Origin of the sequence: Mucilaginibacter paludis DSM 18603 (assembly GCF_000166195.2) — a bacterium.
GTDB lineage: Bacteria > Bacteroidota > Bacteroidia > Sphingobacteriales > Sphingobacteriaceae > Mucilaginibacter > Mucilaginibacter paludis.
Genome location: NZ_CM001403.1, coordinates 5,337,984 through 5,453,326, shown reverse-complemented (window position 1 = coordinate 5,453,326; position 115,343 = coordinate 5,337,984). Strand labels below are relative to the sequence as shown.

Sequence of the window (115,343 nt, the reverse complement as noted above, 5' to 3'; positions counted from 1 at the left end):
AAATAAAATCATCTAAAATTATTGAAATACAGTTCCTTAAAGGGCGTCCAATAGTGTTCCCTTCCACCTATCATCGGTCGTGATAAAATGGTAATGCTCTGAGGTATAAAATCATACCGGTACCGTTGATCTGTAAACTTGGGCCAAAGCGTTTTAAACAACTCAACAGGAATATTTTTGACCACCGTAATATGCGGGATGCTGGTTTTATTTTTATCGCCAAAAATCCTCTTTAAATGAATAAACCAGTTAGCTACCTCGGCATTCAGCTCAATTTTGGCATAGATAGTTGCGCTTGTATCACCATGTTTAAAAAAGCTAAACCCGTTAATATGCAATTGAACAGGGTTTAAACTGCTCACCGGTTTACGATAAGCATCCAGCTTTTGCATCATCAGCCCCGGTATTTGCCTGTACTGGCTGGTTAAACTGATATGAGCCTTGCCATACATCCCCTCAAAATCCCCAATCAACCGGGCCGATGCCTTTTTATACTTGCTTATCCCCTCTATCACTTCCGGCGGAGGCGAAATCAGCATCATGTAGTCAGAATAAGTGCTTGCATTGATATCCATTAACCAAAGATACAATTTACTAATATTTTTAGCAAATCAATTTTAATTTTTTAGATTTGTGCATGGTTAACAAACGCCATATTGTACACATCGATCTGGATTCGTTCTTCGTTTCCGTTGAGCGTAAGTTTAACCCCTCGCTCATTGGCAAACCTGTTATTATCGGCGGTTCGGTTGAGCGTGGCGTGGTAGCGTCGTGCAGTTACGAGGCCCGCAAATTTGGTGTCCACTCGGCTATGCCCACGCGTACGGCACTCAAGCTATGCCCCCAAGCCATTGTGATCCATGGTACCCATGGCCGCTACTCCGAGGCATCGCAACAGGTAACACAGATTATTGAATATGCCGTCCCGCTTTTTCAAAAAACATCTGTTGATGAATTTTATATCGACCTTACCGGGATGGACCGCTTTTACAACGCTTACCAGATAGCGAGCGACCTGCGTCAAAAAATTATAAAAGATACAGGCCTGCCCATCTCGTTCGGACTGGCATCCAACAAAACTGTTGCAAAAATGGCCACCAACCAGGCCAAGCCCAACGGGCAGCTTTTGGTGGAACACGGCAAAGAAAAAGAATTTATGGCGCCCCTCCCTATCAGTAAAATACCCATGCTGGGCGAGAAAACCTGCCAGAAACTGTATCAATATGGCATAGAAAAAATAGCCGATCTGCAACGTGTAGACATCCGTTTCCTGGAATCGGTGTTCGGTAAAGCCGGGAGGTTTATCTGGGAGAAGGCCAACGCACTGGACGACAGCGAAATTATCCCATACTCTGATCGTAAGTCGATATCCACCGAACATACGTTTGACCATAACACTGCCGACCTGAAAACTCTGGAAGCCATTTTAGTATCCATGACAGAAGAACTGGCTTTTAAGCTACGTAAAGAAGATAAGCTTTCGGCCTGCCTGGCTATTAAAATACGGTACGCCAATTTTGAAACCCATACCCAGCAGGAAAAAATAGCCCTGACGTCGGCAGACCATATCCTGATACCAGGAGTTAAAAACTTATTGAAACGCGCCTGGAACCAAAGCCGGCCCATCAGGCTTATTGGTGTTAAATTGAGCAATTTATGCAGCGGCAATTACCAGATCAATCTTTTTGAAGATAACGAGGAAAAAATAAAACTATACCGCGCGCTCGATCAAATTAATTTCAGATACGGCAATAAAACAGTTTGCCGGGCCGCCGGGATGGAAATTGGCACCCGCAATTTTAATCCATTTGGAAAAGATTGAAGGTTTTTTTAACAAAAAACAGACAAATACGTCTGTTTTTTAAAAACTCATTAAACCCTGATTAATTTTTTCCGTTAAACAGTAGTATTACTCAATTGCCCAAGTTGTGTTAAGTACGTTCTTTTTCGTTGGGTTTAATCAATAGTTTAAATTAATTAGGGGAAAGAGGGCACTTTTATTAGTGTCCTCTTTTGTTTTATAACTATTGTCCCGGTAATTTAACAACACGAAGATGTTCGTTTCACCGCACTGACATATTTATTTTTAGAGGCACACCTCCAATACACCCGTTTTTCATTTTTATATGCGCAACAGAAAATCATATCCAAAGCTGCACCGCACTTTGAGCTTAGCATTTCGTTGCTACAATCGATTTAACAAACGCAGGCCGTAAAATTTATTGAATAAATAGGAAAATTAGATCAATGTCCGCCCCAATACAATGGCCAGACATTGATCAAGATAAGATTATTCCTTGATATTGGAATCGTCCTTTTTCTCAACTCGGGGAGCAATGCCTTTATCAACATTGAGCGTATAAGCTGCTTCTGATGCTTTGTCTGCCTGTTCTAAATTATCAGTGTCATTGGCTACATCGTCTTCTGCAGTAGTTTCAAACGTATCATCAAATCCATTTGAATGAACGTCTTGCTGGCTTTGCTGATCTTCGGAATCAGAGTTTTCAGCATCGTCTAAGGGTATTTGGTTTTCGGGAATGATCATGATTTAATTATTTTAATTGATTAACGTTATATGTGACAGGTTGTTTTTATCAGTCAAAATTTCCAATTAACTTAAACTCGGTCCTGCGGTTTAACTGATGCTCCGCCTCGCTGCATTTTACATGGTCGGCACATTGGTTTACCAGGTGTGTTTTTCCATAACCGTTGGCCAATACTCTGCTTATGCTCACTCCTTTATTAACCAGGTAATTGACGGCTGCGGTGGCCCTGCGCCGTGAAAGGGCCAGGTTATAAGAATAAGATGCCCTTGAATCGGCAAAGGACGAAAGCTCTATTTTTAATGCGGGGTGTTCTTTTAACACCACAGACAGCTTATCCAGCTCGGCAGCGGCATCCGGCCTGATGAACGATTTGTCCAAGTCGTAATAAATTGTTCTGATCACAAAATCAGGTTTAGGTTCGGGTCTTGGCACATTAACGATAACGGCAGGGGGCGCAGCTATGGTGTCAGGGTTGGGGCTAAAGGCGTAAATATCATCGCTGCCTTTGCCTCCATCGCGGTTTGATGATAAAAAGCCATTTAAACCATCGGAGCTAACCAAATAAAAATCGTCGCTGGTACTATTGATGGGATATTTAAGATTTTGGGGAATACCCCACTCGCTTTTTTTACCCACAGCCGCGTAAATATCATAGCCCCCCATACCGGGCAAACCCTTTGACGCATAATAAAGCGTACCGTTGCTGCTCAAAAACGGGAAAGTATCTTCGTCTTTAGTATTGATTGTTTTGCCGCAGTTAACAGGCTTTCCCCATGAGCCGTCCTTCTGTTTTTCGCAATACCACAAATCGGTTTTGCCCTCACCTCCCGGCATGTCCGAACTGAAATAGATCAACTTTCCATCTGGAGACAAAGCGGCATTTCCAACAGAATATTGTTGAACGTTGTTATAAGCAAAGCTGTTAAAGACAAGCCATCTTCCATTTCTGCTGACAGCCGTTAACAATTGTAAACGGCGGGTATAAAGCTTTTGACCGCGTTTACTATCGGGCTTATCAGCGGCAAGTTTATTTAAGGCTATTTCAGTAGTTACGGTAATGTAGGCGGTATCATTTGATTTATTGAGCACCATCGGGCCAACGTGATAACCGTCGTTAAAATCCACGCCATTGTCAGAAACAATAGAAAGTGGCATAGTTTGCTGACTTTTCAGGTTAAACTGATAGAGCTTAAACCAATTGTTGCCCGTACGGTTATCAGCAACGCCAGCCTCTGTTTTACGGTCCGACGTAAAAATGAGCGATGCATGGCCATCATCAATAGCGCCCCAGTCAGAAAAGGCCGAGTTGGCGGTGGTTGCATTGTCTACCTGGTGCAGGGCATGTTTCATCCATGATATGGCCGAATCGCAGGTGGAGAGTTTAAAGGCCAGCGCTGCCGAATCATTAACAAAGTAAAGCCGGTACTGCTGTTTTGCCAGCTCAAATTTTTGATTACGCAATAGCACTTCTGCATAATAGTAGTGGCTTGATTTGTCGGCTTTAGTATTGGCTACCGCCCGGGCATACCACTGCTCAGCATTGCCGTAGCGGTTAATGTTGCGATAACACTCGGCTATCCGCTCCATTATTTTAACATCGGGCTTAGCTTTATTGGCAAGCTTAAGGTAATAGCTCAAGCTTTTAAAATACTCAAAGCGGTTAAAAAGTTGGTTGGCCTGCTCCTTAAGGCTTAGTTGCTCCTGTGCAAATGCAACAGGCACCGTTAGCATCAATAGTAGCGCACTCAGTATTAATTTTTTCATGCGTTAAAAATATCGTGGGCTCACCACCCTTTGTTTTTTACCCGGAAAACTGATGCTCAACGAAAACTCATGCGATCCGTTTTGCGAACCCGCTAACTTGCTCGTAGTAAAATCGAACGAATAACCTATCCTGAAATGATCGTTGACATAAAACTGAACAATTGCCGCCACGGCGTCCGATTGATCCAAACCGCTTTGCAAATTATTTTTGTTCCAGATCTGTACGCCCGTGCGGTATGATGTGCCCAGCCAAACGGCTTTGTTAAAGGCTATGTAGCCGCCTATATCCAGATTTGTTGGCCCTTTAAAATCTTCTTTAATCATAAAAGATGGCTTAAGGTCGATGGTTTCACTTAAAGGCAATAATGCTCCGCCGGTTAAATAGGCTGTCCTCACCTGTTTAGCCAGTTGGATGTTATCAACCAGGTTGGTACCCGTGCCCGAAAGTAAATTAAACACCGAAGCGCCAACATAAACCTTCGGAGTATAATAGTAAACTCCAAAGCGAAAATCGGGTGTGATGTTACTGGCGATACCTGTAGTTATCTCGCTGTCGCCTGCATCAGTAGCGTTAAATTTAGTTCCATCCAAACGGTATTGAATTGCGCCAAAACCGATACCAAAACACAGGCGTTTGGTATCCAGGGCATCCAGCCGGAGGCGATAAGCATAGTTGGCGTATACAGATGTGGTACTTTCGGGGCCCAATTGATCAAAAGTGGCTATTAAGCCTAAACCAACATTTTTGTTTCCGCTACTATTCAGTAAACCATCAACGGATGCCACACCTGTTTTTGGCGCATCGTTAATGCCCACCCATTGTATCCTGCTGCTTAAATTAAGCGTTAAATCGTCTTTATAACCGGCATAAGCAGGATTAAGAGCGAGGCCGTTAAATACATACTGGCTAAACTGTACGGTTTGCTGCGCCCGCGCCTGCAACATCCAAAAAGTTAGGCCCCAAAAAAGTATCAGTAATTTATATCGGCTCATGATTTACCTCGCTTTAAAAACACCCAGCCTTTGATGGTAACAATTGCGCCGTCATGATCCTTTCGGTTCAAAATATAATAATAGGTACCTTCTGCCAGTCCGCTGCCATCCCAGTTATTTAAATAGTTATCAGACCGGTAAACCTCGTTTCCCCAACGGTTAAAAACAATCAGCTGCGAGCCCGCATAGCTTTCAAGACCTGTTATTTTAAACACATCGTTCTTACCATCGTTATTAGGGGTGAAAATATTGGGGATCTCCAGATCGGCGGCTATCACTTTGATCACCACCGTATCGGTACAACCGTTTCCATTGGTATAAACAAAATGATGAAGCCCTAAATTATCTAAGCCGGTAACGGTGGTTATGTTACTCGCCGGGTTGGAAATGGTAGCCATATGAGCATCAGCAGACGCCTGCGACCAGGTACCTGCACCAACTGCCGACAGGGTAGCGTTAGCATATTGAAAAACAGTTTGATCGGGCCCGGCGTTTGGAGCGGCAATAACCACAACAGTATTGGTTTTAACATTGTTGCAGCCCAAGCCTGAGGGCGAAGCATCACACTCAAGGAGAGCATCGGTTGGCGGCGTGGCATCCGGATTGGTGGCATCCGGATCGGTAACATCGGCAGGCCGCAAAATGCCTGCCGAAACAGCAAGACTTCCACTGGACGATAAACTGACCTTGCCGGTGATGTTGAACGTTCTGACGGCACCATTGGTCAGATCTACATTGCAGGTGTAGGCGGTAGCGGTAACAAGGCCTGCCGACACCGACGATGTACCGGTTGTTGCCGTACTGTTAACCACCAGGCCCATAATATCCGTTGGGTAATTGAAACTCAGTTTGGCCCCAGTAACCGCGCTGGGGCCATTGTTTTTAACCGTAAACTGATAGGTAACCGGCAAACCCGCACATCCCGCGGCAGCGCTAATATCGCCCACAGCCAAATCGGCTTCTAACAATTGAAAACTAACCGCACTGCTAACAGGTGCGCTGCTGGTATACCCCCAGGTATCTATACTTTTATTGTTGCCAAAATCAGCGTCGTTATTAGGGTCGAAGGTAGTGGTGCCCCATTTATGCCCGTTAACTGCGCTGCTGATACCCGTTAAGTTTTTGATAGGATTTGATGGCGTACCAACAACGGTTATGGGCGAATCATCCCAAAATAAGGTATCGTCGGGCGCGTATATCCCATTGGTTCGGCTCAATTTCAACCCGTTTACATTACGTTCTACATCAAAAAATGGAAAATGAACTTCCCCCGCTGTAGTAATAATAGTGATGTTGGCGTTATAAGCGGCCAGCGCGTTAGCAGGTACCTTTTTCCCCTCGCCATCAAGCCCATCCCAATATATTAGGTTGGTACCGGTATTTACCGCGCCTGCTAATTTACGATCGGCAGCGTCGGTAAACAAACCGTTCTGGTTGGCGTCAATCGCCAGCACATAATTGCCATTGCCACTGGTAGTAAAAACAAAATATCCGCCCAAAGGGTTGGTACCGGCTCTGCCCACTGTACCTTCAATCCCTGTAAAAGTAACGTTACTGATAGTTGGCAAAACCGGCGCGCTTAATAACCAGGTTGTACCGCCGCCAGGAATACTTGCCGAAGCTGGCAGATCTGAGGCCGGAGGATTAAAAAATATTTTTTGGGTAACGTCCATCTGGGTATCGGCCGAGCGAGGGTCTTGCACGTTGGTCGTTATCAGGTTCACACTTTTATAAGATACGCCCCCATTGGCATCCCTGAAACCCTTGTTGTTTACAAAAAAAGTAAAGCCATTACCTGCCTGCCCGTTATTATTGAGGGTGTACTGGTAGCCATCTTTGGTTAAAATATTAAATATCCCGTTGAAACCCACATTAAAAGCGCCCAGCACACCCGAAAAAACGTTTGTAAATACTCTTCCAGTTAGAAATTTAGCGTTAGCGGCATCGCGTACCGACACATCAAAGGCAGCTATATATTGAGCTGCAGGCTGTACCCACATAGTACTTGAGGCTACCGGAGTAGGATTAGCGGTTAACTGGGTGCCATTAGCCTCGGGTATAAAATCAATTTCCCATACTCCCTCCTGCCCTACCTGCACGGTTTTAATAAAAGGCGTATAGCCGCCGGTATTGGGCAGCGGCCCGGCCACTTCCTGGGTGCGGTTGCTAATCAGGCCTGTAACGGCGTCTGTTCCGCTGCTGTAAGTTGAGCCATCAGGTGCGCGAAAATTAATTGTCCCGCCATTGATACCCTGCACGCTCGAGCCCACATAAATACTTTCGCCTGCCTTTACATAAACCTTCATGGTACCTAAAGTTGGAAAAGGATACGACGCATTAAAAACAGTACTCGAAAGCAGGTAGGCCCGGTTGCCACCGTTGGAGTTGAGCTCTTTGCTCCCCTCGGCCAATACATGGGTAATGGAGATAGAAAATGAAAATAAAACAATATACACAACTAAGTACCAGTTATTTACCGGAGGCTTACTGGCTATATGAAGAGTACACCTTTTAGAAGGTAGATATTTCAGCATGCAATGATATTTACAATGCTGTAAGTTATAAAAAGCAGATGAAATGAAAATGAAAAATGAGCCAGAAGGTGAAAAATATAGGAAATAAGCCTTATATTTCAGGTAATAAGGATGTATCTTTTATTATAACCAACATCATCACTATGTTTTTCCGAACAAAACTTAACCCTGGTTTTATCCATTTACAAGATTAGGTGTGCTGTGTAACAATGTAAGGGTGGGATGAAATTTGGCAACCGGCTTGCACCGGATGCCATGAAGTTATTCGAAAAAGTATGTTCTATTTGCTCACTCAATTAAAAGCCGATTGAGTTACCGCCATCAACAGGCAATATAGCCCCGGTGATATATTTAGCGGCATTTGATGAAAGGAAATATACGGCTTCGGCTATGTCTTCGGGCTCACCCAGCCTGCCCATCGGCGTGCGCGACATTACTTTTTGTTTGCGTGCAGGATCATTATCCAGCGCTTTTGACGACATGTTGGTTTTGATGAAACCAGGCGCCACGCAATTTACCCGGATACCATCGGGAGATAATTCTACGGCCATAGCCTTCGTCATGCCTTCAATACCGGTTTTAGCGGCGGTGTAACCAATCACATAGGGTATACCATACTGGGCAGCCATCGAACTGATATTGATAATGCAACCTTGCTTAGCGGCAAGCATATATTTGGTTACCTCGCGGCTAACGCTGAAAACAGAATTCAGGTTAGTTTGAATTACTTTGTTAAAATCCTCATCGCTCACCTCAACAAAACTCTTTTTTGAATTAATGCCGGCGTTGTTCACTAAGATATCGATATGCCCATATTGGTCTGCAATAGTCTTGATCAGCCCCGGTATCCCGCTCAGGTTACTCAGATCAAAAACATAGTATTGGCATAACTCACCCAACTCATTAGCCAGGTTGGTCAAATTTTCTTCATTACGACCAATAATGATCGTTTTAATGCCGCTTTGTACAAATTTTTTGGTGATAGCGAGTCCTAAACCAGAGGCTCCGCCTGTTACAATAGCAATGTTTTGTGTTAAAGTCATTTCAATTTTAATCTTATAATGTATAATGCCGGTACCAATAGCCGGATTTAAAATTCTCTATTTTTTTTTCGACGATTCCCTGATGATCAGTTGATGCCTTAACACCAGGCTATGTGTTAACTGTACATCGTAATTATTAGTTAAATGGCTGATGAGCAACTTGGCAGACACTTCGCCCATTCAATCCCCCGGTAATCAATACTGGTTAAATTGGGCTCGGCAATAAGGCACGATTGATCATTATTAAAACCGGCTATGGCGATGTCCTGAGGTATTTTAATACCGGCCTTTTTAAGCTCAACCATGCAGTTAATGGCGCATATGTCGTTCGCTGCAAAAATGCCGTCGGGTCTTTCAGGCATTGCCATAATCAATGCGGCTGCCTGTATGCCTGCTTGTGCGCTCAGGTTATTGATAATCAGCATATCATCCTCAGTAAAGGGTATTTCATTATCCTTTAGTGCTTGCTTATAACCGTTAAACCGCTCCTCGTAAACGTTACTGATACCGGGCGCTGTAATGTGGAGTATTTTTTTACATCCCTGCTTCGCCAAATGATCTGTTGCTTCGTAGGCCGCCTTAAAGTTATCTAAACGAATATTTGGGCAATGCTGATGTTCGCAAACGCGATCGAAAAATATAACCGGGATTTTACGCCTGATAAAATTTTCAAAGTGATCAATATTAACGCTGTCGTAAGCCAAAGATACCAGCAAGCCGTCAACCCGGTTATTAAACATGGTTTGGGCAATACTTGCTTCTTTCTTCATCGTTTCGAGCGACTGGCTGATGATGAGATTAAAATTGGCATGGTTGGCCACCGTCTCAATACCGGATATCACATCGGCCATAAAATTACTATTTAAACGTGGCACTATTACGCCTATGGTATTACTTCGTTTGGTACGCAAATTACTGGCAAACGAGTTTGAGCTATACCCCATTTGGCGAGCAGCATCTACAATTTTTTTTTTAGTAATCTTATTTACACCCGGCACATCGCTAAGGCTCCTGCTCACCGTAGCGGCAGAAACATTCAGTTTTCGGGCGATGTCGTAAATAGTTATTACTTTATCCGGGTTAGGCACGTGTATGATAGATATTAACCGATTACAAATATCAGTTAAAATGAGCTATAAAGATGAACAATTTAGTTAAAAAAACCAGCAAGCACTGTAAAGAATATGAGGAGTAGCAGCCCCATTTTCGATCATTTAAACCGACATTAAATAGCCGATACACTTGACATTTACTTTTGCAAAAAAACATAGTAATCGATTGCGATATTCATGTTTTTGTTAATAACTTCACCTACTCGTGCCGCAAAACATTCAAAAGCTGTATGACAAAATTAATGGCCAGCTAAAACAAGGTAAACCCGGTGCCGTGATGAATAAGTTTAAGCTTTATCATCAGGTTAGTACCACGCTATGCGGTAATATTTGTAAAAACGGAATATCCATATGCCAAAACCATGTTTAGCTGTTGGCCCTTACACATAAAAAGTACATTGAAAACTAAATAATATCCATGTTTAACAATTTAGAACAGACTTTCAGATGGTTTGGCCCATCAGATCCGGTTACGCTGGCAACCATCAGGCAAACCGGAGCAACAGGTATCGTAACGGCATTGCATCATATCCCTTGCGGGGATGTTTGGACGATGGACGAGATCAATATCCGCAAAAACATCATTACGCAAGCTGGCTTAAACTGGTCGGTGGTAGAGAGTGTTAATATTCACGAGAGCATCAAAACAGCGGGTACCGAGCGTGATCAATCTATTGAAAAATATATCGTCACTTTACAAAACCTGGCAAAGGCCGGGCTAAAAACGGTGTGCTATAATTTTATGCCGGTGCTCGACTGGACGCGTACCAACCTGGATTATCGGCTGGGGAACAACGCCTCGGCATTACGTTACCACGCGCCAGCTGTGGCCGCCTTCGATCTCTATATCCTTGAACGCGAAGGCGCATTCCAGGAATTTTCGGCGCAGCAGCAGCAGGAAGCAAAAGCTTTTTTTGACAGCATTACTGCCGATGAAAAGAAGTATCTTACCGATACCATTATGGCCGGCCTTCCCGGTACCGACGAGGTATTCAGCATTCCTGAATTCAAAGAGCATCTGCAACGCTATGCCAATACGGACGCCACCGTGCTGAAACAAAATTTAGCTTACTTTTTACAAGCCATCATTCCGCATGCCGAAGAAGCCGGAATAAAAATGTGTATCCACCCAGACGATCCCCCCTTCCCTATCCTGGGCTTACCACGGGTGGTATCAACCGAGCAAGACCTGGCCGATTTAATCAACTTTTGCCCGTCTGCATCTAACGGCATCACTTTTTGCACCGGCTCCCTGGGCGCACGACCGGATAACGATCTGCCCGGCATAGTGAGCAGATTAGGGGCGCATATCCACTTTATACATTTGAGAAACGTGCAGCGGGAAGCCGACGGCAGTTTTTACGAGGCCGACCATTTAGGGGGCAGCACAGATATGTATGCCGTGATGAAAAACCTGATTATGGAGCAAAAAAAACGCGTAAACAGCAACCGGGATGATATCGCTATCCCGATGCGCCCCGATCATGGGCACAAAATACTGGATGATTTTAACTACAATACCTATCCGGGATATTCGGCCATTGGGCGGTTAAAAGGCCTGGCCGAATTACGTGGCTTGGAACTGGGTATCAAGCGAACACTTTTTGAATAGTGAGCTTGTTTGCTTAAACAGACTTTATTTAAAAAGATGCGCATAACGATGCCCTCGGCAAGTGGAAATTATACGCATCTTTTTAAATACATCCCAGTTTTAGATATTGGAGCCAAAGTTTGAACCCCAAATTAAAAAAAGCAGACTAAGTACTCTTAAATTGATACTACAGCGCCTTTAAGGGTTGGGTGCAACCGGATCTTGACCGAAGATCTGGCTCAGCTGCCTGTAAATTTCAGGATGCTTGGTTTGAAATTGTTGCGGCTTTTCAAAAAAGTATTCGGAGGCTACCGCCAGAAACTCGGCTTCGTTGGTTAAGGCATAGGGGTTGATGTCTGATTTCCCTTCTTCAATCCGGTGCATTTCCCTGTGCATCATTTGTAGCCAGGGCATAGCATATTCGTGCGGCATCAAGTTCTCGGGTACACCATCGGTTGCACCGTCGGACTTGTCGAGCAGATGGACAAACTCGTGGATAGCGGCATTTTCTTTCCCGGCCTGGTCAGAGAAACCTTTGGTTAGCGCAGCCCTCGAAAGCAGCATCTGTCCGTTCATATAACCCGAACCTACCATACCCAAAATATTGCGGTTCTCGCCCTCAAATTGAAATTCCTGGTCAAAAGTATCAGGGTACAAAATCACGTTGGTGAGGTTTTGGTACTTCCACTCCGGGAAACCAAAAACAGGTATAACTGCGCTTGAAGCGATCAGCACGCGGTCCAGGTCGGTAATATCAGTCCCCACCCCTTCTATCCGGGTTTCTGCTAAAAATTCAGCTATCTTGTTTTCAAACCTCGCCTTGCCAGCGGCATCAAGTTTTTGATAATAGCGTACATGCTCATTGAGCAGGCTTTGGTAAACGATGTGAGGGGTTAAGTTAGTTGCCGCAACCTGGGCATTCTTTTTGCGAAACAACAAGTAAGCAACCACAGCAATCAAAAGGATAATAAGAGCATAGATCATTGGGAGGGAGAGATTAAGTGTTAATTGATTCCAGCCGACTGGCAATAGCTTTTAATAGCCCAACGTCCAGGGCATTTTGGTTTACTTGGAGCTGTTCCATACTTACCAACGCACGGTAATTGCGTTCTTCATCGGGTTCAAACAGAACCGGTATGCCATTCACCATCACTTCTATTCTGTACAGGTATCCTTGCACCATTATCCGGGCCTCGAGTTCAAGTTCTTCATCCTGATAGCTAACCGGCAATTGAAAAACTTCGTCCATTTCACAAACATAAACAACCGCCAGAGGATATAGTTTAAAATCTGTTGCTATTGCTTATATCTCATCAAACAATTGCGAATTTGATGCTGTTATGAAAACAAATAAACTATTAATTAAAACAATGAATCACTGGTATGAAAATACTGTTAACGTAGGTTTAAAACCAGGATTGACAAGATCATTGGGAGAAGTACAGCCGTGACATGAAAACTAAAAATACCGTTAACTATTACTCGGGCACCAGCGGACTGGTATTACCTGTGCGTAATAAGCAAGCGTTTCCGCCCGAATTTCAAAACAAAACCAGGCTATGCTATTACGGTTCGCTGTTTAATAGCATCGAGATCAATAGCTCTTTTTATAAAATCCCAATGGCAGCTACGGTTAGTAAATGGACAACCGAGGTACCGCCGAATTTCCGGTTCACCTTCAAATTATGGCGGGAGATAACGCACAACAAGGGATTGGCCTTCCGGATGACTGATGTTGAAAAATTTATGTATACCATTAATCAGGCTGGCGATAAAAAAGGCTGTTTACTTATTCAATTCCCTCCAAGCATCAAGAGCGACAACGTTAAACAACTGGAGCATCTGCTAACTGCTGTGCATATGCACAACCCTGTACAATGGGACGTAGCGGTAGAATTTCGCCACTCGTCCTGGTACAATGAGCCTGTATATGACCTGTTAGAGCAATATGCTATGGGTTTGATTATCCACGATATGCCATCCTCGGCCGCCCCGCTCAAAGTAATCTCCAACGATTTTGTCTACCTGCGTTTCCATGGGCCAGGCGGTAATTACCGCGGATGTTATACCGACGATTTTTTACACGAATACGCGCAATACATCAGCGAATGGCAAAGTGAAGGCAAAACAGTATATGTTTATTTTAACAATACCATGGGCGATGCCGTACAAAATTTAATGAGTTTAAACCGGTATGTAGCAGCAAATGGAGCAGGGTAATTATCAGGATTGGTTATGTTGATCAATCTCTCGAAACAGATAAACTGCTAATTTAGGTTTGCAACCCACATACTTTCTTTTTATAGCTATATCTCCTTTCCACTTACCGGAATAATACCAAGTTCAGTTGCATACCTATACGGCGATGCTTATGTTGTTATAGTTTCTGCATTTGATAACCAATATCTAATAATTAGATTATGTTTGGGTTGCTTCTAAATTAGAACTATTCATCTAATCAAAAATTGATTATGAACTTCATCAAAGCCCTATCTTATTCATTCTTATACTTTTGTATTCTTTCCACACACAAAACATACGCTCAAAATACCGGGCCGAAGAGTTATAAACTAATTGTCAAGTTAGAGCGTGCTCCATTTGACTCTTTATTTCTTCATGATTATACAGAAGGCAGGGATATCTTAATTACAGGAAAGAAGACCCAGGCGTTTACTTGGGAAATAAATATTCCCGACACTATAATACGGAATTCGGAGAATATTGAATTATTAGGATCACCCTATGATGTGAAAAGCAATTTATTACAATCAATACGTTTTATTACAAAAAGAGCTGGCAAAAAAATCATTGTGGCTAACGTAGGCGTAGAAGATGAGAGCACTTATATCTACGCTACTTATCTTGATACAGTCCATTTTTCCCCTGAAAACGTCATGATGAAAACAGGTAATAACCACTCTATAATTATCGGAAATCTTACTTGTGCAGATTTTAATTTGATTATTAAAGATGCTGATGCAGACATCGCAATTAGATCTGAAGACCCTTTCTTCAGCTGGTTTATGGATTTAAATGATGAAGCGATTTCTTACGACAATCATTTGGCATCGTATATAGAAATTTCAAAACAACACCCTGATTCCCGATTCCTGATAACCTATCAGGCTAATAATCTTACCAGATACCACTCGAAAGAGGATGTTAAAAAAGTTTATGAAAATTTTTCTGGCAAGCACAAAAATACGATATGGGCGAAACAAATTGAACGCTTTTTATATGAAAAAAAGTTCCCTAATACATCTCTGCCAACTTGTGATAAAAAAACTTATGAAAATATTGTTCAGGACGTTTCAAAATATAACTTAATAATTTTTACCGCTTCTTGGTGCGCACCCTGTAGAGAAGAGATTCCGCTGCTAAAAAAAATACATAACGACTTGGGGAAGAATCTGATTTTAACCTATATATCCATTGACAATGCACAAAGCGTGGCCGCGTTTCAAAAACTAATTCGGGAGCAAAATATCCCCTGGCGTAGCCTGCTTGCTTTTCAGGATGTTAAAGCAATTAAACAAAAGTACTTTATTGAAGGTATTCCGCATACTATTTTGATTTATCCTAATCAGGATATGGAAGTAATGGAGGTTAGAAAAGCTGAGGATTTGTCAAAATTATATAGTATAGTGGGATCTCCTGGAAAACAAAAAAATTAGGCTCTATGACGAATAGTATAAGTAAATAAAAAATGGCTCTATGACACGAATAGTTTTAGTTTGTCCACTGGAATTCCAATTATAATGACGTCTTGGCAAATTGATTATTATCAATGCGTCTATTATTGCGTTAATAATCAGTATCCTTAATTTATAGCATCGGCACGCTCAATCGCCGCGTGAAGGGCTTTGTTCTTTTTGTCTTGACACAAAAAGAACAAAAAAAGTCAAGACTGCCCGATCCTTCCGCCCGCAGGCCAGCTCCCGGCCCGGCGTGCAGTCGGGCCTTTGCGCACTTTGCCTGTGCACCAGAGAAGATCACGGAGGTTCAAAACGTCATCGCTTTTTTTTCGGCTGGCCAGATCTGTTACTTATGAAGATATAGAACATAGATAATCAAGAGTTACTTTAAAAATGAGATTTTAAAACAGTAGTGAGATTTTACGAAAAATATCATTAGCAAAATCTTGGCTTAGTATATCACTTACAAAGTGAATTTTTAGTACCTATACAAAACGTCATAGAGCCAAAAATTAACCTGAGATTTCGAGATTACTGACATAAACAAAAAAAATCCGAGGGCCAGCTAAACGCTGCCTCCCCCCAGATCAATTGAAAATGATCAGCAAAGATGAATCCCTTTGCGGCAATGTTAATAATTAGGGTTCTGGGTCAGGTTTTTATTGATATCCCGTTCTGATTGCGGTATTGGCCACAATTCATTTTTTCCGGTCACAAAATTCCTTTTCTTGTAAACATAATAGCCATCGGCATCAACCGGGTAAGCCGTATAGGATGAAGGCGTATTAGTAAGTTTCATACCGGTGAACTGGCGGTTATTTTCTGACCCGATAATACCCCAGCGAAGACAATCATAATACCGGAGTCCTTCAAAAGCAAACTCTACATGGCGCTCCCTCCTGATGATGGCCCGCAAAGCAGTAGCATCCGTGGTGGTTACGGCAGGCATGTTAACGGCGGCTCGCCCTCTTACCTTATTAACGGTTTGATCAAGTAACGATTGCGTTATTGGCGCGCCTGATTCGAGCTGTGATTCCAGGTAACCTAAAAGAATTTCGGGATACCGGATCAGCGGAAAATTGGTTCCAGAATTAAACAATTGACCCACGGTAGCATCGTCTTCCAGAAATTTAAAAATGCAATAACCGCTCCACACTCCCGGATACTCATTCAGCCTGTCGGGCAGGGTTGTACCCGGCTTCGAACTGAAGGTTGTGCCTCTGAAAACGGTACGGTCTGATATCATGATGGTTGCGTCCAGCCTGGGGTCGCGGTTATTGTAAGGGTTATTTTTATCATACAAAGGAGATGCATCGATGGTTTTGCCATCTGTACATTCATAATCCTTCACCAGTTCGTTAAAAGGTGAAAACTGGTGCCAACCGCCCCAGGTTTCGGGGGTAAGGTATATAAACAGCACATTGCTGTATACATCCTTAAGGTATTGCGAAGTCATGATGAACTCATGGCTAAATTCGCTCGATTGCTGAAAAAGCTGCCTGAATTTAGGATCAACAATATAATAATTGTAGTCGATAACGGTTTTATAGCTAACAGCGGCATCAGCCCATTTTTTCTCTGCCATTTGCAACCTTCCCAATATGCCTAAAGCAGCTGCCGATGTGATGCGGCCGTTTTCACTATCAGGCCTTGAATGAGGCAATACCGGGTAGCTCGCTTTCAGTTCCGATTCAACAAAGGCCCAAACATCCGCCTGTGATGCGCGGGTTACACTGTTTGCTTCGGCAATAGTGAGCACATGCTGCACCAGCGGCACGCCGCCAAAATATAAGGCCAGGTTAAAATATTCGTAGGCCCTGAGCGTGCGCACCTCGGCAATCATAATCGCTTTTTGCGAGGCGTCCATCGTAACGTTGCCGATGTGATCCAGGAAATTATTTTCGGTAGCAATCCTTTTATAGGAGTTTTTCCAATAGGCACCGGTAACCCAATAAGAGGGGTTTAACGTTCCGTCGGTTACATGATCAGGTATAGATTCTTTTTCCGAGCCGTCGCCAGCCATCAGGTCGAGTATCAGCAGCGATTTGGGCGACCAGAAATCCTCGTCAGACCAACCGGCACCGGTATTATAACAGCCGTTTAAGGCCAGGGTAGCATCTGCCGAAGTTTTCCAGAAGGTGGCGTCAGATACGGCATCCAAAGGCTCCTTATCTAAGAAACTCTTCTTACAGCCCGTGCCCAGCACAAGCAAAACAAGAATGATCCCTGTTTTAAATATCATTGAATTGCAATAGTTCTTTTTCATTTTCGCGATCTTATGGTTATATCTATAAAAATGTATCACACTAAAATTTAACATTAGCACCGAAGGTGTAAACACTGGTAATCGGGTAAAAATTTGGTGAGTCGCCGGTAGCCTGGTACATTTCAGGATCCCATCCCTTATAAAAATGATTCCAGGAGAAAAGGTTCTGGCCTCCCGCAAAAACCCTCAGCCTGCCGATATGCAGCCTTTTAACCACCTTGTCTGAAAATGAATAACCCAGCTGTAAGTTTTTTAAGCGCAGGTAAGTAGCGTTTCTGTTCCAGAAGGTAGATGTTTGTACGTTTTCGCTGCCCTGACTTAAACCTGTTATTGCCGGATATAACGCGTTGGGATTAGGGTTGGCGGTAGTCCAGGCATTATCTGCCTGCCATCTTTGAATGTTTCCGGAGTTATAGTAGGCAAATGCCTGGTACGAGCCCATTTGCTTGGTGTACCCGCCGAGGCCCTGTAGTAAGGCAGTAAAATCAAACCCCTTATAACTTGCTGTAAGTGTAAGCCCGTAAGCAAATTTGGGCGTAGTATTGCCTATCACAGTCCGGTCGTAAGAGTTAACTACGCCATCTGGAACACCGTTTGGCCCGCTGATATCCTTGAAACGGATAACGCCTGGCTGGCCCGCGATAGGCTGTGTGGCATAGCTGGCCACATCTGCGGCATCCTTAAATATCCCGTCAGCCACGTAACCGTATATAGGGTTTAATGACTGGCCTACAAAAAGCCCGGCACTAATATCCTGCTGAATATTGCCGGCAATTTTGGTAACCCTGCTGTTTACATACGAAAAATTGGGAGACGCCCCAATATGGAAATTGCCTATAGCGGTGTTATATTTCAGCATCACTTCAAAACCGGTATTTTTCATGGCGCCGGCGTTAACTTCAGACGGCGTTAAACCAAGCACCGAAGAAACCGGAACGTTATAAAGAATATCAGATGTTGTTTTATCAAAATAGTCAAGCGTCATGCTCAGCTTACCTTTAAAAACATCAAGGTCCAGGCCAATATCGGTAACCTTGGTAGTTTCCCATTTGATGTTGATGTTGGATAGCGTAGTTACCGCGGCTCCGGATACCAGTGATCCGCCGAAAGTGTAGTTTTGCCCTAAGCTAATGGCATTTTGATAGGGGTAATTAGAGATATTCTGGTTACCCAACTCGCCCCAGGATGCACGCAGCTTCAGGTTATCAATCCAATTGAAGTTATCCTTGATAAACGACTCCTCGGAAACCCTCCAGCCCGCAGAAACTGAAGGGAAAAATCCCCAGCGGTTGTTTTCAGGAAAGCGCGAAGAACCATCATAACGGGCGTTGGCCTCAAACAGGTATTTACCGGCAAAATCATAGTTCACCCTGCCAAAATACGATCTCAAAGCCCACTCCGATGCCGAACCTGATGATTGCATATTGGTGGCGGCACCCGCGTTTAGCTCATATAACAGGTTGCTCGGAAAATTGTCTCTCGAAGCCTGGATCCAGTTATCGCGGTTGGCTTCCTGCGAATAACCGGCCAAAGCGGTAAAGGTATGCTTTTGGATGGTTTTGGTATATTGTAATAACGACTGAAGCGTTGTTAAAGCTCCATCGCCCTTATATATGGTTAAACTATTGGGGCCGATATAGGTATTGGCATCAAATTGCACATCGGCCACGTAATTGGTGTTGGTAAGGTCGTAATATTTATAACCGCCTTTTCCGCTCAGAGTAAGCCCCTTAACTATTTCCCACGAAAGCTCAAGCCCTCCCATAAAATACTTATTACGAGTATCGTTAAAAGACGGGCTGGCCAGCCAACCCTCCGGGCTGTATGAATCCTGGTGGCCGTAAGTACCGTCGGATTTTAAGCCGGCAAATGTATTGGGCTCGCGAACGGCATACCCTATCATACTTTGCATATCTCCCGAACTTTGGCGGGGCTCCTTGGTGTTGGAAGAATAACCGTTGATATTTACCTTCAGCGTCAGGTTATCCTTTATTTTACTATCAACATTTAAAAGAAAATTGTATTTCTCATAATCGTTTTTAGCTACGATACCATTCTGGTTGAGGTAGCCCAGGGAAAGCATGTAACTGCTTTTTTGATCGCCGCCTGCCAAACTCACGTTGTGGTCGGTTTGAAAACCAGAGCCGGAGTTAAGTAAGTTTTTAAGGTGGGATACGTTTGGATAATTATCAGGATCGGTACCGCTTTTGTATTTGGCAACCACATCAGCCGTTGCGCCGGTAAGCTGGGCATATTCCCACGAATCTACAAAATCGGGCAGGGAGGTAGCTTTTTGCCATCCCACATAATTATTATAAGAGATTTGCACCTTCCCGTTTTGGCCGCGTTTGGTTTCTACCAGGATCACTCCGTTTGCGGCGCGTGTTCCGTAAATGGATGCCGAAGCGGCGTCCTTTAATATGGAGATGCTTTTGATGTTATCCGGGTCGATATCATTTAGCGAGCCCGCCAATCCGTCAATCAGCACCAGCGCGTCGCGCCCTGCGCCAAAAGAACCGATACCCCGTATGGTAATACCCGCCCCATCGTTACCCGGCCGACCGCTGTTTTGCGAAACCTGCACACCCGCGGCTAAGCCGGCCAGCGCCTGGGAAGCCTGGGTTATGGGCCTGTCTTCCAATTGGCTTGCCGATACGCTCGACACCGAACCGGTGAGGTTCACCTTTTTTTGCGTGCCGTAACCTACAACAACAACCTCGCTTAAATCCTTACTCTCTTGCTGTAACTGGATGTTGATCACTTTTTGCCCGTTAACCGGTACCTCACGATTGGTATACCCTATAAAAGAGAACACCAAAACACCTTGATTATCAGGAATATTAATAATATAAACACCCTGTTCGTTAGTGCTTACCGCTATATTGGTACCTTTTAGTTTTACAACTACACCGGGCAGTGCCTGGCCGTGTTCGTCGGTAACTTTACCGGTTATGGCAACGGCTTGTGCTTCTTCGCGAACGGGCGCGTTTTCCGCAGCAGTTGGAGCCGGTGTGCCCGTATTGCGGCTTAGCACAATGCGGTCGTTTACAACATCGTAATTAATGTTGTAAGGTTGCAGCAGCTCGGTTAACACATCTTTAAGCTTTTGCTGGCGCGCATCTAATGTTATCTTTTTAGAGCTCTCCAGTAAATCTTCGAAATAAATAAACTTAACATTGGCCTTTTTCTCCAGCTTTTTTAAAAAACTACCCAGGTCCATGTTATGGGCAGAAATATCTACCTGACGTGATAATATACTTTGCGCATGGTCAGTGCCAGCCAGGGTAACCCCTGTAAAGACGATGGCTATCAATAGCTGACTACATGTTATTTTCATGATTCTACACCAATCGATGGAGGTTTGTAAATTAATATTCATACATTAGAATGTTTTATTTGGTTAAAAAAATGAGACAAAAAGTCCCCCTGCACCTTAACAAGGTGTTCTTTTCCTGGAAATGGGGGAATCAAAAAGAAAGGGTGTCGCAAGCACCTTTTCTTTTGTTGGGGTAGGAATAGGTTTTTATTTATTCATATCTTAAAATTTAGTTTGTATCATAATTGGTTAATTATTCTCCTTCTGTAACACAAATTTTGTCCCATCGGTTACATAGGTTAGTTTTAGCAGTTTTTTTAATATCTCCATAATGTCGGGCAAACTCTGTCCGTCAAAATCAGCATTTACCGTATAGTCGCCCAAGCCTTTATCCAGAAGCGAAATTTCCACATGGAATTGTTTGTTAAGGGCATCGATAACTTCGTTAAGCGATTTTTTTTCAAAAGACAGGCTGGCTTTCGTCCATATACTTAACGACGAAACCTGCGGTACAGCGGCTACCTTAAGCCCACCGGCCATATCACTATAGTTTACTTTTTGGCGGGGCAATAACATTACCCTACTTTTAAGGCCGACAAATTCAGGCTGCCCGTTACGGTTACCGCTTTGCCCGGCAATAACCACCGATACCTTGCCTGTAACTACGGCCACTTCTGCCGTAGATTCGCCTTTAATATCGTGTATCCTGAAACTGGTTCCCCAAACCTGCGTGGTAACGTGGCCGCTGTAAACAATAAAGGGGTGGGCTTTATCTTTGGTTACTTCAAAAAATGATTCGCCTGATAAATTAACCTCCCTGAAATTTCCGTTAAATTTTTTAGGATAGCTTATCCGGGCGCCAGGGCTGAGCCACACTACGCTTTTATCCGGAAGTACTTGTTTACAGATCGTTTGGGTATGGTTGCTAATGGCAGTATCAATGCTTTGGGCAATGCCGGTTTGCTGACGCCTTGCGGCCAATTTTAAAAGGCCCGATTTATTGAAGATCAACAATATGGCCGCTGCCGCTGCTATAGTATAACCGATATATTTCAACCGTTTTAAACGGCCAGTACCCGCGGTACCGGCAATATTAATACCCGATTGAATATTGGTAAGCATCCTTAGCCGGAGCTCCTGCTGCTGCCCGGCGCTGAGCTGATCGTAGGGATCTGCTTTACGATCGAAAGAATTGTACCAGTTCATTACAATTTCCTTTTCTTCGGTCGAGCAATCCCCATTAAGAAATTTCTGTATGAGTTCAGGCGGAATACTTTTCATTTAATTGGGTTAATCGGTTTAAAATTAACGGTGATATATAGATGACAGTTCTCGAGTCCCCTACCCCCTAACGCGCAAAAAATATTTTTTTTAATGATGTGAATTTCTTCTTTTGATGGCGCACTATTTCCACTTTTAATAGCACAGCCAGCGCCGTTCGTTAAAAACTGTTAATATTAGCCTGCACAATTTTCCTACAGTCGTTTTTCATTATTTTTATCGAACCAAATAATGCCTGTATGAGGACTATCCGCTGTTCGCTTTTATTATCCGGCCTAGTGCTGCTAAGTACCGTTATGCGTGCCCAGAAATTGGAACATGTTTATCTGAGTTCAAAGGACACGGCCTCAAACAGGTACATTGCGGTGATCCCGGAAAAAGTACCCGTAAAAGCTTGGATGTTCCTATTGGACGGTTTCGGGGCATCGCCGGAAAATGTCCTGATGGAGAGTACTTTACCCAAATATGCGGCAACACAGGGCATACTAACCGTTATCCCCTTGTTAAGTACCGGATCACTGTATTTCGGTTCGGATGACGCTTCTCAACGCTCACTGAAGGAGCAGATCGAAGGTGTTGCGAAAAAGTACGGCCTGAAAGATAAACCATTCTTTATTGGCGGGTTTTCCATCGGTGGCACCTGTGCAATCAAATACGCCGAACTGGCGGTCAATAACAATTACCCCTTTAAGCCTAAAGCCGCTTTTGGTATTGATCCGCCCCTGGACTGGGAGCATTATTACCGGGGGGCCGAACGCGTCATCCATCTAAGCGGCAAGGAACATGTGAATCAAGAAGTGGCTTATATGATTGACCGTATCAAAAAAGAAATTAAAGGCACCCCAGAACAGGCCTTAGGAAATTTTTATGCGAATTCCCCTTATTCATTTAGCGACACGACGCAAAGCGCGGTCAAGCTACTGGCGGGCACTCCCGTTATGCTTGTCTCGGAGCCTGATCTCCAGTGGTGGCTAAAAGAGCGTGGCTATGACCTGGCTTTTATCAATATTGCGGACGATGCCGGCTTTATTAACGAACTAAAACATTTAGGGAATAAAAATGCCGTGCTGGTAACAACCTTCGGAAAAGGCTATCGGGAACCTGGTCATGTAAGGCATCCTCACTCCTGGAGCATTGCTGATAGCAGCGATGTGGTTCAATGGCTCTTCCGTTTTTCCCGCCCCTGAACGACTGCGGACAGCCATTATCATCTATAGAAATGCTTGGTCGATTGGCAGGTGAGGTTGAGCTTATGAGCACTTTTGTGTGCCATCAAAAGTGAAAATAGTGTGCCATTAGAAACGAAATCTTACAAATGAGACTGTTTTCCACTTTTCACACAAGGTGATTTTATATAACGAATTAAAGCCGCGGATCCACGCCATCTTTGATATCCCGGGGGACCGGGTTTAACCTCGTGATCTAAACGGATGACAGGAATTTTGTTTGCAGGGGCCCCGGTTTGGACTTGGCAACTATTCCTTATTGAAAAAAAACTTAATTTAATAACTTTATAACCATTATGAGAAAGCTCTTTATGACCATCAGCCTGGCTTTTGTCACTTCCTTTACTACCAAAGCCCAAGCGTCACATCCTGCAACGCAAACTGATACCATAGTTCGTTATCTGATCACGTCATCGGCTACTGACTTTAACAACCATCGTCCGCCAAATCCTGTTGGGTTCAGGAAAGTCAAATTAGGACACATCAAGAGTGCTGATGGCGGAAAGCAATACCTGATATCCGGCGAATTTCTAACTAAAGAAGACAAAAAAGAAGTTTGGATACCTTTTATTACAATCAAAACCTCTGGCTACGAACAATGGATTGGCACACAGGCTAAAACCCTGATAAAATCGGGCTCCATTTTTGATGATAAAAAAGAAGACCTATCCGCTGCTTTGCAAAGCCAATTAGCTGACTTACACAAAAATTAGAAGATAAAATATGCTTATTTAAAAAAGCTTGATTGTATTGCTGATCTTACAGCACACCACATAGATTACATTGCTGTTATCAATGCGGCAGACTAAAATGAAGCCAAACAAATTGCGGCTAAATGCCCTATATTTGAGTTAGGCGGCCATGTTGAAATAAGGACCATACAAAATACAGCGAACTAAAATGCTAAAAAAAGGAGAACATATTGAAGGTACACCTGCGGAATTACAGGTATTACTTGATCAGGATGCCGAGGCCAGCATTTTTTTTTTTAGCCTTTCCAAATCTTATAAACAAGGCTATTGTGACTGGGTGGGTTCAGCCAAACAGGAAGAAACCCGGAAAGTTCGAGCAGACAAAGCCATGATTATGCTTAGAAACAAACAAAAAACCTTAAAAACATAATCTTAAGCCGAGGTTTATTTAGAATAGTTTGATTGAAAAGTAGATAACAGTTTTATGAAAAAGCTTTTTACCAGTAGGGGGCTATTACTATTATTTACCTGAGATAAAAAAGACAGCTATAGCAAAAGATAAAAGGATATGATGCAGGCTAACACGCAAATATTTCAAAGCCCTGGTGATATGATTTTCGACCGTCTTTTCGGAAATGCCCAACTCGAAGGCAATTTGTTTATTGCTTTTATGATGGTTGCGGCTCAGATCGAACACGGAGCGGCATTTATCGGGCAATGAATCCATATTGATATCCAAGTGATGCTTTAAATCGTTAGCCATCACGCTTTCCTCGGTAGAATTGTCGTAATCGAAACGTTCAGGAATAATCGCTTCATAAGCCTTTTTCCTTGATGCCTCCCTTTGAATTTGATTTAAGATGAGATTACGGATAGCTGTAAACAGGTAACCGCTCAACGACGAATTAATTTTAATTGTTGCACGGTTTCTCCACAAATTGATAAAAAGGTCCTGCACAATTTCTTCAGCAATCTCAGACGAAGAACAGCGTTTACATGCCGTATTATACAATTGAGCATAGTAGCGGTTATACAGTTCGATAAACAAAGAGGTATCGTCTCCTTTGTTTAACAGAAGCAATATATCCTCGTCGGTCATCTCCTTAAAACTTTTCATTCGCTAAAAAACAATCACTCTTTGATGATAAGCTAATGGCAAACATCCCATAGATGAATCGCTTCAAATCGGCTATTGTATATATAATTGGTTTGATTACAAACACTGTAGTCTGCAAAGAGACTAATGTATAAATAAAAGTTTAAACGGATAAAAAATTCAATTATTTTAAATCCACAAAATGCGCAACATTATGCCCACACTGACTTCGATTGGAAATATTGTATTGATGGTATAAAATAGTGGTCAACAACCAAGCTACGCACCGTTTTAAAATCCGGTCAAAACCCTGCCAGATAAAAAACAAAGCGATTCAACAACGATTGTATTTTTTTCAATATTTATTTTAGTAATAATCAATTTTGGTACAATATATGTATATTAAAAATATGCCCTTTATTGATACCCTGAAGGGCTTACTACCAACCGATTAATGAATAATTACTTAAATAACTTGGCATAATGAATTATCACACCAACATCGTTTATTATTGTTTTAATAAACATTGCAAAACCTCCATTTATCATCGGGACGCAGTGCATTTAAATTTAACCTTTAGCCTGGACACGCTGATAACGGATCACTTTTGCAGTTCATGTAGCAGTAAGTTGGTTTCGTTAATTGATGTTGAAATACGGCAAACCCTTGCTGCTACCTGCTGCCATTAAACGTATCCTACTCGCTGTTAAAAAACATGGTAGACCAAACAGATAGTTAACGTGTTAGCTTGCCCGCCTCGTAACTGCGTATGTACTGGTTATAGTACTTTTTAACTGTTGCCGCATATTTGCGGGCATAATCCAACAGGGGTTCCTGCCAGTCTGGATTTTTACCGAAAGCAGAAAGCTCATCAATAATGGCCGAACCGCCCCTACCACCACTACGCAATTGTGCTGAGGCTGTTAACAAGGCCATGTCATCAATAACCAGGTAAAGATCCCGGTATTGGTCACGAATCATCTTAAATTTAATAGAATCCTTAACGGGCTGCAGCTCCTGGATCACATAGGTGTCACCCCGAAAATCAGTTGTACTTAAAAGTGATGGGGTTACATTCTGCAAATGGCGTTGAGCGGTAATGATTCTTTCCGATTCAGCGGCCCAAGCAGGCTGCTTGCAATGTACAAAAGGCGACACAGATGATGGCCTGGACTGCTTCATATCAATAAGCAAATAATTGTTGCGCGTGTTGGTACTTTTGAGCAGAAACAGATATCGCTTTACACCAATACTACCCGTGCCAGCCAGCCTGAATACACAACCCTTTACTTTATAATTGTACGGACCGTCGCTGCTGGTAGAAATCCAGTCTGAGATATGGCTTGTTAAATCTGCTTTTAGTTTTCTATCTAACTTAAAATGGCGCTCATCGGTTAATGATAAAACCAGTTTTTTACTTTTTTTTTCTGTCCGCTTTTCTAACAAATCCTTTGCCTTGCTTTTTTCGGCGGCAGTTAAAAAATCACGAACAATACCCTTAGCGGTACGCGGCTCAATACTGATAGCCTTACCCGCGGCAAGGGTGGTCGAATATGTTTTCAAAAAAAGCCGCGCCATTTTATCCGCTTTTTTCTGCTCAATATCTAAACTGTCAAAACCGATAAAGATACTTGTAATAAGGCGCACAACCTCAAACGAAGCCGGTGCCAAAACCGATTCGTCAAAATCATTCAAATCGAAATAAACCAAACCGTTTTCGCCCCGGTAACTACCAAAATTTTCCAGGTGCAGATCACCGCAGATCCAGGTTAGCGGAGATGCCGCAATAGCTTTCTCCATCTGTAAATCTTCATAAAACAAATGGCAGGTACCCCGGTAAAAACGGAAAGGGTTTTCGGCCATTGCTTCGTATTTATAAGGAAGCATTTCTGGAAGCAATCCCTGGTTAAACTTTAAAATTCGCTCTATCAGCTTGGACATAATTTATGGTTACCCTAAAGGGTAACATTACAAGCAAATGGCCTATAAAATAGTTTCACCATTCATTAAATTAATTACAACGAAAATAAAACAACCAGAACAAAACACGATCCTACAATCACTTTTTAGCGCCGCTCCCTTTTTGAATTATAGGCAACCAGGTATTGAAGTTGATTTTGACGGATGCTATTAGCATCTAAAACAACCTCAGTTTCGGTTTTGGCCATAACCAATTTACCTTTAACCAGGTGAAACATCTCGGACAGAACTGCAGGCAAAACCTTAACCGAGACGGTTGGATTGTATTTATTCTCGATAGCTATTTTTTCCTCGGCGGATGCCACGCTTACATCCCACTGTTCACCAGTTTTAAAACCGTTTTCTTTAGCGCAATTAGCCAGGTCGTAAACGTACTCCATGGCTTTAAATTCAACAGATTGACTTGTCATGTTCTTACTTCTTTTTAATTGGTGGTTCAATTTTAGATACTGTTTTTTTACCACTCTGGTAATCAGAAGGAGCTTTTTTATGTTCGGTGCTGGGAGCCTTTTTGGTGTCTTTACTGCCTTTGTCTTTACTCATTTTCTTAGTGTTTTAAATATTGTTATACAGTTTTGATATATGCGAGGATATACTTTTTAGTTCGATATGCAGTTTATCTCAAATCATTTTTTTAAAACCTGGCGCCGCCCGGAGGCTGATGGGAATGATTTGCAGTTCCGGCCAGTATTAAATATTGAAGAGCGGAGTGCTCTGTCTGTCCCGGGTATCAAATAAAAACGAGAGTGGTTTTATGGAAATATACGAGGTTGATAATATATAAACTGGATATTGGATATTTTATTGTGTGTTATAAAATTTAAAAAATGCTTTTCTTGAATTTTGTTGGACTAACGACTTTACGTAGGCGGAGTTGCCTTATATAGCTTAGATTGCTTCGTCGTCCCTCCACGCAATGACGACGGGGGGAGAGGAGCTGATTATTAACTATTCCTCGCGGGTTTGCGGCATCACGAACCCTGCTCTTCAAACGTCATCGAGGGACGAAGCAATCTCTACTGAAGCAGAGCGGCCATGCAAGTTCGCTCTGTATAGTTTAGAGATTGCTTCGTCGTTCCTCCTCAATGACGGCGTGGTGAGCGTTATGGCGAAGCAATCTACTGAGGCAGAGCGGCCGTGCAATTTTGCTCTGCATAGTTCGCGATTGCTTCGTCGTTCCTCCTCGCAATCACGATGGGGTTGGAGATTGCTTCCTCGCCATAACGATGGGCCTAAATACCGAATCCCTAAATCTATTATTGATTTAACTTTATGGTTATCCTTTTTCCTTCATAGCTAACATCGGGATAATTGTTCAGTTCAAAGTTTAGCGCGGCGGGTTTGGCGTTGTCAATTTTCACAATTTTAAACTTGCGGCTGGTTAGCATGCCGGCAAAGCTTCCCTCGCGGGTATTGATGGTTAAGCTTTTATCAGCTTCGCTATAGGCAATGGCTATCTGGCTAAAAGCTCCCTTTTCATAATTATAGTTGATTCCTTCATCCTCGTATAAAGTAAAGGCGGCATCCTTACCTGCGTAAACAAACAGGGTAATAGGGTCGGCAGGCTTCTCGCCGGTGTATTGTATTTCGGGCCCGAAGGGGATAATGGCACCCTCTTTTACAAACACCGGCAGCCGCTCGTAAGGCGCATCGGCAGTAATGGTTTGGCCGCCTGTAAAATACTTGCCGGTATACAAATCGTACCAGCCGTTACCCTGCGGCAAATAAACGCTCCGGGTTTTAGCACCATGCTCATAAACCGGATTAATTAACAAGCTGGGGCCAAACAGGTACTCGTCGCTGATGTTCTTTACCTTTTCATCCCGACTGTAGTCCATTATCAAACCGCGCATCAGGGTATAATCCTGGTGATAGGCCATCCCGGCAAGGCTATAAATATAAGGCATCAGGCGGTAGCGCAGCTTATCGTAATAAAGCATACTTTGATAGGACGGATGGTTTTCGGGCGCTACGTTGTACATTTCGCGGTAAGGGAACTGGCCATGAACACGGAACAACGGCACAAACGAGCCAAACTGAAACCAGCGGGCCATCTGCTCGCGCCACTCTTCCAGGTCCTGCGGGTTTGGTTTTTCGTAACGGTGCTCAACGGCAAAACCGCCGATATCCATCGTCCAGTACGGGATGCCCGACAGCGCGAACCCTATCCCGGCCGGTATCTGGTTTTTGAGATCGTCCCAGCGGGCGGCTATATCGCCGCTCCAGGTGGCTGCCGCGTAACGCTGTAAGCCTGCATAAGCAGAACGCGTTAACAAAAACACGCGATCGTTGGGGTTAGTACCCCGCTGCCCCTCGTAAATCCCCTTGGCATTTTGTAAGGGGAAAGCGTTAAAGTATTGTGTTGACGAACCTATGTAAGTGGGGTTCATAAAATCCTTGCGGGCCTGTATATTCAGGTTTGAGGTGATATCGGGCTCCGAGGCATCCATCCACCAGGCATCAATCCCTTTGGTATATAAATGCTTATTCATCAGTCCCCAAAAGGCTTCACGCGCCTTAGGATTATAGGCATCGTAAAAGGTAGAAAAATAGCCTTTACCTATCCAGTCGCGCTGGCGGTTGGCAATATTGCGTTTGTACAGCCAGCCATTTTTATCAAAGTAGTTATAAGTATCAATCCCCTCGTAAAATTTGGCCCATACTGAGATCATGATATGCGTATGATATTGCTTATGCAAAGTGTTGATCATCCCTTCAGGATCCGGGAAACGGGTTTCGTCAAACTCCTGGCTTCCCCACTGGTTTTCTTTCCAGTACGACCAATCTTCAACGATGTTATCCAGCGGGATCTTCCTGTCGCGAAACTCCTTAACCGTATTTAATATTTCGTCCTGAGTTTTATAACGCTCGCGGCTTTGCCACAGGCCCATAGCCCATTGCGGCATCATCACAGCCTTGCCTGTAAGGGTACGGTAACCGCTGATCACTTCATCGGCGTTGCTGCCGTATACGAAATAATAATCCAGCTGACTACCTGATTCGGAATCAAAGGTGAATTTTTTCTTCTGATCATCACTTAAAGGGCTCTTCCATTTAAAGGCGAGGAAAGATTCATCGGCATCGGGCAGCCATTCAATTTTAACCGCATATTTTTTATCCTTTATCATGTCTACATCAAACAATGCAGTGCCGGGGTTCCATCCCTGGCGCCAGCGGTCGGCCAGTAGTTTACCATCAATCCATACTTTAACATAGCCGGCATACTTAAGCCAAAACTGGTGGCTCCCGGTATAGGCAGATGCCACAGCGCCTGCATAGGTTACCTTACCATCAATTAGTTTATACCCTTGCGGGAAGTTTTTCATGGCGTCGAGGTAGGAGTAGTCGATATCCGACTCGGGGCGTTCAATACAAATCCTGGCAGGATCGGCCTTTGCTGCGTACGTAGCCGTCAACCAGCCCTCGCTACCATCCGCAGCAAATAATTTAAGGCCCGACAGGGGTTGATAGTCGCGGGTATCGCCAAATTTGGTTAGGGAATAATTATCCCACAGGATGCCGTAATTTTGACTGGATACCAAAAACGGAACTGCCACTTCGGTATTGTTCTGAAACAGATCCAGGTGCTGGTTCTTAAAGTTAACGATACCATTTTGGTGTTGCCCCAGGCCGTAGATGGCTTCGTTGGCCGGGCTATTAAAGTTTTGGATAATATGGTAGGAGTTTTCGCCATTGTTGGATATCGGTATAAACGCTCTGCCAGGCTGCTCACTCAGGATGCTTTTGCCGGCCTTATCGGTAAAGCTTAGCGTGCCTTGTTTTGAAATATGTACCCTAAGCGCCGCCGTGCTGAGCAGCAAATCATCTCCTTCGGCAACTACCGACCACGAAACAGGCTTATGATTCTGCTCCACCACCATTAAGCTTTTGGCTGGTGAAAAATCAGCTTCGGGAGTGGCTGTTATATGGATAATTTTATCCGATACCACCTGCACCCTGAGCAACCTGGCTTCGGATGATAATTTTACGGGCAGGCTAACCGCAATACCATCAGCAGATTTTTTATAAAGCGGCTGCGCAACCGCGCGGGTAAAAACCACGGCAGAAAAAACAACACAGGCACTAACGAGTACACGTTTTAACATAAAATAATAATTAAAATTAGGCTATACTACAAATTGGTTGTTACCGGATAGCACTACTTATTTCATGCTGATAACAGGATGACCTACCCGGCTAATCTTTTGATGTTGTGAAATTACACGAGGTAAAGGATGTTGTTGTTTATAAATAGGGGCACAAATGTTAACTTGATTTAAAGAATTGAATTACAAGTAATTAATTAAAATAAATGCGGAAATTTAATGTGTTTTTATATGAGTAGATGCATGGAGGTTAACAAAATGGGCCTAAAAGAGGTGGATAATTTGGATGTGGAGTTGGGATTCATCAATCTTAAACGATGTTAGTTTGCTGTAGAACTTGCACGATGGACTTGTTTGGAGCAGAAGATTTCTCTTCGTACCTCATCGAAATGACATTTTTTTTAGTTCGTCAATCTCAAGCGACGAGAGTTTTGACAACTTTTTAAAAGTTGTCAAAACTGGTTTAGTATGCTGTAGACCTTGCACAATCGGCCCTATTTGAAGCAGAAGATTTCTCTTCGTACCTCATCGAAATGACATTTTTTTTTAATTCGCCAATCCCAAACTATGTCATTCGACAACGGAGGAACCTTCTGCGCGTGCTTAGTATGCTGTATAACTTGCACAATGGGCCTGTCTGAAGCAGAAGATTTCCCCGCTATTCGAAGTTTCCCAACTTCGAATAATTATGCCTGTAGTCTCCGACTACAGGCTAATCCTCCGGCTTCTCCCTCGCATCGGTCATCCTCATAATCCTCGGCTCAAACACTTAGCCAGTACTTCCGCCAGATCACTCTGAGCGGGCATTACGGCGTAGGTGTTTTTATAAGCCATTGGTTTCGTCCATATCGCTGCCCATTAGGGCGATGCGCTTGTTAATGAGGTTGGCTATCGCGGCATGTAAAAGGTTAGCCAAAACACCCAGCGCAGAGCAATGCAGGTGGCTCGGATTTTACTGGCATTAAAGTATACTGTAGTCGGAGACTACAGGCATAAATATTCGAAGTTAGAAACTTCGAATAACGTGGGGCTTGTTTGAAGCAGATTCCTCTTCGTACCTCATCGAAATGACATTTTTTTTAGTTTGTCCAATCTCAAGCGACGAGAGTTTGACAACTTTTTAAAAGTTGTCAAAACTGGTTTAGTATGCTATAGACCTTGCACAATCGGCCCTATTTGAAGCAGAAGATTTCTCTTCGTACCTCATCGAAATGACATTTTTTTTAGTTCATTAATTCAATCACTCAATAAATTAGTTCATTCAATCAATCAATAAATAAACTAAACCTCGTGCATTTTAGCAACATACGCCGAGGGCAGGCAATTGTACTCCGCCTTGAACGATCTCACAAAATATTTCTGGCTTTTAAAACCAACCTTGTAGGCTATTTGCGAGATGGTGAGCTGCCCGCTTTCCAATAATTGCGCTGCCCGTTTTAACCGTACAGAGCGGATCAGCTCTACCGGCGATTTCCCCGTCAGGGCCAGGGCCCGTTTATAAAGCGTTACCCGGCTAACAAACAGTTCGCTGCTTAGCTGCTCTACCGAAAAATCGGCATTGGCCATATTTTTCTCTATCAGTTGCAGTACGCTTTTAATAAAAACCTCGTCGAACGATTCTACTATTACATCCGTAGGTTTAATATCAACCTGCTTCTGATAGGTTTTGCGCATATCCTGCTGTATGGCCAAAATATTTTTCAGTTTTGATAGTAGTATCTCAAAATTAAATGGCTTGGTAAGGTAATCGTTGGCTCCGGTTTCAAGGCCCTGCAATTGCTGCTGCTCGCCGGTGAGCGCAGTAAGCAGTACAACGGGGATATGCGATGTGCGCTTATCGTTCCGTATTTTCCGGCAGAGGTCAATCCCGTTTATTTCGGGCATACTGATATCGCTCACTACTAAATTAGGGTGCAGCGCCAGCGTTTTTTGCCACCCCTCCTTGCCATTGCAGGCTTCAATAATATGGAAGCTTTCGCCCAGGTTATCTTTCAGGTAAAATCGGAAATCGTCGTTATCCTCAACCAGCAATACCGTTAATTTTTTAGCCGCCCGGCCAAACTCGGTAAGCGGTTGACTGGCGTTTTCCGTTGCAGGCAACTGAGCAACAGCCGGTATTGCTGGAACTTGGAGCGCTGCGGCATCGGCCGGCAGGTTAAGCGGCAACAAAACGGTGAAGTAACTGCCTTGGCCGGGCTCGCTTTCTACCGTGATTTCGCCGTGATGCAGTTTAACAAACTCTTTGGTGATAGACAGGCCGATGCCGCTACCCTGGTTCACCATAGAGCCGGGTACCTCGTTCTGAAAAAAGCGCTCAAAAACTTTTTCCTGCTTATCCAACGCTATCCCTATGCCCGAATCGATCACCTTAATTTCCAGCCACTGCTCTGCCCCGGCCCGCTCCACCGTGGATAATAAAACACTGACATGCCCCCCCTCGGGCGTAAATTTAAAAGCGTTGGAGAGCAGGTTAAATAAAATACGCTCTATTTTATCATGATCAAAATTAACCTCCAGGTATTCTACCTCGGTATCAAACACAAAACCGATATTTTTTTTATCGGCCACGTCCGAAAACGAACCGGCCATTTCCTGGATAAACCCAATAATATCTCCCTTACGGGGATGCAGCTTCAACTCCTGCACCTCCATCTTCCTGAAATCCAGCAGTTGGTTTACCATGTTTAACAGGCGCCTGGCGTTGCGGTTCACCATTTGCAGCTGCCGCCTTTGCTCGGGTTTATCAGTATGTTTTAAAATTTTATCTACCGGCGCCATAATCAACGACAAGGGCGTGCGAAACTCATGGCTTATGTTGGTGAAAAACTTAATCTTCATCATATCCAGCTCGTGCATGCGCTGTGCTTCCTCACGTTCGCGCTCAAGCGCATATTTCAACTCGATTTTTTGGATAGCCCTATGCCTGATGTAGAATAAACCGCCCACAACCAGCACAGCGTAAACAAAATAGGCCCAGCCGGTTTTCCAGAAGGGGGGCAAAATGCTGATCTGCAGGGTTAGCGGCTCGGCAGTCCATACGCCATCTTCGCCGGCTGCTTTTACCTTAAAAACATAGTTGCCTGGGTCGAGGTTGGTATAGGTGGCTTTGCGCACCTTGATATCGCTCATTGTCCACCGCTTATCAAAGCCCTCCAGTTTATATTCCAGTTTAACCTTGCCGGGATTAAAAAAATTAAGCGCCGCAAATTCGATAGAAAACGCGCTCTCGTTATGCCGCAGTGTGATGGCGGAGGTTGCGGTAATGGATTTGGAAAGAATAACATGCCCGTCCAGATCTTGGCCTGGGTTCAGGCTTTTATTAAAGATCTGTAAATCGGTAAAAATAAGGTTAGGTACCGTTTTATTTAACCGGATAGCCGATGGCTTAAAGATATTGAAGCCGTTGGGGCCGCCAAAAACCAACTCGCCGGAGCGGGTTTTGAGCGACGCGTTCTCGTTAAACGCGCGCCCCTGCAGGCCGTCGGTTTCGTCATAATTAATAAACCGGAGGCTCAGGCCATGTGCCCCGTTTGTTACTATTACGTTTGATAAGCCGCTGGGCGTGCTTATCCACATCGTATGGTTATCATCTTCCAGAATATCCAGGATGGTATTATCGGGCAGGCCATCATCTTTTCTGAAATTGCTGAACTTACCTTTAGCCGGATCAAGAACGCTTAAGCCCTCGCGTGTGGCCAGCCAAAACAAGTGGCGCGAATCTTCAGTGAGGTTGGTTAGGCTATTATTGATCAAACTGTTTTTATCCGAATTTTTATGCTGATAATAAATAAACCGGTGCGATTTATCGAGCCAGACCGATGCACCCGCTGAAGTAGCTATCCAGATATTATGATGCTCATCCTCAACCAAGCCTGATATGTAATTGGATGATATGGAATGGGGCTGGGTGGCGTTGTAATGCACAAACGATTTTCGGTTACTGTCTAACAGATTCAAGCCGCCGTCCAGGGTGCCTATCCATAAATTATGCCGCGAGTCTTCCATAATCTCCCAGATTCTGTCGTCAGATATGCTGCCCGGCACCAATGGGTTATGCCGGTAGTGGGTAAAGGTTTTACCATCATAACAATCAAGCCCGCCATAGTAAGTGCCAATCCAAAGCTTTTTTTGATGATCTATCCATAAGCTTACAATTACATTGCTGGTTAAGCTGTTGGGGTTGGCCGCGTTATGTAAGTAATTGGTAAACAAACCGGTGTGCCGGTTAAAATAAATCAGCCCGCCACCATTGGTCCCCATCCATAAATTACTCTGATCATCTTCGGCAAACCGGTTAATATCGTTATAGCTTAAACTGTGAGGGTCTGTTAAATGATGCTTAAATAGCGGAAACTTAATGATGTTTTCGTGATAGTAGCTAATGCCCTGCTTATATGTACCAACCCAGATTATGCCGCTCTCATCTTTATAAATGGATATGGTGCAGTTTTGAGCCAGGCTTTTGCTATCGTCTTCGTGGTTAACCAGGTAACGGATACTAAAATCGCTTTTGTTTAAAATATCAATCCCGCCATGATCGGTAGCTATCCAGATCATCCCCTTGTTATCCTGGATGATGTTGGATATAATATCAGCATTAAGTTTTCCCCCTGGTGTATTGTTATCAATATGCCTGTAGCTATTTTTTGCCGGGTTAATATAAAACACGCCTAAGGCGGTACCGGTATCAAATGCCCATAAATAGTTCTGGTTATCGATAAATAGTTTTAAGCCGGGCTGATTGCGGCCATACAATTGTTTAATGGTATATATCCGCTTAACAATTTTACCGGTACGATGGTCCAGCTTTTCGATAACCCCTGCCGAGTGCGCCAGCCAGATATCGCCATTGCTTTCCTCGGCCAGATCAGTTACCTTGTTGGAGTAAATTGAAGTGGTATCTGCTTGCTGATGAATATAATGGCGGGTTAGCTTATGTAGCGGGTCATACTTATAGATACCCAAAGTGGTATGCAAAAACCAGAAATTGCCCCTACGATCTTTTCTGATTTGGCTGATCAGGCTATCGGGTATGGCAAAACGGGCCAGTTTATTTTTAGCATCGTGTTCAAAACGCCCCGTTACCGCATTGTAAATATTTAAGCCATTACGCGTTTGGACCCATAGCAGCCCCATAGGCCCTTCGGAGATGCTGCTGATAAAATCATCGTCGAGCGAGCCGGGATCACGATCGGTATGTTTAAATACTTTAAATTTATACCCGTCGTACCGGTTTAAACCCGAGAGGGTGCCAAACCACATAAAGCCCTTACTATCCTTATAGATACAGGTTACCTGGTTATGTGACAAGCCATCGGTAATATTTAATTGCGAAAACTGATATTGCCCGCTTTGTGCAAACCCGGCCATGCTGATCAATAGCAGACACAGGTTACATAAAATTATTTTTATGCCACATACATTGGGGGCCATTTAAGTACTTTAAAATTTAATAACAGGATTTACGCAGCCTTGGTTGTATAGCAGTTATTTGTAAATATCAATTTTTAAGCGGATAAATCAAAATAAACTTGTGCCTGTAAGATAATCAGCGGGTGATGGGGATAAAGGGATACTTGATGACGAAAGTTATCAAGGTCAACAAATTTCGCCTGGAGTTATATCCTATCATTTAACTTTTTGACGGAGGCTCATGGAGTAAAAAGTTTTGAGATAGGTTAAAGGAACATTAATTTTTTGTCCTTCATTGTTCTTAATAAAACTCTCTTTCAGTTCAAAATGGGCTGGTATATTATTGTAGTCTTTCATTGCCAAAGTTTCAAAACCCATTGCCCACTTTGAAAAATTTCTTTTTTTTATTTTTCCCTGGTTAACCACAAGCAGGGAGTGGTGCCTGCTGTCGTTTTTTATTTTTTCAAAAATCAATTTCACTTCAAATTCCGTTCCTTCCAGCACTTGTATAAATCTCGCTGCGGCAGGGTTAGAGAAATAGCCGGGCACATATAGAAGCATCCCGGTAATTCCATGTTCTTTGTTCCACTCAAGAGATTCCTCGAGCACGTTCCTCAGATCATCCTGATCAACTTCATGAGCTTTGCTGATATAAATTAGATAATAAAGCATCTGTTAGTTTAGAATGAAAACTGGTGCAAACCGGACTACCACTATTCGGAAATTGACACTATCTACAAAACGCGATAAATAACCATATTGTTTTATGCCCATCAACTCAGCCTGTGCCCTACATCGTCGATAAAGCAAAAAACATTATCAATATTTAAAAACAAACCACCGCCATAATGTAAACAGAATCAAAAATACAGTGCGTAATTTTGACGAGCAATAAAGAAAAATATGCTACAATTTAGCAGATAAACCCACTATTAAAAAGCCACAAATAAAGATAGTTGATAAGTTTTATGATTGGATTTGCATATTATCGATTTTTAACGCAACATTTCTTATCATCACTCCGTAAAAAGTAATGAGAAAATTAAAGATAAAAAGAGTTATAGCTTTAAAGCTCTTCATTCATAGCATATGGATATTGTAAACAATATTAATAATGATCAGAAAATGCAGGAACTGGCCGAGTATATCAAATCCCAGCTTCCGGGATGCGGCTTTGCTCTGATTACGCTTAAAATAGAAAACGGAACAAGTTGCGGCAATTATGTATCCAATGTTCAAAACGAGTTTATGATTGCAGCACTTGAACGCCAGCTGGAGGCATTAAAAAAAGGAAAAACAGTATCCACTCCAATTGGCTAAATTCAGGATAACGGGTTTGCAATTAAGCCCGTTTAATCAACTATCTTCTTACCGAATAACAAGTCTGAGTTCGCCCTTATCATTTATCATCTCCGGATAAGCTATACCAATTCAATTTTAAGTAGCAACCCACACATTGATCAGGCCAACTCATCAGTCAAAATGAATCATGATCTTATTTTAAGCAAAGTATTTGGTTAAAATAGTTAATAATAAAAAAAATCAGCAGGGATTAATAGCACATAAATTATACACCCGGTATAATTTTTATAATTAAAAGCAAATTCGTGCAACTTTACGTATCACCTCAACGTAAAACAAAGCAAAACAAATGTTGTTTGCGATTTTTTTTCACATCATGCAAAAACACAAAGTTAATAATTAATAAAATTAATTATTAACAAAACCCGTACCAACTTTAACTTCGATAAAATCAGGTTATGAAATTAAATCCACTTCGTTTAATACTGGTCGCTTTTATTTTATTCACTTATCATATCGCTTATCCAGCTACCTACTATTTTTCGGCAACTAATGGTAACGACAGCTATTCGAGCATTCAAGCCAGAAATCCGCTCACACCCTGGAAAAGCATCGACAAACTAAATTCTTACTTCAAATACCTCAACAGCGGCGATTCTGTTTTGTTTAAAAGAAGTGAAAAATTTTTCGGATCAATTATAGTCAGTAAATCGGGTGCAGTGTTTGCCCCTATTTACATTGGCGCATACGGAAAGGGTGATAAGCCGGAAATTAACACGCTTGCCACCCTAAAAAACTGGAAACAGGTTAAAACGGGCGTTTATGAGAGTGACTGCAGCACGGAAGGGATTACGCTGATATTGAACGGAATTCAACAAAGAATAGGCAGATACCCAAACGCGGGCTATCTCTCGTACGAATCTCACGTTAATAATAGCTCCATTACGGACGATCAACTTACAGCATCAACCAATTGGGTGGGCGCGGAATTGGTAGTGAGGAAAAACAGATGGATTATAGACAGGAGTACGATTACAGGGCAAACAGAAGGATCCATTACCTACGCTCCCGGAAACAATGCAGTGCCAACTAATGGATACGGCTACTTTATACAAAAAGACATCAAAACGCTTGATCAATTTGGCGAATGGTATTTTGATGCCACCAGGCATAAAATGATGGTATTTTTTGGAGCTTATAATCCAAACAGATACCAGGTACAAACAAGTTTTGCCAATAATTTAGTTACTATAAAAAATTATCATTACATCACTTTCGATAACATCTCGTTTGTAGGCGCCGGAAGTTGCGCTATCAGCCTTATCCAGTGTAGAAAAATAACATTAAGCAATTGTAATATAGACTTAACCGGAGCCGAAGCTGTTTTAGCTTCTTATTCGCCTTTTTTAAACATCAGCAATTGTACTATTAACCACTCATTAAGTGGCGGTATCAATTTGGACGTGGGCTGCACCAATGCTTCAGTGCTAAAAAACCTGATTAAGAATACGGGCCTTATACCCGGTCTGGGCAAAAGCGGCTCGGGTACCTATGAAGGAATTACAGCGTTTGGCGACAACACGATGATAGAAAAAAACATTATTGACAGCACCGGATACAATGGCATTTATTTTGGCGGCAATACCTCGGTAGCTAAAAACAATTATATTACTTATTTCTGTTTGACGAAGGATGATGGCGCCGGTATTTATGTTGGCGACTGGTCTAAAACCGTCAATAAAAAAATACTCGGGAACATTATACTGCATGGAATAGGCAACAACGCAGGTGCAGGCAAGACAAAATCAATGCAGGCAGAGGGTATTTATATTGATGATAATACCGAAAGTGTAACGATATCAGATAACACGGTATCGTTGTGCGCCGACAATGGAATAAAGATACACAATGCGAAGGATATTAACATCTATAATAACATCGCCTTCAATAACGGTGTACAATTGCGATTAGAGCAGGATCATTATTTAACTACCAGCAGCTATATCAGAAACAATAATATCGTCAATAACACTTTTTTTTCAGGAACAAGCCAACAAGCAACTGCAAAGTTTTCTACACACCAGGATGATATGAACTCTTTTGGCCAATTGGATAGTAATTTTTACAACCGGCCTAAAAACGAGATAAGCAATACAACAGCGCCCCGCCTGAAGAACGGCATAAATACCATTTATAATCTTCCAAATTGGAAAACGATTAATGGAAAAGATCAGTTCTCGGTAGAACTTGCTACAGACTCTATACGTTTTGAGTATAATGCAACCGATCAGATTAAAACTATAGCGCTAAACCAAAATTACCAGGATATTCATCGTAATACTTACGTTAAACAAGTAAACATTAAACCCTATTCGTCGGTAATTTTGATAGCAACCGTGGCTAAACCTAAATATGCATCATCTTCGTTTACCACTACTAACCAGCACTATTGAAATTTTTGTATGCGTAAATTAATTAGTGTAAAATATACCTGTTAAAAAAAGTTTTCTTGACACGCTCCTTAAGCATTAAAGCTATAAATACAGGCCCATAATACAAATATCGTTTCCACATGCGCTTTGGTTCCTTAAGCAAGCGCCCTAACCATTCCAAACCAAACCTGATTAAAAAATTAGGTGCTCGTTTGATGGTACCGGCGTAAAAATCAAAAACAGCACCTATTGTGCAAATTGTTTTCGCCTGTAAATTATCTTTATGCTTATAGGCCCATATTTCTTGTTTAGGGGCTGTCATGCCAATAAATAATACATCAGGTTTAAACAAATTGACTGCCTCAACCATTTTTTGATCATCGTCTGGACTGAAGTGTTTTTTAAACGGAGGCGAATAGGTGCCAACCTTTACGTTAGGAAACTCGATAGCCAATTTTTGCCTGATTTTGTTGAGGGTACTTTCTGATGCTCCTAAATAGAAACAACTTCCCGATTTTTCATTCAAATCTTTTAACAAATGATGATGTAAATCAGCCCCAGATATCTTTTTGATCTTGTTTCCTGTTAACAAATATTCGGCAGCCACTATAGAAATACCATCCGGAAGTAATATATCAGACATCTGGAGTGACTCTTTAAAGCCAGCATCCTCATTCGCCATGCAGTAAGAATATTGGTTAATTGTATTAACTAATAAAGGAGATTGGAAAGATAATTCTTCCAGCGTATTGGTATAAAGCGAATAATCTATAAAATTATCAACGTGTCGGGTTTGTTTCATCGGTAGCTCAAATTCAATTTAACCAGGGAATTATAATGTATCACGTAGTGAAAATTACAATCTTGTAGAGATAAGACGCATAATCAATAAAAATGTTTTACCCAAGAGAAATAATTTTAAGTTTTAATTACCAAAGCAAGCAAACAACCAATCAATCATTGACCACCAGTTAAAATTTTTAAATGCTGATCTAATTCTTCAACTGAATTAAACCTATTTTTAATCTTTTTGGCGGGTACTCCACCATATATTGAATAAGGCTCCACGTCTCGAGTAACAACAGATCCGGCGGCAATAATACTACCTGCTTTTATAGTAACACCGCTCATGATGGTTACGCCATAGCCTACCCATACATCATCTTCAATAATGGTTAAGTTATTTAAGCCAAGCCAGTTATAATCTTGATCCCGAATTTGCGACGCCAGACGGATGGGCACGCCAATTTGTTGGTAATGGTGATCGTAACGGCCAACTAACGCTACCCGGTTAGCCCAAATCACATTATTGCCAATTACGACATCACTCTCAATAAACGAATCGCGACCGATATAAAAATTTTTGCCTATAACTACTTTTTGCCTGGCCCATATCCTAACCCTTATACCACTGTGAAAGCCGGCCCCTATTTGGTATTGCCGATAAACAACCCTGCGCAGAAATTCATTTCTGATCCGCTTTATAACACGGCTAAAAAAAATCATTGTTTAACTATGGTTTGTATAGTTTCTGATAACTCCCTACACACTTGTTCCTCACTAAATAAATGCCCGGTATTGAGGTTATTGGTTTTCATGCCGGCAATCAACACGTCCGACTGCAATAACTTAACGAGGGCGTTTTTTACGCTATCAGCATTTTGCGGCTCCACCCAAAGACAGTTTTCCGGCTCAGATAAAAAATCTTTAGCGGCACGCGTAGCCGTTGTTACAATGGCCATACCCGCCGCAACAGAATTGAAAAGAGCCATTGGAAAGCCTTCTGGAAAAAATGTTGGAAACACCAATATATCCGAATTGGCATAAAACTGAACAACATCACTCTCCGGAATAAAACCTGTAAATTTAATATCATCCGCCAGGCCAAGGGCTTTACAGTTTTGTTTTAAATTTTCCAGTTCGCTTCCCCAACCAACTATCACTAATGAAACTTTGAATGCGTCTTTAATCCGGCTAAAAGCTTCAACCACCTCAAATACGCCTTTCTCCTTAATAACCCTCCCTACAAACAGTAAAACTCTATGATCATCAGAAATGTTTAACTTGCTTTTAAACAGTTTATCCGGCTTAAACTGACCGGTACGGACGATATTTTTGGTGGTAAAGATTTTATCCGGGGCGAAGTACCCGGTTTGAATAACCTTATTTTTTTCTTCTGTTGATAAAAAGAGCCAGCCAGATATATTTCTTTTTAAATAGGGTAGTATTATTTTACTCATTAAAAAACCCTTATCACTCAAAATGTCGATGTCTGATCCGTGCGATTTGATGATGAATTTAACGGGATATTTTAAGAATGTTTTAAAGAGACAGATGGTGATGACATCGCGGATACCTGCAAGCACTTCTAACCTGGAATTGAAATAAATAACTCCAGGCCTAAAGCTTCGCGCTATCGTGATAAGGCCAAATGCATTTTGTATGATTACCCAAAGGCGGCCCGGCGCTGAGTTGTACCCGGCCCGCGCCGCATAAGGGAAATATCCACAGGTATAACCCAGCTTCTGCAAGCCGTCTATTTCGTCAGCCGCAATCTCAACATGGTGCACTGCCGGCATACTAAACAGTATTTTTAAATTGTTCATGCTAAATATCTTTTCTTCTTCTTTCAACACCAGGATTACCGGTTACAATACAGCAGGCTGATACACTTTTAACAACAACTGCTCCGCAACCAATAATCACATCATCCCCAACAACAATATCGCCAATAAGACATACATTGCTCCCAATATCAACATGATTACCAATAACAGGAGAACCGCTAAAGCCCCCATCCCTGGCCTGTTTATTACCGATGGTGGTGGATTGCCTGAGCGTACAGTTTTCGCCAATAACAACATGGTTGGTCATCACCAATGCCTGGCCATGGTAAAGCGATAAGTTTTTACCTATACGGGTATTCCAGGGAATTTCTACACTAAAAAACCATTCAACCAGGATGCGATAAAAAAGCAGGTACGGGAAACCGATATAATAGTAGATTTTACGGGTAGAGCAAAAATTAGCTATCCTGAACAGCAGCAATATGAGCCTTCCTTTGATGTTGCCCCGGTTAACACTCCAGTCCTGGAAAATAAATTCAAAAAAGTTCATTATAAAAGCAAAGTTGATGGTTATCCTGAAATGTATTTACCATAGGGCAGTTTATTGAGTGCATAAATAACAAGGCATGTAATTGAAATAACTATTATAGAAAGAACAGGTATACCTAACCAGGGTGTTAAAATTTGATAGTTTATGTTAAAGTGTGCCAACACGCTAAGTATTAATAAATGCCCAAGATATATGCCATAGCCGTACCTGCTAACCAGGCTTCGTACAGTAAACACAACATTGTGCCTGTGCCCACCATTGCTAAGGCCTTTGATGATAATATAAGCACTTGCGGCCATCAAAAACACATTGAATGTTAGGTACTCGTAAAACTGATGCGAGAACGAGCCCCTTGCACACGTGGAAAAATAAGTACCGAGCAATGTAACAGCGCCGCCGGTACAAAATAAGGCTATCGCTAAATAGCATATTAACTTTGTTATTAATAACCTTTCTGAAATATAGTAGCCCAAAACCAGGTATCCCACATAGCCACTAAAATATCGTAAATCCAGCGGCGAACCGGCAAGGGTAACTTTTTGCTGGTCTATTAATAAAGTACACAACCAAATGGCTAAAAAAAACAGGATAGCTTTATTGCTGGCCCTAACTATCCAAGGTTGGATAATTGGGATGAACAGGTAAATACCTGCAATCATATAAATATACCACAAATGCGGCGCCGCCCCCAGGATGATATGCCCGGAAATAAATGAGTCGATGTGATTAAATGCGGCATGGCCTTCGTCTCTTAATTTCAGTAAAAAATCAAACACTGTGTAAACCAGGCTCCAAAAGATAAACGGCATCAGTAACCTATTCAGTCTTTTTTTAATGAAATCACCAAAGCTTATTTGTTGAGGCAACAACAGGGTTCCGGTAAGCATAACAAATACAGGCACACAAAAGCGCGCAAACGAATCGTAAACGTTTGCAGTCCACCAAACGGAGTTTGCCCCCGCATTTGCATGATATAATGTAAATACAGCCGGGGTAGCCACATGAATAATTACAACCGCTATGGTGGCAATTAACCTCACGTTATCTATCCAAACCGACCTGTTATCTATTACTTTCATCGTCCTAAGTGCTGGCTACTCGTATTTAATTAATGATGATATGCCTCCAAAAGGTTCTCCAAACTCTTTTCCCAGCAGTTTTCAGTGTTAGCCGATACCACATTTTTCTCCAGTGTTTTATAAAAGTGGTTACTTAAAGCCTTTATTATTTTTGCGGATAACGAGGCTACGCTTCCCGGCTCAACCAAAAGGCCGTTAACGTTATTAATGATAAACTCTGGAAACGAGCCTACGTCGCTGGCAATTACCGTTTTATTTAACGCGAAGGCTGTCATTAAAACTCCACTTTGCGTAGCGTCCAAATAAGGGCAAACAATAAATTTTGCCTTTTTAATCAGGTTGATCAATTCTTCGTTTGGTATATACCGGTTATAGATCAGTATATTTTTTTTATACTCGTCAGGTATCAGTTCTTTAAATGCGTAGCCTTCGGTAGCCTTACCAGCTATAATCAACTTTTGCCTGGGGAATTGTTCAATTACCGCCGGCATGGCTTGTAATAAAACTTCTATCCCCTTATACAAAGAAATTCTCCCGAAGAACAGTATCGCGCCCGGTTCAGATTCGATTTCATCACCGCTTCCAAGCCCTTTGTAATAACTAAACGGGCACATGGGCACCAGCAATTTCTGTTCCTTAATCCTGGGATAATGCTTAACGAACAGATCGCGGGAAAACCTGGAATAAAACAGAAAGTGTTTTTTATAGGGCAAATTAAAGAACAGTAAATTAGGTAAGCCTATCTTCCAACTTTTTTCGCCCGAATGAGGAACAGGGTCGTGAACGGCGAGAAAAGCTTTTTTAAAGGAAAACAGAAAGGGTAACATGCCAACAGTTCTCAGCGTGTAACCCTCAAAATGTATAATTGCAGGCTTAAAAGGCTTCATATATTTCCAAACAGCAATCGACGCCTGTAGGGTAGAAAAAGATAATCCGCTTCGATGTGGATGAATAACAAAATGCGTGCTTGCCGTACCTGTAAAATAGGGCTCGAGTTGCCGATAACTCTGGGCGCTTAATAGCACCGAAGGCTCAACAAGCTTTTTTTCCACAGGCAAATGTTCAATGTTTACAATGTTCACTTTTTTAGATGCCGATGTAACCTCGATAAATACATGCAGGTCAACCTGTTTCTTCAAAACATTGATAATTTCGAGTGAAATATCTAAAAAGTAAGTTGATGTATAATATACTACCGTCATGATGAAAGCTCCTTTTTACGAAAAAACAACAGGAGTGAACCGGGTAAGGCTATTACTGCAAAAAAAGCAATAAAAAAAGCCACGGGATTAATATGCACGGTAAAATACTGGCAACAGCATACGGTGATAAGCAGCGCAAGGTAAAATAACAGGCAATGCTTAACTGTCATAAACCCCTTTCTGATCAATATGATATCCTGCAAAATGTGGAATACAATGAAAGATATGAAAACGGCGTAGTTAACAACCATCAACTCCTTTATAAAATACAAGCCGATAAGGCAGCCAGCTACATTAATGATCAGGCTGGCTACATTAAACCACATATCCAGCTTTTCAAGGCCAATAGCAACTATCAGGTTGGCTTGTAGTAATACGGTTGGCAACAACAAAAACGTCAAAAACATTTGCTGTAAACACAGCACCGCCCCAGGATAACCTTTTCCGAACGCTAAAGGAATAATAAAACCCGAAAAAGTGTAGATAAAGGCGTAAGATAGTACCGCAAAAATGGAATAAATTAAAAATACGTTTTTATACAGTCTAATTAATCCTTGCTTGTCGTTATTGTTAAAATACGTGATAAACCGCGGATAGATGGTTGCCGATGCCACTACTGGCATAATCTGCAAAACAGAAAAAATACGGAAAGCGATCTCATAGTCGGCAACATGATGAAGTGTTAGCAGTTTTGATATGATGATATTTCCAATTTTCCAGTAAATGATGGAGATGCTTCCGATAACTATGAATTGCCAGTTCTTAATAATCAGCAATTTAATATCCCCCAAAGAAATTTCCGCAAACCATAATAACTTTAAATTGATACGGCTGGATGAGCCCAGCTTAATAAATAAGCTTAAAGTGAACAGCCTGACCACAATCATCAAAACGGCCAGTACCACCACCGTAAAAGGGTAAATAAAGAGTAAGCATCCTACCAGTAATTTTAAAAAACCATCTATCACCAGGATAGATGCCGTTTTACGTTGTTCGTTCTCTGCGATATTTAAGCTTTTGATGGCATTGATCAGGTTATCAAACACGATATTGGTACCTAAAACAATGCACAGTATCCTGATCTGGCCGTCGGGATAAATTAAAAAGGCGGCTACCGTATTAACCAGGTAAAATAATGCGCCTAAGCCTATTTGTGTTTTTAAAAACTTACCTGTAAAGGCCAATTTATCATCTTCGGTTGCATATTGGCGTATAAACCACTGGCCGAGGCCCATGGATGAAAATGCCGCCACTAATTGATATACTGTGTTAGAGATCAGAAATCTGGCAAAATCGCCGGTATTGTATCTACGCGCTACTATCGCAAAAAACACAAATACAAAAGCCAGCTGCAATACATTGGCAATAATACCCCAAGCGCTGTTTCGAATAAGCGACGACTGCAAATACTTTTTTTGTTTAAACCAGCTCATCATAGGTATCAACATTTTTAAGCGGATAGGTTATGATTAAAATAACCATACATGCAACCATCAGCAGAATGCGGTAATCATAAATGGAATAAACTGTATTAAAGGCAATACCCCAACTGATAAGTGATGCCATTAAATATGCCACACGCTTATCAACCAGCCCCTTGATGAAAAATATCAACCCTTTAAATAAGGGAACAATTAAAAACAGGCAAAAAATGGCGAACCCGGTGAAACCCAATTCAACCATAATTTTAAGATAGCCGTTTTCCGGCTGATCAAAGTACACCAGCTGACCGTCCTCAACTTCCAGGTATTGGCTTTGTGCATGTCTGATAACGTAATTTTGATAATTACCGGATCCAATACCAAGGAGTTGATGCTTTTGGGCGATATCATAAGCTTCGCTCCAGATACTTTGACGAAAAACCAGATCTTCAGATAAATTCTTCGACCTATCGAACACGCCGTTATGTATTGAAATGCTTGTAAAAACCAGGTAAGCTACAGCCAGGCATGCCAGCCCCAAAAGCCTGTAGTTTTTTGCTACCATAAAGAATGCCATAACCAAACCTATAGCAAAACCACCAAAGGCGGCGCGGCTCCCTGCAATGTTAATACCTATAACGGCCAGTACAAAAACCAGGTAACTTAACCATCTACTTTGCCGTGTTGCATTTTCTTTTACATACAAAAACAAAAAGCTCCCCATGGCCAGGTATTGGCCACTACCCTGCGAATCGTAAAAAACGCCGGGATACCGGATGATATGAAAAACAGGATCGACAGTGTTGGGGCTTAAACTGGGATAAAAAGTAAAACGCAAACCAATTATCCATTGCATAAACAAAAACGACAACGCTGTTAAATAGCTAACCTTAAGCGCACGAATAACTTGATCATGAAAATCCGGATCCTTGCAACACTCCAGTATTAAAAATCGCCCAAAAATAAAAACGGGTAAGGTTTTAACCAGATTCAAATAGGTTCGTTCAGGAAATTCTGATGCCAGGCCACCCAGTAAAATAACAACCATCAGCAAGGCAAAGAGCAGGAAATAAAAATTGTTCCTGCTTTCCAAATTAATTGTTACAAAATCCTTCAGCAAAAAAATCAGGCAATAAAAGCTAATCGCATCAAATGTTTTAAACCCACCCCAAGCTTCATTGGTAATTTTCAAGTCCATTAAAGGCAATAACGACAGAACAAATAACAAGCATGATTGTACTGTATTACCTCTATAAAAAACGTTAAGCAAAAAGGCAAAAAGCGTTATTACAGGTAAAATAAAAATCAATTTATCGAACATCGTTTACGCCGTATTTGGTTAGAATAGCTCATTGGGTTGAATGATCATTCCGATTAAAGCCTGCTTGCAATTTGCTTCCAGGTAAATTTAGATTCTGCAGGCCCTTCGTTATAATAACTATTATCATAATGGTAACCATAGCCATACTTATTACGTTTAATTCCGTTAAACACGATACTCATGTTCGGCAGCTTGTCCGACTCATATATTTCCCTGATAAACTTGAGCTCATCTTTATCTGTGTAGCCCTGCATAATCAGGTAAAGTGAAACATCTGCTACTTTGGCAATAATCATGGCATCAGTAACCAAATGGAGCGGTGCTGTATCTATGATGATATTATCGTATCTTTCTTTTAACTCTGCAATCAGCACCACCAGCCTATCGCTTTCAAGCAATTCAGATGGGGCAGCAGGAATTTCTCCACTGCCGATAATATCCAGATTAGGAATATTACCCGGCGTTTGAATAATGCTATCAACAGTTACCTCTGACGACAGAAACTCCGAAATACCTGGATGGTTTGATGGCAAATTAAAAGCAACACTTATTTTAGGCTTGCGGAGATCCATTTCCAAAATCACAGTTTTTCCGCCAGATGCAGCAAAAGATGCAGCAAGGTTAGCGCTCACAAAGCTTTTCCCTTCTTTAGATACACTGGATGTTAACAAGGTCACTCTTCCGCGTTTGCCTGTTTTTAAACTTCCATCAGGTTCAATCGCTCCCCTTGTATTTTGATGCAGATAATTAAGATTGGTTCGCAGGGCCCTAAATTGTTCTCCAATTAAACGTTGCTTATTGGTGATCACGATCACTTCGTTTTTCACCTCCTCGTATGAAAGCTCTCCCAATATAGGAACATCCAATACAGCTTCTATATCCCTCCTGTCGGTAATTTTATTACCTATGGAGTCTCTGAAATAGATGATAAAAAAAGGCAAACCGATACCACACAACAGTGCTATGGCTACAACCAATGAAGTTTTGGGCCATTTCACATCGCCGGTATTAGCCTGGTCAACAATCCGGGCGTCAGAGAAGGTGGAAGCATAACTTAACGCAAGCTCCTCGCGCTTTTGCAGTAAATAGATATACAGGTTTTCTTTAATAGATTGCTGCCGTTTCATGCCAACAAACTGGCGTTCCAGCACGGGTATATCTTTAATAGATGATTCCGTTTTATGATTGACCGATTGAAGCTCTTTTTTTGAATTTAACAGTGCCGACTTAATTCCTTTAACGGTTTCTTTGATAGACGACCGCGTTAGGGCAATTTGCTGGTTTATAGGCTCAAAAACGGGATTCCCTTCGGGGGTAGTAGCCAACAAAGCACTTTTCTGGAGCTGTAACCTGGATAGCTTTTCAATCAGGCTGTTCAAAGCCGGGTCTGTGATACCAATGGTTGCAGGCGCGCTGGCATTAACAGACGGCGAATTTACATAACGCTCTATCCCATCAATCACATTTAGCTGTACGTTAACTTCGTTCAGCTGGGCATCGTTACTTTGCACATTCTCAAGGTACACTTTAGTTTGCGAGCTGATATCAGTTAATCCCTGACTGCTTCTGTAGCCTTCAACTTGCTTCTCTGCATGGTTAAGTTCGCCGGTTAAAGATGAAAGCCTATTGTCAATAAATTCGATAGTGCTCCTGGTGGTACGTTTCTCTTCATCAGAAGCAGCTTCGTTATAGGCTTCCACCAGCCGATTTAAAAAATCCTTGCCTCTTTGTGGCACCTCGTCAACCAAAAATAAACCTATAGTAGGCGCTAACTTATCCAATAAGTGTACGTCGAGCGTTTTCAGGTAATTATTGGTAACCACCTCCGGATCCTGTAATTTAATAGTCAACCCGGCGCCAATAAATTGATTTAAATAGGCGGTAGGTTTAAGGGTCCAACTTCCAAATGCACTTTTCACAACCTGGTTAAACAAAAAAGTTTGTTTTTGTCCGGCCATGTTCTCCATCTCAAAAGACTTACCATCTTTGATAACGATTTGAAACTTTTGGCTTTTTGATAACGAAAGCGGTTGCGAAAAAACAATTTCAACAGGCGAAGTTTTGTAAAGATCGGTGGCCTTCAGCCCGGTTTTAGTACTGTAATCAACCCATAAATGCAAGGTATCTACTACCCGGCCTACCAATTTTTTTGATCTTAGTATTTCAATCTCTGCCTCTGCATTTTTGGGAGAGGTGGATTGTTCAAGCTCCGGTAATGCCGATTTTTCCTGGGGGGATTTTTTTTCGTCCTTAACCAATATTGTAGCGCTTATTTCAAAAGCAGGATTAACCACAGCGAGATAAACATAAGCACCTGCCATTGCTATCACCAGGCCAAGTACAAAAAGAGGCCAGTGATAAAGATATTTAGCTAATATGAACCGCAGATCTGTAAATTGTTGGGTGAGGACAGTTTTATTGCCCCCGGTTTGCCTAACATTCATAGTTCTATCGGGTAAATAAGGAAATAGAGATGGCGATTAGAGAAAGTGCTGATATAATAAGGCTGGCGTTACGATATCCGGTGTCTGCTGTGGCAAGCTTCAACTTACCTGGTTGCACATAGATTAAATCGTTAGGTTTAAGATAGAAATACGGCGACTCAAACAATTTTTTAGAGGTAATATCAATCGGAACAAAAACCCTTTTTCCGTCTACTTCCCTCACCAACAGAATATCATCCCGCTTGGCGGTAATATTTAAATCTCCGGCCAAGGTTAAAGCTTCTGTAAGTGTAAGCCGCTCACCCGGGCTATTGTAAACATTGGGATGCATAACATCGCCCATTACAGCAACTTTAAAATTAACTATTCTAACATACACGTTGGGCTTGCTCAGGTAAGTTAGCAATTGTTGTTGCAAGTTGGTGCTTAACTGGGTGGGTGTTAATCCTGAAACTTTCATGGTGCCAACCAACGGCAAAGTAATTTCGCCATTTTGGTTTACAACATAACCATAAACCGGGCTGGCAGAATTTGTGCCGGCACCTTGCAGATTGTTTGTAAATACATTGGCCGCATCCTGGTTTAAACTGGTTACGCTAATAGATAGCTGATCTTGAGGCTGTATTGTTATAGCTTCAAGATTTTTTATATCCTCGGTGGTGATTTGTGACCTGGTCAGATCCTGAAAATATGGAGTCTTTCTGTAGCTGGAACATGATGCCATTAATACGGCTACGGATAAAAAAAGGAGTACTTTTTTTGTGGATTTAATTAAGGGAGATGTGGTAAATTGCATTATATAAATATTGAATTGTTAGATAAATATTGATAAGCTACCAGGTAAAGACGCCTGCGCTAATAAAATCTCTAATTTATAGAGACACCTCTGCCCTGAACAAGCTATCGCTTTGAACTATGGCAAACGAGCTTTACTTAATGAATTTATTAGCACATTGATTGCGCTTTTCCGCCCCTACGTGAGGGGATGATAACAGATCTGATGAACACATAATAATCAACTTGCTAACAGCAAACAAGAAAGCTTGTTTTAAGTATTTAGCAAAATATTTAACTAAGCGGCTTTTTTTTTCAATAAACGAAATACAATTTGCTATTTAATACAATTTAAGCACTTTATAACAAAATTTACCAATGGGTGTTATTAACTAAAATCCCGTTGCTAAGAATGAAATCCTTGCTATTATTTTTACTTTTACTATCTGCCAATCATTTGTTTGCCACCCGTTTCTACGTAAGCTCCGGCAAAGGGAATGAGAAGTTTAACGGGCTAAGCCCTTATCAGCCCAAAAAAAACATACAAGATGCAGCTAACTTAACCAAGCCTGGCGATACTGTTTTTGTAATGGATGGTACTTATTTAAATCCGTGCAAAACATGTAACGTATTGGATATACCCAAAAGCGGTAAAAATGGCAAATATGTGGTTTACATCAATTATCCGGGCGAACACCCTAAAATTAAGTTTAACGGATGGGCCGGCATATCTGTTAAAAATGGCGTTAGTTATGTTAAAATAACAGGTTTTGAAATCATAGGCAATAATGCCAGGGTTACCCTCCGGAAAGCCTTAACACAACCTAAGAGCTGTGCAAACCCCAAAGGAACTTTTGATCCCGCTTACAATGGCAACGCTATAGTTATAGAAAGTACTAAGAACCGGCATTCTCATCATATCATCGTCTCCAAAAACATCATTCATGATTGTGGAGGAGGCGGAATAGGCGTTTCTCATGCCGACTACATCACGGTTGAAGAAAACATTGTTTATAATACAAGTTGGTATACCGTATTCGGCACCAGCGCGATCTCATTTTATCAGTTCTGGAATTACGACCGCACCAGTGGCTACCATAACTTTATCAGGAGAAACAAATGTTATAATAATAAGGCACTTGTTCCGTGGATAAAAATGTGTAAGATTTACGATGGCAATGGAATTATAGTTGACGATTTCAGGAACAAACAAAATGGATCAAAATTAAAAGAGTACCAGGGCAGAACATTGATTGAAAACAACATATGCTGGTTTAACGGGGGTACAGGAATACATGCTTTTCAAAGCGACCATATCGATATTATTAACAACACAGCCTATTGCAATTCCCGCAATAAAGAGTTTAATCCCGGGCAAATTTTGTCGGGCTTGGGGAATGATGTTAAAATTATTAATAACATTCTCGTTGCAGACTCGGTATCTGTTATCAATTCAAATTACTTAAATACCAATTTAATTTACCAAAACAACCTGCATTATAATATAACTTTTCCTGATAAAGCTAAAGCGGGCATATCAACCTCGTCGTGTATTACGGGTGTTAACCCTGCGTTTATCAATCCGGCTAACAACCTATACGCTAATTTTAAACTTCAGCCTAAAAGCCCGGCTGTCCGAAGGGCGAATGTAACAACCTATAGTAAAGTTGATTTTGAGGGACGCAGACGACGGGTGGAGCAACCTACAGATATAGGCGCTTATCAACAATATTGATAAAGAATACGGTATAGAACAATAACATCATTACACAAGTTTGATAATGATAAACTACATCAATCATCAATCCTAACATATCTATACTTTAAGCATTTGGCGCAAAAAAATTTTCGCACGCGCCAAAACCACAACAGGTTTTTAACAAACCAGTTACGTGACATCTGATAATGGTACGGCTGTCCACAGGCCGGACAATAGTAATTATTGTGGTTAAGCTTATCTTTCATTTAGGTGCATTGGTCCGTTAGTATATACGAACTAAATATATTAACGGTTGCTTAATTGAAGTTTTTTTTCCTTTTTTTGTTTTACCAAAACTTAAAAAAAAACTTCAATGTTTTAACTTATAGGCAAATATAAGTTCGCCACACCCATAAATCAAAACTTTTTAATTAAATTCAAGACCAATGCGTAATATTTTCTCGTCATCCTACACCCACTTCATGGGTATAATTCAACGTAAAAGGTTAAAAATAGCCTAACCACAAAAAATGATATATAATTTTCAATAACTGGAGTTAGATGTAAAAGTTAAACTGGCAAATTAGTTGTGGCTTTTTCAACTTACCTCCACGAATATGCTGCCATATTGGCTATGGTGTTGGCCGCAGCTTCTGATAAAAAAGGATATAGAGTTATTAGTTTAGTGGCACATTGGGACCGGGCCGAAAGATAGTCGCCACGTATCCAAATGGTGTCATTTGCTGCCAACAAATATATTTCTTCAATTAACTCCAACATCCCGGTTCCGTACGCCGCGCGGATGCTATTTTTAGCATCGTTGCTAATCCAGGGCAGGCAGATATAATTCGTGATCGCCTCATTAATCGCAGTGTTGCTCATTTCTCTTTTTTATGAATGGCGAAAGTAGGGCAGCACGATAGCTTTTGGAACTGGCGTGACCAACACGGGTTCGCTGTATTACAACCGGTCAGGATAGTCAGAAATAATGCCGTCAACACCCCAGTCCTTCAGGCGTTTGATGGCCTCGGCACTGTTAACCGTCCACGGTAGTATTTTAATTTGGGCAGCATGGCAGTCCGCTACAACTTCTTGTGTTACGGTTTTATAAGCAGGGCTATAAATAGTTGGCTTGAAACTCAAAAGCGCCAGATTTTCACGAAGGCTACCGCCAGATACCAGAAAAGCGGTTTGCATATAAGCGTACTTTTTGTGGATAATCTCGAGCGTACGGATATCAAACGACTGGATGGTTACCCTGCTCTGGATCCCTTTTTGAAGAATCACCTGCATTAAACGCTCCACAAACTCTTCGGGGCCGGGGTGTAAAACATTGTCGCCATCTACGGTAGTTTTGGTTTCAATATTGTATTTAGGCGCAGGTTTGCCGGTTTGCTTAGCGTAAGCTTCAATGCTATCAATCAGGCTGGCCAGAAGCGGTATGTGTGTTTTAACTTGCTGCTGGTTAGGAAATAAAGGATACTTTTTTTGACCTAAAATATATTGTTCAATTTGCCGGTAAGGCATCTGGTAAAGTATCAGCTGCTTTTCTTCGGCCTTACTAATGGTATCGCCATTGGGCTTTAGTGCAATTAAAGATGATAAGTACTGATCATGAGATACAATGACCACTTTATCCTGGCTAAAAGAAATATCCATCTCAAGCGTAGCACCCAAATCAACCGCCTTTTTCATGGCAGGGATGGTATTTTCGGGCATTAAACCCCGGCATCCTCTATGACCCTGTTTATCAAACTCTTGTTGCGCCATTACAGTTTGTGTAAACATTAAAAGCCCGGTTATGATAATTATCTTCTTCAACATCATCAATATATTAACTAAAGCCAAAATTACTGATAAGCTTTTGTTGCAATGTTATATAATTATTAAGTTGAGGATATACAATCCGGCTTACGCATTATAATTACCTATACTAAAGCTGTTTACATAACCATTGCTTATACATTAAGCAATGGTTAATTACTTACCGCCTAAAGCTTTTTCTAAAGTCATCATACGTGCATTCAATTGTTCGTTTATCTTTTTCTGCTGCTGAATATCGACTTGTTGTTGTGTTAGTTGTGCGTCTTTCTCAATGAGATATAAAGTTAACTCCTCAATTTTTTTTGTTTGAAGTTTAACTATTTCCCCTAAATTGATCCCTTCTTTCGCCACCTGATTTTCTGATGGCATCTCGGGCAGACGATGGTTTTGATCAATATAGGTTTTAACATCAGACAGAGATGGTAAATTGTAACTGGGTTTAAAAACATAATCAGGCCAACTGTCATAAAGTTTTACAGTAACCGACGTTGCTATCACGTTACCGTTTACAGCCAGTTTATAGGAGTGAGTGTTATTAGTACCAATGCCGACATTCCCATCAGAAGTAAGTGTTAACGGCTGTGATACACCGTCACTGGTATAAAATTTAATACCAGCATTAACTCCGCCTACAATTGCCGCAAATCCTGGTTCATCACCCAGTCTGCCAAGAAAGTTTGCACCATATCTGATAGCTCCATTAACATCCAATTTGTACTGAGGATTTGTTGTACCAATGCCAATATTACCGTTGGACGCAATTCGCATTCTTTCAGTGTTATTATATGTGCTAAATGACATTGCACCATCTGTAGCACCTCCACCACGTAAGAAGTTGATTGAGCCGTTAATACTTCCGTAAAAACCATGTTCAATAGAAAAACTTTTAACATCAGTCAAATTGGGTGTTGCGGTATTTGGTTGAGTGTTATACCCCCGAACACCCAGATATGTACCACTTCCGACTCCGTTACCTTCAGATAATCGCGCTAAAATGCTTCCTAACTCTCCTGATTTTAACAATTTGCCTACATCCAATGTAGCGCCAGGGCTGGTTGTTCCAATACCAACATTCCCTGAATTTGTATTATAAATATTATTTTCAGAGCTTACCCATTGAGCAAAAGATGTGTGAGTTATCGCTATTGCGATAATAGTTAATAGTTTTCTTTTCATATGATAAAGTTGGTTTGTGCTTCTAAGATAGTATTTTATAATCTATAAACTAAAACAGGCTTTTGAGGAAAAATTTGCACCCTACACTATAATATACTCCAATTCAACGCCATTATAATATTCCTTAGCAGCATCGTAAATAATAATGTCGGCAAAAGTCTATTCGACCCAAAAACAGATACCTTTGCCCTTATGAAGACATTCAACATCATCCTACCGGCCCTGCTGCTTTCGCTGGCATCATGCAGCGTTAAAAACACAGGTAACAAAACCACAGCCCAGAATTCGGATTCACTTAACGCTCCAAAAACCGTAGCCACATCCGATAAAAAATTATTTGCAAAAATGCAGATTAAAGACACCATCAAACTTGGAGAACCCGTGCAGCTCAACTTTACAGTTTACAACCAAGCCGACAGCGTACAGCAATTTTGCAAATGGCACACGCCTTTTGAACCTTTAATGAGCAAATACCTGGAAGTAAAAGATGCAAACGGCACCGAGGTATCTTACCAGGGTGCTATGGCCAAACGTATGATGCCTCCACCTTTAAGCAGTTACCTCAAAGTAAATCCAAAGGACAGCATGACCATCAATGTTGATCTGCTTAAAGCTTACGCCATAAGTAAACCATCAACCTACAGCATCAAATACGTTGGCGAAAATATGAGCGGTGTTGCCGCTAAAGACAGCGTTACTTTTGTGTACGTTAAATAAGTGAATATTTAGTTATTTGTTATTGATTTATTGAGTTACTGGTTACTGAGTTATTGGGTTACTGATTACTGGGTTATTTGTTATCGGCTTAATTTTTATTAGATTGTTACTTAACAAATAACCCAGTAACTCAATAACAAGCAACAAATAACTCAATAACAAATAACCAAGCACTGGTTGTCACTTAACCAATAACCAACTCAATAACAAGCAACAAATAACCAATAACAAATTGCCATCAATATAAACCTTGGGTAATGGTTTTAACCGGATTGCCGCGCTCCAGGGCATGGTGTTGCAGCCACTGGCTATGTTGCTGCTCCATCAGTTGCTCTGTTTGCCAAACCATTATTTTCGCTTCCAGCCGGGCCAGGCACAGCTTTTTATTTTCCAGCTGCGAGCGGCTGTCCATCGCCATTACCTGGATTCCCGAAGGCAGATGCGTGCCCCTTACCGCTGTTTCCACTTTGTTAACATGCTGCCCGCCAGGGCCGGATGAACGGGTAGTTTCCAGCTTTACATCCTTAGGGTTCCATTGCATCAGTTGCTTTATATCAAAAAAAGCTACACCAACAAACCAGTTTTTGCGCTGGTGGTATCTGCGGTAAGGGCTTTGTGCTATCCACCGGATAGTACCCTCCCACTCGCGCCTAAATACCTCCAGTTGCATGCCTTGCGCCATCATGGTTGCCGAGAGGAAGGTGCCGCTTAAATCGGCTTCACGGTTTTCCAGCACCTGTATATCCACGCCAAACTGCTTGGCTTGCTTTAACATTAGCCTTTGCACGCAGGCTACAACCCGGCAACACTCTGCCGGGCCCTTGCCTGATGTAATTTGGATCATCATCTTTTCCATCATCTTACTCCTTATTCATCCTTACTATGCGCGGCAAAAACTTACCCTGAATGTCAACCAGGGCGTGCTGCGCTTCAATTACCGTTTCAATATCCTTGTAAGCCTGCGGATTCTCTTCTACCGTGCCGCCTATCAGCTTTACGCCTGCCGCCGACAGCATTTTTTTCATGGCCGAAACCGTCATGCTATCCTTAGCCTTTTGCCGGCTCATGGCGCGGCCCGCCCCGTGCGATGCGGAGTACAATGCACCCTCAATACCCTTACCCATCACCAGGTATGCGGGGGTGGTCATGCTGCCGGGGATAATACCCAGCTCGCCCTGATGTGCGGGTGTAGCACCCTTACGGTGGATAATTACCTGGCGCCCATCGGCTAAGGTATCTTTCCAGGCAAAGTTGTGGTGGTTTTCAACTACGCGCAGTGCCTTAAGGCCCAAAGCCTTAAGCAGGTTGGCGTGGATACGCTGGTGGCAGGCCCGGGCATAATCGCCGGCCAGTGTCATGGTAAGCCAGTACTCCTGCCCGGCTTCGCTATCCATATCCAGCCAGGCCAGTTGCTGCGCATGGCGTGGCAGCTTGCAAGTGTTTATAGCTACCTGGGTATAGTGTTTGGCAATTGCGGCCCCAAGCCCACGGCTGCCCGAGTGCGATAATAGGGCGGTATACTTTTTGGCAGGCAGGCCCAGGCTATTGTTTTCGGCCAGCTCAATTTCGCCAAACTCCACAAAGTGGTTGCCGCCGCCCGATGTACCCAACTGCTTTACAGCCTTGCCACGCAAGGGTTTTAAAAATGGTATTTGCCCAAAAACGGGGCTATCCAATACCTCGTGCTCCTGCCTTACCTCCAAACTGCCCTCCATCCCAAAATGTGTCCAGTTTTTAAGCGCCTGCTTAATTTGATATTCTGATCGTCGTAAAAAGCCGTCCGTTTCGTCAATAATAGTGAGTGCCATGCGGCAGCCAATATCCATACCAACGGCATAAGGTATTACGGCATTATGGGTAGCCAGTACCCCGCCTATGGGCAAACCAAAGCCCATGTGCGCATCGGGCATTAAAGCGCCCTGCACGCTCACCGGCAGTAGGGTTGCCAATTCCATTTGTTTTTTTGCCGACGACTCGATATGCTTGCCACCATAAATTTTGCAGGGCGAAGCTTCGTCCATCAAATCGTAGGTTTTAAAACTCGGGCCGGCAACTTTGCCAATCACCTTCTCGGCAATTTTGCCGGCCAGTTCATCACCCAAAAAGCTTTCCGGGTCGTTTTTTATCTGCACCAATAAATCCAGCAACTGCTGCTTGCTGTGGTGCTTGTAATTTTTTGAGGCTATGCCAATCACCAGGCTCCGGAGCTGATCATTGTGATAACCTATTTTACTTAAATCTTTTGTTCGTAAATTGCCCATCTGGGTTTTATTTTTAATCCTCGTAGGCCTCTTTAGGGCTGTTCCGGGGTATGTTTTTAAATTTGTTAATGTATTTGAGCGGCTCAGTATAACCGCCCCTCCATCGGTAAAGCCGCCCATGTGTAAGGCAGTCAATACGCGGCGTTAAATAATGTTTCGTGATATAATTGTCTAAAGCGTCAATCTGCCGTTCCAGCGAGCTATCCAGCATTTTCACCTCAGTAATGATGTGCGGCACGGTTTTCAGTACAAAACGCCAGGGCTCGGCAAATACATAAATTACCTCAAGCTTTTTGCTGTAAATGTTACTGCGCTCCACCCTGGTAAAACAGGCTTTCTCTTCCTCAGATAGCTTTAGCTTATTATTACTCCAATCATACCAGTCAATCTCTTTTAACAGTTGCTCTTTCAACTCGTACCGATACCTTTGCTTACGCCATTTCTTTTTTTTGAACGACTTTTCGTGATGATACCGAACGGTGTTGATTTTAGCTAAAACAGTCTGATAAAAGCCGGCCTTATCGTCGCGCGCCACATCCTCCCGCAGAACAAAAAAGCGTTTCCATCCACTTTGATACGGATTTTTTAAAGGCACCATAGGTAAATGGCGCTTTTGCTGCCATAGCTCCTTGCGTAGTTTGTGTATTTTAATCAGTTGCTTATCACGATCTTTGATAACGAGCCGCTTCTTTCTTCTGGCCGATTTTAAACGGTACGGCCAATTGTGCAGGTCCATAGCACTTCCATAAAAAATTGAATATTTTTTTGAATGATTCTCAAAAATTCATCCTTGAATAAGGATATACCCTTTTTAAAGAAAGCTCATATAACCCGGCGAACAGTGGGCAGACAAAAACCGGTAAGACCGCGCCAAAATAGCGATCAACATTTAATCCCGTAAAAAAACAGTGTTTGCCTGCCTGTTAGGCAATGAGCGAAAGGGGCGATATGTAAGTTTGCTCTGTCATGATTCCTCGATATTAAATGGTTAACAAATCAGGAATTGCTGCGAAGATAGGGGATTTGTTGGAAAAATTGAAATTAACGAGAATTTAGGATGATGGATTATACTATACAAATTAAAAGCACTCTATGAAACCTTTAAATCGTAGAAAGTTTAACACGCGTAAAACCCTTCCCGCGGCGATTGAGCAGGCCGATGCTCTAAATTATGAATACTGATTGTCGGAGCAAATGAGCACATTGATAATAAGTGCACCTAATATGATGCATACTTAACGCTTTTAGAAGATCGCTCCTCGCGTCGGGATGACAAAATGGAGAGATAAGTAGTTTGATAATCAATGATTTAACAAAGCCTCATTATAAGTACTGGACCCGACCAACCGGAAAAAATAGGGATGACGTTTGAACCTTATAGATTACCAAGCGCAGAAAGAAAAGTGCGCAAAAGCCTGACTGCACGCCGGGAGCTGGCCTCGCGGGCATAGCCGTCAATTTAAGTAGCTATACTTATATATTGTTGATTTTCAGTAATTTAATTTTTAGGCGCGGTTTGCCCGCATGGGCAAACCTATGTATTTTTACTCTCATATTTTTCGTTTTTTAAGGCGGGGAGGTTTAGATGGCCCCGCCTTTCTTATTTTTGTTTAACTATCTAAATATAGTATTTAAATATCTAATAATCAAATACTTATTACAATTTCTTCTATTTTTAACCTATGTTTTCTGTGCTCTTTTGAAAGGTGCTTTAAGTTTAATTTCTCCAACAGAGCTAACCACTTTGAGCATATCCCTAAAAGCTGCGCTCGCAATTCTTCTTTCGTAGAAGCGATTAGTCGATGCACCTTTAAAACACTAATTTGACCTATCTTACCGATAGCCATGCATATTTTCCAACTCAAAACTGCCCAGATCAACTTACTGTATAATATACTGGTTATACGATCCGAACTTCCTTTGGGGAACGTGTGTATCTTTAAAAACGACTTCCATGCTTTAAAAACCAATTCTATCTGCCATCGCAGGTGATATAACTTTTGGATCAATTCAGCGCTATATTTTTCGCTCACCAGGTTGGTAACAATAAAGTTAAACCCTGCCCGCTCTTTGAATCCCTTACTGGTGGTACTGCCTTTCTTCTTATTGTACTTTTCAGTATTGGCTATCCGCCTTGCCTTGAGCTCTTCACTTACCGGTTCTATTATTATCCTTACCGGCATTTTATCAGCTCCGATATATACCTGTTGATCAAATACGCCGGTTATGCCTTGTAGTTTCGACAACCCTAACTTTTGGTATTGGTCGTCCTTTAATAGGTAAATCGTTGTTTTCGGACATAATTTATTAATAAAGAAAGCTTTGACTTTGTTAATATTGTTCATATAACTCAAGTGAGTGTAACCCAGATCTCTCATATATAATACCCCCGGCTGAATTGATGCCTTGTCCAGATGACTCTCACCCTGGTCATTTGCGTTGGCCGGAGTTACTTTGATATCGCTTTTACCACTTTTGATTTCAAATTCAAATTGTACAGATGCTCCCGCTTTCATCCCACTTCCTTTTGTTCCGGGGAATGTCTCTGCAATAACTTCCGGCAACGCGAAACGGGTGGAATCTTTGATACGGATCTCCAACCCTTGTGTTTGTTCTTGCGGTAACTCAACTGCTATTAATTGCTCAAAAACGGCTTGTACAAATTTTGTCATATTGCTGTGATGTCTTTGATGCAATGCCTGCTTCGAAATATCAAGCCCATCCCTCCGCATTAACTGCATACTCATGCCGTTAAACGATTGATCTCCATCAAATAACGCCATATCCAATAGTTCCTTGCCTCCCACTTTTCGTTTGCGTTGTATAGCCTCTGTTTTACGGGCCAGGCCATCTAACACCGTTGGTTCAAATAGTTCCGAACTCATTCGCTCGAATAATGACTGCAATTTTGCAGTTCCGATTCTTGCTCTAAAAAAATTTTATCCCTTTTTTTTCTAAAGTTGACGGCTATGGCCTCGCGGGGGGAAGGATCGGGCAGTCTTGACTTTTTGGTTACTTTTTGTATCAAGACAAAAGTAACAGCCCTCACGCGGCGATAGAGCGTGCCGATGCTTTAAATTAAGAATACTGTATATCAAAGCGATAATATACATATTGACAATCAATAACTTAGATAATAAAAATGATAAGCCGCATCAAAAAACACCTCGTACAAGTCCATGCCGCACGTCCTTCGACAGGCTCAGGATGACCGCTTTCGCGCACAAAAAAAGGACGTGTTATACTGAGTAAGGCTCCGGCTATAAATTAAGAATACTGATTTTTGTAGAAAAAAAATACACTAATAATCAATAACTTAAAAAGACGTCATTATAAGGAGAACGACAAAGCAACTTCTGGTATACAGACAAACCTGCACAAGCCGCTCTGCCTATGTAGAGATTGCTTCGTACCTCGCAATGACGTTTTTGAATTAATAATCAGCAACTTAAACAGAAGCCATTATAAGCCTTGCAAAGCACAGCACTGCCCCTTCTACGCACGTACCTTTTCTCATTTTAACCTTCAGATACCGCAGGGTTCAGAAATCTCCGCAATGACATAGGCTTAGAAAAAAACACCAATTAATTACCGTTAATAACCGCTTAAACTTCTTCCTCTCTCCCCTTCTCCTCTTCCTTCCGTTGATTTACCTCTTTCATCATTTTAAAAGTAAGTAAGCCCAATACGGCTACCACCGCCGCGATAGCTAACCAGATGAGCCAGGGCGAGGTACGCTCTGCTACTGGTACTGATTGATTCTGATATTGCGGATTGGCCGTAACCGCGCCAGGTTTGATTGACTTGATGCTGCGTTGCAGGCTATCGGTAAAAAACTGGAGATCGTACTGCGGAGAGGTAGCCTTTTCGTTGCCAGCCAAAACGTAATAGGACTGCCCCTTTTTAAGGTAACTTATCAGCGACTGTTCCGACTGATAGGCCACAATGCCCTTAACCTCCAACGCGGGGTTATCACCATTCACAATTTGTAGCTCAAGCATCTGGCTTTTGGCCGAAAAATACAGCTCTGGCAAACGCGATGAGTTGATCTCGGTTTCGGCAATTAAACCATGTACACCGTTAATTACCTGGTAAATGTTTACCGGCCGCCTGTAATATTTTATTCCCAAAAGATTCAGGTGCAGCTTATTAACCTGGTAGGCTTCCGCAAAACGAAGGGTAACATAGCTGGACCCGGCACTATCCAGTTGCGAAAGCATCGGCGCGGGTAACTGCTCATAAACGGATGCAACAGTTTGCTGCTGCCTGTAAATACCTGCCTGCAAAATGGCTACAGGCTGTTTATTTTGATGACTGATTTGAATTTTAAAGTAACGGTAAGTACTCGACGGGAAATTAAGCTGCTGCTCATAAGTTCCGGAGGTATTTGAACCGGCACCGGTTAAACCGATGTTTTCTTTAATGGCGTACCAATGTTTCAGGTCGTCGCTACCAGATAAACTTACGCTGCGCTTTACATCCGCGTTACGCAATTTCAAATAAAGTTCGCTAATGGTTTGATGAGCCTGATTATCTGCTATAAAAACCGTAGCAGTATCAGGCTGCGGTGAAAGCTTAACTTCGGGGAAGGCCGCAAAGCTGGCTTCATTTTTAACCGGCAGGCGGTTGCCAAAAATATAAGGCACAAACTTTCCGGCACCGTCAACAATCCTTAGGTCGGCCAGGTTGTTTTGGGCACGCGCTACCAAGGGTGGCAATAGGCTGATCTGGTAGAAGCCGTCCGAATCAGTTTTGGGCAAAGCTGCACGGTATTTAAAGTTTTGCTGTGCAAATAAACCTGCCGCGTTTAACATCAGCGTAAGCGCCAAAAAAAACTTTTTATTCATGCTGCTTGGGTTCATCTTCAACTATTATTTTCTTTACTTTTTGATACATAAACGATACGATGAGCAACAATACGCCCAGGCAAAAGAAAGCCGCAATTTTACCGGCCGGCGGAATATTTTGAATATCAAACACAAACAGCTTAACCAGCGTAACCGAAAACAGGGTAAGCGAAATAACACGCATAGTGCTCATCTTGTAATGCATGCCCAACCACATCAAAGCAAATGAGGACAGCCCCCAGATGATAGGTAAACCTACTTTAATATAAACCGTAACCACCCGATCAATAGCGGTAAGCGGCGAATAAAATAGCTGGTTGCTCAACAGGCTAAACTCCAGGCTTAAAAACAATAAAATGGCTGCCGAAAGTATCCAGGTGGCTGTAGTTTGCATTTCTTTTGGCAGCACGTCTCTCGCTGTCACAATCAGCTGATAAAAAATCAGTCCTACAAAAACAGCCCCCAGCCAATGCGCCACAAAATGCCAGGCCGGTAAACTATGCTGTACCAGCATCAAATACTGAAGATCAAAAAACTGCGGATTAAAAATGAAGTAGACCACAATACAAACCGCCAGCAGCACCGTACTTATAATCCAGCTTGGCTGGATGGCCGGGATTTTTTTTGACAGCGTATAAAAAGTAAAAACAAATACCGGGATATAAAGCATCAGGTACAGGTTATTTAATTGCGTATCCGGGTACCGGCTTAAAAACTGGTGATTAACCTCGAGCAGCCCACTCATAAACAGCAATATAAAGGATACGTATTTGTATAAGCTGCTTTGTACAGTAAGACTATAAACCTGGTTAATCTCTTCCTTCCGCATCAGCATAAATAACAGGTACGAACTGATGGCCGCCACCACAGTAGTGATAAAACCCTTATTGGCCAATATGGTAAACGGGGTATGCGCGTAAGTGTAAATGCTTAACCAGTCCATCCAAAGGCTGATCAACATCGCTCCCCAGATAATCAGGGAGGTTAGTTTCATTAACTCAATTTCGGACTTTTGATATAACCAGTATAACAAAACAGCTTCGGCGGCCCAAAACAAGGTAATGTTATGCCCGTGTAATTGGATAGGCGCCGTTAACGAGATAAAGGTAAGTGTAACGCCGATAAGCAGGTACAATATATTGGTATCAACCTTCCTGTTTTTAAACAGCACATAGGATAAGATGAGGTTGATTGAACCGAGTCCCGCCGAAAAAAAGCCACGAAACTCCTCGCGGTGCATAGCTGTAAGCAGGTAAAGGCCCGCCCCAAAGTACAGGCCGGTATTGATGAGCAGGATTGAAAAATCAGAAGCGATAAATTTTTTATTTTCCCTTACGTTATTGGCCACGTTAATGGCAAAAAACAGCAGGTATAAAACGCTGCCGTAGATTAAACCGGTTACATAGGTTTTATCGGATAATGAAAAGATTGCCGCGCCGAATACAATTACCGTTAACCCGAAGGCCGAGGCATTGAGCACACGCCACGATTTACGGTAAGCAATGGCCAGCAAACCCAGGTTTAATATAACCAGGTAGGTAAACAAGGCATGGTAATTTGGCACATTGCCACTTACCATAAACGGACTGCTCAACCCGCCGATAAGCGCTATTACAGCCAGTTCCTGCTTATCGTAAAGCAAGGATAGCGCTACCGCGAAGCAGGTAATTATAATAAGGATGATGAACGATGTTGTTTGGTTAAACAGATGGAACTGATGGTAAGCCAGCGTAATGGTAAAATACAAAACAGCCAGGCCTCCGCCTACCAATACCGAGCTAAAGGCATTGTACGATTTGCGCAAGCGATGAGCCAGCCCAATTAATATACCACCGCATAACACGCCGATACCAACACGGCCAATTGGGCCAATCCAATTATTATCGATAGCGTACTTTACAAAAAAGCCAATAGCCAGCACCAAAATGGCGATCCCGATTTTGTTGATCAGGTTTTCGCCGATAAATTTCTCCAGATCTGGGTGGCGCTCAAAAAACGAAAGTTCGGGCTCCGCAGGCTGATAGATTTTGGGCGGCTGGGCATCGCGTGTTTTAACCGGTTGCCTGATGGTGGAAAACGGATCGGTAACCACTTCTTTTTGCCGTTCAATATTCTGGGGAGCAACAGGTTTGGCTACCGGTTCGGGTGGTATAACCGGCTCGGGCTTAGGAGGCTCGGGTACAACAGGTTTCACAAGCGGCGCAGCCGGTGGCTTTGGCTGAGCACCCGCTTGCCTGTACTGCCTTAACAGCTGCTCTAACCCCCGCACCTGTTTTTCAAGGGCATCCATTTTTTCGGCCAGGTTACTCTTGCCGGAAATCTGGAAATAAATGATCAGTAATAAAAGCAGGATATATATAATTTCCATAAAAAATTTTCATAAGCTTAGGGTTTATAAAACTATCTAAAATAAATAACAAAAGGTATTTAATATTGGAGAAGGAAGCTCTGAAAGAATATAGCATAGCCAATTTGGCCTCGCCCGAAGATTTTTGTACAACCATGGGCGTAGTATTTAACTTACCGTTGCCTACGGCAAACTACCCACAAATAGCGAGGGGCGCTGTTGGGTTAACTGGTAAAACGTATTACTAAACGCCGAAATACTGCCATACCCGGTGGCATAGGCAATCTGGCTCAGGTTTAAATCGGTTTGCAACATCATCTCCACCGCTTTTACCATGCGTAACTGCCTGAGGTATTGCAAAAACGAAATACTTAAAACCAACTGGAATAATCTTGATAAAGAGCGCTCGCTTAAACCAAACTGGCTGCTCACGGTTTGGAGTGTAAGCACCTGCCCAGCATTTTGGTTAAGGTACTGCAACACCGGCCGCAGCCTTTGATTTTGGGTTGTAGGCAATATGATAGGCAAGCTATGCTTTTCAGACTCGGGCAGCATATTTTTCAGGGCCATTAAAAAAATGAAGGACTTGCTTTGGGGCTCCTGGTCGCCATGGTACCGGCTGGTATATAAAATCATCTCGTGCAACAGGTTATTGATCGGATAGATACCCATGTGCTGATAAAAAATACTATCGCCAATATCCATGTGGAAATAAATAGTGCGGATGGCCGTTGCCGAATTCCCCATCTGCAAAAAATGGGATAACTGGCCGGGTATCCAAATGTAATGGCGTGCTGGTATCACATAGGTATTCCCCTCGGTATGCACGTAGGCTATCCCCCCCTCTACATACGTTAGCTGCCCCTTGGTATGGTAATGCACCGGGAACCGCCTTTCTGATTTCTCGTGCAAAACATAAATCGTTCTGGGGTATTTGTCAATGTGAACAAGATATTCCTGGGTAGTTAGCAGTTCTTTCATATCTGGCCGGAATCATCAAATTTTAGGCAAGTTACATCAAATAGCACAAAATTACTACGTGTAATTTTGTGCATGAACATGAAGTGCCATCTATACAAACATATATGCCTGTTATTAAGCATATTAGCCACAAGCCAAATAACGTTTGGCCAGGTACAGCTATCCGGCCCTACAGCCGTGGGCCTTTCCTTGCAGCAAGTGTGGGAGAAGGCTAACCAGAACAATAAAAACATCCAGATGCAACAGCTGCATGTGCAAAGCAGCCAGGAGGATATTAAAGATGCTAAAGCCGAACGCCTACCCGAAATTGATGTAGCCGGCGAATATGCCCGGGTGAGCAACCTGCCCATTTACCAGGATGGCCTTTTCCATACCCCAAGCCAGTACCCGGTACTGCACACTTATTATCGCGTAGGCGGCGATACTTACCTCAACATTTATAACGGCCATAAAACCAACTTAAAAATTGCCGAACAGCAAACCGTAATGCAGATCAGAACGGAGCAAAAAAACTTGACCGTTTCTGAAATTAAACTACGGGCATCGGCTTATTTTTTAGATCTGCAACGGAGCCTGATATTTAAACAACTGCTGCAAAGCAACATTACCGACCAGGAAAAGCAGCTTGACCAGATCAGGCAATTGCAAAAAAACGGCGTAGTTTTAAAGAGCGATGTGTTAAGGGCCGAGCTACAGCTATCCAGGCAAAAGCTATCCTTAACCACCATTGAGAATGATATAGCCATTACCAACCAAAAGCTCAACATCCTGATTGGCCTACCGGATACTACGCTGATTAGCCCGGTAAACGCCATGAATTTAGACTCGTTACCTCAGCAACCTGATGAAGCCTACCTAACGGAAGCCAACAGCCATGCTTACCAAAATAAAATATCCGAGCAGGAAACTAATTTGCGCCATTTGCAATTACTGGATGTAAGGGCCAACGTATCGCCTAAATTAGGTTTGTTTGCCAATTATGCCTATAGCTATCCGCAAATTCAGTTCTTTCCCTATAGCGCTGCCCTGTATGGCTTAGGGATGGCCGGCATCAGGGCATCGTTTCCTATTTCGGCATTTTACTATAACCGCCATAAGGTGAAAGCCTCGGAGCTGGAATACAAAATGCAGGAAATAGAGCACCAGGACACGCAAGATGCCGTTCGGCAGCGGGTTAACGAAGCCTACCTGCGCTATAAGGAGGCTCTTAACCGCGTTAGCGTGGCCCGTACCAATATACAGCAGGCTACCGAAAACTCCAGGATAGTGAACAATACTTATTTTAACCAGTTATCGCTGGTAACCGACTTACTTGAAGCCAATACCCAGTTGCTGCAAACCCGGTTTGATATGGCAGCGGCGCAAATAGCAGCGCAAATGCAATACTATCAGTTACAAAACGCAATTGGCAATTTTTAAAAACATGAGCACACACGATAAATATACCAAAACCGATAAGCTAATTACCCGGATAACGGCCTGGATTGCGGGCATCATTTTGCTTGCGCTGATATTTTGGGGAGCCATATCGGTATGGAACCTGTGTTTTTACGAAGAAACAAACGATGCCCAGGTGCAGGAGTATATCAACCCGGTTACATCAAGAGTGGGCGGCTATATCCGCGAAATAAGGTACGAAGAAAACCAGGACGTTAAGCGGGGCGATACCCTGCTGGTGATTGATAACAGCGAATACCAGTTGCAACAACAGGAGGCCGAAGCGGCCTTAGCAAACGCGCGGGCGCAGCAATTGGCCCTAAACAGCAATGTAGCTACACTGGGCAAAACATCGCAGGTGAGCCAGTGGCAAATTGCAGCGGCCAGGGCGCGCCTGTGGAAACAGCAACAGGAATATGCGAGGTATAAAAAGCTCTATGACGTAGAGTCGGCTACGCTGCAACAATTGGAAAACGTACAAACCGCACTGGAAGTGGCCCGGTCGGACTACCAGTCGGCGCTGGATAACTACCAGGCTTCCCTTTCCCGGGTGAACGATACACGGGTACAAAAAGAAGTTTTACTGGCCGAAATTACCCGCCGCCAGGCCATCTTAAACCGCAATAAACTGGATGTAGGCTATACCGTAATCCGCGCGCCATACAACGGCAAAATGGGCCGCCGTACCATACAGCCCGGGCAACAGATACAGGCAGGCCAAACCCTGGCTTTTATTGTTGACCGCGAAGCAGGCAAATGGGTAATTGCCAACTTTAAAGAAACCCAGGTGCGGCATATGCACGTGGGACAGGCCGCGCTTATTGAGACGGACGCATTTCCTGGCAAACAGTTTAAAGGGAGCATCATCTCCGTGTCGCCCGCCACCGGATCAAGCTTTTCGCTGTTACCGCCCGATAACTCAACAGGCAATTATGTTAAAATAGTACAACGCATCCCTGTACGTATCCGGCTTACCGACAGCGCCTCAACTATCTCTGCCCTGAGCGCGGGGATGAACGCGCTGGTAACCATCCCCAAAAACAACAGACCATGAAAACCACTGTGCCGATATTTAAAAACTGGGTACCCAATTGGTTAATCTGGGTAGCCATTTTTATGGTCACCTTGCCTTCCATGGGCTTATTTGGTGTTTCAACAGCCAGCGGCAGCGCCGCAGCCGGATACTATGGCATTGAACCTGCCGATGTGCAATACTCTATGGTGATATTTTATGCCGCTGTCGCCAGCTTTTTCGCGCTCGAACGTCGCTTTTTTAACTTCGTAGCGGTAAAGCAATACCTGCTGCTAAGTACCGTGATCGAAATTATAACCTCATACGTGTGCTATACTACGCACAACCTGCACATGCTCTTTGTATTCCGCTTTTTGCAGGGAATGGCCAACTGCGCCACCACCAGTATTTGTATCACACTCATTTTTGGCCGGCTACATACCGAGCGTGCCCGCGAAATTGGGTACTCGGCATTTTATTGTGTTTTATTATGCATAGCCCCCTTTACAACCCTGGTTACAGCGCCCATGCTGGACTCTTTCGACTATAGCATTTTATACAAGGGTATCATCTTTTTTTATTTGCCCGGCACTACCCTGCTGTTTGTAGTAATGAATAATGTAAGGCTTAATAAAAAATTCCCGTTATACCAGGTAGATTGGGCAAGCTTTATCCTATATGGTCTCATCCTGTGTATTACTGGTTATGTATTGGTATACGGGCAGCAATATTACTGGCTACAGGATAAGCGCATCATAGCGGGCGTGGTCTCCATCTTTTTACTGCTGTGCATACACGTACTCCGGCAGGCCCATCAAAAAAGGCCTTACCTATCATTACAGGTATTTAACCATCGTAACTTTAAAATAGGTGCCCTGCTTATCTTTTTCCTCTACCTCTGCCGCGGGGCTTTCGGTATCACATCCACCTACTTTGCCACCGTGTTGGGGCTCGATCCTATCCACATCGGTTACCTGCTGCTCATCAACATCAGCGGCATTATACTGGGCGTACTGGCTTCGTCGCGACTTATTGTGTACAAAAGATCAATGCGTTTAATCTGGATGGCGGGCTTCGCCTTTCTGCTCTCCTTCCACTTGTGGATGCGGATTTTATTTGCTACCCAGGCCAATACCAGCGAGTTTTTTATTCCCTTGCTCATCCAGGGCATAGGCACCGGCTTACTCATGACGCCCCTCATCGTTTTCATGGTATCATCCGTACCGCCAGATTTAAGCAGCACCGCATCCGCTACAGGCGTATTTTTCAGGTTCACTGGCTTTTGTACCAGCATAGCACTGGTTAATTATTTCTCGCTGCATCAGCAAAGCGAGCATTACAACAGGTTTCAGCAAGCGTTAACCGATCTGGACCCGGCCGCGGTACAGCGCCTGACAGGCTACCGGCAGATACTGGTTAGCCGTGGTATGGCTCCTGATCAGGCTACCCGCCTTGCTAACGGACTACTATCCCGCTCAGCACAAGCACAAAGCCAGTTACGATTTGCGATGGACTATTACCTGCTCATCAGTTGGATTATCCTGATCATTATCCTGGTGATAGCCCTGGTGCCTTACCTCAACCGCACAACCGTGAATTTAAAAGCAAGCCAACCGGCACCGGTCTCCTATTAATTATTGATTGATTTTTACAAAAGCGATAAATCCATTTACATCACCTTTAAAACTGCATTTTATTTTCAGCGAAGTTGCACAAGCCATCCAGCAAATCACTTAACTCCGAACCCTGGCTTGTCAATACATACTCCGTTCGGGGTGGGTTGCCCGGTAAATAACTTTTATTGATCAATCCGTGCTGCTCCAGCAGTCTCAGCCTATCGGCCAGGATATGATCGCTAATGTATTCCAAACTCTCTTTTAAGCTGGTGAAACGGTTATTCCCTTCCTCAATACTGAACAGCACTTCGGTGAGCCACCGCTTACTCACCAGGTAAAGCAGTTCGTTAAGCGAACACTTGTTTTCTAAAAACGATTGGTTGTAATAGTTAGTAGAACTTAATTTTCTTTCGGACATTTTAACTTTAGCTGAATATTTGGTTACCTGGTCAACAGTAATGATCTAATTTTATCGCCCGCATCAATTATTACAATTCCCTAAATGCCTTAATGTTAAATCAAGAGTACTTAGTCGGGAGTCTTGAGTCAAAATCAGGAATTCATGGTTAAGTACTAATAACTTTGACTAAATGATAACCGACATTTTATTCGTTGACACGACATTAGGCTATTTTTCGTTAAAGCTAACCAACAAAAAACGAATACAAAAATCGCCGATTCTGTAAAAGAATCCAAACTCGAAACTCAATATTCCAGACCCTTAAAAATCTCAAATCAACTTGTCGGGGGTAATAGGCAACTCCCTGATTCTTTTACCTGTGGCGTTATATACCGCGTTGGCAATAGCCGGGGCCACGCCAATCAGCGAAATTTCGCCGATGCCCTTGGTACCCACCGGGTTGATGATGGGGTCGCGCTCATCGATAAAGATGGCCTCGATCTGCGGAATATCCGCATTCACGGGCACATGATAGTCTGCAAAGTTACCATTTACATATCGTCCAAAACGATCGTCAAAAACAGCTTCCTCGGTCATGGCCATGCCAATACCGCCTACGGCGCCGCCAATCATCTGGCTGCTGGCCGTTTTATGGTTTACAATTTTGCCGGCATCAACAACCGCCACCACTTTTTTTATTTTTACCGCACCGGTTAATGCGTGTACATACACCTGTACGAAATGAGCCGAGAACGAATACATAGAATACTTTTTAGCATCTGCACCGCTTTGCGATTCCTGTGTTACCTCCAGCATGGGTAAATTTTGCTGCTTTAAAATATTCACATAATCAATATCGCCGGTATTATCCTGCGGCCTCCCCGCCATCAAATTAAACTTTTGTTTAAGGGCGATGCAAACATCGTGTACGGCAGAACCAACCGATGATACGGTGGACGAACCTCCCTGTGTTGGGGCCACCGGGAACGATGAATTACCCAACTCGAAAGTAATTTGCGCTGCGGGTAGCCCAAGCGTATCTGCCGCAATCAATACCATAGCTGTTGCCGTACCGGGGCCAATATCACTGGCCGCGCTTTGAATATTTACGGTACCATCCGCCATCAGCTTTATTTTAGCCAGTGCACGTCCGCGGTATGCTCCAAAAGCTCCGCAACCTATACCGTAGCCTACCTGCCAGTCACCATCGCGGTTGGTTCCGGGTGTAGGTTGGCGCTTACTCCAGCCAATTCGCTCGGCGCCTTTGCTATAACACTCTTTAAGGTATTTGCTCGACCAGGGCAAGTTTTGTTCCTGATCGTGATCCGCATAGTTCTTCAGCCTCAGTTCAATGGGGTCCATATGAAGCAGGTACGACAGTTCATCCAGGGCCGACTCCAACGCGAAAGCGCCTGTGGCTTCACCCGGGCCGCGCATAGGTGCCGGTACCCCAACATTTAAGGGTACTACTTTATATAAGGTATTGGCGTTGGGGCTTTGGTACAAAAACCTTGAAACATTAACAGAATTTTCGGTAAACTCCTCGTAAACGGCAGTTTGCGAGATCGACTCATGGGTAATACCCACCAGTTTACCATCTTCGGTAGCGCCCAAACCTATCTTTTGGATGGTTAAGGGCCGGTAGCCCACTAAGGTAAACATCTGCTCGCGTGTTAAAGTAATCCTCACCGGGCGTTTAAGCATTTTGGCAGCCTGCGCCGCAGCAACCTCATGCGGCCAGGTACGCAACGAGGAGCCGAAAGCCCCGCCAACAAAACGCGAATTAATTTGAACCTTGGCGGGATCAAGGTTAAAGGCAGCCGCTATAGCCTTTTGTGAACCAATTACACCCTGCGATTTGGTATAAAGTGTAACCTGGTCGTCACCATCCCAAAAAGCGGTAGTTACATGCAGCTCCATCGGGTTGTGCATTTCTGATGGTTGCAGGTACTCCTGCTCCAACTGCACGGGCGCGTTTTTATAGGCATTGGCCTGGCCGCGCAGGTAATCTTTATATTTGCCACCCTGTGGTGTAACAGCTTTATCCCTGTTTTTATGAAAGTCGGTTTCAAAGGGCCTTTGCTGGTAAGCAGCCTTTACCAGGCTGGCGGCATGGGTAGCTTTTTCAAACGTTTCGGCTACAACCAACGCTATCGGGTGCCCGTTAAAATACACCTCGTTATCGTTAAACAATTTTAATCCCTTAAACGGCTTGGGCGCGTCGGGCTGGTAGCCGGGTACTTTGGGCGCGTTAAATGGCGTAATTACGGCCAGCACTCCGGGTGCCCGTTCGGCTGCTTTAGTGTCAATACTCGTTAGGGTACCACTGGTAATGGTAGCGGGCACCAATACACCGTAAGCTAAGCCACTAACCTTATATTCGCCCGAGTACTTTGCACCGCCTGTAACTTTTAATCTGCCGTCAACCCGGCTTAATGGATCGCCTATCGCGTCTTTTTTCATGACGATAATTGTTAAATATTGGTCAATTAATCAGCAACCTATCAGGATGCCAGGCCCGAAGCCGTTTTCAAAGCCTGTATCATTGTATTGGGTGCAAGCTTTAACTTAAATTGGTTATACTGGTACGCTTTAGCCCCCTGCATGGCAATTTGAGCTGCTTGCTTAAAGTTATCTTCGCTCACCGCTTTATTCTTTAAAAACGCCTCGGCTGCGGTTAAGCGCCAGGGCTTATGCGCCACGCCACCCATAACAAGCCGGGCATCGCGAATGGTATTATTGCTGATGTTCAAACCCACGGCCACCGATACCAGGGCAAAGGCGTAAGAAGTACGGTCGCGCACCTTTAAATAGGCTACGTTTTTTTGAAAAGGCGAATCGGGCAGATCAACCGCCGTAATCATTTCGCCCTTTTGCAGGGTATTATCCAACTCCGGATGATCGCCCGGCAGGCGATGAAAATCGGCAAAATTGATTTTCCTGACACCTTTGAGCCCACTTACATGTACGGTGGCTTCCAGGGTGGTTAGCGCAACATTCATATCGCTGGGGTTAACCGCTATGCATTGGTTGCTGGCACCAAAAAGGGCATGCATCCGGTTATAACCCTGTAAAGCGCCACAGCCGCTGCCGGGTACGCGCTTATTGCAGGGCATAGTAGTATCAAAAAAGTAGGGGCAACGGGTGCGCTGCATCATGTTGCCGCCAACGGTAGCCATATTACGCAACTGGGGCGATGCACCGGCGTTGATGGCAAGCGATAGCAGTGGAAAACTTTGCAATACCGTTTGGTTATCGGCCACTTCGCTATTGGTAGCCAGGGCACCCAGGCGTAAACCGCCGGGAACTTTCTCGATGTTTTTTAAAGGCAGGTGATTAATATCCACCAATCTTGAAGGTACTACCACGCCCATCTTCATCAAATCGATAAGATTGGTGCCTCCGGCCAGGAAATGAGCCCCCGTATCCTTAGTTAGCGATTTAATGGCACCCGCAGTTTCGGCGGGCCTTACATATTGAAACTGATTCATGACCGTCCTCCGTTATTAACTTCCTGTATCGCATTTACAATATTGGGATAGGCACCGCAGCGGCATATATTACCGCTCATAAACTCGCGTATTTCCGTTTCCGAATGAGCATGCCCCTCCTTGATCAGCGCTACGGCCGACATGATCTGCCCGGAAGTGCAATAACCACATTGAAAACCATCATGCTTAATAAAAGCTTCCTGCATAGGGTGTAGCTCATCGCCTTTGGCCAAGCCTTCAATGGTCGTTATTTTTTTACCCTCGTTGGTAACGGCCAGGCTAAGGCACGAGTTAATGCGCACACCGTTTACGTGTACGGTGCAGGCACCGCATTGGCCACGGTCGCAACCCTTTTTGGTTCCAGTTAAGTCAAATTGCTCACGCAGCAAATCGAGCAGCGTAACGCGTGGCTCAACAGCCAGGGTATGCCTTACGCCATTAACCTCCATATTTAAAGTTACCTTTTCAAAAACATCCGCCAGCTTTTCATCCCACTGGCTCTCGGCTGCTTTAACCACACTGCCGGGTGTTAGGGCCAGCGCCGTTAAAAACGATGTTTGCTTTAAAAAATCGCGGCGTGTTCCATTGACGGGGCCTTCAATCTCGGCAGGTGTACATGGCTTTTTACTGGACATAGTTTGATGGAATTATGTTTGCAACAAATACGCGTTTACAATAATGTAAAGGCAACAAAGGCTTAATTGTTTGTACATTTTAGGCATATTTGTAAAAAAATTACCTTCTTCGCAAAAAACAGTCGCCCAAGTTAACCAATCATTGCAATTTAGCAAATCGGCCTTACAGCAAGCAAAAAATCATCAGGCTGAGTTACTAATAAATAAATTAGTGGCGAATTGCAAGCCATCAGGAGGGATCGCCTGAAAAACACGGATGACGTTTGAACCTTTTAGATTATTAAGTGCAGAAAGAAAGTGCGCAAAGGCCCGACTGCACGCAGGGCCAAGAGCTGGCCTAGCGGGCAGTCTTGACTTTATTCACCTGTTGTTTGTTTTTTTTAAAGGTGTTCATGAGCTCCCTACGGTCGGTTTATTCATCTATTGTTTGTTTTTCAAGGTATTCACGAGGTTGCTGTCGCTTAGTTTTGGTTCTTTTTGTGTCAAGACAAAATTGCGATAGCAATCATTCACACCAAAAACAAACAATAGCCCCCTCTAAATCTCCACCGGTAGGCGAGACTTCTTTTTAGGCCTCCCTACCGTACCGGGTTGGGTGGGGCCCTTCATACGGCGATTGAGCGGGACGATGCTCTAAATTAAGAATACTGATTTTCGGAGAAAAAGATAGCACATTGATAATCAGCGTACCCGATATGATGCAGACTTACCGCTTTTAGAAGTTCCCTCCTCGCGTCGGGATGACATGGATGGAGTTTAAATTTTGGCGTTTTAAATTTTTGTTAATAGTGCGTTTATATCTATTGCTTACTTTTGGCCTTCTTCCAATCAACAATGATAAATTCCCCGAAGTACAATAAGCCGGTTTTCAAACTCAATCAACCCGACGACTCTTATAAGGCCCAGCCTTTACCCCAGCCTTCGGGCAAATATCCTTACCATTTGGCTCTCCAGGATATTCTTCCGGCTATCTCCCCCGCAAGTATGGCTTTTCATATCGCTGGCGATACCGGTAATTTACGCGCCTTCAGCTATCAAACGCTTGTGGCCGCAGGTATGGTACAGCAATGCGAGCAGTCATCGCCACAGCAAAGCCAACCTTGTTTTTTATACCATTTAGGCGATGTGGTTTATAATCACGGCGAAGCCTTTGAATACGAAAGGCAGTTTTTTCAGCCTTTTAAAAACTATCCCGGCCCCATCTTTGCTATTGCGGGCAATCACGACAGCGATGTAAACCCTGATGCGGAAACGCCATATAACAGTCTGGATGCATTCCGAACCGTTTTTTGCGACACCCTATCCCGTGAGGTAGCTTTTAATACCACCAACAGAAAGAGTATCACCCAGCCCAACGTTTACTGGGTGCTCGATACTCCGCTGGCTACCATCATAGGCTTGTACAGCAACGTGCCCAAATACGGCTTTATCGATGCCCGGCAACGCGCCTGGTTTATTGACCAACTGAAGGCTGCCGCATCAAAACGGCCAGATAAAGCGCTGCTGGTTTGCATACACCACTCGCCGTACTCGGCAGATGTTAACCACAGCTCAAGCTTAACGATGATTGATTTTTTGGAGAGCGCCTACCAGGAAGCCAATGTTAAGCCCGACATAGTTTTCAGCGGGCATGTACACAATTACCAAAGGCTATGCAAACACTACCCCGATGGCTCTACCGTGCCCTACATAGTAGCCGGTGCCGGTGGTTACGACGAACTGCACGCTATTGCAGACACAGATGATATCCGTTTTAACGGCGATAGCCCCCGGCTTGATCAGGTGGATCTATTAAGCTATTGCGATACCAAACATGGTTTTTTGAAAGTAAACCTCGAAAAAACACCATCGGGTGTAAGCATCACAACCGAATATTATACCGTACCGGACGAACTGCACGAAGGCGAGCCGCTTACGGTTACCCTGGTGGATAGTTTTACGAAGGTGATCGAGAAGATAGAGGCAGGATGATAGAAGCAGGAAGTAAGAGGGAGGAAGTTCGTCGCGCGGAAAACACACCCCCTGCAGCCGCACCGCCTAACACACCCCCTCTCGAGAGGGGATCAGAATAAAAAACTCATTATCAGAGCAATATGAAAAAAAGCAGCGGCCCGTGCGATTCCCCTCTCGAGAGCAGGGCTGTTGCATTTAAAAGAAGGAGGATTTAAATTTGCAGAAAAAAGAGTATGGACAAGGGCATCATAACCTATTTGCAGAAGTTGCCAGACGTGCGTAGAAAGGCTGGTCAGCGGCATGACCAAACGTTTATTTTGTTATTATTTGTGATGGGGACGATGAGTGGTTATTACGGCTATCGTGCTCTGGGTGATTTTATAAAGCGTAATCAAAAAGATCTTTTGACTTATTTCACTCCGAAAAAATCCCGTTTGCCTACGTTTTATACCGTGAGGCGTGTACTGCAGAATTTAGATTTTGAAAGTTTAAGCGAAGTTTTTTATCAATGGGCCAGTCAGTATACAGAAATCAATAAAAATGAATGGATGAATATAGATGGCAAAGCGATCAAAGGGACAATGAGTGATTATGCGCTTGAAAAACAGCGATTTGTAAATTTGGTGAGTATCTATAATGGGAGCCGTGGTCAAGTATTAGCCCAGGGTCTTGTAGACAATTCAAAGGAAAGTGAAATTCCGGTGGTACGCAAGCTTATTGCTGAACTGGGATTGGAAGGGGTAACGTTTACGCTTGACGCCTTACATTGCCAAAAAAAACAGTTGAGCTGATAATAGGTACGAATAATGATTATATGATAGGCGTAAAAAAGAATCAAAAGGGCCTTTATGAAAAAATAGCGGCGCTGACATCGGATACAGCAAAGGTTTGCAGCAAGTTCGTTGAATTGGAGAAAAATAAAGGACGTACAGAGCGCAGATCGGTATGTATATGCCCGGCGCCAGAAGAAATCAGTAAAGCCTGGATAGGCGCCAGTCAGGTAATCAAGGTAGAGCGTTGGGTAAAAGACAAAAATAAGATCAGTGAGGATTGCGCATTCTATATCAGCAGTGTGAGGGAAAATGCACAATTGTTATGCTATGGAATCAGAAGTCATTGGGGGATAGAGAATAAGCTACATTGGGTAAAGGATGTCACGTTTAAAGAGGATGCCTCCCGCATTAGAACTTCTCATGCACCAGAAAATATATCGGTGTTTAGAAACATCGCTATTAACGTTTTCAGAGCTCATGGCTTTCAAAATATAGCACAAGCACAAAGACTCGTTTGCAATGACATCGGCAGATTGAAACAATTACTCACTTAGAATGCAACAGCCCTGCCTCTCGAGAGGGGCGGAGGGGTGTGTTCTATACGAGCGATTGTAAAGCCCAGCCTGTGTGCTTAACATCTGGTGCCTTTGCCTGAGTATATTGCCAATTGATAAGCAACTCAATTTCTAAACTACGTTGAACAATAAGCTTTAACGGCATCATACAATTACGATAATATCGCAATTCATCCCCCCTACCTGTAATGGTAAAAAATCCCCCTGTCAAAAGGCGTCCATACGCAGGCCTTTTGCCCGCAGGCTTTCAGGGCATTGTTGGCCCAGGTGTTGCAGGTATAAAACAGGTTATACCTCCGTTGGGCATCGTAAAAGGCATCGTTTTTACCGTAATTAGCGTTGGTTTTAATATTAATTACCTTACCGGTGCTATCTCTTTTAAAACTGTTATCAATAAAAGCAACCAATCTTTTATACTGCGCATGGCTAATCATAATCTTCTTGCAGTTGTTACTCTCCTGCATAGCCGGGTAAAAGGTGGCGTGAATAGCCGACGTACTGAGCGCGAACGCCGCTTTAAATGCCGTGCTGAATTTTAATTGCGACCAGGTAGGCGTATTCAAATAAAAACCCTTATCGCCCCAGCCTACGGCTACGTATCTACCCGTGGTATCGCGCCCCAAGGTGTTGCTGTAACTCATCTCTTTGCTCCAATCAAAAACCGCGTTTTTTACCGGCATCACCACATCCGTATGGTCGCCATTGGTTAATATGTAAATAGCTACATCGCCGGGTGTTCCCGGCTCCTTTTGCACAGCCCAAACGGAAAGCAAAAACGCGGAGAAAAGAAAAATGCCTAAAAAAGCAATGATGCCCAGTACCGTTCTTAACAGCATTTTCAACGTGCTTTTAATAATCTTCATCGTATACATTGGGGTTTTAGCACCATCATTATAAGCATTCAGTGGTACAATATAACTTTATTATATTACAATTTATCAATCATATCGGCGAAGTATTAAAAGCACCATGAATAGCCCTTTTGCCTTAGCCGGGTTAAAATTAAACAGTCGAAAAGCTGTCCGCTAAGGCTGGGGTGTTTCCCTCCTCCGTCGGGCCGGGCTATCCGCTTATACTGCACGGGCTTTAGCCACAGGCCGGTAGCCGCTACTATCCTTAACACGGCCACCGTAGTCACTCTATCCAATAGCAGTGTCTTCAAAATAGGGCTGACCCATCACATTATCTTTATTTGGATTTATTCTAAATAAAAGTTTTCTTTGTGCCAAAATCAAGCCTATGTAAACACAAGCCCATAAAAAAGCCGGTGCTCCGTCGCCAAACATCACACCGGCCAACGCTAACAGATCCTTCAACCCATTAAACATTTAAACAAACTTATGAATTCTTTACTATGCAGTAAGAAATTTTACTTTACCATTCTTTTATTTATTTCTTCCGCGGTAGCATCCGCCCAACAAACCGGAGCCATCAAAGGCACTGTTAAAACTTCCGATGGCAGGCCTGCCGAATTTGTATCAATTGCACTGAGCGGAATAGCTAAAGGCGCTACCGTTAACCCCAAAGGCACTTACCAAATAAACCGCGTACCAACAGGCACCTATACCCTCACTGCCAGCTTTATCGGCTTGGCTACACAACGCAAAATGGTGGAAGTGACAGCGGGAAAAACTACCACTGCAAATTTTATACTCACCGAGAGCAACGCGCAATTGCACGAAGTTGTGGTGAGCGACAGTAAAACCAATAAGTTTGCCAGTAAAAAAACTGAATACGTGGCCCGTATGCCATTAGAGAACCTGGAGAACCCACAGGTATACACTTCAGTAGGGAAAGACCTGATTGCCGAGCAGCAGGTTGTGGATTTTAAAGAAGCCCTGAGGAACGTTCCTGGTGTTTCGCCTAATAACAATCCGGCGGGCGGTACCGGCGGTACTATCAGGGGCTTCAACGCAACAACAACGGTAAGAAACGGGCTTGCTGTTCAATCTTACCAGTCGGACCCTATCAATATCGAGCGTATCGAGGTGATCAAAGGCCCATCGGCTACTTTGTTCGGTTCCAGCATCGTTAGTTTCGGCGGACTGATTAACCAGGTAACCAAAAAACCGCTTGATACACTTAAAGGCGATATTGGTTTAAGCCTGGGCAGTTACCAGCTAAGCCGCATCACTGCGGATATCAATACCCCGCTTAACGCCGATAAAACCGCTCTTTTAAGAATCAATGCCGCCGCCCATAAAGAAAACTCCTTCCAGAATTTCGGCTTTAAGCGCATGCTTACTTTTGCACCGAGCTTTTTGTATAAAGCCAGCGATAAGCTGACTTTTTTACTGGAAGCGGAATTTAGCCAAACCAACCGCTCAACGGTTGCCTACTATCAAAACCTGAATAAAACCAGCTACAAAAATTTTAAAGACATCCCGATTGGCTTTAACATCGCCCTAACCGCTTCTAATTTAGATGCCTCACTGAACGCGATCAACTATTACGGCGAGGCCAAATACAAACTATCCGACGAATGGACATCAACCACCAGCGTGGCTTATGGTGAAAACCAGATCGATCACAGCAACCAGATCTACCCGCAATGGACCGCCGACAATAAATTTGACCGCAGCATTTCCAGCTATGGCCCCCGGACATTTACATCACTAAACGGCCAGCAAAACTTTACCGGCGATTTTAAAATAGGCGGCTTACGCAACCGGGTAGTAACCGGTGTTAACTTTTACCGTTACCGCAGCTTTCTGCGATTTACGGCAGTAGGCGTGTACGACCAGGTTGACCTTTCTGTTACGCCTGTTATACCGGGAATCAACCTCGAAAAACTGAACGCCATCATCGCAACCAAAACCCAATCCAATACCGAAAACAACCAACAATCTTACAGCGCTTATGCCTCAGATGTATTGAATATTACAGATAGGCTGGCAGCGATGCTAAGTTTGCGGGTGGACCGCTTTAATAACGATGCCACCATATCCAACGGTGTGCCAGCAACAACCGGCAATTACAATCAAACTGCCTATTCGCCAAAACTGGGTTTAACTTACCAGGTTCTAAAAGATCAGATATCCCTTTTTGGTAATTATATGAATGGTTTCCAGAACGTGGGGCCGGTAACGCAGCCCAACGGCAATGTGGATGTTTTTAAACCGCGCCAGGCCAACCAATGGGAAGGCGGTGTAAAACTGGAAACTTTAAACAAAAGGTTGAACGCCACTTTAAGCTATTACGATATCAAGATCAGCAATGATACCCGTACCGTAAATGCCTATACCGTGCAGGATGCCACATCAAAAAGTAAGGGATTTGAAGCCGAAGTGATAGCTAACCCCCTAAGCGGATTAAATATTATTGCTGGCTATGCCACCAACAATTATAAAATACTGAACGCTACAGCAAACGTGGGCAACTTACAGGCGCAAACGCCAACCAGCTATGCCAACCTTTGGGCAAGCTATAAGTTTGCCGGCAATTTCTTAAAAAATATAGGCCTGGGTTTTGGCGGTAACTACGTAGCATCATGTTTTTTTGATGCCGAAAACCAGATTGTTATACCGGCCTACACGGTAATAAACGCCACCGTTTTTTACGAACAGCCCAAATGGCGTTTTGGGATCAAAGCCAATAACCTGGCCAATGAGCATTACTGGACCAATTACGGTATCCCCGAAACCTTGCGCCAAATATTAGGCACACTAAGCTTTAAATTTTAATCCAAATAAAGCAGGCCGCCCCTGCCAAAGGGGTGGCTTCTTCCTATTTTTATGTTAAGCACAGCAACACAAAAACCCCACGGAAAAAAGAAATCAGCGTTCAGAAAAATTTCGGAATGGCTCCATCTCTGGCTGGGATTATTTTCGGGTATTGTTGTATTGGTGGTTTGCCTAACCGGTGCATTATGGGTTTTCCGTTACGAGGTTAGCTACTTTACCACACCTTATCAACGGGTACAGGTGCAGCAAAAAAGCTTTTTGCCGCCTTCCGCACTGATTGCGAAAACCAAAACTTACCTGGAAAGCAGGCACGATACCTTAACGGCAGTCAGCAATATCATTTATGGCGCTCCCGGCAAATCGGCGTATTGCATTACTAAACTGGGTAAAGCTAAACTGGCACACATTTATTTAAACCCCTATACCGGCCAGATATTACAGGATAAACGGCAGCCCTCGGGTACCGAAAAGTTTTTCTTGTTTGTACGGGCGGGGCACCGGTTTTTATGGTTGCCACAAAAAATTGGCAGCCCCATTGTTGGCTCGGCCTGCATTATTTTCCTGATCACTATCGTTACGGGTTTAATTTGGTGGTTCCCACAAAAATGGAACCATAAAACACGCGATAAAAGCTTTAAAATTAAGTGGAATGCCAAATGGAAACGGCTCAATATCGATCTGCATAATGTGTTGGGCTTTTACTCGGCATTGTTTGTTGTGGTGCTCACCATTACCGGCATAGTGTTTTCTTTCGCCTGGTTCAGGAGCGGGCTGTATACTACGCTCACCTGGAAAACTCAAACCGTAACGAAACAGCGCAGCCCATTATCGGATACCACCATCACCAAACCGCTCATCCCCGCACCTGAAGACAGTATCTGGAACCAAACCATCAAACTTCATCCTGATTTTGGCCGCATCATGATCGAACTGCCGGAAAAAGCAAAAGACCCCTACGAGGCCGATGTGTTTTTTGGTGATGGCACCCTGATTTATAACCGCTCCATTTGCTATTACGACCGGTATACCCTGCAAAAGCTGAATGGCGTTTCGCCCGAAGATAAATCCTATCAACAGGTATCTACCGGCGAAAAAGTATACCGCATGAATTTTGACCTCCATACCGGCCAGGTATTAGGTTTGCCCACAAAAATTTTAGCATTTTTAGCTTGCATTATCGGGGCCAGCTTACCCGTAACCGGCTTTATAATTTGGTACAACCGCAAATGGGGAAAAACAAACAGAAGAAAGCGGTAAGGTTTTAAACTACGCTTAAGTCAAAAATAATTAGCCTTGAGTCATATTTTGGTGATGTTACGTATCACTAATCAATTTGACTTGGGGCTTCCCCGCGGATTATCTCCGAAGCAACATTATCAATATAGAAAATCCCCCCATAAGTTTAATTGTTGCCGCATATTAACAGATCAAATTAAATCGGCACCGATCCACACATCATTATTGTTCCCTATGAATTGCCTGGTGAACATTGTAATACGCCGATGAATTGATGAGTAGTTTATTGTTTTAAAACAGGCGGCAACACAAATATTTATTTAAAAAAATACATATTAAAATCGTTTTTTTTCATAAACTTACACCCAATAACCACAGGACATAAACGCCATTTATTACGTTTAGTGCTATTAAAGCTTATCATATGGCGAAACCTTTACTTCGATATTTTCTCTTCATATTTATTTTTTTCATTCCGGTTAAAGCGCATGCCGGGGTAACGCCGCCGTTACGTTATACTTTTGCTAATTTGCTTGCCGCCGGAGATGTAATTACAACATCAACAGGCGGCAACACCTTATGCCCAGGCGGCTCAATGACTTTAATGGCCGGAACAGCCACTGCACCGGCGTCAACTTTTGTTTGGTATAAAGACGGGCAGGCTATCTCGGGTGCTACAAACTCTACTATTAAGATTACAGATAAAGGCCGATACGAAGTTTATGTTACAACAGCGCCTGCTACATCTCCTGTTCAATATCCTTTTATTGATATTACAATTGCACCAGTTCCGGTGGCTGGGTTTACACATTCAGCCGATGGCCAATGTGCTCAACTACCAGTCCAATTTACCAGCACGTCCACAGGTGATCCTCTTACTTATCTGTGGGACTTCGGGGATTCTAATACATCTACTGATGCAAACCCGAGTCATACTTTTAATACTACAGCAGGATGCGGCACAACAACATTTCCTGTCAAATTAACCGTAACCAATTCAGCTGGCTGCACCAATACCTATACAGCATCAGTTAATGTATTAAGAGCTCCTGACTTGGCTTTACAAGACGAAGATCAGTTTTATCCATTTAGTAACTGTCACAACAACCCAGGTGCAGCAAACCCTAATTACACGCTCAAAGTAAATAATGTATCTCCAAGTGCGGGATGTATAAATTCCTACACTTTGGATTGGGGTGATGGAACTATACAAACCGGCTTAACATCGGCAAACTTTCCTGCAACACACATTTATAAACAGCTTGGCGCCTTTAACCTCACAATTACTGCAATGGGGAGCAATGGGTGTACTGGTTCTAAAACTTATCTTGTAGCTAACCAATCCAACCCGGCGGGTGGACTATCAACGTTAGGCGGAACCAGCGGTCTTTGCGCTCCGGCATCTGTCCCCTTCGTCATTAGCAATTGGCAGCTAAATTCTCCTGGCACCATTTACGTTCTGGATTTCGGAGATGGATCGTCCATAACTCTGAAACATCCGCTAAATGCAACGATGGAGGATGAAAAGATCTATCACATTTATACAAAATCCTCTTGCCCCTCTCCAACATTTATTGCAACGCTACGGGTTAGCAACGAATGCGCGACTACTCCCTTTACCGCTGGAAATATTCAGATTCAAACTAAACCTATAGCTGGGTTTTCATTTACTCCTAATACTGTATGCCTCGGACAAACAGTATCTTTCAATAACACTACTGTTCCCGGATCATTTGGTGTCTGTCTAACAACAACAACCTACCTTTGGGACTTTGGAGACCCGTCCAGTAATTCCAATACTTCAACATCAACAACACCGGCACATACCTACACATCTCCAGGCACTTATATTATAAAATTAACTTCAACTAACCCTTGCGGCTCTGATATCATTACCCACAACGTAACGATTAATCCTCTGCCCACGATGACAAGTCCCACAACGGCGACTATCTGTAGTGGAACGGCATTCAGTATTCCGTTGACGAGTGATATTCCAGCAACCTATAGCTGGATAGCCTCCAATAACCCTAATATTTCAGGAGAATCTTTATCTACCCAAACATCGGCTACTTTGAGTAATACCTTAATCAACAATACGTCTACCGTCCAGGTTGTTACCTACACTGTAACACCGATCTCGGTTGCAGGATGTTCGGGAACACCTCAAATTGTGAAAGTTACGGTTAATCCGGCTCCTGCCATCCCATCCGTAACCTCCCCAGTGAATTATTGTCAAGGGGATATTGCCTCCGCTTTAAACGCGACCGGTAGCAGTGGAAACACAGTGTATTGGTACACTTCCGCATCCGGTGGTTCAGGTAGCACCACAGCACCAACTCCCACAACTGCAAGCTTAGGTACCGTTAATTATTACGTTGGCCAAACATCAAATGCAACCCAATGTGAAAGCCCTCGTACACAAATTGCTGTTGTTATAAGCGCCATTCCTTCAGCGCCAACTGTTTCAAACCCTCAGATATTCTATTGCCAGGGCTCCGCTACATCGGCACTTTCAGCCACGGCAAGTGCAGGGAACAGCTTGAGATGGTATACCCAAGCTGTAGGAGGAACCCCAACAACAGCAGCTCCCATACCCAGCTCTGTTAATCCGGGCAGTACAAATTATTATGTCAGCCAGGTTTCGACTGGTGGATGTGAAAGCACAAGATCGTCCATTGCGGTTGTTATCAACCCATTACCGTCTGCACCATCAAGCTCCGCCACCATCAATTATTGTCAAAATAACACACCAAGTCCATTAGGTGCCACCGCTGATATTGGAAACAGTTTAAAATGGTATACTGTAGCAGTTGGCGGCACGGGCACCAATACCGCCATTATACCATCTACCAGCACCGTGGGCAGCAAAAATTATTATGTTAGCCAGATAACACCTTCGGGGTGTGAAAGTTCAAGAACCCCTATAACAGTTATTGTTTCTGCAATACCAACTAAGCCAACAGTAGTTGCTCAGGTAATTTACTGCCTGAACGATATCGCCTCACCCTTAACCGCTACACCCACCACAGGCAATACCCTAAAATGGTATACAAACGCCGCGCTTGCAGGTGGCAGCACCACCGCGCCTACTCCGCTAACCACCAGCACCGGCAGCAGCACTTATTATGTAACGCAATCCAACAGCGCCGGTTGCGAGAGCCCCGCAGCTACAATCACGGTTACGGTAAATCCGCTTATCACCAACAATACCATCGGTACCGATCAAACCATCTGCGCAGCAAACACCCCTAATACCTTAACCGCAACCGCCACACTTTCGGGCGGAAACGGTTCCTATACTTATCAATGGCAAAGCTCAATTAACGGAGGTACAAACTGGACTGATATTACCGGCGCTAACAATGCCACCTATGCTCCCGGAGTGCTCAACGCAACTACGCAATACCATCGCGTAGTTAGTAGTGGTACTTGCAGTAATACATCCAACGCGGTTACCATCACCGTTCAGGGCACGCTTGACCATTATGGCATCAGCAGCGCGCAAACCATTTGTAACGGCAATCAGCCCGCTTTGCTCAGCGGCGATTTGCCTACCGGCGGCAGCGGCACGTTTACCTATCAGTGGGAAAGTTCGGCTAATGGCGTTAACTGGCTGGCCATCAACGGAGCCACCGGTAAAGATTATCAGCCGCCAGTACTTACGGCTACCACTTACTATCGCAGGCGCGTATTCAGCAATGTTTGTGCTTCCGTATCACCTGCGCTAACCATTACGGTAAACCCGGTGGCCGTGGTAAACCCCATCAGCGATCAATATTTTTGTAATGGTTCAAACGTAGCGTTAACATTTGGGGCCACGCCTTCGTCTGGAACTACCTTCACCTGGACAAACGATAATCCCGCGATAGGTTTAACCGCGTCAGGATCGGGTAGCTTACCCGCCTTTACTGCCACCAATAATACTAAAACACCGCTGATAGCGCACATCACCGTAACGCCAACGTATACGGCCAACGGCACAAGCTGCGACGGAACCCCGCTCAGCTTCAGCATCACGGTATTACCCTCCATCACGCTCGCCGCCAATCCCGATGCTGCTGTTTGCGCCGGTACCACGATCCCTGCATTCAGCCCCGTTGCCGACGCGGCACCTTTTTCAGGCAGCACGGTAACTTACAGCTGGACTGCCTCGGTCGCCATAGGCCTTACAGCTGGCAGCGGCAACCAGGTTCCGGCATTTACGGCCATCAATAACGGCACTACCGACCTCAGCGCCAGCGTACAGGTAACGCCCCTATATAACTACAATGGACACACCTGCAACGGCTTGCCCCTTACCTATACCATCACGGTAAACCCTAAACCTACCGTGGCCAATGCGGGCAGTGATGACAAAACCTGCGATGTAACTTATAGCCTGAAAGGCAATACCCCCGCAGTGGGCACCGGCACGTGGACTGCAAGCCAGGCGGTAACCTTTAGCAATGCCAATTTAGCCAATGCAATGGTAAGCGGATTGCAAAAAGGTAACCGCTACCAGTTAAACTGGACCATTAGCAACCACACCTGTACCAGCAGCAGCGCCAGCATTACCCTTGATGTATTGAGCGAACTGGTCAACACCATTAAGGCAGATGTAGTGGTTAGCTGCCCCGGCCAACCTGTTAACCTAAGTTCGGACGCTTTATCCGGTGGGGATATCCCCGCTGTATTGCCCGCCAGCTATACCTATACCTGGGAATCATCTGCCAACGGTGTTGATGGGTGGCAAGCCATCACAGGCGGCAATACCGCAACTCTTACAGTTAACCCTATGGCCAGCACTTATTACCGCCGCCGTGTAAGCAGTTATAACCAATGCGCCATAGTTAGCAATGTAATTGCAATCACCATTAATGCGAGCGCCCCGGCCGCAGTTGCAGGCCAGCCCTTAACCCTTTGCGGCCAGGCTACCGCGCAGCTACAGGGAAACAACCCAGGCGCTGGCTTTACCGGCACCTGGACGGATGCCGCCACCGGCAGCACCTTAACTTTTAGCCCCGACGCGCATGCTTATAATGCGGTGGTAGGCGGTTTAGTACCCGGCAACACTTATCACCTGGTATGGTCAATAGCCAGCCCAACTTGCGGTAACACCACATCGCCCCTTACCATTAACAATTTACCACTGATTACCAATCAGGTAAGTCCGCTGGCTGCCACCATTTGCTTTGGCCAGGCCGTAAACATTACCGGCGATTTGCCAACCGGCGGTACCGGCAGCTATACCTACAACTGGGAGAGCAGCACCGACCAGGCCACCTGGACAGTAATGGCCGGGCAAACTGCTCAAAACCTCAACTTCAGTCCGTCCGCTTCGGTTTACATCAGGCGCAATGTGATATCGGGCACCTGCAACCTGGAGAGTGCGCCGGTGCATATCATCGTACAACAAGCATTGGCTAATAACAGCATTTCGGCTAATCAACAAGTTTGTACAGGCAAGCCGGTACCGGCACTTGCAGGCACCCTGCCAACCGGTGGCGATGGCACCTATTTTTATCAATGGCAGCAAAGCGCCAACCAAACCAGCTGGCTTGATATCGCATCAGCTACGCAAAGCGACTATCAGCCGGGGCCGCTCACGCAATCTACCTACTTTAGGCGCGTAGTGAGTACAGCGCTATGTGTGGGTTTGCAAAGCCATGCCAGCGCAGCCGTGCTGATCTCGGTTAACCCCAATGCCCATGCCGATTTTTCTGCTTCGCTGCAAAGCGGTTGTATCCCCTTCAATCTCAGTACGGTAATCACCCCGGTGCCCCATAACGATGTTAACGGTCTTTACCAATGGTATGCCGATGGCGCGCTGATTGGTTCGGGCCCCGCCTTCCCAGGCTATACCATGAATACCGATGGGCAAAGCGTAGTGATTAAGCTGCTTACCACCAGCAAATTTGGCTGCGATACCAACAGCCGCTCCATTACCTTTAGTACGGTTAAAAATGTAAACCCGGCCTTTACCAAAAGCCAGGCCAAAGGCTGCGGGCCACTCAGCATTCAGTTTACCAATACCTCTGTACCCTTGGCCGGAGCTACTTACCTGTGGGATTTTGGCAACGGACAAACATCGGCGCAAGCCCAACCCGGCACGGTCACGTTTCTTCCCCACCCGCTTAGCCGCGATACTACTTATATCATCACCCTAAAGGCAACTACCAGCTGCGGGCTTCATGTTTATACCGACTCGGTTACGGTAAGGCCTGCCCCCAGAGCCATTTTTACACCCGACAAAACCATTGGCTGCTCGCCCTTTACAGTACATATCACCAACCAGTCGCGCGGCATCCCTAACCAGTACACCTTTGATTTTGGCAACGGCGATACTAAAACCTTAAGCGATAACCAGGCTATCCAATACACTTACATCACGGCCAAAACCGACACCTTTACCCTGAAGCTTTACGCCCGCAACGAGTGCGGTATCGATTCATCATCCTATCGCATTGTGGTTTACCCCAATACCGTACAAGCCAACCTGGTAGTAAACGGCACCAACAAAACGGGCTGCGTACCCTTTACGGTAAGCTTCGATAATAACTCAACCGGGGCCAACAGTTTTCTGTATGATTATGCCGACGGCACAACGGCAGCTACAAGCGCATCGCCCGAAACACAGGTGCACACTTTTACTAAACCCGGCGTATATACTGTAAAACTTACGGCATCCAACGGATGCTCAACGGCCAGCGCTAATCAAACCATTACCGTTTTGGCGCAGCCGGTTACAGGTTTCCAAATTGGCCAGCTGCAATATTGCGTGAAGGATTCGGCAGCGTTTACCAATACCACCACCGCCCTGGCATCTTTTAGCTATGTGTGGGATTTTGGCGACGGCAGCACCAGCAACCAGATCCAGCCGAAACACGTTTATGTTACGCCAGGCAAATACACGGTAAAATTAACCGCGCTGCAAAATTCGCCGGGGGCCACCTGCAGTGCGACGGTAAGTCATGAGCTTACCATACTGCCCCTGCCCGTAGCCAGCTTTAACAGCAATGCCGCCAATTTAAACTGTGTCCCTTTCCAGCTCTCGGTTAGCTCAACCCCGGCCAACGCGGCAAGCGTATCCTGGAACTTTGGCGACCCAACCAGTACCGATAATACAGCTACCGGTTATACCGCTCAGCACCGTTTCGGCAAGCCGGGCTTATACCTGGTGAAGCAGATAGCCTATAATCAAACCGGCTGCCTCGACTCGGCCACGCAAGTAATCCGGGTAACCGAAACGCCCAAAGCATCATTTGTCACCGGCGATAGCGTAATTTGCGGCAACAGCGCCTTGCTTCACTTTACCAACAGCAGCACCTACGGCGGCACCGACCAGGTGAACTACCGCTGGCTGGTTAACAACACTTTTATTTCAAACCAGCAAATTTTAACCTACCAGTTTAACGTCCCCGCAGGTACCATACTGCCTTACGCGTTGCAGGTAAAACTGATTGCTTACAGCACCATTGGCTGCCCGGATACTACGGTGCATACCATTTTATTTAACCCCTTGCCGGTTGCCGGTTTTACAGCGGCTGCCCACGCCAGTTGTGCGCCTTTCACACTAAGCATCAACAATACCTCGGCCTACGCCGATAGCTATCGCTGGTATCTTAACAATGCTTTAGTTTCTACCGTTAAAACACCGGGCAACATTGTGCTGCCACAAGCTAATCAAAGCTATACCCTTAAACTGGTAACCACCAACGCTTACGGCTGCAGGGCCGATAGCACTACTCAAAGCTTTACTACTTACCCCAAACCTACGGCAGCTTTCAGCCTTACCGATTCGGTATCGTGCAACGGACAGTTGAGCATCAATGTAAACAACACTACCATTGGGGCAACATCCTATACCTGGAACTTTGGCGACGGCAGTGCCGAGTCGACGGCTGCTGTACCTACCCATGTGTACGGCGTGCCGGGTATTTACCAACTCAGGCTGATTGCCTTTAACGGCACCTGCCGCGATACCCTTAGCCACACCATCAGGCTGGCCCAACCGGTAAAAGCTGCTTTTACCGCCAATGTTTTAAAGGGCTGCAGCCAGATCACTACCTCGTTCCAAAACCTGGCCGTTAATGCCAGCTCGTATCAGTGGGACTTTGGCGACGGCACTTTCTCTACCGCCAAAAATCCGGTACACGTTTTCACCTATAACGGTTCGCCTTTTACAGTGAAGCTTACCGCCTACGGCGAATATGGTTGCAGCGACGAGACCGTCCAGGTTAACTACATTACCGTGACCGCGCCACCGATTGTTGATTTTTCGGCCTTGCCGGATAGTGTGATCAATATCCCAAACCATACTTTCAACTTTAAAAACCTCAGTACCGGCGGGATACAGTATCATTGGGATTTTGGCGACGGTGCTTCATCTGCCGACCAGAGCCCCGCACATACTTATACCGACGCCGGTATTTTTAAGGTGAGGCTGATTGTAACCAATGCCCAAGGATACCAAAGCGCACGCACCCGCACCGTACAGATTGCTGGGGTTCCCCAGTATTTATATGTGCCAAACGCCTTTGAACCCGGCAGCGCCAAAAGTGAGTTGAAAACCTTCAACGTACGCGGAACGGGGATGATGGAATACCGCTTGCGCATTTTTAACAAATGGGGGCAGCTGCTGTTCCAAACCACGGCTTTGGATAGCAAAGGCATGCCTATACAAGGTTGGGACGGCACCATGCAGGGCCAACCCGCGCCACAGGGTGTTTACATCTGGGATATCCAGGCCCGGTTTCTGGATGGCACTTTATGGCACGGTATGAAATACGCCGATGATAAAACGCCATCCACCACCGGATCTATTCATTTAATGAGGTAGTTATGATCAAAAAGATATTTTCACTCATCCTTTGCCTGCTGTTTACAGCGGGTATATCCCGCGGGCAGGATCACCTGTACTCGCAGTTTTATAACTCGCCCAACTACCTTAACCCGGCGCTTAACGGACAGTTTGAAGGCAGCATGCGCATGAACCTGATTTACCGCAGCCAGTGGACCAACATTCCGGGTCCGCTCAATTATTATTCGTTTTCGATGGATTTTAATATTCCGCGCCTCAACGGCGGGCTGGGTTTGCTGTTCACCAAATCATCAGAGGGGACTGCCTACCTGGATAAGATCAACATCGCGGGTATCTATTCTTACAGTGCCGAACTGAACAACGGCGCGCTATCCTTCGGCCTGCAGGCAGGCATGACCAACCGCAAGGTTGACCAGGGCCGCCTGGTTTACCTGGATCAACTGAACGACCAGGGCATTATCCCCGGAGGAACTTCGGCAGGGGCCTTGCCCGAATTGAACAACCGTTTCTTTTTCGATGCCGGGGCGGGCGTTAACCTGGTTTTAGGCGATATGATGATCGGCGCATCGGGGCAGCATCTCAACAAACCTAACGAATCTTTAAGCGGCGGCACTTCGCCTTTACCCATCCGGTTTAATACCTATGCCAGTTGGAAAATAACGCTCAATCCTTATATTGATGAGAGCCCATCGGTTATTCCATCAGTGGTATTTAATACCCAGGCAGGTGTCAATAATTTTAGCGCGGGGATGCAATACAAAAATAAGGGCGTTAATGTAGGCCTCTGGTACCGCGGCACAGGCCAGCAAAACGATGCCATTGTGGTATCGGTAATATTTGACCTGTTTGGCCGCGATGGCAACGACAAAACCCGATTGGGGCTCAGTCACGATATAACGACTTCCTCGCTTCCCTATTCCAAAACAGCCGGAAGTACCGAGGGAGCCTTAAGTTATGAAACCACGTTCCCCGGCCATGGCAAATACGATTATGTAAGAAGGAGCGACGGTAACCGGTGTTACGATTTTTATTGATGCCTGGCGGCGATGTTATTGGTTTATAGTAGCGCATGCACATACTCAGCAGAGTATCTCAAGAAGAAAAGAAGTTGATTGCTTGCGGGTTAAATGATGTTCAGAATAACAACGATATTTTATGTGCAGGTGCTCTGCATCATGCTTAGGTTACTCTTTTTGAATTACCAGATTAATTTTATTGCTGGTCGATAATTCAGGAAGCTTGTCCCAATCACCATTAATTATAGCTTCTTTTTTTTCACGCCGCCAACCTTTTACCTGTTTTTCAAAATCGATAGCAAAGTTAATATCCTGAAATATTTGGCTAAAAACAAGTTTTACAGGTCGCCTTTTATAAGTAAATGCCTTGGGATCAATGCCGCTTTGATGTTGATCTAAGCGGAGTTCGATGTTGTTGGTAACACCTGTATAATAACTGCCGTCGTTACACAACAAAATATATACGTAGTAAGTTTTCATAGCTAAATATAAGTAATGGAAGACAATACAGAAGATTTTTTTGTTGAAGGATGGGCTTAAAGATAGTGAGTTAGCTTAGTAGATCACGAAGAACATCACGCAAATGCCCACCGCACATGCTTCGAGGGGCCTCAGCATGACGCTCATTCAAGTTATCGATTATCAGTACATCTTCTTTACTCAAAAAATCACTATACTTAGCTTACGAATAGCATTACGCAGATGCCCACCGCACATGCTTCGAGGGGCCTCAGCATGACACCCCCGTTTTCTCATCCCCCCTTAACCCCTCTGTGCGCAAAGGCTGTCATCCTACGGTCCCTCGAAGGACGCGCGCAGGGCCGATACGGTATGCTTTTCAGCGTGATTTTGTAAACAGCTTAGATAACAAACTTAGCTTACGAATAGCATCACGCAGATGCCCACCGCACATGCTTCGAGGGACCGTAGCATGACACCCCCATTTTCTCATCCCCCCTTAACCCCTCTGTGCGCAAAGGCTGTCATCCTGAGGCCCCTCGAAGGACGCGCGCAGGGCCGATACGGTATGCTTTTCAGCGTGATTTTGTAAGCAACTTGGATAACAAACTTAACTTACGAAGAGCATCACGCAGATGCCCACCACACATGCTTCGAGGGACCTCAGCATGACACCCCCGTTTTCTCATCCCCCTTAACCCATCTGTGCGCAAAGGCTGTCATCCTGAGTATTCCACCGGGCCTCACCCCGGAAAAAACAGGGATGACGTTTGAAACCTGTAGGCTATTTTGCGCAGATAGGCAAAGTGCGCAAAAGCCCGACTGCACGCCGGGCCGGGAGCTGGCCTGTGGGAGGAAGGATCGGGCAGTCTTGACTTTTTTGGTTCTTTTTGTGTCAAGACAAAAAGAACAAAGCCCTTCGCGCGGCGATTGAGCGCGCCGATGCTCAAATTTAAGAATACTGATGATCGGAGCAAAAATAGACGCGCTGATAATCAACGCCTTAACGATACGTCATTATAAGGTCCCTCGAAGCACGCGCGCAGGGCCGATACGGTATGCTTTTCAGCGTGATTTGCAAGCAGCTTAGATAACAAACTTAGCTTACGAAGAGCATCACGCAGATGCCCACCGCACATGCTTCGAGGGGCCTCAGCATGACACCCTCGCTTTCTGATTCACAACACCCCCTAACCCTTCTGCGCGCAAAGGCTGTCATCCTGAGGCCCCTCGAAGGACGTGCGCGGGGCCCACCCGGCATTTTTCAGCGTGACCAGCCAATATATTCAACATTTTACCCGTTTAACCAGCCGGGTTGTTATTTTTGCGGTATGAGCTACGAAGAGTTAAAAACATATTTTGATACCGCCGTATTGCCTGATACCATGAGGATTGACAGGGCTACTACACAATATGAAGTTGCTAAATATGTTAAACTGGATCTGGAAACGCTGAGGCAACAACCCAACGATCCTGGAAGCAAATACCGTTTGATGCAGATAAAAGACAGGTTAGAAAATCCGTACAGGGGCCGGTGGGGACTTTTGCCAGGGATAGATGCCGTTGTGCCGGAACAATAAGCTAATCGGCGTAACCATCGCTATCTATCAATCTCGCCTTAAAACTTCAACTATTTAACCGTTAAAATTGGTTTCCCAACAATTTATAAGCCTCAATAGCCGTACAAAAAGATACGAGGGATATAATCAATTTTTATAAAACACCCGGAAAGAGCAACCTGGATTAAATGCATTTTAATGCCAGTTAAAAACCATTGTACTGGTTTTAAGCGATACAGCGTATATATAATTACACACTTCGGCCATAGCGGTTTAAATCGCTATGGCCAGTCTTCCAGGTATTTTTTCACGCCACCGGGGCTTTTTCACTTATACAAAACAGCCAAAAGCTGGTGCGATTGAAAATCTATGTATCGGGGTTTAGTTCGCCTTGAATTTCCACCAATCAAAATTGAACAGTTCGCCTTTGTCACCTTTGAAGACCAGGTACAGATCGTGCAAACCTTTAACCTGGCCAACTTTAGAAGACACCGTTGTCCATTTTTGTACCGCTACTGTATTTTTCACATCGCAAACACCAAGCACAGTCCCGCTAATACTATCCAGCCGTATTTCGATCGATCCTCCTGAAACAGGTAATACCGATGCTTCAAAGTACCTGGCATTTTTATTGAAATTAACATTCCTTATCTTGATGTAATCGCCGTTATCAATGGCTGTAACATAAACTCCTCTCCGGCCAACACTATCGGTTGTAGTTTCAATACCTTGCTCCCAGGCTATCGTTTCGGCTTCTACACGTCCAAAAGGGTTAATGCTCCCAGCCCCTTTTGCAACACCAGTTGTAGGCGCTATGCGGGGTATGGTTCCGTCTTCGTTAAATTTAAATTCTTCTACGCAAACAGACCGGGTGAAGCCTCCGCCGCCCGGCAACGCACCGTTATGGTAAAACAAATACGACTTACCCTTATAATCGATGAGGCCCGGATGATTAGTGAACGCCCCTCCTTTTTTGATGATCGTCATAATGGTATCCCGATATCGCCATGGCCCTGTTGCTGTTGGCGCCGTTGAGTAGGCCAAATGTTCAGGAACGCCGCCTGCGGGGTACAAAAGGTAATACAAATCCTTCCGTTTATCCAGCCACGGCCCTTCTTCGTAAGCCGATGGGCGTTTATCAGCATCTTTAAATCGAACGTTAAAGCCTTCTTTAGTTAAGGGTACAGTGATGATGTCGCCAGAGTACGATATCATGTTCTCGTTCAGCTTTACATATTTTAAATAAGGATTACCCCAATATAAATAAGCCTGACCGTCGTTGTCAATAAAAACAGTGGGATCGATATCGCCGTTACCACTATGTATCAAAGGCTTGCCGATAGCATCAGTAAAAGGCCCGGTTGGCTTATCAGAAACAGCTACCCCAATAGACATACCTATGCCTTTTGCATTCATGGGTACATACCAATAAAATTTTCCATTCCGATAAATACACTGCCCCGCCCAGGCATCTTTTTGGGCCCAGCTAAAGGTTTTTAGCGATAGTGGCGATCCGCGGTCTGTCCAGTTAACCATATCCGTAGTTGAAAACAAGTGCCAATCCTTCATGGTAAACCAGGTAGAGCGGTCTTCATCATGACCGGTGTATAAAAAAACCGTGTCTTTGTATATCATAGGTGCCGGATCGGCAGTATAAATAGTTTGAATGACCGGGTTCTGTGCCTGGGCCATCAGCCCGGCAAACATAAAGATCGATAACACGGCGGTTTTTCTCCAGGTATTTTTCATTAGTGGTAAGTAAGATTAATAGAATACTGTAAATAATTCAGATCCTTTTGTTGGCCGAAGCTTGGTTAACGGGCAGGGGGCAATATCTTTACATGACGGGCCGCAGGGTAATATCATATTGTAGTATCTGTTTACAGTGGGTTGACAGGGAGCCAACAACATCAACAGGGCTGAAGGCCATGTAAAAGTATGCCCCATGATCCGGTTCAAATGCCACAAATGTTGAAAATGATAGCAGTTTAGTTTATACCGGGGGGGCTTTCTGAGCCTCATCCAGTCATAATTGATTTTGGCACTCCTTCCAATGGCTGGCTTAGCTCCTTTGCAATGCTCCACCACCCATCGCAGAACTATGGAATATCAATCCATCAGGAAGCGGCCGCCATATCTTTAATGGCAATTTTACGGACACGGTATTCCGACGGTAAAATATTATATTTTGCTTTGAACGATTTGGTAAAATAATGAGGTGTTGAAAAACCTGTTGAATAGGCAATCTCGGCAATGCTGAGGTCAGTTTTTCTGAGTAATACGGTTGCCTTATCCAATTTGATGGAGCGGATAAATTCTACCGGCGGCTCGCCCGTAATCTCAATAATTTTGCTGTAAAAGGACCCTCTGCTCATGTTGAAATGATGGCTGGTTTCTTCTACCGAAAATTTAGGATTATGGATATTCTGCTCGATATAAATCACCACATCCTTAATGAACCTTTCAGCCGACGATTCCACATCAAGATCATTAGGCATTACCCTGATCTTTTTCTGATAGGTTTCTTTAAGCGTTTCGTTTACATGAAGCAGGTTTTTGATCTTGATGTTCAGAATTTCAAAATGAAACGGTTTGGTCAGGTAATCGCTTACGCCGAGTTCCAATCCTGCAAGCTGGTCTTGCTGGCTGGCCATAGCCGTTAGCAAGATGATTGGGATATGACTGGTGCGTTTATCCGATTTAAGTTTGCGGCTCAGTTCTATACCGTCCATATACGGCATACTGATATCACTTACCACCAGATCGGGATGCAGTGCCAGCGCTTTATGCCATCCCTCGCGGCCGTTCGCTGCTTCAGATATCTTATAAGAAGCACCCAGGCTATCCGCCAGGTATTGTCTCATTTCGCTATTATCCTCAACAATAAGCACATGCGGCAGGTTCATCCCGTTCAATACAGGCGATGCTATCTTCCGGCAGGTATCTTCCTCTTCGGGCCCTGCAATCAATACCGGTGCTATTTCCACGGGTAAAGCTATTGCCTCAACGTTGATTGTAAACGTAAATACAGATCCTTCACCGGGCGTACTTTCGGCGGTAATATCACCGCCATGCAGTTGTACCAGTTCGCGGGTAATGGAAAGGCCTATGCCGCTGCCTTGGTTCAGAACGCCCGATGGTGTATCCACCTGGTAAAACCTTTCAAAAATATGATTAAGCTGCGCAGCGGCTATACCCATGCCGGTATCCCTAACCATCAGCGTAACCACATACGAGTTTTGCTGCGGATCCAAAACGGGGTTGAGAATTTCCACCGCGATCTCCCCACCGGGTAAAGTGAACTTAAATGCATTTGATAGTAAGTTGAACATAATCCGTTCAACTTTATCAAAATCAAACTTGACAAACATTTTTTCTTCTGCCGTTTTAAAGCTTGTTTTAATTTGCTTGCCTTCCGCAAGATCATGGAAAGAGTCGGTCATCTCACGAACGAATGAGATCAATTCGCCCTCGGCCACATTAAGCTTTAATTCATTCTCTTCAAGTTTCCTAAAATCAAGCAACTGGTTAACCAGGTTCAACAGGCGGCGCGCATTTTTTTTAATAACGCCTAACTGCTCTGCTACCGGCTGGCCGTGTTGCTGGGCAATTAATTTATCAACAGGAGCCATGATCAACGATATTGGTGTGCGGAACTCGTGACTCAAATTAGTGAGGAATTTAATTTTCATTCTGTCCAGCTCATGCCTGGCTTCGGCTTCCTTCAAGTCTTGCTCATCGCGCAATTTATTTCTCAGCTTTTTAACACCTTGCCTGCGAATGAAAAGTAAGGCGGCAACTATAACCAGCATGTAAAACAGGTAGGCATAAATAGTCATCCAAAATGGAGGTTTAACGATGATCTGAAGTGCCGTACCGGTCTCGTTCCAGATACCGTCATTATTGCATGCTTTTACCCTGAAGGTGTACACTCCTGGATCGATGTTGGTATAGTTTGCTACGCCTGCTATACCGGCATACTTCCACGAACGGTCAAACCCTTCAAGTATATAAGCATACTTGTTCTGCTGGGGGAGCGTGTAGTTAAGTGCTACAAAGCTAATGGCAAAATCCTGCTTATACTTAATGGTTACCTGGCGCATTTTACCAATGTTTACAGGTTCGGGATTACCATGTGCCGGTGCCAGGCGCTTGCTATCCACATCCAGCGCGGTGAGGATAACGGGCGGCGGGTTCGTGTTCAGTTTTACATCTACCGGCTGGAAATAGTTAAAACCATCAACACCACCAAAGTAAATAGTGCCGTTAGAATTTATAATTCCGGCCCCGTTGAGGAAAACGTTATTTTGAAGGCCGTTGTATCGAGAGTATACCGAGAGTTTTTGACTCAGGGGATCTATACGGCAGATGCCGCGATTGGTGCTAAACCAAATCTGACCGGCTTTGTCTTGCAGGAGTTTACAAATGACGCCATTGGGCAACTGACCATTGTTTTTAAAGGCCGAAAACTTTTTGAGTTTGCCGTTGTAAAAGAATATACCATCGCCGCTGGTACCTATCCACATATTTCCATTAGCGTCTTTTAACAGCGAAATGATATTAGTAATAGGAAAACCCGTATTGGCTGGGTTGAAAACTTTGAAGCTACCAGTTCCCTGGTGGTAAACTGCAATACCTGTTCCGTAGGAGCCAATCCAAATATTTCCGTCGGCATCTTCTTCAATGGCCCTGATAAAACCGTTCAGGGGCACCTCGTTGTCACTCCCCGGAATATACCCGGGAAGAAATTTACGAAAAGCATCGATTTTCGGATCGAATACATTGACACCGAAGCCATTGGTACCTATCCATATTTTGCCGCCCCTGTCTTCTTTTAAACAGAAAATGTTATTCTGGCTGATGTTATTTTTCCCGTTTCCGCTGGTATACTGTACATAATTGTTGTTGGTGGTGTTAAGCCTGAACAGGCCATGCCCGAAAGTTCCTATCCATAGTTGCTGCTTACTGTCCATTTGCATGGAAAGAATGGGAAGCCCTGCCGAATTGATCTTTTCGCGGGGGCGGATGTCTACGTGTTCAAAAAGACTTGTTCTTTCGTTAAAAATATTCAGTCCTCCGCCGTCTGTAGCCACATACATTTCATGATCGCTTTTTTGCGCAAAAGAGGATACCAACGGTGAATTTAATCCGTGAGGATCCAATTCAGAAGATTGAATATAGTTGAACAGGGTAAGGTTTTTATCATACTTGTTTAAGCCCCCCATATACGTACCTACCCAGTAAATACCCTTAGGATCAATATAAATACTGCGGATTGACTTACTATTTAAACTATAGGGGTTTCTGCGGTCATGTTTGTACGTAACGGAACGGCCGGTATTAACGTCCATCACATCAAGCCCGCCTTCCGTTCCAATCCAGATATGATCTTTATCATCGGCAGCTATGCTATACACGATATCGCCGCTTAGCGAATGCCCATGCTGATCATTATACTTATAATTTGTAAAGTGCGTTTCATCATCCATCAAGCGGCTAAGCCCGTTTGCAGTACCAACCCAGATGTGCCGGGCCTTATCCTGTGCGATAGTGGTAACCCCGTCTGAAGCCAGGCTTCTTCCATCGCCATTATTGTGCCGCAAGTGGATAAAACTGTTATGAGGGGTATCGAACATATAGAGCCCCGCCATGGTGCCCACCCACATGCGCTGCTTGTCATCTTTAAAAACACATAAAATCGCGCCGACAGGTATTTCGCCCTTATGGCCACTTCCCACTCGCACATGGCTGATGGTTTTGTTTACCGGATCAACCACATCCAGGCCATTCACCGTTCCTGTCCAAAGTTTGCCTTTTTCGTCAGCACAAATGGAGCTAACAACCTCCTGGCTGAGTCGCTGTCCTTTTATTGCAGAAGTGAATTTTTTAAACACATCATTAGGCCTGTCGTAATAATAAAGCCCCGCACCTATGGTTCCAACCCACATTGTACCAGCCTTATCTTTATAGATGCAGCTGATCTCCCTGGAACCCAGCAGCGAGCGCTCGTTGCGCCCAAGGCTATAAACGGTAAAGTGCTTGCCGTCGTACTTGTTCATACCCTCGGGCGTGCCCAGCCACATAATGCCGTCATCGTCTTGTACAATAACGTTAACAATGTTACCCACAAGGCCATCTTTAGTAGTGAGCGCAGTAAACTTCAGATCGGGCGTCTGCGTGTAGCCGATGAAACACCAGAGTACCAAAATCAGCATAGCTATAATCGATACCGCCATGCGGTTAAAAATTACAGATATTATTTTTTGCATAACAATAGATAGTATACTATGCTTCATAGTCAGGTTTTAGATGTGTTAACAATGCAGATTTACACTGCATTGAAAAAATACAGCTCGGACATAGGTTTAAATTGGCTTGCGATGATAATGCCGATGAGTTACACCGCTTAATCAAAGCTAAGCATAATCCTTTATAAAGAGGCCAACATTTGTGCAGAGTAATAACACTCAGGTTCAGGCAACCCTTCTGTTTACGCAAAAAAGGGATAGTCAAACCATACCACCTGCAGGGTATTTAACCCCATAAAAAATTGATTATCAAATTTTTAAATATATTAAAATACTTAGATTTTAAAACATCAAATAAATATTAAAAAAAACGAATATTTACAGCAAAGTTAGACGGCAGCAGGCTCTGTTAAGCTATAAAATTCACCCCCACCTTGTATGGCAAAACGTTTACGGCTACTGATAAAAAGAAAAAACCGGCTGAAATCATCAGCCGGTTTTATTAACCCTTAAAGTGGTAATAATTAATTAGCCTGCTTAGTACTTGCAGGTAAAGCGCTACTGCTTTGAGGTAAGAGTACTAACCTGATATAGTTTTTACCACTTAAATACTTCTGCGCAATCAGCTTCAAACTTGCCGGATCGATGCTTTGAATATTTGCCGAATAATTATCTAACTGGTTGAGTGGCTCGCCGTCTTGTAACTGGTTGTTTAAATATGCCATCCACCAGTTGTTGGTTTTTAAATTTGTCTCGCGGGTGCGCGCGTCTTCGGCTTTATATTTATCAATATTAACCTGAGCCGGGCCATCCGTTTTCAATTTGTTAACCTCATCAAGAGCAGAGGCTACCAACTTATCTACATTTTGCGGGGCGCAGCCAAAAGCAATGCCAAAGTTATACCTGGCATTGGGCAATTTAGCGGTGCTGGCAAAAGCACTTGGGGTGTATACCCCGCTTTCATCTTCGCGCAAGCGCTCCAATAAACGTATTTCAAGCGTTTCTTTAAGCGCGTCCAACTGCTTTCTTTCTTTAGGAGTATAAGTAAAATCGCCGGTAAACAAAAGCTGTACCGTAGCCTTGGGCTCGGTGCCTTTATATATATTTTTTTCGATATGGCCAGTAGGCGGACGGATACCGAGATCTTTAGCATGCTCGTTAATATGTGTTGCAGGTAACAATGCAATATATTTCTCTAAAAGCGGCTTAATGGTTTCTACATCAAAGCTACCCACAAAGGTAAAGGTCATTCCGGAGGCATCTGCAAAACGCTCTTTGTAAATGCGGTAAGCCTTATCCAGGTCTATCTGCTCCAATTTAGCCACTGTAGGCCCGGTACGGCGTACATTATAGTTGCCTAAAATAGCGCTTACCGAATCTTTAAACACGTTAGATGGATCGTTACCACGATTTGCTAAGGCAGCTTTAGAGCGTTGGATAATGCTTTTAAACTGACTTTCATCCTTACGGGGCTCTGTTAAAAACGCATAAGCTAATTGCAGGCAGGTTTCCAGATCTTTATTTGTGCTGCGCGCGCTGATGCCCTGGCTACGCTCGCCGATATAAGGCTGAACGCCTATTTGCTTGCCAGATAAATATTTGCTCAACTCGGTAGTATTGTAGTTACCAGCACCAAACGATGGGATGATACCCGCGTTTGCGGCGCTTTGAAAATCGGCATCCGAATACAATGAGGTTCCACCGGCAGCAAACGAGCTGAACATAATTTCATCGTTTTTAAAATCGGTAGGCTTCAATACAACCTTAACACCGTTGCTCAGCGTAAGCGTTGTAATATTAAGGTGGTCATCTTTTACCTGTTTGATAACCTTGCCGGCAGACGGAGCCTTCGCTAATAAAGCCTGGTTGTTTACCTCATCTTTATAAGGAGCCAAATCTTCGGCCTCAACCGTTTTAAGCCATCCTAATATTGCAGCTTCATCAGGCAAAGTAGCTTTGTCTTTTTCGGGAGCCATGATCAGGATATCGCGGTTATCGGCGCGGATGTATGTTTGCATCACTTTAGCTATATCAGCCAAGCTGATTTTCGGAAGCGCATCTTTTACAATTTGGTACTCCACATCAATACCCGGCGCGGCTTCACCCTTTAAAAAGTAAGCCAGGTATTCTTTAACATAACTTTCAGATCCGGTTTTACTTTTTTCTTTTAAGGCCGATTCCATCTGGCTCTGGTAGTTCTGTTTAGCCCGGTCAAGCTCAGTGGCGGTAAATCCAAACCGCTTTGCCCTTTCAATTTCGCGCCATACATTTTTAAGGCCTCTTTCTAAAGTATTTGGTTTAACAGCTACACTGGCCGAAAAATCGTCAAGGCCGCCCATAAAGCCATCTACCGCCGCACCACCTTGTAAAAAAGGAGGATCTGCTTGCCGTGCCAGTTCGCTAAAACGCTCGGCCAGCATTTGGTTAAACAACTCGTTGGTGATAGCTGTACGATAATCGGCGGCGGTTGTAATGGTACTGGCTTTGTGTTTAATAATGATCTGTGCTACCGTTGATGTCATTTCCGGGTCGGTAACGGCCTGGAATTGGTTAAGCCCGGTTAATGGTATAGTATATTTGGTGCGTACTTTTTCTGCCTTGGGGTTACTGAGGTCGCTAAACTTACTTTTGATGGTTTGCTCCATCTGGTTTACATCAATATCTCCAACTACGATTAAAGCCTGCAGATCCGGGCGGTACCAATCCTGGTAAAAAGACTTTATTGTTTCGGGCTTAAAGCTTTTCAATATCTCTTCGGTGCCGATAGGGATACGGACAGCGTAACGCGATTGGTTTAACAGCGCGGGCCAGTACTGGCGGCGCATCCGTTCCTGTGCTCCTTTGCCCAAACGCTTCTCCTCCAATATCACCCCACGCTCTTTGTCAATCTCAGCGGGTTCAAGCGTAGCTTCATGGGCCCAGTCGCGCATAATCTGGATGCCGTTTTGTAATACTTCCGGCTTATCGGTAGGCAAAGGCAGTTGGTAAACGGTTTCATCGAAGCTGGTATAGGCATTAATATCCGCTCCAAAACGTACACCCGCTTTTTGCAGGTAATCAACCAACTCGTTCTTAGGAAAATGTGTGGTACCATTAAAGCTCATGTGCTCCATAAAGTGAGCCAGGCCCTGCTGATCATCCGTTTCCAGTATCGACCCTATTTTATTGGCCAAATAAAATACAACCCTGTTTTTGGGCTCTTCGTTATGGCGAATGTAATACGTAAAACCGTTGGGTAATTTACCCGTGCGTACAGCCGGATCAAGCACCAGCGGCTTATCCTGAGCAAGGACAGCCCCCGCAAGTGTAACAAAGCCGGCTAAAGCCAGGCATAGATTTTTAATTTGCATTGATTTATTCTGTTTTAATACGAAAACCGGTTAAGTTAATCGTTATATTATGGGATAAATTTCCAGATATATTACCATAAATTAAGATGATAGCGCCGATATCCGTAAATTTTATGGTTAATTGACCATATAGTTGTTTTTTATCCGGCAATTAGAGTAATTAAAGCCAACGATTAGCTCATTTTCCATCTGCAAAGCCAAGCCATCTCGCTAATTGGGAGTCCCAAAATACATTAATTAATATTCGAGGTGCAACTCAATTTCTCCACGGATACCCTTTATCACCAAAACAAGGCCATCTAATTGTTGTTTTAAATATGCCGTAAAGTAAAAAAATCTTACTGCAACTTAAAGTGAATCGTCCGCAAGCCACATGGCAACGGTAAAATGTTTGTTCATGTTAAATTGCTTTCTTAAAAGTAAAATAATATTTTAGCGACTATATTACTGCCTTAGATGCTTGCCGAACAATTAAAACACGACACCCTGGAAAGCCACCAGGCATTAGAAAAAATCTTGATTACAAAAATCCGGGCCATCCGGTCAACCAACGACTACATTAATTTATTACAACTTTTTTACACTTACTTCGGTGGGCTTGAAAAACAAATGTCGACGATGTTAGTTTCTGATATTCTGCCTGATTATCACGATCGCCGCAAAGCAGCGTCGTTGGCAGAAGATATCACTGCATTGGGTGCTACCCCTGCTGAACTGGCCGCTACAGGCAGCTTACCTGTTCTTGGTTCGGTACCAGCAGCGTTGGGCGCCCTGTATGTAATTGAGGGCTCAACATTAGGCGGGCAGGTGATCAGCAGGATGATTGCGGGGCAGTTAACCTTGCCTGAACAACTGGGGCTTAGTTTTTTTACCGGCTATGGTGCAGAAACGCAACCCATGTGGCAAAAGTTTAAAAATAGCATCAACGGTTTGGCATTAACACCCGAAGAAGCTTTGGCGATGATTGATGCTGCCCGCGAAACGTTTGTAAAATTTAAAAAGTGGATGGATAGCCATGGCTAAAAATAATTACGATTCGGATTTTTGTGGAAGCCTTCCGCTTAACCACATCAATGTGATCCAGCCTTACGGCTATTTACTGGTATTGGAAAAAAACAGCCTGAATATCATCCAGGCCAGCGAGAACATCGCCGATTTAACCGGCGAGCCCGTTCAATCGCTTATAGGCAAATCCGTTGCGGCTTTAAGCAGCGATTCCGACAGCAGCAAGCTTAACGCCCTGGCAATCAAGGCGAGGTTACCGCTAACGCTTACCCTGGCCGGAAAAACAATGCACGCCCTGGCGCATTTAAAAGATACCTACCTTTTGCTGGAACTTGAATTGATGGATGCTGCCGCAGAGCGCACATTTACCACAGTATTTGAAGAGGTTAAACATGCCATAACAGCTATTGAACAAACCAGCACTGTGGACGAACTGAGCCGTACCGCAATCCTGGAACTGCGACGCTTTACCGGTTTTGACGGAATTATGATGTATCGTTTTGATAAAGAATGGAACGGTACCGTAATTGCCCAGGAAAAAAATGAAGGTTTGGACGATTATATGGGCCATACTTTCCCGGCATCTGATGTGCCGCGGCAGGCTCGCGAACTTTACCTTAAAAATCCGTACCGCCTTATACCCGACCGTAACTACAACCCGATCAGGTTATATCCGGTAATCAACCCTGGCAGCCATACCTTTACCGACCTGTCCGACTGTAATTTGCGGGGCGTTGCGGCTGTACACCTGGAGTATTTAAAAAACATGAATGTACAGGCGTCCATGTCTATCCGGGTTATCCATGGCGGGCAGCTCTGGGGCCTTATCGCATGCCATCATATTACACCCCTTCATTTAAATTTCGAGGTATGTTCCATTTGCGAACTGCTATCATCTGTAATTTCAAACAAAGTCTCCGCCATTTTACAACAGGAAATTTTTGAACGCGAAACTGAACTGCAAAAACAACAAACTGCTTTGGTGGCACAGGTTTACGCGGAAGAAGATTTACTTAACGGCATGTTAAATGAGCAAGCAGTTAACCTCACCAGCCTCTTCCAAGCTGCCGGTGCTGTGGCCGTATTATCTGGCCGTTTTACGGCCATCGGACAGGTTCCGCCGGTAGATTTTATAGAGAATATGATTCTTTGGCTGCAAAATAAATCTGCCGGGCAGGTTTTTCATACCGAACAACTGCCAGAAATTTTTGACGAAGCCATACCGTATGCCGATGTGGCCAGTGGTGCCTTAGCCATAACAATTGATAAAGAAAAAGGAGATTTCATTATTTGTTTCAGACCCGAAGTTGTTCGTACCATTAACTGGGGCGGTAACCCCAACCAGGCCATTAACTTTGAGCCCGGCAGCAAAAACTATCATCCCCGTAATTCGTTTAAAATATGGCAGGAAACGGTACGCCATACTGCGCTCCCCTGGAGTGGCATAGAACTGGACACTGCCGAAACGTTACGCAGTTTTATTTATGAATTCAGGACCAGATCCAATGGCTAAAGTTAAACCGTTGCAGTTCCCGGAGTCAAAATTGGCAGACCGCTATATCATCGCCATCGGCGCATCCGCCGGAGGCCTGGAAGCGATACATGATTTTTTTGACCACATGCCCGGCAACTCCGGTTTTACCTTTGTGGTGATCCAGCACCTTTCGCCCGATTATAAGAGCCTGTTGGTTGACCTGGTTTCAAAGCATACTCACATGAAAGTGTTTGAGGCCACCAACGATGTGATTTTGCAGCGTGATTGCGTTTATATTATCCCCAACAAAAAAATCATGACCATCCGCGGCAACAAACTGCGGTTGGTTGATAAAATCAAAGATAAATCGCCTAATACGGCAATAGATACCTTTTTATTTACACTTGCTAAGGATAAAAAGGATAAGGCTATAGCCATTATTTTATCAGGCACAGGGACAGACGGCACCAAGGGCGTAGAAGCAATAAAGGAATGCGGCGGCATGGTGATTGTACAAGACCCCGCCACGGCCAAATTTGACGGTATGCCCAACAGCGCCATCACATCGGGCAATGCCGATTTTATATTGCCACCCGCCAAAATGCATGTGGAGGTTTACAATTACGTTAACCAACGCCACCTGCCCTTGTTGGAGCAGGATCAATTGGATGACAACCTGCTGAACGAAATTTTCAGGTTGGTACACATCAGCAGCGGCCAGGATTTTAATCTGTATAAAACGCCCACTATTTTGCGCCGAATTGCCCGCCGGATGGCAGCCGTTGAGATAGACCGGCTGGAAAATTACATCGGCCTTTTACATCAGGATCCGCAAGAAGTAAAAGTTCTGGCTAAAGATTTTTTGATAGGTGTAACCAAATTCTTTCGTGATAAACCCGCGTTTGATATCCTGGCCCAACAAATTATTCCGGCCATCGTTAAGTCCAAGCAAGAGGGCGAAATTATCAAGATATGGGTTTGCGCCTGTAGCACCGGCGAAGAGGCTTATTCAATCGCTATCTTATTTAACGACTATCTTGACCGTACCGGGGAGAGCCGTGAGTTAAAAATATTTGCCACCGATGTGGACGAATCCAGCATCGAAATAGCGGCCAGAAACTGCTATCCTTTATCTATCGGGAACGAAGTGCCGGCGGCTCTTCTTTCCAAATACTTTGTTAAAGACGACAAAAATTACAGTGTGCTACCCGGTATACGTAAACAAATTGTTTTTGCGCGTCACAACGTCATCAAATCGCCGCCTTTTATTAAAAACGACCTGGTTACCTGCCGCAACATGCTCATTTACATGAACAATCTGTTGCAGCAAAAAATCATGTCGACATTTCATTACGCACTGAATAAAGAGGGCTACCTGTTCCTGGGCTCGAGCGAAAATGCCGCCAGCATTAAAGAGGGCGTTAACGAAATTAGCGGAAAATGGAAAATTTACCAAAAAACCGGAACCATTAACTATGGCTTACACCATACCTATACAACAGCAACCCCCAATTTAAAATATACCGAAAAGCGCCCCCTGGCCAAACCCGGCGAATATCAAAAACACATGGAAGAGGAATTTAGGGAACTGATGATCTCTGAATTTAGCGCAGTAGGTATTTTTATTGATAAGAGTTATATCATCAAAGAAACTATCGGAAATTATAGCCGGTACCTTAACCTTCCTGAAAAAAAACTCGACCTCAATATTTTAAACATGGTGAACCGGGAGGTGTCTGTTATGCTGAACACCGCCATTAGAAAAGCCTGGAAAGAGCGCCAAAAAACACACCTTAACAGGGTTAAGTTAAAGCACGACGACCGGGAACAGTTGTTACAGATCACCGTTAAACCACCCGACGAAAGTTCAACAAATGATTATACTTTGCTGCTGTTTTCGGAAATTAAAACCGACCCGGTAAGCAAAGAGGGTATTGTTTTGCCCCCCGTTAACGCCGGTAGCGACCAGGAGTACCTGATGGAGATGGAAGCCGAGTTAAGCGAAACGAGGATAAATTTGCAAATGGCGGTTGAAGAAATGGAAACCACCAACGAGGAACTCCAGTCGAGCAACGAAGAGCTGCTATCTGCCAACGAAGAACTCCAGTCGGGCAACGAAGAGTTGCAATCACTCAACGAGGAACTGCATACGCTGAATACGGAGCACCAGCTAAAAATACGCGAACTGGTAGAATTAAACGACGACCTGGATAATTACTTCCGCAGTACGGATATAGGGCAAATATTTGTTGATGCCAACCTGCGCATCCGTAAATTTAACCCGGCAGCTATTAACATGATCAACCTGATTGATGCTGATGTTGGCCGCCCCATCAACCACCTGTCCAACAATATTTTATATGATAACCTGATTGCCGATATCCATAGTGTGCTGGCAACCGGCCAGGTGATTGAGAAAGAGGTATTGCTAAAAAGCGGAACCAACAACCTGATGAGGATTATGCCTTATGTAAAAAAGGATGGCCAGCATGACGGTGTGGTGATTTCGTTCATCGATATTTCGGTAATAGTAGAATTAAACCAGATCATCTCCGGGGTGTTTAACGCCAGTACGGCAGCTATACTGGCTTTCCGGGATAACCGGACCGAAGGCAGTAAAAATCCCGATTTCCGATGCATAGCTTATAACGATGCCGCTTTAACGCTTTTTGGCAAACCAGCGGTTGAGATGGATGCCCAGCCCCGGCTTCAAAGTTTCCCGGAGCTTATAGGGATAGCAAGTGCCGAACAATATGCCAAAGCGGCCCGCCAAAGCAAAGCCTGGGAAACCGAGCTGCATACCGGGCAAGATAATTGGTACCAGGTTACCATTGGCCCCATGCGCGAGGGTTTTGTAGTGAGCCTCACCAATATCACCGCGCGCAAAAACGCCGAACAAAAATTAAAGAAGAATTATCACGAACTTATTAACGCCCGCGAGGGATTAAAAAACCTGAACAGCCAGCTGGAAAATAAGGTTTATGAACGCACCCAGAAATTAACCGAAAGCGAGGAGCGCTTTAAACTGGTATCAACGGCTACCAACGATACCATCTGGGATTGGAACCTGGTGAGCAACACCATGTGGCGAAGCGACAACTTCACCTCGATGTTTGGTTACCAACGGGATGACGAAACTAACCAGATCAGTTTTTGGTTCGGCAAAATTCATCCTGATGATCGTCTGCGGGTTGAGCAGAGCGTTTTTAATGCCATTAATCATCATGAAAAGCAGTGGTCGGCTGAGTATCGTTTCCAGAAGGCCGATGGCACGTACGCCATTATACTTGACCGCGGCCGGATATTGGAAGACGAGTTTCATACTCCCTACCGCCTTGTTGGCTCCATTATTGATATTACCCGCCTTATTGAAACAGAAAAACGCCTGAGCCAGAGCGAAAATAAATTCCGTAAGGTATTCGATTCAAACCTGATCGGGATGTGCTTTGCAGATCCTGACGGCCGCTTGCTTGAAACCAACGATGCCTTTTTAAATATGTTGGGGTACAGCCGCGCAGATATGGAAACAGGGCAGCTTAACCTGCAAAACCTTACCCCGCCCACCTCGCGCCAGGCCAGTAGCCGCGCACAAAAGGAACTGGACGAAAATGGTTTTTGCCAGCCATATGAAAAGCAATACATCCGCAAAGATGGTAGCCTGGTGTCGGTTTTAAAGGGTTCGGCTATGTTGAGCGAGGACGAAAAACAAATATCGGTTAGCTATATACTGGATATCACCCGTCAAAAAGAGCTACAGCACATGATCAGCAAACAACAGGAAGAGTTTTACAGCATCTTTACTAACGCACCCGCACTGATCACCATACGCCGGGGGCCTAACCTGGTATATGAATTTGTAAACAATGCCTTTATCCGGCTTGACGGGCAACAAAACTATATTGGCCGCAGCACGGCAGAAATAAATCAATGGTGGCCAGGCACAGAACTCGGTAGGGCAGATGCAGAAGTGATGCGTTCGGGGCAACCCTTCACCGGGCGCTCTGTCCGGATACAATGGCCTAATGCACAAACAGGTAAACAAGCCGATCATTGGTTCGACTTTATTTTTACACCTGTGTTTAACGACGATGATAAGTTAGATGGTATAGCTTTTTTTGGTTTTGATGTTACCGAACTGGTGAAGGCGCGCGAAACTACAGAAGAGTTAATGCATAAAAAAGATGAGTTTTTGAGTATAGCCAGCCACGAGCTTAAAACGCCCATTACCAGCCTCAAGGGTTCGTTACAAATACTCCAACGGATTATGGCCAGGGAAGGCGGCAAAAATACGGTAATGGATTTTGTTGGGAAAGCCAACAACCAGACCAATAAACTAACCACCCTGGTAGACGATTTGCTGGATGTTACCAAGATACAGGCCGGTAAATTGTTACTGAATTACGAAACATTTGATGCCGTACAACTGGTAAAAGAAGTACTGGAGGAGGTGCGTGCACAGGAGGGTACACATGAATTCATCCTGCAGGGTGAAGGGCTAATCACCATTACCGCTGATAGGACCAGGCTGGAGCAGGTGATCACTAATTTTTTAACTAATGCCATCAAATATTCGCCTAAAGGTGACAAGGTAATCCTCAATTGCTCTTTATTTGAAAATGAGTTTAAGCTAACCGTTCAGGATTTCGGAATCGGCATTCCCGAAGCCAAAAAGGATTATTTGTTTGATCGCTTTTACCGTGTTCAGGAATCATCTACCCATTTTTCGGGCCTGGGCCTGGGCCTTTACATTTCGGCCGAGATTATTAAGCGCCATCGCGGCCAAATCGGTGTGGAAAGCGCCATCGGTGAAGGCGCTACCTTCTGGTTTACGGTGCCTCTACAGCCTTAGCAAATGGCATAAATAAGATCAATATGCAGTAATCCGTTGCACCAATTCACAAAGAAAGGGCTTGTACATAACTTCTGTACTCACCCTCTTTTCGTGCTATGGTAATTGATGATTAACCATCAGGCACTTCGATTACAAAATGCGCTGCAATGCGTTCATCAATTCGACCCCGTGAAGGTTACGGCCGATTATTTTTCCGGATGGATCAATCAGGAAATTCTGAGGGATGGATTTGATCTTTAAAAGTTGGGCGGCAGTGTTTTGATGATATTTCATATCGCACAACTGAATAAAATTTTGAGTACCATCCTGCTTAATGGCGGCAAGCCAATTGGGTTTACTTACATCTAACGATATCATCATCACCATGAAGCCTTTATCATTATATTTATCAAAAGCCCGCTTAACATTAGGGCTTTCGTTACGGCAAGGCCCGCACCATGATGCCCAAAAATCAATCAGGACGTATTTCCCCTTAAATTCAGATAGCTGAACAATGTTACCCAGGGTATCAGGCTGGCTAAAGTTGGGCATGCTGTCGCCAACCTTAAAGGCGTTCTCGTCGGCCATACGTAGTTCAAGGAGTTTACCGGCCGCTGTTTGTTTCAGGGAGTTATCTAAAAGAGCAAAAGCTGCCGGAAAATCGGGCGGGTTAGCAATAGGCTTGGCAAATTGCTGCACCGCCAACAACGCTACCGGAGATTTGGGGTTGGCCCGCACATAGTTAGTTACATAACTAAACTCAATAGCCCCCAGCGAATCTAAACGCGGCCTTATCTTTTGCATCATGGGTACATTGTTTTCCCTTTCATATGCATAGTAACTCATATTCAGGGGCCGCATCTGATCGTAAATTGTAGAAAGGCCGGCCTGATACGACAAATACTCGTTGTGCAGCTTATTGCCTTTTACAACCCCGCCATTTAAAGAGTCGGCTGCTAAAAAAACCATTTTTGTATTCGTCAAAAATAAACGGTAAGTGTTTCTTTTTATGGCATAATAGGTATCGGGAGCAGGTATTGTATGTTTTAATTTTAAAGTGCTTAACACCGGCTCGGCAACTGTACCTGTAAAGGTAAACTTTCCGTTGACCACAACGGCGCTATCAACAGACGATCCGGCGGTGAGATATACAACGGCGGCATCCGGTATTGAAACCAGTTGCCCCTTTATTTCGTATCCAACGTGTTTATTTTGAGCTTTTAATGTTTGCATCATCAGCATCACCGTTAAACTATAGATTAAGGTTCTGATCATTTTCATAGAGAGAGGTTTATTTGATATAGGCTATTAAGTAAGGCTGATATAGCACTACTGATAAAATTACGCGGGGCAGGCCTGCCCCGCGTAATCAAATTACTGCATTTCAGTTTTTATTGCTCAATAACCCGTATTCTGGGTAAGATTACTATTGTTTTGTATTTCTGTTTTTGGAATAGGATATAAAGCAGCATTAGCTGTCCAGGTGGTTTTTAATGTCCCTAAAACAGCATTAGCGCGCGCTGTTCTCCGCAGGTCATTCCAGCGGTGCCCGTATTCGCCAAATAACTCTATCCTTCGCTCCTGTTCAATAGCCAACAAAATATCAGCTTGAAGCGTGGCCGTGGTATTAAGCAGGCCTGCCCGGTTTCTGATCACGTTGATGTCGGCGATAGCGCCGGTCAGATTAACCTGCTTTGCCCTGGCTTCGGCACGTATCAGGTATTGTTCTGCCAAACGCAGGCAGGTAACATACTCGCCTGTTGCGGTTGTATTGGCAACCTTTTGCTTGTATTTAGAAAAATAGTAATAGGGAATTCCCTGATAGGTAGATATGCCAACCCAGTTGGTGTATCTGCGGTCGCCCGACTCAAATGCTTTAAGCAGGCTGCTGCTTAATTGAAAATCCGGAATGGTTGTAATATCCAGGGTGAAATACTGCCCCTCAGTGGTATATCCTTGGCCCGCGGTTCCTGACGGCGAAGCGTCAAATTGCAATATGGCCTCAGTATTATTTTTTACAAAGATGCCACCAAGGTTAGCGGTAGAAAGCAAACTAAAAGGCGAGGCACTAATTACAAAAGTGGCGTTTGCTTCGGCATTTGCCCAGTCGCTGGTGTAAAGGTAAACCCTTGCCAGCAGGGCAGCCGCAGCATATTTATTAGGCTTGGTACGCTGACTCGACGAGTAAG

Annotated in this window: 75 protein-coding genes and 1 pseudogene (1 of these 76 only partly in view); 24 read left to right on the top strand and 52 right to left on the bottom strand. The window is 43.9% G+C overall.

Annotated features, from left to right (window positions below):
* Positions 1-8: 8 nt before the first annotated feature.
* Complete coding sequence (locus tag MUCPA_RS22985) at positions 9-575, bottom strand: 2'-5' RNA ligase family protein (protein ID WP_008509650.1); 567 nt, start codon at positions 573-575, stop codon at positions 9-11.
* A 62-nt stretch (positions 576-637) separates the two neighbouring features.
* On the opposite strand from MUCPA_RS22985, the gene dinB reads away from it, so the two are divergent.
* Complete coding sequence (dinB, locus tag MUCPA_RS22980) at positions 638-1,822, top strand: DNA polymerase IV (RefSeq protein WP_008509648.1); 1,185 nt, start codon at positions 638-640, stop codon at positions 1,820-1,822.
* A 468-nt stretch (positions 1,823-2,290) separates the two neighbouring features.
* Here the strand turns inward: dinB and MUCPA_RS22975 are convergent, their stop codons facing one another.
* From MUCPA_RS22975 to MUCPA_RS22950, 6 genes are all read right to left on the bottom strand, one after another.
* On the bottom strand, positions 2,291-2,545 hold the full coding sequence (locus MUCPA_RS22975) for a hypothetical protein (RefSeq protein WP_008509646.1): 255 nt from the start codon (positions 2,543-2,545) through the stop codon (positions 2,291-2,293).
* 49 nt (positions 2,546-2,594) lie between these two features.
* The gene (locus tag MUCPA_RS36340) at positions 2,595-4,310 is read right to left on the bottom strand and encodes an OmpA family protein (RefSeq protein ID WP_008509644.1); all 1,716 of its coding nucleotides are present in this window, start codon (positions 4,308-4,310) and stop codon (positions 2,595-2,597) included.
* A gap of 3 nt (positions 4,311-4,313) precedes the next feature.
* Positions 4,314-5,303 (bottom strand): PorP/SprF family type IX secretion system membrane protein, encoded by a 990-nt coding sequence (locus tag MUCPA_RS22965; RefSeq protein ID WP_008509642.1) that lies wholly within the window; start codon positions 5,301-5,303, stop codon positions 4,314-4,316.
* Entirely contained in the window at positions 5,300-7,837 is a 2,538-nt protein-coding gene (locus MUCPA_RS22960; RefSeq protein ID WP_008509640.1) for a T9SS C-terminal target domain-containing protein, read from the bottom strand. The genes MUCPA_RS22965 and MUCPA_RS22960 overlap by 4 nt, the downstream gene beginning before the upstream one ends.
* A 296-nt stretch (positions 7,838-8,133) precedes the next feature.
* Positions 8,134-8,880 carry an SDR family NAD(P)-dependent oxidoreductase gene (locus MUCPA_RS22955; RefSeq protein WP_008509635.1) on the bottom strand — a complete coding sequence of 249 codons (747 nt, stop codon included), beginning with the start codon at positions 8,878-8,880 and terminating at the stop codon, positions 8,134-8,136.
* A 140-nt stretch (positions 8,881-9,020) separates the two neighbouring features.
* Entirely contained in the window at positions 9,021-9,968 is a 948-nt protein-coding gene (locus tag MUCPA_RS22950) for a LacI family DNA-binding transcriptional regulator (protein ID WP_008509634.1), read from the bottom strand.
* Positions 9,969-10,410: 442 nt separating this feature from the next.
* On the opposite strand from MUCPA_RS22950, the gene uxuA reads away from it, so the two are divergent.
* Positions 10,411-11,604 carry a mannonate dehydratase gene (gene uxuA, locus MUCPA_RS22945; RefSeq protein WP_008509631.1) on the top strand — a complete coding sequence of 398 codons (1,194 nt, stop codon included), beginning with the start codon at positions 10,411-10,413 and terminating at the stop codon, positions 11,602-11,604.
* A gap of 177 nt (positions 11,605-11,781) precedes the next feature.
* Here uxuA and MUCPA_RS22940 read toward each other — a convergent pair whose 3' ends face one another.
* Both MUCPA_RS22940 and MUCPA_RS22935 read right to left on the bottom strand, forming a co-directional pair.
* Positions 11,782-12,567: a M90 family metallopeptidase gene (locus MUCPA_RS22940; RefSeq protein ID WP_008509629.1), complete on the bottom strand. Its 786-nt coding sequence runs from the start codon at positions 12,565-12,567 to the stop codon at positions 11,782-11,784.
* 13 nt (positions 12,568-12,580) lie between these two features.
* Positions 12,581-12,832 (bottom strand): hypothetical protein, encoded by a 252-nt coding sequence (locus tag MUCPA_RS22935; protein ID WP_008509628.1) that lies wholly within the window; start codon positions 12,830-12,832, stop codon positions 12,581-12,583.
* Between the two features lie 203 nt (positions 12,833-13,035).
* Here MUCPA_RS22935 and MUCPA_RS22930 point away from each other — a divergent pair, with 203 nt between their 5' ends.
* Together MUCPA_RS22930 and MUCPA_RS22925 are read left to right on the top strand one after the other, a co-directional pair.
* Positions 13,036-13,803, top strand: coding sequence for a DUF72 domain-containing protein (locus MUCPA_RS22930; protein ID WP_008509627.1), 768 nt, complete (start codon positions 13,036-13,038; stop codon positions 13,801-13,803).
* A gap of 251 nt (positions 13,804-14,054) precedes the next feature.
* The gene (locus tag MUCPA_RS22925) at positions 14,055-15,257 is read left to right on the top strand and encodes a TlpA family protein disulfide reductase (RefSeq protein WP_008509626.1); all 1,203 of its coding nucleotides are present in this window, start codon (positions 14,055-14,057) and stop codon (positions 15,255-15,257) included.
* A 652-nt stretch (positions 15,258-15,909) separates the two neighbouring features.
* Here the strand turns inward: MUCPA_RS22925 and MUCPA_RS22920 are convergent.
* From MUCPA_RS22920 to MUCPA_RS22910, 3 genes are all read right to left on the bottom strand, one after another.
* A complete protein-coding gene (locus MUCPA_RS22920; RefSeq protein WP_008509625.1) occupies positions 15,910-17,544 on the bottom strand; it encodes a RagB/SusD family nutrient uptake outer membrane protein in 1,635 nt (544 codons plus the stop codon).
* Between the two features lie 40 nt (positions 17,545-17,584).
* Positions 17,585-20,881: a TonB-dependent receptor gene (locus tag MUCPA_RS22915; protein WP_157544184.1), complete on the bottom strand. Its 3,297-nt coding sequence runs from the start codon at positions 20,879-20,881 to the stop codon at positions 17,585-17,587.
* A 228-nt stretch (positions 20,882-21,109) separates the two neighbouring features.
* Positions 21,110-22,141: a FecR family protein gene (locus tag MUCPA_RS22910; RefSeq protein WP_008509623.1), complete on the bottom strand. Its 1,032-nt coding sequence runs from the start codon at positions 22,139-22,141 to the stop codon at positions 21,110-21,112.
* Positions 22,142-22,437: 296 nt separating this feature from the next.
* Here MUCPA_RS22910 and MUCPA_RS22905 point away from each other — a divergent pair, with 296 nt between their 5' ends.
* The 3 genes from MUCPA_RS22905 (at position 22,438) to MUCPA_RS22895 (ending at position 24,489) form a co-directional block, all read left to right on the top strand.
* Positions 22,438-23,328, top strand: coding sequence for an alpha/beta hydrolase (locus tag MUCPA_RS22905; protein WP_157543973.1), 891 nt, complete (start codon positions 22,438-22,440; stop codon positions 23,326-23,328).
* 335 nt (positions 23,329-23,663) lie between these two features.
* Positions 23,664-24,080, top strand: coding sequence for a hypothetical protein (locus MUCPA_RS22900; RefSeq protein ID WP_008509620.1), 417 nt, complete (start codon positions 23,664-23,666; stop codon positions 24,078-24,080).
* Positions 24,081-24,267: 187 nt separating this feature from the next.
* Positions 24,268-24,489, top strand: coding sequence for a YdeI/OmpD-associated family protein (locus tag MUCPA_RS22895; protein WP_040626299.1), 222 nt, complete (start codon positions 24,268-24,270; stop codon positions 24,487-24,489).
* A gap of 90 nt (positions 24,490-24,579) precedes the next feature.
* Here MUCPA_RS22895 and MUCPA_RS22890 read toward each other — a convergent pair whose 3' ends face one another.
* The 7 genes from MUCPA_RS22890 to MUCPA_RS22865 all read right to left on the bottom strand — a co-directional run bounded on the left by MUCPA_RS22890 (position 24,580) and on the right by MUCPA_RS22865 (position 37,326).
* Positions 24,580-25,176, bottom strand: a complete 597-nt coding sequence (locus MUCPA_RS22890; RefSeq protein ID WP_050982146.1) for an RNA polymerase sigma-70 factor — start codon at positions 25,174-25,176, stop codon at positions 24,580-24,582.
* Positions 25,177-25,891: 715 nt separating this feature from the next.
* Positions 25,892-27,097, bottom strand: a complete 1,206-nt coding sequence (locus MUCPA_RS22885; protein WP_008509616.1) for a DUF2252 domain-containing protein — start codon at positions 27,095-27,097, stop codon at positions 25,892-25,894.
* Between the two features lie 125 nt (positions 27,098-27,222).
* Entirely contained in the window at positions 27,223-27,546 is a 324-nt protein-coding gene (locus MUCPA_RS22880) for a hypothetical protein (protein ID WP_008509615.1), read from the bottom strand.
* Between the two features lie 4 nt (positions 27,547-27,550).
* Positions 27,551-27,679, bottom strand: coding sequence for a hypothetical protein (locus MUCPA_RS39305; protein WP_008509614.1), 129 nt, complete (start codon positions 27,677-27,679; stop codon positions 27,551-27,553).
* Between the two features lie 713 nt (positions 27,680-28,392).
* Positions 28,393-31,242 carry a TIM-barrel domain-containing protein gene (locus tag MUCPA_RS22875; protein ID WP_008509613.1) on the bottom strand — a complete coding sequence of 950 codons (2,850 nt, stop codon included), beginning with the start codon at positions 31,240-31,242 and terminating at the stop codon, positions 28,393-28,395.
* Between the two features lie 1,281 nt (positions 31,243-32,523).
* On the bottom strand, positions 32,524-36,675 hold the full coding sequence (locus MUCPA_RS22870) for a hybrid sensor histidine kinase/response regulator transcription factor (RefSeq protein WP_008509609.1): 4,152 nt from the start codon (positions 36,673-36,675) through the stop codon (positions 32,524-32,526).
* A 195-nt stretch (positions 36,676-36,870) separates the two neighbouring features.
* On the bottom strand, positions 36,871-37,326 hold the full coding sequence (locus tag MUCPA_RS22865; RefSeq protein WP_008509607.1) for a BLUF domain-containing protein: 456 nt from the start codon (positions 37,324-37,326) through the stop codon (positions 36,871-36,873).
* A gap of 417 nt (positions 37,327-37,743) precedes the next feature.
* On the opposite strand from MUCPA_RS22865, the gene MUCPA_RS22860 reads away from it, so the two are divergent.
* Positions 37,744-37,974 (top strand): hypothetical protein, encoded by a 231-nt coding sequence (locus tag MUCPA_RS22860; protein ID WP_008509606.1) that lies wholly within the window; start codon positions 37,744-37,746, stop codon positions 37,972-37,974.
* A 440-nt stretch (positions 37,975-38,414) separates the two neighbouring features.
* A complete protein-coding gene (locus MUCPA_RS22855; protein WP_008509605.1) occupies positions 38,415-40,409 on the top strand; it encodes a right-handed parallel beta-helix repeat-containing protein in 1,995 nt (664 codons plus the stop codon).
* Between the two features lie 22 nt (positions 40,410-40,431).
* Here the strand turns inward: MUCPA_RS22855 and MUCPA_RS22850 are convergent, their stop codons facing one another.
* From MUCPA_RS22850 to MUCPA_RS22805, 10 genes are all read right to left on the bottom strand, one after another.
* Entirely contained in the window at positions 40,432-41,190 is a 759-nt protein-coding gene (locus tag MUCPA_RS22850) for a WecB/TagA/CpsF family glycosyltransferase (protein ID WP_008509604.1), read from the bottom strand.
* Positions 41,191-41,345: 155 nt separating this feature from the next.
* Entirely contained in the window at positions 41,346-41,894 is a 549-nt protein-coding gene (locus MUCPA_RS22845; protein WP_008509603.1) for an acyltransferase, read from the bottom strand.
* Positions 41,891-43,024, bottom strand: coding sequence for a glycosyltransferase family 4 protein (locus MUCPA_RS22840; RefSeq protein WP_157543972.1), 1,134 nt, complete (start codon positions 43,022-43,024; stop codon positions 41,891-41,893). The genes MUCPA_RS22845 and MUCPA_RS22840 overlap by 4 nt, the downstream gene beginning before the upstream one ends.
* On the bottom strand, positions 42,996-43,505 hold the full coding sequence (locus MUCPA_RS22835; RefSeq protein ID WP_008509601.1) for a serine acetyltransferase: 510 nt from the start codon (positions 43,503-43,505) through the stop codon (positions 42,996-42,998). Before MUCPA_RS22835 ends, MUCPA_RS22840 begins: the two co-directional genes overlap by 29 nt.
* A 20-nt stretch (positions 43,506-43,525) precedes the next feature.
* A complete protein-coding gene (locus tag MUCPA_RS22830) occupies positions 43,526-44,584 on the bottom strand; it encodes an acyltransferase (RefSeq protein WP_008509600.1) in 1,059 nt (352 codons plus the stop codon).
* A 29-nt stretch (positions 44,585-44,613) separates the two neighbouring features.
* A complete protein-coding gene (locus MUCPA_RS22825) occupies positions 44,614-45,786 on the bottom strand; it encodes a glycosyltransferase family 4 protein (RefSeq protein ID WP_008509599.1) in 1,173 nt (390 codons plus the stop codon).
* Positions 45,783-47,234, bottom strand: coding sequence for an MATE family efflux transporter (locus tag MUCPA_RS22820; RefSeq protein WP_169316197.1), 1,452 nt, complete (start codon positions 47,232-47,234; stop codon positions 45,783-45,785). Before MUCPA_RS22820 ends, MUCPA_RS22825 begins: the two co-directional genes overlap by 4 nt.
* The gene (locus tag MUCPA_RS22815; protein WP_008509595.1) at positions 47,206-48,528 is read right to left on the bottom strand and encodes an O-antigen ligase family protein; all 1,323 of its coding nucleotides are present in this window, start codon (positions 48,526-48,528) and stop codon (positions 47,206-47,208) included. The genes MUCPA_RS22820 and MUCPA_RS22815 overlap by 29 nt, the downstream gene beginning before the upstream one ends.
* A gap of 53 nt (positions 48,529-48,581) precedes the next feature.
* Positions 48,582-50,972: a GumC family protein gene (locus tag MUCPA_RS22810; RefSeq protein WP_008509594.1), complete on the bottom strand. Its 2,391-nt coding sequence runs from the start codon at positions 50,970-50,972 to the stop codon at positions 48,582-48,584.
* A gap of 4 nt (positions 50,973-50,976) precedes the next feature.
* Entirely contained in the window at positions 50,977-51,768 is a 792-nt protein-coding gene (locus MUCPA_RS22805) for a polysaccharide biosynthesis/export family protein (protein ID WP_008509592.1), read from the bottom strand.
* A 390-nt stretch (positions 51,769-52,158) separates the two neighbouring features.
* Here MUCPA_RS22805 and MUCPA_RS22800 point away from each other — a divergent pair, with 390 nt between their 5' ends.
* Entirely contained in the window at positions 52,159-53,481 is a 1,323-nt protein-coding gene (locus MUCPA_RS22800) for a right-handed parallel beta-helix repeat-containing protein (protein WP_008509590.1), read from the top strand.
* A 567-nt stretch (positions 53,482-54,048) separates the two neighbouring features.
* On the opposite strand, the gene MUCPA_RS22795 is transcribed toward MUCPA_RS22800, so the two are convergent.
* From MUCPA_RS22795 to MUCPA_RS22785, 3 genes are all read right to left on the bottom strand, one after another.
* A complete protein-coding gene (locus MUCPA_RS22795; protein WP_008509588.1) occupies positions 54,049-54,327 on the bottom strand; it encodes a hypothetical protein in 279 nt (92 codons plus the stop codon).
* A 78-nt stretch (positions 54,328-54,405) separates the two neighbouring features.
* A complete protein-coding gene (locus MUCPA_RS22790) occupies positions 54,406-55,233 on the bottom strand; it encodes a glycerophosphodiester phosphodiesterase family protein (RefSeq protein ID WP_233276782.1) in 828 nt (275 codons plus the stop codon).
* A 192-nt stretch (positions 55,234-55,425) separates the two neighbouring features.
* Positions 55,426-56,445 (bottom strand): hypothetical protein, encoded by a 1,020-nt coding sequence (locus MUCPA_RS22785; RefSeq protein WP_008509583.1) that lies wholly within the window; start codon positions 56,443-56,445, stop codon positions 55,426-55,428.
* Between the two features lie 192 nt (positions 56,446-56,637).
* On the opposite strand from MUCPA_RS22785, the gene MUCPA_RS22780 reads away from it, so the two are divergent.
* A complete protein-coding gene (locus MUCPA_RS22780) occupies positions 56,638-57,162 on the top strand; it encodes a hypothetical protein (protein ID WP_008509581.1) in 525 nt (174 codons plus the stop codon).
* Positions 57,163-57,400: 238 nt separating this feature from the next.
* Here MUCPA_RS22780 and prfH read toward each other — a convergent pair whose 3' ends face one another.
* The 7 genes from prfH to MUCPA_RS22745 form a co-directional block, all read right to left on the bottom strand.
* Positions 57,401-58,021 carry a peptide chain release factor H gene (gene prfH, locus MUCPA_RS22775; RefSeq protein WP_040626289.1) on the bottom strand — a complete coding sequence of 207 codons (621 nt, stop codon included), beginning with the start codon at positions 58,019-58,021 and terminating at the stop codon, positions 57,401-57,403.
* Position 58,022: 1 nt separating this feature from the next.
* Positions 58,023-59,423 (bottom strand): RtcB family protein, encoded by a 1,401-nt coding sequence (locus MUCPA_RS22770; protein WP_008509578.1) that lies wholly within the window; start codon positions 59,421-59,423, stop codon positions 58,023-58,025.
* 13 nt (positions 59,424-59,436) lie between these two features.
* Entirely contained in the window at positions 59,437-60,159 is a 723-nt protein-coding gene (locus MUCPA_RS22765; protein WP_008509577.1) for a hypothetical protein, read from the bottom strand.
* A gap of 910 nt (positions 60,160-61,069) precedes the next feature.
* Positions 61,070-62,308: an IS4 family transposase gene (locus MUCPA_RS22760; protein ID WP_008509576.1), complete on the bottom strand. Its 1,239-nt coding sequence runs from the start codon at positions 62,306-62,308 to the stop codon at positions 61,070-61,072.
* A 720-nt stretch (positions 62,309-63,028) separates the two neighbouring features.
* Complete coding sequence (locus MUCPA_RS22755; RefSeq protein WP_157543970.1) at positions 63,029-64,270, bottom strand: DUF3999 family protein; 1,242 nt, start codon at positions 64,268-64,270, stop codon at positions 63,029-63,031.
* Complete coding sequence (locus MUCPA_RS22750) at positions 64,263-66,638, bottom strand: DUF2339 domain-containing protein (RefSeq protein WP_008509573.1); 2,376 nt, start codon at positions 66,636-66,638, stop codon at positions 64,263-64,265. The genes MUCPA_RS22755 and MUCPA_RS22750 overlap by 8 nt, the downstream gene beginning before the upstream one ends.
* Positions 66,639-66,800: 162 nt before the next feature.
* Positions 66,801-67,598: an AraC family transcriptional regulator gene (locus tag MUCPA_RS22745; protein ID WP_008509571.1), complete on the bottom strand. Its 798-nt coding sequence runs from the start codon at positions 67,596-67,598 to the stop codon at positions 66,801-66,803.
* A gap of 78 nt (positions 67,599-67,676) precedes the next feature.
* On the opposite strand from MUCPA_RS22745, the gene MUCPA_RS22740 reads away from it, so the two are divergent.
* The 3 genes from MUCPA_RS22740 to MUCPA_RS22730 are packed head-to-tail and all read left to right on the top strand — an operon-like array spanning position 67,677 to position 71,681.
* The gene (locus MUCPA_RS22740; RefSeq protein WP_217220325.1) at positions 67,677-69,017 is read left to right on the top strand and encodes a TolC family protein; all 1,341 of its coding nucleotides are present in this window, start codon (positions 67,677-67,679) and stop codon (positions 69,015-69,017) included.
* Between the two features lie 4 nt (positions 69,018-69,021).
* The gene (locus MUCPA_RS22735) at positions 69,022-70,089 is read left to right on the top strand and encodes an HlyD family secretion protein (RefSeq protein ID WP_008509567.1); all 1,068 of its coding nucleotides are present in this window, start codon (positions 69,022-69,024) and stop codon (positions 70,087-70,089) included.
* Positions 70,086-71,681, top strand: a complete 1,596-nt coding sequence (locus tag MUCPA_RS22730; RefSeq protein WP_008509565.1) for an MFS transporter — start codon at positions 70,086-70,088, stop codon at positions 71,679-71,681. Before MUCPA_RS22735 ends, MUCPA_RS22730 begins: the two co-directional genes overlap by 4 nt.
* A gap of 46 nt (positions 71,682-71,727) precedes the next feature.
* On the opposite strand, the gene MUCPA_RS22725 is transcribed toward MUCPA_RS22730, so the two are convergent.
* The 4 genes from MUCPA_RS22725 to MUCPA_RS22710 form a co-directional block, all read right to left on the bottom strand.
* Complete coding sequence (locus MUCPA_RS22725; protein WP_008509564.1) at positions 71,728-72,081, bottom strand: winged helix-turn-helix transcriptional regulator; 354 nt, start codon at positions 72,079-72,081, stop codon at positions 71,728-71,730.
* 312 nt (positions 72,082-72,393) lie between these two features.
* On the bottom strand, positions 72,394-74,526 hold the full coding sequence (locus tag MUCPA_RS22720; RefSeq protein WP_008509562.1) for a xanthine dehydrogenase family protein molybdopterin-binding subunit: 2,133 nt from the start codon (positions 74,524-74,526) through the stop codon (positions 72,394-72,396).
* A 41-nt stretch (positions 74,527-74,567) separates the two neighbouring features.
* Positions 74,568-75,554: an FAD binding domain-containing protein gene (locus tag MUCPA_RS22715; RefSeq protein ID WP_008509561.1), complete on the bottom strand. Its 987-nt coding sequence runs from the start codon at positions 75,552-75,554 to the stop codon at positions 74,568-74,570.
* Positions 75,551-76,189 (bottom strand): (2Fe-2S)-binding protein, encoded by a 639-nt coding sequence (locus MUCPA_RS22710; RefSeq protein WP_008509560.1) that lies wholly within the window; start codon positions 76,187-76,189, stop codon positions 75,551-75,553. The genes MUCPA_RS22715 and MUCPA_RS22710 overlap by 4 nt, the downstream gene beginning before the upstream one ends.
* An 834-nt stretch (positions 76,190-77,023) precedes the next feature.
* Between MUCPA_RS22710 and MUCPA_RS22705 the strand changes: the two genes are divergently transcribed.
* Together MUCPA_RS22705 and MUCPA_RS39600 are read left to right on the top strand one after the other, a co-directional pair.
* Complete coding sequence (locus MUCPA_RS22705) at positions 77,024-78,160, top strand: metallophosphoesterase family protein (RefSeq protein ID WP_008509559.1); 1,137 nt, start codon at positions 77,024-77,026, stop codon at positions 78,158-78,160.
* A 215-nt stretch (positions 78,161-78,375) separates the two neighbouring features.
* Positions 78,376-79,469 (top strand): annotated as a pseudogene (locus tag MUCPA_RS39600) (ISAs1 family transposase).
* A gap of 200 nt (positions 79,470-79,669) precedes the next feature.
* Here MUCPA_RS39600 and MUCPA_RS22690 read toward each other — a convergent pair.
* From MUCPA_RS22690 to MUCPA_RS22680, 3 genes are all read right to left on the bottom strand, one after another.
* Positions 79,670-80,353, bottom strand: coding sequence for a TIGR02117 family protein (locus MUCPA_RS22690; RefSeq protein WP_217220323.1), 684 nt, complete (start codon positions 80,351-80,353; stop codon positions 79,670-79,672).
* A 95-nt stretch (positions 80,354-80,448) separates the two neighbouring features.
* Complete coding sequence (locus MUCPA_RS22685; protein WP_169316196.1) at positions 80,449-80,652, bottom strand: hypothetical protein; 204 nt, start codon at positions 80,650-80,652, stop codon at positions 80,449-80,451.
* Positions 80,630-80,806 carry a hypothetical protein gene (locus MUCPA_RS22680; protein WP_157543968.1) on the bottom strand — a complete coding sequence of 59 codons (177 nt, stop codon included), beginning with the start codon at positions 80,804-80,806 and terminating at the stop codon, positions 80,630-80,632. The genes MUCPA_RS22685 and MUCPA_RS22680 overlap by 23 nt, the downstream gene beginning before the upstream one ends.
* 24 nt (positions 80,807-80,830) lie before the next feature.
* On the opposite strand from MUCPA_RS22680, the gene MUCPA_RS22675 reads away from it, so the two are divergent.
* The 4 genes from MUCPA_RS22675 to MUCPA_RS22660 all read left to right on the top strand — a co-directional run bounded on the left by MUCPA_RS22675 (position 80,831) and on the right by MUCPA_RS22660 (position 94,246).
* Positions 80,831-83,173 carry a TonB-dependent receptor gene (locus tag MUCPA_RS22675; RefSeq protein ID WP_008509556.1) on the top strand — a complete coding sequence of 781 codons (2,343 nt, stop codon included), beginning with the start codon at positions 80,831-80,833 and terminating at the stop codon, positions 83,171-83,173.
* A gap of 51 nt (positions 83,174-83,224) precedes the next feature.
* Positions 83,225-84,430, top strand: coding sequence for a PepSY-associated TM helix domain-containing protein (locus MUCPA_RS22670; RefSeq protein ID WP_008509555.1), 1,206 nt, complete (start codon positions 83,225-83,227; stop codon positions 84,428-84,430).
* Positions 84,431-84,833: 403 nt separating this feature from the next.
* On the top strand, positions 84,834-93,230 hold the full coding sequence (locus MUCPA_RS22665) for a PKD domain-containing protein (protein WP_008509554.1): 8,397 nt from the start codon (positions 84,834-84,836) through the stop codon (positions 93,228-93,230).
* Between the two features lie 2 nt (positions 93,231-93,232).
* Positions 93,233-94,246, top strand: a complete 1,014-nt coding sequence (locus tag MUCPA_RS22660; protein ID WP_008509553.1) for a PorP/SprF family type IX secretion system membrane protein — start codon at positions 93,233-93,235, stop codon at positions 94,244-94,246.
* Between the two features lie 150 nt (positions 94,247-94,396).
* Here the strand turns inward: MUCPA_RS22660 and MUCPA_RS22655 are convergent, their stop codons facing one another.
* On the bottom strand, positions 94,397-94,708 hold the full coding sequence (locus MUCPA_RS22655) for a GIY-YIG nuclease family protein (RefSeq protein ID WP_008509552.1): 312 nt from the start codon (positions 94,706-94,708) through the stop codon (positions 94,397-94,399).
* Positions 94,709-96,018: 1,310 nt separating this feature from the next.
* Here MUCPA_RS22655 and MUCPA_RS37860 point away from each other — a divergent pair.
* Positions 96,019-96,267, top strand: a complete 249-nt coding sequence (locus MUCPA_RS37860; RefSeq protein ID WP_157543967.1) for a DUF6965 family protein — start codon at positions 96,019-96,021, stop codon at positions 96,265-96,267.
* A gap of 360 nt (positions 96,268-96,627) precedes the next feature.
* Here the strand turns inward: MUCPA_RS37860 and MUCPA_RS22645 are convergent, their stop codons facing one another.
* From MUCPA_RS22645 to MUCPA_RS22635, 3 genes are all read right to left on the bottom strand, one after another.
* A complete protein-coding gene (locus MUCPA_RS22645; RefSeq protein ID WP_008509550.1) occupies positions 96,628-97,995 on the bottom strand; it encodes a glycoside hydrolase family 43 protein in 1,368 nt (455 codons plus the stop codon).
* Positions 97,996-98,363: 368 nt separating this feature from the next.
* Positions 98,364-102,515, bottom strand: a complete 4,152-nt coding sequence (locus MUCPA_RS22640) for a hybrid sensor histidine kinase/response regulator transcription factor (protein ID WP_169316195.1) — start codon at positions 102,513-102,515, stop codon at positions 98,364-98,366.
* Between the two features lie 503 nt (positions 102,516-103,018).
* Entirely contained in the window at positions 103,019-105,844 is a 2,826-nt protein-coding gene (locus tag MUCPA_RS22635; protein WP_008509548.1) for a M16 family metallopeptidase, read from the bottom strand.
* A gap of 456 nt (positions 105,845-106,300) precedes the next feature.
* Here MUCPA_RS22635 and MUCPA_RS22630 point away from each other — a divergent pair, with 456 nt between their 5' ends.
* The 3 genes from MUCPA_RS22630 to MUCPA_RS22620 are packed head-to-tail and all read left to right on the top strand — an operon-like array spanning position 106,301 to position 113,172.
* Positions 106,301-106,867, top strand: a complete 567-nt coding sequence (locus MUCPA_RS22630) for a biliverdin-producing heme oxygenase (protein WP_008509547.1) — start codon at positions 106,301-106,303, stop codon at positions 106,865-106,867.
* A complete protein-coding gene (locus tag MUCPA_RS22625) occupies positions 106,860-108,362 on the top strand; it encodes a GAF domain-containing protein (RefSeq protein ID WP_008509546.1) in 1,503 nt (500 codons plus the stop codon). The genes MUCPA_RS22630 and MUCPA_RS22625 overlap by 8 nt, the downstream gene beginning before the upstream one ends.
* Positions 108,355-113,172: a chemotaxis protein CheB gene (locus MUCPA_RS22620; RefSeq protein WP_008509545.1), complete on the top strand. Its 4,818-nt coding sequence runs from the start codon at positions 108,355-108,357 to the stop codon at positions 113,170-113,172. The genes MUCPA_RS22625 and MUCPA_RS22620 overlap by 8 nt, the downstream gene beginning before the upstream one ends.
* A 132-nt stretch (positions 113,173-113,304) precedes the next feature.
* On the opposite strand, the gene MUCPA_RS22615 is transcribed toward MUCPA_RS22620, so the two are convergent.
* Positions 113,305-114,429, bottom strand: coding sequence for a TlpA disulfide reductase family protein (locus MUCPA_RS22615; protein ID WP_169316194.1), 1,125 nt, complete (start codon positions 114,427-114,429; stop codon positions 113,305-113,307).
* A 123-nt stretch (positions 114,430-114,552) separates the two neighbouring features.
* Positions 114,553-115,343: the 3' portion of a RagB/SusD family nutrient uptake outer membrane protein gene (locus MUCPA_RS22610; protein ID WP_008509543.1), read on the bottom strand. Its footprint extends 625 nt past the window's final position; 791 of the gene's 1,416 nt are visible here — the last part of the coding sequence; the start codon falls outside the window, past its right edge; it ends in the stop codon at positions 114,553-114,555.

Bases quoted from the DNA above. Each gene is read 5' to 3' on its own strand.
- MUCPA_RS22985 (WP_008509650.1), bottom strand. From the start codon at position 575: ATGGATATCAATGCAAGCACTTATTCTGACTACATGATGCTGATTTCG.
- dinB (WP_008509648.1), top strand. From the start codon at position 638: ATGGTTAACAAACGCCATATTGTACACATCGATCTGGATTCGTTCTTC.
- MUCPA_RS22975 (WP_008509646.1), bottom strand. From the start codon at position 2,545: ATGATCATTCCCGAAAACCAAATACCCTTAGACGATGCTGAAAACTCT.
- MUCPA_RS36340 (WP_008509644.1), bottom strand. From the start codon at position 4,310: ATGAAAAAATTAATACTGAGTGCGCTACTATTGATGCTAACGGTGCCT.
- MUCPA_RS22965 (WP_008509642.1), bottom strand. From the start codon at position 5,303: ATGAGCCGATATAAATTACTGATACTTTTTTGGGGCCTAACTTTTTGG.
- MUCPA_RS22960 (WP_008509640.1), bottom strand. From the start codon at position 7,837: ATGCTGAAATATCTACCTTCTAAAAGGTGTACTCTTCATATAGCCAGT.
- MUCPA_RS22955 (WP_008509635.1), bottom strand. From the start codon at position 8,880: ATGACTTTAACACAAAACATTGCTATTGTAACAGGCGGAGCCTCTGGT.
- uxuA (WP_008509631.1), top strand. From the start codon at position 10,411: ATGTTTAACAATTTAGAACAGACTTTCAGATGGTTTGGCCCATCAGAT.
- MUCPA_RS22940 (WP_008509629.1), bottom strand. From the start codon at position 12,567: ATGATCTATGCTCTTATTATCCTTTTGATTGCTGTGGTTGCTTACTTG.
- MUCPA_RS22935 (WP_008509628.1), bottom strand. From the start codon at position 12,832: ATGGACGAAGTTTTTCAATTGCCGGTTAGCTATCAGGATGAAGAACTT.
- MUCPA_RS22930 (WP_008509627.1), top strand. From the start codon at position 13,036: ATGAAAACTAAAAATACCGTTAACTATTACTCGGGCACCAGCGGACTG.
- MUCPA_RS22925 (WP_008509626.1), top strand. From the start codon at position 14,055: ATGAACTTCATCAAAGCCCTATCTTATTCATTCTTATACTTTTGTATT.
- MUCPA_RS22920 (WP_008509625.1), bottom strand. From the start codon at position 17,544: ATGAAAAAGAACTATTGCAATTCAATGATATTTAAAACAGGGATCATT.
- MUCPA_RS22915 (WP_157544184.1), bottom strand. From the start codon at position 20,881: ATGAAAATAACATGTAGTCAGCTATTGATAGCCATCGTCTTTACAGGG.
- MUCPA_RS22910 (WP_008509623.1), bottom strand. From the start codon at position 22,141: ATGAAAAGTATTCCGCCTGAACTCATACAGAAATTTCTTAATGGGGAT.
- MUCPA_RS22905 (WP_157543973.1), top strand. From the start codon at position 22,438: ATGCGTGCCCAGAAATTGGAACATGTTTATCTGAGTTCAAAGGACACG.
- MUCPA_RS22900 (WP_008509620.1), top strand. From the start codon at position 23,664: ATGAGAAAGCTCTTTATGACCATCAGCCTGGCTTTTGTCACTTCCTTT.
- MUCPA_RS22895 (WP_040626299.1), top strand. From the start codon at position 24,268: ATGCTAAAAAAAGGAGAACATATTGAAGGTACACCTGCGGAATTACAG.
- MUCPA_RS22890 (WP_050982146.1), bottom strand. From the start codon at position 25,176: ATGAAAAGTTTTAAGGAGATGACCGACGAGGATATATTGCTTCTGTTA.
- MUCPA_RS22885 (WP_008509616.1), bottom strand. From the start codon at position 27,097: ATGTCCAAGCTGATAGAGCGAATTTTAAAGTTTAACCAGGGATTGCTT.
- MUCPA_RS22880 (WP_008509615.1), bottom strand. From the start codon at position 27,546: ATGACAAGTCAATCTGTTGAATTTAAAGCCATGGAGTACGTTTACGAC.
- MUCPA_RS39305 (WP_008509614.1), bottom strand. From the start codon at position 27,679: ATGAGTAAAGACAAAGGCAGTAAAGACACCAAAAAGGCTCCCAGCACC.
- MUCPA_RS22875 (WP_008509613.1), bottom strand. From the start codon at position 31,242: ATGTTAAAACGTGTACTCGTTAGTGCCTGTGTTGTTTTTTCTGCCGTG.
- MUCPA_RS22870 (WP_008509609.1), bottom strand. From the start codon at position 36,675: ATGGCCCCCAATGTATGTGGCATAAAAATAATTTTATGTAACCTGTGT.
- MUCPA_RS22865 (WP_008509607.1), bottom strand. From the start codon at position 37,326: ATGCTTTATTATCTAATTTATATCAGCAAAGCTCATGAAGTTGATCAG.
- MUCPA_RS22860 (WP_008509606.1), top strand. From the start codon at position 37,744: ATGGATATTGTAAACAATATTAATAATGATCAGAAAATGCAGGAACTG.
- MUCPA_RS22855 (WP_008509605.1), top strand. From the start codon at position 38,415: ATGAAATTAAATCCACTTCGTTTAATACTGGTCGCTTTTATTTTATTC.
- MUCPA_RS22850 (WP_008509604.1), bottom strand. From the start codon at position 41,190: ATGAAACAAACCCGACACGTTGATAATTTTATAGATTATTCGCTTTAT.
- MUCPA_RS22845 (WP_008509603.1), bottom strand. From the start codon at position 41,894: ATGATTTTTTTTAGCCGTGTTATAAAGCGGATCAGAAATGAATTTCTG.
- MUCPA_RS22835 (WP_008509601.1), bottom strand. From the start codon at position 43,505: ATGAACTTTTTTGAATTTATTTTCCAGGACTGGAGTGTTAACCGGGGC.
- MUCPA_RS22830 (WP_008509600.1), bottom strand. From the start codon at position 44,584: ATGAAAGTAATAGATAACAGGTCGGTTTGGATAGATAACGTGAGGTTA.
- MUCPA_RS22825 (WP_008509599.1), bottom strand. From the start codon at position 45,786: ATGACGGTAGTATATTATACATCAACTTACTTTTTAGATATTTCACTC.
- MUCPA_RS22820 (WP_169316197.1), bottom strand. From the start codon at position 47,234: ATGTTGATACCTATGATGAGCTGGTTTAAACAAAAAAAGTATTTGCAG.
- MUCPA_RS22815 (WP_008509595.1), bottom strand. From the start codon at position 48,528: ATGTTCGATAAATTGATTTTTATTTTACCTGTAATAACGCTTTTTGCC.
- MUCPA_RS22810 (WP_008509594.1), bottom strand. From the start codon at position 50,972: ATGAATGTTAGGCAAACCGGGGGCAATAAAACTGTCCTCACCCAACAA.
- MUCPA_RS22805 (WP_008509592.1), bottom strand. From the start codon at position 51,768: ATGCAATTTACCACATCTCCCTTAATTAAATCCACAAAAAAAGTACTC.
- MUCPA_RS22800 (WP_008509590.1), top strand. From the start codon at position 52,159: ATGAAATCCTTGCTATTATTTTTACTTTTACTATCTGCCAATCATTTG.
- MUCPA_RS22795 (WP_008509588.1), bottom strand. From the start codon at position 54,327: ATGAGCAACACTGCGATTAATGAGGCGATCACGAATTATATCTGCCTG.
- MUCPA_RS22790 (WP_233276782.1), bottom strand. From the start codon at position 55,233: ATGTTTACACAAACTGTAATGGCGCAACAAGAGTTTGATAAACAGGGT.
- MUCPA_RS22785 (WP_008509583.1), bottom strand. From the start codon at position 56,445: ATGAAAAGAAAACTATTAACTATTATCGCAATAGCGATAACTCACACA.
- MUCPA_RS22780 (WP_008509581.1), top strand. From the start codon at position 56,638: ATGAAGACATTCAACATCATCCTACCGGCCCTGCTGCTTTCGCTGGCA.
- prfH (WP_040626289.1), bottom strand. From the start codon at position 58,021: ATGATGGAAAAGATGATGATCCAAATTACATCAGGCAAGGGCCCGGCA.
- MUCPA_RS22770 (WP_008509578.1), bottom strand. From the start codon at position 59,423: ATGGGCAATTTACGAACAAAAGATTTAAGTAAAATAGGTTATCACAAT.
- MUCPA_RS22765 (WP_008509577.1), bottom strand. From the start codon at position 60,159: ATGGACCTGCACAATTGGCCGTACCGTTTAAAATCGGCCAGAAGAAAG.
- MUCPA_RS22760 (WP_008509576.1), bottom strand. From the start codon at position 62,308: ATGAGTTCGGAACTATTTGAACCAACGGTGTTAGATGGCCTGGCCCGT.
- MUCPA_RS22755 (WP_157543970.1), bottom strand. From the start codon at position 64,270: ATGAATAAAAAGTTTTTTTTGGCGCTTACGCTGATGTTAAACGCGGCA.
- MUCPA_RS22750 (WP_008509573.1), bottom strand. From the start codon at position 66,638: ATGGAAATTATATATATCCTGCTTTTATTACTGATCATTTATTTCCAG.
- MUCPA_RS22745 (WP_008509571.1), bottom strand. From the start codon at position 67,598: ATGAAAGAACTGCTAACTACCCAGGAATATCTTGTTCACATTGACAAA.
- MUCPA_RS22740 (WP_217220325.1), top strand. From the start codon at position 67,677: ATGAAGTGCCATCTATACAAACATATATGCCTGTTATTAAGCATATTA.
- MUCPA_RS22735 (WP_008509567.1), top strand. From the start codon at position 69,022: ATGAGCACACACGATAAATATACCAAAACCGATAAGCTAATTACCCGG.
- MUCPA_RS22730 (WP_008509565.1), top strand. From the start codon at position 70,086: ATGAAAACCACTGTGCCGATATTTAAAAACTGGGTACCCAATTGGTTA.
- MUCPA_RS22725 (WP_008509564.1), bottom strand. From the start codon at position 72,081: ATGTCCGAAAGAAAATTAAGTTCTACTAACTATTACAACCAATCGTTT.
- MUCPA_RS22720 (WP_008509562.1), bottom strand. From the start codon at position 74,526: ATGAAAAAAGACGCGATAGGCGATCCATTAAGCCGGGTTGACGGCAGA.
- MUCPA_RS22715 (WP_008509561.1), bottom strand. From the start codon at position 75,554: ATGAATCAGTTTCAATATGTAAGGCCCGCCGAAACTGCGGGTGCCATT.
- MUCPA_RS22710 (WP_008509560.1), bottom strand. From the start codon at position 76,189: ATGTCCAGTAAAAAGCCATGTACACCTGCCGAGATTGAAGGCCCCGTC.
- MUCPA_RS22705 (WP_008509559.1), top strand. From the start codon at position 77,024: ATGATAAATTCCCCGAAGTACAATAAGCCGGTTTTCAAACTCAATCAA.
- MUCPA_RS22690 (WP_217220323.1), bottom strand. From the start codon at position 80,353: ATGAAGATTATTAAAAGCACGTTGAAAATGCTGTTAAGAACGGTACTG.
- MUCPA_RS22675 (WP_008509556.1), top strand. From the start codon at position 80,831: ATGAATTCTTTACTATGCAGTAAGAAATTTTACTTTACCATTCTTTTA.
- MUCPA_RS22670 (WP_008509555.1), top strand. From the start codon at position 83,225: ATGTTAAGCACAGCAACACAAAAACCCCACGGAAAAAAGAAATCAGCG.
- MUCPA_RS22665 (WP_008509554.1), top strand. From the start codon at position 84,834: ATGGCGAAACCTTTACTTCGATATTTTCTCTTCATATTTATTTTTTTC.
- MUCPA_RS22660 (WP_008509553.1), top strand. From the start codon at position 93,233: ATGATCAAAAAGATATTTTCACTCATCCTTTGCCTGCTGTTTACAGCG.
- MUCPA_RS22655 (WP_008509552.1), bottom strand. From the start codon at position 94,708: ATGAAAACTTACTACGTATATATTTTGTTGTGTAACGACGGCAGTTAT.
- MUCPA_RS37860 (WP_157543967.1), top strand. From the start codon at position 96,019: ATGAGCTACGAAGAGTTAAAAACATATTTTGATACCGCCGTATTGCCT.
- MUCPA_RS22645 (WP_008509550.1), bottom strand. From the start codon at position 97,995: ATGAAAAATACCTGGAGAAAAACCGCCGTGTTATCGATCTTTATGTTT.
- MUCPA_RS22640 (WP_169316195.1), bottom strand. From the start codon at position 102,515: ATGCAAAAAATAATATCTGTAATTTTTAACCGCATGGCGGTATCGATT.
- MUCPA_RS22635 (WP_008509548.1), bottom strand. From the start codon at position 105,844: ATGCAAATTAAAAATCTATGCCTGGCTTTAGCCGGCTTTGTTACACTT.
- MUCPA_RS22630 (WP_008509547.1), top strand. From the start codon at position 106,301: ATGCTTGCCGAACAATTAAAACACGACACCCTGGAAAGCCACCAGGCA.
- MUCPA_RS22625 (WP_008509546.1), top strand. From the start codon at position 106,860: ATGGCTAAAAATAATTACGATTCGGATTTTTGTGGAAGCCTTCCGCTT.
- MUCPA_RS22620 (WP_008509545.1), top strand. From the start codon at position 108,355: ATGGCTAAAGTTAAACCGTTGCAGTTCCCGGAGTCAAAATTGGCAGAC.
- MUCPA_RS22615 (WP_169316194.1), bottom strand. From the start codon at position 114,429: ATGATCAGAACCTTAATCTATAGTTTAACGGTGATGCTGATGATGCAA.